Here is a 115,343-nt window from a genome sequence, read left to right as displayed (position 1 = left end):
ATCGCCGACGCCGGCCTCACCGGAGGCGACATTGGCTTCGTCCACGCCCACGCCACCTCCACGCCGGTGGGGGACCGGCTCGAAGCGGAAGCCATCGGCGCCGTCGTCGGACATTCCGTTCCGGTGACGTCCACTAAAAGCCTCACCGGGCACCTGCTGGGCGGGGCCGGAGCGCTGGGCGCCATCGTCACTATCCAGGCGCTGCGCACGGGCACCATTCCGGGGACCCTCAACCTCGACAACCAGGACCCGGACATCCACCTCAACATCGTGCCGGAGACCGCCCGGGGGCTCACGGCGACGGCAGGCATCTCCAATGCCTTCGGGTTCGGCGGCCACAGCGCCTCGCTGGTGATCACTGCCGGCTGAGTCCGCCACGTGGCGTTCGCCGGGGAAAGTTAGGCTGTTGCGATGGAGACAGTCGTATGGTCCAGGCCGGAGAACCAGCGCGCCGGCACGCCGCTGCTGGTGATGATGCACGGCTACGGCACCGATGAGGTGCGCATGTCCGACCTCTTCGACCAGTTGCCGCCGCAGTTCACCTGCGCCGCCCTGCGCGCGCCCAAGGTGATCGGGGACGATTACGGCTGGTTCCTGCTGGACTACTTCCTGACGCACGACTTCGCCGACGTGGTGTCCGTCAGCAACGCGGTGTTCGACTGGATCAATTCGGTCAAAGCGCAGCACAGCAGCGTGAGCCTGCTGGGATTCTCGCAGGGCATGGCCATGGCCAGCACGCTGCTGCGGCTGCGGCCGCACGACTTCCGGGCCGTGGTGGGGCTGTCCGGATTCGTCCTGGACAACGAACTGCTGGCCATGAGCGAATCGTTCGACACCAAACCGCCGTTCTTCTGGGGCCGGGACAAGGCGGACCTGGTGATCAACGACGCCGCGGTGGAGCACACCGCTGAATGGCTGGGCCGGAACACGCAGCTGACGGCGCGGACGTATCCCGGAATGGGCCACACCATTTCCAAGGCCGAGATGGTGGATGTGAGCGCCTTCCTGCGCCACTACGTGCTGCGCTGAGGCGCCGGCCACCAATCTCGCCCGGGAGGGAAATCCGTAAGAATCCGCACCTGCGGGGTAAAACCAGTTGCGCGCTAAATTTGTAAGCGCTTACACTCTTCTTCGGCCATGTACCGGGCCCAGGACTCCAGAGGAAGAAAGGGCTGAGCCCGTGTCGCATGGCTAAAGCACCGCGCGTGACCATCCAGGACGTAGCCGCATTGTCGGGGCTGTCCATTTGCACCGTTTCCCGTGCGCTGCGCGGCCTGCCCAACGTCTCCGAATCGGCCCACCGGAAGGTTGCGGACGCCGCCACCAAGCTCGGTTACAAGGCATCCTCCGCGGCGTCGCGCCTCGCCGGCGGAACCACGGGGTCCGTCGCCATCATCGCGCCCACCGCCACTGCATGGTTCTTCGCCCAGGCCGTGGAAGCGGCAGAGGAAGTCTTCGCGGACAGCGGCTTCGACACCGTACTCATCAGCCTCCGCAACACCCCCAGCGTCCACCGCAAGGTCTTCAGCGACCTTGACGCCCTGGCGCAGCGCGTGGACGGCGTCCTGCTGCTCAACATCGCGCTCAGCGCCGGCGAAATCGAGGCACTGGCCTCTTCCGGACTGGCCGTTGCGAGCGTGGGGATGCAGAACGTCCCCTGGGACAACGTGGGCATCGACAACGAGGACGCGGCCTACCAGGCCACCAGCCACCTGCTGGGCCTGGGGCACTGGGACCTTGCCATCCTTTCCGGCCGCGAACCGGGAGAGGGCTCGGTAGCCACAGCCACGGACCGCCTCAACGGGTTCCGGCGGGCGCTGTCGGAGCACCACTTAACGGCGGATCCGGACCTGGTGATGGACGCCGGTTCAAGCATAGAAGGCGGCCGCCGGGCCATGACCGAGCTCATCGAAAACCGCAGGATGCCCTCCGCAATCTTCGCCGGCTGCGACGAAACTGCCTTCGGAGCGCTCATGGCCCTGCGGGAGCTCGGTTTGTCAGCACCGAAAAACGTGTCCATCATAGGAATAGACGATCATCAGATGAGTTGGTTCCTGGGCCTGAGCACCATGGCGCAGCCGGTAGCCGACCAGGGCGCCTTCGCGGCCAACCTGCTCATCGAAGGACTCCAACGTCCGGGGCCGCTGAGTGCCTCCGCCAGCCACCTGCTGGATACCAAGCTGATTGAACGCAAGAGCACGCGCAGAAAACGCTGACGCGCACACTGATCCGGGGCGCCGACGCCCCCACCGAACCGGCCACTGACCGCGCACCTGCACGAACGCACCTGCACCAAACGGTTCACACCGCACCTTAAACCTGCACTATCCACGCACGTCCACTGCCGCCGTCTGAAAGGACACCGAGTACCCCATGACTGAACTTTCCAGCAGCACCACCGGTAGCAGCACCCCCGGCAGCACCCACGGCTGGACCGGGGCGTCCGCCATCCTCTTCGACCTTGACGGCGTGCTCACGCCCACGGCGATCGTGCACGAGCGCGCGTGGCAGGAACTGTTCGACGGCTTCCTGCGGGACGTTCCGGAGGCAGCGGGCTACCGCGAGAGCGACTACTTCGACCACATCGACGGCAAGCCCCGGTTCGACGGCGTCCGCGACTTCCTCGCCTCACGCAGCATCGTGCTGCCCGAAGGCCCGCTCGACGACGATCCCGCCAACGACACCGTCCACGGCCTCGGCAACCGCAAGAACAAGGTTTTCAACGACATCGTCGCTTCCGGCGTGGCACCCTACGAGGGCTCGGTGCGCTTCCTGGAAGCCGCCCTCGCGCGGGGACTCAAGGTCGCCGTCGTCTCTTCCTCCCGGAACGCACCGGCGGTGCTGAACGCGGCGGGACTGGCGCACCATTTCCCGGTGGTGGTGGACGGCGTCGTGGCCGCTGCCGCGGGCCTGCCCGGCAAGCCCAGCCCGGCCACCTACAACTACGCAGCACAACTGCTGGACCTCCCCAGCGAGGAATGCGTGGTGGTTGAGGACGCCGTGTCCGGCGTCCAGGCCGGGAACGCCGGCACCTTCCACTCGGTGATCGGCGTGGACCGCGGAGCTGGCCGGCAGACGCTGCTGAACGCCGGCGCCACGCTGGTGGTGGAGGACCTGAACCAACTCCTCTAGCCCGGCCCGAACTCCCCCCAACCTGCACAACGCCAAAAGGAACCCCAACAGCCATGGCACTCATCACCTCTGACCGCGCTCGTTTCCCGAACGATCCCTGGCAGCTCGTGGAGACCGTCCACCTTCCCGGAAACGCCGGAACCCTGGAAACCCTCTTCAGCCTGGGCAACGGCCATCTGGGCATCCGCGGCGCCCACTGGGCATCCGCGGACGCCGACCTTCCCGGCAGCTTCATCAACGGCTTCCACGAAACCTGGGACATCAAGCACGCAGAAAATGCGTTCGGCTTTGCCCGGACGGGCCAGCGGATCCTGTACATCCCGGACGTGAACAACTTCACGGTGATCATCGACGGCGAAACACTGGCCCTCAGCGAATCGACGGTGCTCGACTACCGCCGGTCCGTTGACTTCGCCACCGGGATCTATGAATGCCGGATCACTTGGCAGTGCCGTTCCGGTGCCACTGTGACCACCACGGAGCGCCGGGCCGTGGGCTACCAGTCCCGCGGCACCCTGGGCATCAGCCTCGAAGTCGCCGCGGACCGGGACATCTACGCGGACGTCACATCCTCCGTCATCAACCGCCAGGACCAGCCCGTGGAGGACCACTCCACCCACGATCCGCGCCGGGCCGGACGGCACGCCGGCCGCGTCCTGCTGCCGGTACGGCTCGACGGCGGCGACGGCTCCCTGCGCCTCTCCTGGGAAGCAGCCGAGTCCCGGCAGCGCGTCGGCCTGGCCGTGGACCACTGGACGTCGGCCGACGTGCAGCCGTTCGAGACCCTGGTGGACCAGGACGACAGCAGCATCCGGTACGTCCTCGCAGTGGGCGCAGACCAGCCCTTCCGCCTCGAGAAGAGCGCCAGCTACGCCGTGGCGCGCGCCTTCCGCGAAGGAGCCGTGGACGGCGGTTCCCCGCAGGACCCGTCCGAAGCAGCGGAGGGCGCCCTTCAGCCCGTCAGCGCGATCTTCGCCGAGAGCGAGGCGCACTACCGGGACTACTGGGCGACCACGGACATCGTGGTGGGCGGCCAGCCCGAGCTGCAGCAGGCCATCCGCTGGAACCTCTTCCAGCTGGCCCAGGCCACCGCCCGCGCGGACGTTGCCGGCATCCCGGCCAAGGGCGTCAGCGGCTCCGGCTACGACGGGCACTACTTCTGGGACCAGGAGGTGTACCTGCTGCCGTACCTGACGTACACCAACCCGGACAACGCGCGCCAGGTGCTGGAGTTCCGGCATGAGATGCTGCCGGACGCCAAGGTGCGCGCCAAGGAACTGAGCGTGGACGGCGCCCTGTTCCCGTGGCGCACCATCAACGGGCTCGAGGCCAGCGCCTACTACGCCGCCGGCACCGCGCAGTTCCACATCGCGGCCGCCGTCGCCTTCGCCGCCAACAGGTACATCTGGGCCAGCGGCGATGCGGACTTCAAGCACGGCATGGGCTCGGAGCTGCTGATCGAAACCGCCCGGATGTGGGTCTCCCTCGGCTTCTTCGGCAAGGACGGGCTCTTCCACATCCACGGCGTCACCGGCCCGGACGAGTACACGGCCGTGGTGAACGACAACCTCTACACAAACGTCATGGCCCGGTTCAACCTGCGCACCGCGGCGGCCCTGGACCACCCGGAAATCGACGACGCCGAACGCGAACTCTGGGAGCAGGCTGCCATCCGGATGCAGCTGCCCTACGACGAAGACCTCGAGGTGTATTCGCAGGACAACGACTTCATGACGCTGGAGCCGTGGGACTGGAGCACGCCCCGCTCCAAGTACCCGCTCCTGCTGAACTTCCACCCGCTGGTGATCTACCGCCACCAGGTGCTCAAGCAGGCGGACACCGTGCTGGCGATGTTCCTGCAGTGGCAGGATTTCACGCCCGAGGAAAAGCGGCGGGCGTTCGACTTCTACGATCCGATCACCACCGGCGACTCCACCCTGTCCGCCTGCGTGCAGGGGATCATGGCCGCCGAGGTGGGCTACGGAAAAGCCGCGCTGGACCACTTCACCCACGCGCTGTACATCGACCTCGACGACACCCACGGCAACACCATCGACGGCGTGCACATCGCCTCCACCGGCGGCGTCTGGAGTTCACTGGTCAGCGGCTTCGCTGGACTCCGTGACCAGGGCGCTGTTCCGTTCTTCGACCCGAGGCTGCCGGGCGAATGGGACAGCCTGGCCTTCCACCTCAAGGTGCAGGGCCGCCTGCTCTACGTGGAACTGGAGCAGGGATCCATCGGCCTCAGCATCAGTGAGGGCGAACCGCTGGAGGTCAACGTCCGCGGCGAGCTGCTCACCGTGGGCCACGAGGTGGCCCGGGTGCCGCTGGCTCCGGTCGGCGTCCCGGAGCCCACCATCTTCCCGAGCGGACTTCCGACGGCGTCCATCCCGATCGTGCGCGCCAGCAGCTAAGTAGTCCCAACAGACGGGCGGGATCAACCGAACGGTTGATCCCGCCGTCGTGCTTCAGCGACAGACTGGAGGAGTGAAAAAACTCTTCCATGCCTCGTTCGCCTATGCCCTCGCCGGAGTTCTCTCAGGCCTCTACTACCGGGAATTCACCAAGGCCAACGGCTTCACCGGCGAGTCCCAGCTGGGCCTGGTGCACACGCACTGGCTGGTGCTGGGTTTCATCGTGCTGCTGCTGGTGCTGATGCTGGAGAGGTCCTTCGGGATGTCCGCGGCGGCGCCAAGGCTCTCGGCCTGGTTCTTCTGGATCTGGAATGCCGGCGTGGTGGTCACCGGCGGGATGATGCTGGTGAAGGGGACGCTGGTGGTCGCCGGTGCCGGTTCAGGTGCCGGCTTCAAGGCCCTTGCCGGCATTGCCGGCACCGGGCACATGCTCCTCACCGCCGGCCTGGTGCTGCTCTTCCTGGCCCTGCGGAAGGCCCTCGCCGCGGCGCCGCAGGCGGCTGCTTCGCTGCCGGCAGCCCCCGGCCCCCTGCCCGCAGGCACCAACGCCTAGCTGCCTAGGGGCTGTCCGCCGGTTCCCGGTCCCCGGAACTGCGGTCCAGGGGATGGGCCAGCTCGTCGGCCGGCATCCGGGCCACCACCACGGCCACCACGGCCATCACCGGGCACACGCCGCCGGCCACCAGGAAGATCACCCACGTGGGCACGACTTCCGCCGCAGGTCCCGCCAGTGCCATCGAGACGGGCATCAGGGCCAGCGACACGAAGAAGTCCAGGCTGGACACGCGGCCCAGCAGGTGCGGAGGGACGCGGCGTTGCAGGAGCGTCCCCCAGATGACCATCCCGGCGCCGCCGGTGGCACCGAAAATGAACAGCGCCGCGGCGACCATCCAGAAGCTGTCCATGAAGCCGACTGCCGCGAGGGGAAGGCTGCCGGCACCCCACGAAACCATCATCACCGTGAGGTAGCGCCGCGGCAGGGCAAAGGAGGCCGTGGCCAGGGAAGCGGCCGCCCCGCCCGCGCCCATCACGGCCAGCAGGAAACCGAACATGCGTGAATCGCCGCCCAGCTGGTCGCGGACCACGAACGGCAGCAGCACCTCGATGGGTCCGATCAGGAACAGCACCGAGATGCAGGCCCAGACCAAAGTCCACAACAGCCACGGCGTCCGGACCGTGTAGCTGACACCTTCACGGAGATCGTGGAGGAGGGACGTCCCGGCCCGTTCGACGGCCGGCCCGCCGTCTGTACCCTTCCCGCTGTCGGTGCCGGGAGCCTCAAGCGCGTGCCGGCCCAGGAAGTTGAGGATGATGAACGCGAGGAGGTGGCATGCCGCCACGCCCGTGACGGCATGCGAGGGGGACAATGCGGCCACCAGGATGCCCGCGACGGCGGGCCCGGCCGCCTGCTGCAGGATGGGCCGCATGGTCCCCTCCATGCCGTTCGCCGCCAGCAGGTCCTCAGCCGGCAGGATCCTGGGCAGGATGGCCGAATAGGCCGGAAAGAAGAAGGCCGCTCCCACGCCGAGGACAAAAGCGCCCACTGCAAGGTGCCACAGCTGCAGCCACCCGGCCAGGGCAAGTCCGCTGATGGCTGCGATCACGGCGAGGTTGGTGCCCTCCACAGCGATGATCAAGAGCCGCTGGGGCACCCGGTCCGCTGCGATCCCGCCCGCCAGGACGAACGCCACCAGTCCCACGCTGCCCGCGGCGGCAACGAGGGACAGCTCAAGCGGGCCGCCGCCCAGGTGGATCACCTGGTAGACCATCGCAACAGCCCACATCCCGGAGCCGAAAATCGAGATGGCCAGTGCCGCAATCAGGACCCGGTATTCCCGGTGCGCAAAGGGCCTGAAGGCTTTGGGGGTGGGCATATGGATAGTCTAGGCCCGCGTATCCGGCCGCGCCGCTGCGGCGGCCAGCGCAGGGGCCCTGCCCTCCTTGCGTACTAGGCTCAGCACATGGGGAACAGTCCGGCAGGCGCGTCGCGCCGCAGCATGGCATTCATCGGCAGCAATTCGGGGCTGGCGCTGCACCCGGTGAACCGTGACGGCGTCCACATCCCCGGCGAACCCGCCAGCTGCTTCGCCTCCTTCTGGATGGCCGACTGGTCCAGGTGGGGGAGCGGATACGCCCTGCTGGTGGCCACCCGGCAAGGCTGGCGCAGCTACGGTTCCAACGGCTATTTCGCTGAAACCCTGGCCAAAGAGCTGGCCTGCTATTTTCCGGAGGCGGCCAGGTTTCCGCTGGCTGAACTAGTCCACACCCAGGACGAGTTCGACGTCGAACTGGACATGGAGCGCGGCTTCCGTGCCGCGGGCCGCAGGGCCGAACTGGAGATCAGCGGGGTCCTGGACCGCCGCCAGTTTTCGGCGCCCGACTTCCAGCTCGGCGGGAGCAGTGCCGCCCTGGCGAATGTCTACCTCCCGTGCAGCACCGGACGCCTGTCCGAATTCGGCGTGGAATGGCCGGGCTCAGCCACGGTGTATCCCGGACCGCGCGGACCGTCGTCGTCCGCTTATATTGCGGTGGCCGAATCCTGGGTGATGTAGCAAGGTGGCTTAGTGTTAAGGGTGAGGGGCAGCCATGTGCTGCTCCGCCCGGAGTAACTACAGTTGCGCCGGCGGCTTGTTCCCGTTCCAGGAAAGGTGACGATTGCCATGCGGAAGAACCCTGCAATGAGACTTGCACAAAAAACCGCGCACAAGGCGGTGTTCGATTCCCAAGGCAAACCCAAGCCCGGATTGCACGGCATGTTGCTGCGGGCTGTCGAAATCCAGCGCCCCCTGGTGCTCGCCAACCTCCGGCGGCTCCAGCGCAGGCACCCGCGCGCCACGGCGGCGCAGCTGGCTGACAAGCTGGAACGCGACTACCTGCTGGCCGTGACCGGCGGCGGTGCACTCGTGGGCGGTTCCGCCGTCATCCCGGGCGTCGGCACCGTGGCCGCCCTGGGCCTCTCCGCCGCGGCCACCGTCGGTTTCCTCGAAGCCACCGCGCTGTATGCAACGTCCCTGGCCGAGCTGCACGGCATCCGCATGGTGGATCCCGAAAAGGCCGGCACACTGGTCATGGCCATCATGCTGGGCGAGGAAGGGACCGCCCTCCTCGGAAGCCTCAGCGGCCAGGCCGCGGGCCGCAGCAAGGGCCCCACGGACGCCTGGGGCTCCGCCTTCGCCCGTAAGACCTCCTTCCCGGGCTTCGGCTCGGTGCGCGACCGGATCCAGCGGGCGTTCCTCCGCAACCTGCTGCAGCGGCAGGGGACGGCGCTGCTGGGCCGGGCGCTGCCGTTCGGCGTCGGCGCCGTGGTGGGCGGCGTGGGCAACCGCGTGATGGGACGCGCCGTCGTCGCCAGCGCCAAGGAAGCATTCGGCCCCATGCCGGACACGATTCCCGGCGAGCTGACCCCCGGCAGCGGGACATCCGGCAGCGGCGCTGCCAGCGGCAACGCCTCCGGCAGCAACGCTGCAGGCACCCCCGGTGCAGGCAGCGCCGGCGGAGACTCGAACGTGAAAGGCGGATTCATTGGATCTGAACGCTGACCTGGGGGAGTCCTTCGGCTCCTGGACCATGGGGGACGACGCCGCCATGTTCCCGCTGATCACCAGCGCCAGCGTGGCCTGCGGCCTGCACGCCGGGGACCCCGTCACCATGCTGGACACCTGCCGGGCGGCCTTCGAGCTGGACGTCCGGGTGGGTGCCCACGTGGGGTACCCGGACCTGCCCGGCTTCGGCCTGCGGTCCATCGACATGACCTTCGACGACCTCTTCGGGGCCGTGCTCTACCAGCTCGGTGCGCTCGACGGCGTGGCGCACGCCGTCGGGGCATCCGTGGACTTCGTTAAAGTGCACGGGGCCCTGTACGAACGCACCATGCACGACGCCGAGCAGGCCTCCGCCGTGGTCGCAGCCATCCAGGCCTACGATCCCGGCCTGCCCATCCTCGGACTGCAGGGGTCCGCGCTCCTGTCCATCGCCGCGGAAGCCGGCCACCCCGTGTTTCATGAGGCATTTGCGGACCGCGGCTACCTGCCGGACGGGTCCCTCCTGCCGCGCACCGCGGACGGCGCGTTGCTCGAGGACCCCCGGGAAATCGCCGAGCGCGCGGTCCGCCTGGCCGTCCACGGTGAAGTGGAGGCGGTCGACGGCACCGTGGTCCGGCTGCAGCCCCATTCGATATGCGTCCACGGCGACACTCCGGGTTCGGTGGAAACGGCCGCCGCCATCCGCAAGGCCCTGGAGGCCGCAGGGGTGGAGCTCGAACCCTTCGCGTAGAGCCCTCTGCGGGACGTTGGGCCCGCCTCCTCAAGCGCGAACGGACACGTGCGGCCCTTCCGAAGGGTGCTCAACTGTCCGTTCGCGCTTCTTTCGCGCGGAGCCAGTGCCGTTCGGCCCTAGCCGGGGCTTCACGCGGCAACCTAGCTTGAGGGCATGGCTGCCGGACCCCATGCGGGGTTAGATGGACCCGCATCAGATGCAATGTTGAAGCTGGGCCGTTTCTTCACCAAATGGGACCAGACCGACGACGGCCGGGCGGTGTTCCGGGAAGGCGGCCGCAAGGGCGACATCTTCTACCGCGACCGCTGGAGCCACGACAAGGTGGTCCGCTCCACGCACGGGGTGAACTGCACCGGCTCCTGCTCCTGGAAGGTGTACGTCAAGGACGGCATCATCACCTGGGAGTCGCAGCAGACCGATTACCCCTCAGTGGGCCCGGACAGCCCGGAATACGAACCGAGAGGCTGTCCGCGCGGGGCTGCCTTTTCCTGGTACACCTACTCGCCGACGCGGGTCCGCTTCCCGTACGCCCGCGGCGTCCTCGTCGAAATGTACCGCGAGGCGAAGGCCCGCCTCGGCGATCCGGTGCTCGCTTTCGCAGAAATAGCCGGTGATCCGGAAAAGCGTCGCCGCTACCAGCAGGCCCGCGGCAAGGGCGGCCTGGTGCGCGTCTCCTGGCAGGAGGCGGTCGAAATCGCGGCCGCCGCGCACGTGAACACGATCAAGACCTACGGCCCGGACCGCTGCGCCGGCTTCTCGCCCATCCCCGCGATGTCCATGGTGTCGCACGCCGTGGGGACCCGCTTCATCCAGCTGATCGGCGGGGTGATGACGTCCTTCTACGACTGGTACGCGGACCTGCCCGTGGCCAGCCCCCAGGTCTTCGGTGACCAGACGGACGTGCCGGAATCCGGCGACTGGTGGGACGCACGCTACCTCATGATGTGGGGCTCCAACGTCCCGGTCACCCGGACGCCGGACGCGCACTGGATGGCCGAGGTGCGGTACCGCGGCACCAAGGTGGTCACCGTCAGCCCGGACTACGCGGACAACACCAAGTTCGCCGACGAGTGGCTCCCCGCCCAGGCCGGAACGGACGCCGCGCTGGCCATGGCCATGGGGCACGTCATGCTCAAGGAATTCTTCGTGGACCGGGATGTCCCGTTCTTCTCCGATTACGTCCGGCAGTACACGGACCTGCCGTTCCTGGTCCGGCTGGTAAGGAACGACGACGGCGCGCTGACGCCGTCGAAATTCCTCACCGCCCGGGATCTCCGGGGGGAGTCCGGGGCTGAGGACGCGGCGTTCCGCACCGTCCTGTTCGACAAAAAGACCGGCCGGACCGCGGTGCCCAACGGCTCCCTCGGGTTCCGGTATTCCGGCAGCGGCGAGGGCAAGTGGAACCTCGACCTCGAAGGGATCGAGCCCGCGTTGTCCCTGCGGGAGGTGTCCGGTGAAAGCGCCGAAATCCTGCTCCCGTGCTTCGAGGACTCCGGCGGGGAAGGGAGCGTGCTGCGCCGCGGCGTTCCCGTCCTCGAGGTGGAAGACCAGCTGGTCACCACCGTGTTCGACCTGATGCTGGCCCAGTACGGCGTGGGCCGGGACGGGCTGCCGGGGGAGTGGGCCGCCGGCTATGACGACGCGTCCACGCCCTACACCCCGGCCTGGCAGGAGGAAATCACCAGCGTTCCCGCGCAGGCGTGCATCCGGGTGGCGCGGGAGTTCGCCCGCAACGCCGAGCAGTCCAAGGGCCGGTCCATGATCATCATGGGCGCCGGAATCTGCCAGTGGTTCCACGGCGACACCACCTACCGGGCCGTGCTGGCGCTGGTGATGCTGACCGGCTGCATGGGCCGCAACGGCGGCGGCTGGGCACACTACGTGGGGCAGGAAAAGACCCGCCCGGTCACCGGCTGGCTGTCGCTGGCCAACGCCCTGGACTGGTCACGGCCGCCGCGGACCATGATCGGCACCGGCTACTGGTACATGCACACGGACCAGTGGCGGCAGGACGGCTACTCCGCGGACGCGCTGAAATCCCCGCTCTCCACCGGCGCCCTGGATGGCATGCACACGGCGGACGCGCTGGCCCAGTCCGCCCGGCTCGGCTGGATGCCGTTCTACCCGCAGTTCGACCGCAACCCGCTGGACCTCGCCGACGAGGCGGAGGCTGCCGTCGCCGCCGGGACCGCGAAGGATACGCCCGGCTACATCGCGGACGCGCTCAAGAACCGCACCCTGAACCCCGCGATCGAGGACGTGGACGCTCCGGAGAACTGGCCCCGGACCCTGGTGCTGTGGCGCTCCAACCTGTTCGGCTCCTCGGCCAAGGGCAACGAGTACTTCCTGCGGAACCTGCTGGGCACGCACAACAACGTCCTGGGCCAGGACCACGCCGAGGGTCTCATGCCCAGCGACGTGAAATGGCACGAGCAGGCGCCGGAGGGGAAGCTGGACCTGTTGGTCTCCGCTGATTTTCGGATGACCTCCACCACGCTGCTGTCCGACGTCGTGTTCCCGGCCGCCACCTGGTACGAGAAGCACGACCTGTCCTCTACGGACATGCACCCGTTCGTCCACGCCTTCAGCCCGGCGATCGATCCGCCGTGGGAAACGAAAACGGACTTCGACACCTTCCACCTGCTGGCCCGCGAGTTCTCGCGGCAGGCGAAGACCCACCTGGGCGTCCGCCGCGACCTGGTCAGCGTGCCGCTGCAACACGATACCCCGGGCCAGCTGGCCCAGCCGGGCGGGATCGTGCGTGACTGGCGGGAAACCGGCGTCCCCGCCGTGCCGGGGCAGAACATGCCCGTCTTTTCAGTCGTGGAACGGGACTACACGGCCATCGCGGACAAGCTTGCCGCCGTCGGACCCCTGGCCGACAAACTGGGCTTCACGGTCAAGAACGTCACCTACAAACTGGCAGGGCCGTTGGAGCGGCTCAGCCGCTCCAACGGCGTGATGCTCGGCGGCGCCGCGGACGGCAGGCCGGCCATGGACACCGACGCAAAAATGGCGGAGGCGATTCTCGCCTTTTCGGGCACCACCAACGGCGCGCTGTCCGTGCAGGGCTTCAAGGACCTGGAAGTCCGCACCGGGAGGAAGTTGGCGGACCTGTCCGAGGGCTCCGAGGAAAAGTTCATCACCTTCGCCCAGACCCAGGCCGGACCGGTCCCGGTGATCACTTCGCCGGAGTGGTCCGGCTCCGAAACGGGCGGCCGCCGTTACGCGCCGTTCACCATCAACGTGGAACGGCTCAAGCCCTTCCACACCCTGACCGGCCGGATGCACTTCTTCCTCGACCACGACTGGATGATCGACATCGGCGAGGCCCTGCCGATCTACCGCCCGCCGCTGGACATGCACCGGCTCTTCGGCGAACCAAAGCTGGGCCGGGACGGTGCCATGGAGGTGGTGGTCAGGTACCTCACCCCGCACTCCAAGTGGTCCATCCATTCCGAGTACCAGGACAACCTGCTGATGCTCTCGCTGTCCCGCGGCGGCCCCACGGTGTGGATGAGCCCCGCCGACGCCGAGGCCATCGAAGTCAGGGACAACGACTGGGTGGAATGCCTGAACATCAACGGCGTCCTGGTGGCCCGGGCCATCGTCAGCCACCGGATGCCCGCCGGCGTGGTCTACGTCCACCACGCGCAGGAACGCACCATCGACGTGCCGAAGTCCGAGGCAACGGGACGCCGCGGCGGCATCCACAACTCGGTGACCCGGCTGCTGGTCAAACCCTCCCACCTGATCGGCGGCTATGCCCAGCAGGCCTACGCCTTCAACTACCTCGGCCCCACCGGAAACCAGCGCGACATGGTGGCCACCGTCCGCCGTCGTTCCCAGGAGGTGCAGTACTGATGCGTGTCATGGCTCAAATGGGCATGGTCATGAACCTGGACAAGTGCATCGGCTGCCACACCTGTTCCGTGACCTGCAAGCAGGCCTGGACCAACCGCGCCGGCACCGAATACGTCTGGTTCAACAACGTGGAGACCCGGCCCGGCCAGGGCTACCCGCGCCGCTACGAGGACCAGGAAAGGTGGCACGGCGGCTGGGTGCTGAACAAACGCGGCAAGCTGGTGCTCAAGGCCGGCGGCCGGGTGAAGAAGCTCCTGGGGATCTTCGCCAGCCCTGTCCAGCCCGAGCTCAAGGACTACTACGAGCCGTGGACCTACGACTACAAGACCCTCGTGGACGCGCCGCTGGGCGACGACTTCCCGGTGGCCCGGCCCAAGTCCCTGATCACCGGCAAGGACACGAAAATCACCTGGTCCGCGAACTGGGACGACGACCTTGGCGGCTCCTCCGAGAACGGCCACCTGGACCCGATCGTGGAGAAAGTCCGGCGCGAGTCCGAGGACAAGATCAAGTTCGCCTACGAGCAGACCTTCATGTTCTACCTGCCGCGGATCTGCGAGCACTGCCTGAACCCGTCCTGCATGGCCTCCTGCCCCTCCGGCGCGATCTACAAGCGGGTGGAGGACGGCATCGTGCTGGTGGACCAGGACAAGTGCCGCGGATGGCGGCAGTGCGTCACCGGCTGCCCGTACAAGAAGATCTACTTCAACCACAAAACGGGCAAGGCCGAGAAATGCACCTTCTGCTACCCGCGGGTGGAAGTGGGGCTGCCCACGGTCTGCTCGGAGACCTGCGTGGGCCGGCTGCGGTACCTGGGGTTGTTCCTGTACGACGCCGACGCCGTCACCGCCGCGGCCGCCGTCACGGACCCCCGGGAACTCTACGACGCCCAGATGGACGTGCTGCTTGATCCGAACGACCCCGCCGTCCAGGCCGCAGCCCGCGCCCAGGACATTCCGGAGGACTGGATCGATGCCGCCCGGCGCTCGCCGGTGTATGCCCTGGCCAAGGTCTACAAGGTGGCGCTGCCGCTGCACCCGGAGTACCGGACCATGCCCATGGTCTGGTACGTGCCTCCGCTCTCACCCGTGGTGGACCTGCTGCGGGATCAAGGGCACGACGGCGAGGATCACGGCAACCTTTTCGGCGCCATTGAGGCGCTTCGCATCCCGGTGGAATACCTCGCGGAACTGTTCACGGCCGGGGACGCGGAGCGGGTCACCGCCGTCTTGAAGAAGCTTGCGGCGATGCGCTCCTACATGCGCGGCATCAGCCTGGGCAACGACCCGGACGATTCCATCCCGGAAGCGGTGGGCATGGACGGCCAGACGATGTACGAGATGTACCGGCTGATGGCGATCGCGAAGTACGACGAGCGCTACGTCATCCCCAAGGCCCACGTGGAACAGGCCCATGACCTCGAGGAGATGGGCTGCTCGCTGGACTTCGAGGGCGGCCCGGGCATGCAGGATACAGCCCACTTCGGCGAGGCCAGCGGCCGCCCGGTCCCCGTGGCGGTGGAAACCTTCAATGCCCTCCGCGACCGGCAGACCTCCGAGTCAGCCCCCGGGGAAACCACCCTGCGCGGCCGGGTGAACCTGCTCAACTGGGACGGCACGGGGGCGCCTCCGGGGCTTTTCCCGGACAAAGGGTTGCTTCCGGAGAAGCATTCGCCAGGGGAGCAGCCATGAGCCGGCGCGAACAGGTGGTCTACCTTGCGGCGGCCTGGTGCCTGTCCTACCCGGATGAGGAACTGATCAGCAGGGTCCCCCTCATGCGGGCCGCGCTGGGCGAGTTCCCGGGCGCGTTGCCGGACTTCGCCGGGGTGCTGGACCTGCTGGAATCCACGCCGCCCATGGAGGTGCAGGCCCACTATGTGCGGGAGTTCGACCTCGGCAAGCGCCACGCCCTGCACCTGAGCTACTGGACGGACGGCGACACCCGGCGCCGCGGTGAGGTGCTGGGCAACTTCAAGAAAACGTACCGGCAAAGTGACATGCTGGTGGACACCCACGGTGAACTCCCGGACTACCTGCCGATGGTGCTGGAATTCGCCGCGGTGGTGGATCTGGCTGCCGGGCGGGATCTGCTCACCCGCTTCCGGGCGAGCCTGGAAATGCTGCGTTTCGGGCTGCTGCGGGACGAGTTGCCGCACGCGCGGATCCTGCAGGCCGTCTGCGCCACCCTGCCCGGGAAATCGCCCGCGGACGAGCAGGCGGTGATGCGGATGGCCGGCTACGGTCCTCCCGCCGAAGCCGTGGGGCTTGACCCCTACGATCCGCGACTGTTGCCCGTGAAGGGGGCCTGACCATGGTGAGCTTCGAGACGCTGCCCTTTGAAACACAGCCCGGCGCCGCCGTCGAACTTTCTGCCCTGGACGCTGTGCTGTGGGGCGTCCTGCCGTACGTCATGGTGGTGGTGCTGGTGGGCGGGCTGGTCTGGCGGTACAAGTACGACCAGTTCGGCTGGACCACCCGGTCCTCCCAGCTCTACGAATCCAAACTGCTGCGGATCGCGTCGCCGCTGTTCCATTTCGGCCTGCTGGCCGTGATTGCCGGGCACTTCTTCGGCCTGGTGATTCCGATGGCGTGGACCCAGGCGGTGGGCATGAGCCAGGACTTCTACCACTTCAACGCGCTGTTTGTGGGCGGGATTGCGGGGGTGGGGACCCTCGGCGGGATCATCCTGCTGATCTACCGCCGCCGCACCACCGGGCCGGTGTTCATGGCCACCACCACGAACGACAAGACCATGTACGTGGTGCTCACCGCCGCCATCGTGTTCGGCCTCTGGACCACCCTGGCCAGCGTTTTCGAAGGCGAGCACGGGCACAATTACCGCGAGACGGTGGCCCCGTGGTTCCGCTCGCTGTTTGTCCTCCAACCTGACATCGCGGCCATGGCGGCGGCACCGTTCTCCTTCCACCTGCACACCCTGGTGGGCATGGCCCTGTTTGTCATCTGGCCGTTCACCCGGCTGGTCCACGCCTTCACGGCTCCGCTGCACTACCTGTTCCGGCCCTACATCGTCTACCGTTCGCGGGACGCCGTCACCCGGCGCGGCTGGGCGCCCGTGGGAACCCGGGACAGGGACACCCGTAACCGCTGAACTGACCGGCTGAGACCAAGGCCCGCTGAAACCGGAGCCTGTTGAACCAAAAGGAGTGCACAGTGGCTGGAACCGCACCGTCCCCGACGTCCGCCTCCACAGGCCGGACCAGGAACCTGGTACTGGCCACCGCAGCGTCCGTGGCGGGCTTCTGGGCCTGGAACTCCGTGGCCACGCTGGGCGCCTTCTACACCCAGAACCTGCAGCTGAACCCGGCCACCACGGGCGTCCTGGTGGCCATGCCGGTGTTCGTCGGCTCGCTGGGGCGGATCGTCGTCGGTACCCTGACGGACCGGTACGGCGGCCGGGCGATGTTTACGTTCGTGCTGCTCGCGTCCATCCTGCCCATCCTGCTCGTGTCCGTCGGCGGCCTCCTCAGTTCCTTCCCGCTGGTGCTGGGCGCCGGCCTGCTGCTCGGCGTTGCCGGAACCGTCTTCGCCGTCGGAATCCCGTTTGTCAGCGCCTGGTACGAACCGTCCCGGCGGGGCTTCGCCACCGGTGTCTTTGGCGCCGGCATGGGCGGAACGGCGCTGGCCGCCTTCCTCAACCCCCGGCTCGTGGCCGCCATCGGGTACTTTCCCACGCACCTGCTGATCGCCGGGGTCCTTGCCGTGATGGCGGCCCTGGTCTGGTTCCTGATGAAGGAATCCCCGGGCTGGACCCGCAACAACGCTCCCGTGCTGCCCAAGCTCCTGGACGCCGCCAGGACGCCGGTGACGTGGAAGATGTGCTTCCTCTACGCCGTCGTCTTCGGCGGATTCGTCTCCTTCGCCACGTACCTGCCCACCTACCTGCGGGACGTGTACAGCTTCGATCCGAGCGGCGCCGGTGCCCGCACGGCCGGGTTTGCGCTCGCAGCAGTGCTGGCACGGCCGGTGGGCGGCGTGCTCGCGGACAAGTTCGGGCCCAAGCCGGTGGTAATCGTCTCGCTTACCGCCGTCGCCGTCCTGGCGTGGGTGGTGAACCTGCAGCCCGACGGCGAGGTCCCGGCGGGCCTGACCTTTGTCGCCATGGCGGCAGCCCTTGGACTGGGGACTGGCGGGGTGTTCGCCTGGGTGGGCGTGCTGGCTCCGCAGGGGAAGGTGGGCAGCATCAGCGGTGTGGTCTCAGCGGCCGGCGGCCTGGGCGGCTACTTTCCGCCGCTGGTGATGGGGGCAACGTACGACGCCGCGACACACAGCTATTCGATCGGGCTGCTCCTGCTGGTGGTTACAGCGCTTGTGGCACTGGCGTTCACCATCTTCGGCATCAGGGGCCGGACCAAAGCGCGGGTGGTGCCGGCGTAGCGCGAGGTCCAGAAAGCGCGAACGGACACTTGCGGCCCTTCGGAGGGGTGCTTAAGTGTCCGTTCGGGCTTCGGGAGGGGTGCTTAAGTGTCCGTTCGGGCTTCGGGAGGGGTGCTTAAGTGTCCGTTCGCGCGTGGGGGTCAGCCGAAGGCCAGGTGCGCCGCCGTGAAGATGGCCAGGCCGGCCAGGGCGCCCACCACGGTGCCGTTGATCCGGATGAACTGCAGGTCCTTGCCCACCTGCAGCTCGATCTTCTGCGAGGTCTCCTCGGCATCCCAGCGCGCCACCGTATCCGTGATCACGCCGGCGATGTCCGAGCGGTACGTCTTCACCAGGTAGCCCGCGGCGTCTCCGATCCACGCGTTCACCTTCCCGGCCAGCTCGGGGTCAACCACGAGCCGGGTGCCGAAGTCGTGCACGGCGGCCTTGAACTTCACGGTCAGTTCGCTGTGGGGATCGTCGACGGCGCTGAGCAGCGCAGCCTTGATGGTGCCCCACGTGCGGGATGCCAGTTCGCGGACCTCGGGGTCGCCCAGGACCTGCGCCTTGATCCCTTCGGCACGGGCGATCATCACGGGGTCGTGCTGCAGATCCTGCGCCAGATCGGTCAGGTACTTGTCGATGGACTGGCGGACCTGGTGCTGCGGGTCGGACTGCACAGCCTTGGTGAACTTCAGGATTTCCACATAGACCTTGTCTCCCACGAGCCCGTCCACGAACTGCGGAACCCACTGCGGGGACCGGTCCGACACCAGCCTGCTGACGGTCTCGTGGTTGTCCCGGACCCAGTCCACGGTCCGGTCCACCAGCAGGTCCACCAGCGTGTGGTGGTGCCCGTCGGCGAAGATCCGCTCGGCGAGCCTGCCCACCGGAGGGCCCCACGGCGGAGTGAGCAGGTGCTTTCGGACCATCGACTCGATCACGGCCTGGACGTCGTCGTCGTTCAATACCTTGAACGCACCGCGGATGACGGCGGCACCCTCCTTGGCCACGCGCTCGGCGCCGCCGGGACCGGACAGCCACGCGCCGGCCTTCCGCGCGATGTCCACGGAAGCGAGTTTCTCCTGGACCACCTGTTCGGAAAGGAAGTTGGTCTCCACGAACTCACCCAGCGAGGCGCCGATCTGGTCCTTGCGGCGCGGAATGATGGCCGTGTGCGGGATCTTGATCCCCATGGGGTACTTGAACAGCGCCGTCACGGCGAACCAGTCCGCGAGGGCGCCCACCATCCCGCCCTCCGCAGCGGCACGCACGTATTCCAGCCACGGGTATTGCTTCTGCAGGGCGAAGGCAAAGACGAAAATCACCGCCATGACAATCAGCAGGCTCAGCGCCAGCAGCTTCATTTTCCGCAGGGCGGCAGCCTTTTCGGCGTCACCGCCCAGGCCGCGGTCGACGACGGCGGCACCGGCACCGGCGCCGGAACCGGCACCTGGCTTGCCGGCATCTGGCTTGGCGGCATTCGCCGGCCCGGTTGCAGCGGGACGGGTGGTTTGTTCACTGTTCACCTGCATGTGCCCAGCCTAGCCCCGCATCCGCCCCGGGCGTCCGCTAACGTGTCACCATGACTACCGACGAGTCCGTCTCCTTCCGGCCGCTGGTCTACGCCCACCGGGGAGCCAGCGCCGCCTTCGCCGAGCACACCCGGGCCGCCTACCTGCAGGCGATTGCGGACGGCGCCGACGGCGTGGAATGCGACGTCCACCTCAGCCGCGACCAGCATGTAATCCTGCTGCACGACGCCAACCTGGACCGCACCTCGGACGGCACCGGACCGGTGGCGGACCGGACCCTCGAGGAACTGCGACTGCTGGATTTTTCCTCGTGGAAGGGCGCCCGCATCCCGCTTGAATACGGCGGGAAGTTCGACCAGCTGCTGACGCTGCCGGAGCTGCTGGACGTCCTCCGGAAGGCGGGCCGGGAGATCGGGCTCGCCATTGAGCTCAAGCATCCCAGCCCCTACCTGCTGCAGCTGGAGGACCGCGTGCTGGAGGTGCTGGAAGCGGAAGGGTGGGATCCCCTCACCTCCCGCGTGGACAACATCAGCGTCTCCTTCATGAGCTTCAGCCCGGACGCCGTCAAGCACCTGCTCAAGACCGTGCCCGCCGAGTTCGTCTGCCAGCTGGTGGACGACATCAACGCGGAGGAAATCCGGGAGGAACTGGGCCTGGGACTCATCACAGGCGGGGCCGTGGCGAACGTCATGCGGGCCGCCCAGGTGGAAGGCGAACGGATCCTGAACGACTGCGAAGTGAGGCTGGCCGGACCGGGCATCAACTACGTCCGGGAGCACGCCCGCACCGTGAAGCGCTGGCTGGATTCCGGCCGGAGGTTCAGGGTGTGGACTGTCGATTCGGACCGGGACGTGGCGCTGTGCCAGGAGCTGGGCATCCACGAAATCACCACCAACCGGCCGGCGCAGGTGCTGGCCCGGCTCGCCGAGAGCAGCCATCCCGTCGGCTGAACAGCCGGTTCAGCCGCGGGGACTGCCCTGGTCAGCGCAGCTCACGCCGCATCAGCGCAGCTCACGCCTCATCAAGCGCAGTTCATGCCTCAAGGTCGCGGCGCCGCCAGCCGGCGTAGCCCAGCGCGCCAAGGACTGCCGCGGCAACCGTGAGGGCCACCAGCGCCGGAACTGACCCGGCATCCACCGGAAGCAGCGGGGTATGCCGGAACGGCGAGAGGTCCATCAGCCATTCCGGAGCGTTCCAGAGCACTCCGAATTCACCCAGCGCGATGAGGCCCAGCAGGAGCACCCAGACGGCCCCGGCCAGGCGCGGTACCCAGCCGAACACTGCCAGTGCGGCGCTGGTGAGAACCCAGGCAGCCGGAATCTGGGCCAGCGCCGCCACGGTGGACCGGACGACAAGGTCCACGTCATTGACGGCGGCGGCAGCCCCGATGCCGATGGAGACGCCGGTCAGCAGTTGCAGCAGCGCAACGCCGGCCAGTGCCACGCCGTAATGGCTGCTGGCCCAGCGGATGCGGGTGGTGGCAGTGCCCAGCAGGGCCTCGGTGTGCCCGGCAGCCTCCTCGCTGCGGAGGTGGTTGGCCGCGGAGATGCCATACGCGGCCGCGATGACGCCCATGATGCTGATCTCGGCAGCGAGGAACGCATCCGTCAGGGCCTGCGGACCGCCCAGCGCCCGCATCAGGTCCTGGGCGCCGGGGGAACTCAGGAAGTCCGCCACGTTGCCCACCAGCGAGCCGATTACCACGCCAAAAAGCACGAACGCCACGCACCACGCCACCAGGACGCGGTACTGCAGCCGCACGGCGAGGCCCAGCACGCCGGACAGGTGTCCGCGTGCGGGGCCCGGCCGCTCATCGCGGAGGCCGGCGCCGAGGTCGCGCCGGGACCGGAGGAAGAACGCGACGGGCACCAGCGCAGCGCAGAGCGCCAGGGGCAGCGAAAGCACCCACCAGTGGTCACCGGCATAGGCCCGGATCTGCTGGTTCCATCCGATGGGTGATAGCCAGGACCATACCGACGGGCCGGGCTCGGCGAGGTCGCCCACCGCCCGCAGCCCGTAGGTCACGGCGATGACTCCGATGCTGAACCCGGTGGCGGCGCGGGCGCTGGCCGTGAGCTGGGCCGCCAGGGCCGCCACCGCGCTGTACGCCATCCCCGTGGCTGCCCAGCCCAGACCGAAGGCGAGTGACCCGTTACCGGGCAAACCGCCGACGGCGAGGGCAGCCGCGGAAAACAGCCCGGTCAGGATACTGGCGGCAAAGCTGATGGCCAGTGCGGACACCAGCGGCGCGTCGCGTCCCAGCCGGCCTCCGCCCAGCAGTTCCAGCCGTCCGCTCTCCTCGTCTCCCCGCGTGTGCCGGATGGTGAGGATGACCATGAGGACCGCAAGGATAGCCGTCATAAAGGCCGTGTATTTGATGAGGGAAAGAGCGCCGAGCGAGGCGGGATCGTAGATCCGGCCAAAGAGCGCCACCATGGATGCCGTGGCGTTCAGCGCGGTGGAGGCCTCCACCCGGCTGGCCGCGTCCGGGTACAGTTCGGCGCCGGCCACCGCCGTCGAGTAGGCAATCAGGGCGAACCCCGCTATCCAGAGCGGCAGCAGCCAGCGGTCCCGCCGCAGGCCAAGCCGGATCAGGACACCGGTTCCGGCCAGGGTGCCGGTCACGGACCCGGACGTCGTCGTGGCGGGCGTCCGGGTTTGCGTCCGGGGCGTGGTGCCGGTCATCGCCGGGCTGCTTCGAACGATCCTGCCGGGCCGTAGTGGCGCAGGAACAAATCCTCCAGGGTGGGCGGCTGGCTGGTCAGCGACTGCAGCCCGGCAGCCGTCAGGGCCTGCAGGAAGGGCCCCAGCCCTGCGGGGTCCACCTGGGCGGTCACACGGTGGTCGGTCACCACAACGTCGTGGACGCCGGGAAGGAGGTCCAGGCCAAGGGGCACACGGGCGACGTCGGCAGTAACCGACGTGCGCGTCAGGTGCCGCAGCTGCTCCAGCGGCCCGGACTCCACCACCTTGCCGGCGCGAATGATGCTGACCCGGTCCGAGAGGGCCTCGGCCTCGCTCAGGATATGGCTGCTCAGCAGGACTGTGCGGCCCTGCCCGCGCAACTCACGGACGCAGCCCCGGAAGGCATCTTCCATCAACGGGTCCAGGCCGCTCGTGGGCTCGTCCAGCAGGAAAAGCTCGGCGTCCGTGGCCAGGGCCGCCACCAGCGCAACCTTTTGCCGGTTGCCCTTGGAATAGGTGCGTGACTTCTTTGTGGGGTCGAGGTCGAAAGTCTCCAGCAGTGCGTCCCGCCGGGCACGGTCCTGTCCGCCTTGGAGCCGGCCCAGCAGGTCGATCACCTCCCCGCCGGTCAGGTTCGGCCAGAGGGCAACGTCTCCTGGCACATAGGCCAGCCGGCGGTGCAGGGTGGCAACGTCGTGCCAGGGATCCAGGCCCAGCACCCGGATCGACCCGGAATTGGCCCGGAGCATGCCCAGCAGCAACCGCAACGTAGTGGACTTGCCGGATCCGTTGGGACCCAGGAATCCGTGCACTTCGCCCGCCGCCACACTGAAGTCGAGGCCGTCGAGGGCAGTGACGCTTCCGAAACGCTTCACGACGCCGGTCATTTCCACCACGCTGCTCATAATCACAAAGCTACGCCCGGTTGCCTGTCCTGACCCGGGCGAAAGGTCCTGTTCCTGCGTGACGCCCGCAGTTACCGGGCGCGTCTGCGGCTGTGGTTGCATGGATCCATGCCATTCACCTGGTCCGGCCGGGCCACCCAGACACTCTCAGCGACTGCCATGGGCGCACTGCTGCTGACCAGCGCCATGAAGCACTTCCGCGACCCCGCGTTCTTCCACCAGGTGGTACCCGATTTCCTGTGCCGTGACGACACCGGTGAACGGCCCAACGGTGCCTGTGCCGTGATGACCCGGGATGAATGGGTGGCGCTCAGCGGCCTGCTCGAGGCGGGCGCCGCCGTCGGGCTTCTGATCCCGGCCACCCGCCCGGCCACCGCATGGGGCGTTACCGCAATGTTTACGGCGTTCCTTGCCGGGCATGCCGATGCCCTGCGCCGCGCGTACGGCCCGGCCGGGACTGCGGCGCAGCGGAAAGTGCATACCGCGCGGCTGCCATTGCAGCTGCCGCTGATCGCCTGGGCCTGGAGCCTGCGCAAACCGGGCCAGGCTGCCCGGCGCCGGCAGTGAAGCTCCTGCAGTCACCGGCGGTGAGGGTTGGCCTGTCCATCAGCATCGCCACCGGGCTGTACGGGATTTCGTTCGGGGCACTCGGCGTCACGTCCGGGCTGGATTTCTGGCAGACCATGGCTCTGAGCCTGCTGCTGTTCAGCGGCGGTTCGCAGTTCGCGTTCATCGGCGTGGTGGCGGGCGGTGGATCAGGAGTGGCCGCCATGGGGGCGGCGACGCTCCTGGGCATGCGCAACGGCATCTACGGCATGCAGCTGAACGCGCTACTGCAGCCGCGCGGGTGGCGCAAGTTCGCCGCGGCCCACGTCACCATCGACGAATCAACGGCCACCAGCACCGGGCAGACGGACCCGGCCGAGCAAAAGCGGGGATTCTGGACCGCGGGCATTGGGATCTTCGTGCTCTGGAACGTGTTCACGGCCGTGGGGGCACTGGCGGGAAGCGCACTGGGTGACCCCAAACAATGGGGGCTCGACGGCGCCGCGGTGGCGGCCTTCCTCGGCCTGCTCTGGCCGCGGCTCAAGGGCCGCGAACCGGTGGCCATCGCCGTGGTGTGCGCCCTGGCCACGGTACTGGCCGTGCCCTTCGTTCCTGCGGGAATTCCCATCCTGATCGCGGCCTTCGTGGCGGCCGCGATCGGCTGGTTCAGCCACGGCCGCAGCGACGAGGGACTGGAGCCGGATGTGGACCCGTATGCCGAGCACCGGCACGACGAGCACCGGCACGATGAGCAGCGGCACCCCCGCAGGCTTCCCCGTTCGGGAGGTGGGCAATGAACCTTTGGATGTGGCTGCTGCTTGCCTGCCTCCTGGGCTACGCCTGGAAACTGGTGGGCTACCTGGTTCCTGCCAGCCTGCTGCGCAACCCGCGGACGTCCCGGATCGCGGGCACCATGACCATCGGCCTGCTGGCCTCGCTCACCATGGTGAACGCGGTGGCGTCGGGCCAGGCGCTGGCATTTGATGCCCGGTTGGGTGCACTGGCTGCCGCCGGACTCGCCCTGTGGTTCCGGGCTCCCTTCCTGGTGGTGGTGCTGGCCGGTGCCGGCGCGGCCGCCGGGCTCCGGCTGCTTGGCTGGGACTGACCACGGCCACTAGGCCCTAGTGACGGAGCACGTGGTGTGGCAGGATTCGAATATGAGCGAAGAACAAGCGCCCGCCGTTCCTGCTGCCGAAAAAGACTCCAAGTCAAGGCCCTACGTGCCCTCGCCGGGGTCGGAATCCACCCGTGAAATGCGCGAGATGTCCCGCCGCCGCAGGGACGCCGAAGAGAAGCTCCAGCAGCATCTGCAGGAAGCGGACCACCTGCACGAGGAACACATGAAAGCCCACCAGCGGGAGACGCGAGCTGCCCATGAGGACGGGCAGATTGAGGGCGCGGAGCCCGCAGACGGGGCCGCTCCTGAGGGTGCTGCCACGCAAAGGGAGACCCCGGACAAGGGCGGGGCCGGCCACAATCCGGCCGAGTGACCCGGCCGGGCCAGTACGTTGCGTCACGGCTGCAGGACGTGCCGCGTACGTTCGATATGACGGCGGTAGGCCCGTCCTGGTTCACGACGCCCTAATTGACGAGCGCCGTCAAGGTCTGGAGCACCGCGAAATCATCGCCGCGGCCAAGGGAATCCTGATGGCCCGCCGCGGCCTGGACGAGGACACCGCCATGCACGATCTCCTGATGGAGTCGCGGCGGTCGAAAAGGTCGCTGCATGACGTGTCTGCCGAGCTGGTGTCCTCAACCCGGCTGCCCGGATGAGCGGAGGTGTGCGTTGGCCCTGGGCAAAGACGAAGATGAGCAAAGGCTTCGTTTTGAGGAGATGCTCCGCAATGCCGACCTGAGCCCTGGCGACCTGTGGCTGAGGTACTTCAGTATTGGCGGAATGGCCGGACAGTTTGAAATTGAGGCCTACATCCATGGAGCCATCGCGCTGCCTGCGTTGCAGCGGGACATCCTGGCGCATGCGCTGAATGAGCGGCTTGACGAGCTCAATGACCCGGACGGCAGGGGAACGTACAGCCGCGGGTCCGAGGACGCGGGCCGGGTGCCCGAGGACCGGTCGCGGCACGAGGCAGACCGGCCGGAGGATGAATCACGGCAGGATGATTGAATCGAAGGCCGTGCCCGGCAGGGGCGACTGGGGCGGCAGCGGCCGGCGGGGACGTTCCGTGCGGATGGCGTCCTCCACCAGCGCCACCGGGCGCCGCCAGGCGTCGGACCCGGCTTCCATGGTGTCCACAACACCGATCAGCATCGCCAGCAGGCGGATGACGTCGGTCATGGAGATGTCGGTGCGCAGGGTTCCTTGAGCCTGGCCGCGGCCCAGCAGGACGGCCACGGACTCAAAGAGGCTGCCGGTGATTCCGGTCAGCAGGCCGCGGCGTCCGGCAACGGCGCCGAGCAGGTTGGCATCCTCGCTGGCCGCTGCCATCAGCGCATCGATCACGCGGAACAGCCCGTCGGCGGCATCAGGTCCGGCCAGGGCGTCGTCGATGACCGGGTCCACCATCAGGCGGAGCTGGCGGTTGAGGGCGGCCAGGACCAGCTGCTCCTTGTCCGCGAAGTTCCGGAAGAGGGTCGCCGGTCCCACGCCGGCCGTGACGGCGATGGTCTGCAAGGGCACGTCCGGGCCATACTCACGGAAGCACTTGCGGGCGGCGGTAATGATCTTGTCCACATTGCGCGCAGCATCCGCACGGAGGGGCTTGCGTTCCACTGCGAGGTTCATTTTTCAAGGTTAGCAACGCTGGGGCTGAGGGCCCGGGTTACTGATTGGTAGCGGCGAATGTACCCGTATATGACGTTTTCCACTGTGGCAGACTGGGTCCATGTTGCTCGCATTCTCCGTTGCACCGTCCGGCCAGCCGCCCCGCCCGGGCGGCGATTCCGGCGCTGTCTCCGCTACCGCACCCACCGCCGAATCCGCTGCAGCATCTGCTGACGCATCGGTCCACGACGCCGTCGCTGCCGCCGTCAAGATTGTCCGGGACTCCGGGCTGCCCAACCATACGGACTCCATGTTCACCACCATCGAAGGTGAGTGGGATGAGGTGTTTGCCGTGGTCAAGGCGGCAACGGAGGCCGTGGGCCGGTTCGGCAGCCGCGTGTCGCTGGTGATCAAGGCGGACATCCGCCCCGGGTATTCGGGCGAGCTGACCGGCAAAGTGGAGCGGCTGGAAAACGCCATCGCCGACGCCGGCTGATTTCCGCTTCACTTTTTCTGCGTCACTTTCCTTCCACCGGGCAGCGCCAACTGCGAGACTGTGCCCATGATTGAGCACCGGCCCGAACCTCAGTGGGTGTCCGTGGAGACGTTCCTGACCGACGTCGTGGTCCGCCCCGACAGCCCCCTCACGAACGCGGTCACGTCCGCCGTCGACGCCGGCATGCCGCCCATAGAGGTGGCGCCGAACGCCGGGAAGCTCCTCAAGCTGCTGGTGCAGCTTTCGGGCGCCCGGCGGGTGCTGGAGATCGGCACGCTGGCGGGCTTCAGCACCATCTGGATGGCCCAGGGACTGCCCGACGACGGCGACCTCGTCACGTGCGAATACCTCCCCAAACATGCCCGCGTGGCGCGCCGGAACGTGGACGCGGCGGGCGTCGGGCACAGGGTGGACATCCGCGTGGGGGCCGCCCTGGACACGCTTCCGGGGCTGCAGGATGACAGCCGCGGACCCTTCGATTTCGTATTCATCGACGCCGACAAGGAAAACAACCCGCACTATCTGGAATGGGCCATCCGGCTGGGCCGGCCGGGCACTGTGATCGTGATGGACAACGTGGTGTGGGAGGGCGCAGTGCTTGATCCGTCCCTGGACGAGGTCAACGCGCCGGGAATCATCACCGCCCTGGAAATGATGGGCGCGGACCCGCGGCTGGACGGCACGGTCATGCAGACCGTGGGGTCGAAGGGCTGGGACGGCTTCGCGCTGGCCCTGGTCAAGTGACGTCACTCCGGCAAGATGCTAAGTATGCTTAGAATAAGCTAACGCCGGACGAACCCGTCCGCATCGCCTGGAGTGGAGGAAGAAATGAAGGCTTCACCGACCCTTGCCAGCAATCTCCAAATGGTCCTCACGGACCTGATCGAACTTCACGTGCAGGGCAAGCAGGCCCACTGGAACATCGTGGGAACCAACTTCCGCGACCTCCATCTGCAGCTCGATGAAATCGTCACCAGCGTCCGGCTGTTCGCGGATGAAACGGCCGAACGCATGCGCGCCCTCCATGCCCTGCCCGACGGCAGGAGCACCACGGTGTCCGGCGAAACCCGGCTGGAGCAGTTCCCGGAAGGACTCACCTCCACCAAGGACGCCGTCAAACTGATCACCGCCCGTCTGGAGCGCACCGTGAAGACCATGCGGGACGTCCATGACGAGGTGGACGAGGAAGATCCCACCAGCGCCGACCTGCTCCACGCCGGGATCTCGCGGCTGGAGCAACTGGCCTGGATGGTCAACGCCGAGACCATGACCGCAGCGGCCTCCGTCACCGTGCCGGACGAGAACTGAACGCAGCGGCAGGCGGAATGGATCCCGACAGGCATGGTTCGAACCAGCGTGTGACGAATCGAAGTTCGTTTCAACCACAACCCCGGCAACAACACCAGCCACCGCCCAGGGCCGTGCGGATCAGTGCCGCCCCGGACAGCCCGGACGCCCTGGACAGCCCGGACGCCCTGGCTCCGCTGCTGGCGGCGGTGCGTGACGCAGTGGGAGACGTGCCGGCGCTGCTGTCACTGGCGCGGGACATCGGACGGACGGCGCCGCGGCCGGGGGAAGGCAATACGGCCCGGCTCTGGGAACTGCTGGCGTCCGTAACCGCCGTGGACGTGGCCGCCGGCCGGGTGCTCGAACCGCACCTTGACGCCGTCGCCATCCTCGCCCAGGCCGGCGTGGAACGTGGTGACGGAGCCGCGGACCGGACCACCGATGCAGCATGGGGCGTGTTCGCCGCGGAGGGGCCGGGACTGCGGCTCGAGGCCACGGCGGACGGCACCGGGAAGTACATCCTGAACGGTTCCAAGCCCTGGTGTTCGCTGGCGGCCCAGCTGGACGGCGCCGTGCTGACTGCCCACCTGGCGGCAGGAGACCCGGCATCCGGCGAAACCGGGTCCGGAGGGCCGTCCGGCGGCAGGGCAGCCTTTGCCGTCGACCTGCACGCGCCCGGGGTCTCCTGCGAGACGCCGCAGTGGACCAGCCGGGGCCTGCGCGAAATCCCCAGCGGCACCGTTCACTTCGACGGCGTCAGCGCCGTGCCGGTGGGCGGGACGGAATGGTACTTCCAGCGGCCGGGCTTCGCCTGGGGCGGCATGGGCGTTGCGGCCTGCTGGTTCGGCGGAGCCGTTGCCGTAGCCCGTGACTTCAGCAGCGCGCTGGCCGCCGCCGCGGACAAAGGGCGGGAACCGGACCAGATCGCACTGGCCCACCTGGGCGAAACGGACCGGATCATCACCGCTGTGGCCGGGTACTTGGCGCGGACGGCGGAACGGATCGACGCCGGCGAACTGTCCGGCTCCGGTGCGTGGAGCGAGGCGCTGCGCGTCCGTGGCACCGTCGTCGCCGCCGTCGAACGCATCCAGGAAGTGGTGGCCCGGAACATGGGCCCCGGACCCCTTGCCTTCAACGAAACGTATGGAAAGCGCATGGCGGACCTCTCGCTGTACATCCGGCAGCACCACGCCATGCGGGACGACGCCCAGCTGGGCGCACTGACCCTGAAGGGGGACCGCTCGTGGTGACTTTCTCACACGCGGACACCGGCACTGCCGAGTCCGAATGGGAGGCCAGCGGACTGGCCGTCCTTCCCGAACTTCCGCTGGATCCGGCCGAACTCGCGGCCATGACCTTCGTTGTGCTGGCTGCCCATCCCGATGATGAGACCCTGGGCGCCGGAGGGCTCCTGGCCCGGCTGAACGCCGCCGGGGCCGCCATCGAGGTGCTGCTTTGCACGGCGGGGGAGGCCTCGCACCCGGAATCTCCGACGACGACGCCGGACCAGCTTGCCGCCGTCCGGCTCAATGAGTTCAGGGCGGCTGTGTCCGGGCTGGCCCCCGGAGCTTCCCGGCAGTTCCTGCACTTCCGGGACGGCCACCTTGCGGCCGACCGGGACCGCATCGCTGCCGCCGTCAAGGAATCGATCGCAGCGGCGGGCCGCCCGGCGGACCAGGTGGTGATCGTGGCGCCCTACCGCTCCGACGGCCACACCGACCACGACGTCCTGGGCGCCGTGGCCGCCGAGTTGGCGGCGCAGGACGGCCACGGGCTGCTGGAATACCCTGTCTGGTACTGGTTGTGGGCGTCGACTGCTGATCCCGCCTGGCACTCATGGGTCCGCGTGCAGCTGACGCCGGACGAGCAGCGCGCCAAGGCGGCTGCCCTCCTGGCGCACTCCTCCCAGACGCAGCCGCTGTCCGACCAGCCCGGCGATGAGGCGCTTCTCGCGGGCAGCTTCATCGAGCACTTTTCCCGCCCCTGGGAAACGTTCGCCTGGCACGGTCCCGCCGGCGGAAGCAACAGCGCGGAGGACGCCGAACGGATCTTCGATGCCGTGCACGGCGGCGATACCGACCCGTGGAGCTACACCACCAGCTGGTACGAACGGCGCAAACGCGCGGTTACCCTGGCTGTCCTGCCGGAGGCGGCGTACGGCTCCGGCCTGGAAATCGGCTGTTCCATCGGCACGCTGAGCGTGGAACTCGCCGCCCGCTGCCAGGAATTCGTGGCGGTTGACGCCAGCAGCACCGCCCTGGTCCAGGCTGCGGAGCGGCTCTCCGCCAATCCTGCCGCCCGGACCCTGCACCTCACCGTTCCGCAGCAATGGCCCGAGGGCAGCTTCGACCTCGTGGTGGTTTCCGAGACGGGATACTACCTGACACCGGAGGAGCTGGCCGGGCTGTTCACGCGGGTGAAAGCCTCGCTGAACCCGGGCGGGACCCTGGTGCTCTGCCACTGGCGGCACCCGGTATCCGGTTGGGAACTCGACGGGGACACCGTCCATGCCATGGCCCGTCAGCAGCTCCGCTGGCCCACCGAAGGGCTGTACCGGGAAAAGGACTTCGTCCTGGAAGTCTTTACTGCCCCGGCCGGAATCCAGCAGTGACATGACCGGCGAGATGACGGAGCTGGCAGCGCAGTGCCCTGCCGGGCCGGCGGCGGCCGGGGCCATGTTTGCGGAGGCGGCGGCCGGGCAGCGCATCGACCGGGTGGAGGTTGTGGTGCCCGCCCACAACGAGGACCTGCACCTTGACCGCGCCCTGGCTGCGCTCCGTTCCGCCGCCGACGCGCTGCAGGAAGAACGGCCCGACGTGCAGACGGCCATCACCGTGGTGCTGGACAGCTGCACCGACGGCTCCGCGGACATCGCCGCCAGCTATGTTGCCTCCGACCGGCGCTTTTCGGCCCTGCCTGTGCTGCTGGGCAGCACCGGGGCCAGCCGCGCGGCCGGGGTCCGGGCCGCCGGAGTCACCATGGGGGAACCGGGCCCCGCCGTCCTGGCCGCTGCTGAGCTGTGGGCGGGCCGCGTCTGGCTGGCCAACACCGACGCGGACTCCGCCGTTCCGCTGAATTGGCTGCTGCGCCAGGTTGAACTGGCCGATGCCGGGGCGGACGCCGTCCTGGGTTCCGTGGAACCGGATCCCGCGGGCACGGATCCTGCGATCCTGCGCCGGTGGCTGGCGCGCCACCCCTTCACGGAAGACCACCCGCACATCTACGGCGCAAACTTCGGCGTCCGGGCATCTGCCTACCTTGCGGCCGGAGGATTCCCCCGGATGCGCGTCCACGAGGACCGGACCCTGGTGGAGAACCTGCGCCGGCACGCGTACACGGTATTGGCCACCGACACCATCCGGGTACTGACCTCCGGCCGCACGCATGCCCGCGCGCCGCAGGGGTTCGGCGCCTACCTCAGGGCGCTGGCGCCGGACCTGCCGGTACTGGACCACCGCAGTGGTGACCTTTGACCCTAGGACCCTGACCTTCCAGACCGCATCCTCGATCCATGGGGTTACCCCTCAGGGCCGTGGTTTCGTGTGTCCGGCGCTGCCCGTGAACAACGGGCCGCAGCCGTGATCCCTGGCGCCACATCCCTGCCGGAAACTGCCGGCCTCAGCTCCGAGGAGGCCGCCCTCAGGTTGCGGAAGGTCGGGCCCAACCGGCTGCCGGAAGCCCATCCGGTGCCGCACTGGCGCAAGCTGCTGGCCGAACTGACCCACTTCTTCGCCATCATGCTCTGGGTGGCGGCCGTGCTCGCGTACGTGGCCGGAATGCCGCAGCTGGCCGTCGCGATCGTTGTGGTGATCCTGGTCAACGGCCTTTTTGCCTACATCCAGCAGGAACGTGCCCAGCGGGCCGCCGCCAGGCTCCGCGAGCTGCTCCCCGCCATCGTGTCCGTCCGCAGGGACAACCGGATCCTCAAGGTCCACACCACCGAGCTCGTGCCGGACGACGCCGTGATCCTCGTTGCCGGCGACAGGATTCCGGCGGACCTTCGGCTCGCCATCGCGGCCAGCTGCTCAGTGGACGAGTCCATGCTGACCGGTGAAAGCGAACCGGTGGACAAAGTCCGGGGCGACACCGTGTACGGCGGAACGTTCGTGGTGAACGGCCAGGCCGAAGGCCTGGTCACCGTGACGGGCGCACGGACGAGGCTGTCGGAGATCGCCGCACTGACCGGCAAGGTGGTAGCACCACCCAGCCCGCTGGCACTGGAACTTCGAAGGATTGTCCGAATCACGGCCGCCGTGGCACTGGGGATCGGCGTGCTGTTCTTTGTGCTCTCCCTGCTCGTCGGTATTTCCTGGCGGGACGCGTTCCTCTTCGCGATCGGGGTGGCCGTGGCGCTCGTGCCCGAGGGCTTGCTGCCCACCGTCACGCTTTCCCTGGCCGTCGGGGCGCAGCGGATGGCGCGGCGCAATGCACTGGTCCGGAACCTGGAAGCAGTGGAAACCCTTGGCTCCACAACCTTCATTTGCACGGACAAGACCGGCACGCTGACGCAGAACCGGATGAACGCCGTCGAGGTCTGGACCCCGGCCGGCCTGCTCAATGTCACCGGCGCGGGCTACGGGCCGGAGGCCGAGGTCGCCGGGGAGGGAGCCGGGCAGGCCCGGCACCTCAGCACCGCCGCGCTGGCTGCCTCCGAAGGGCGGGCAGTGCTCCACGAAGGGCAGTGGATTGCCGAAGGCGACCCGATGGAGGCTGCCATTGATGCCCTCTTCGTCCGGCTGGCCGGCCCGGGGCAAAGGCCTGCGGATCCCGAGGTGTCGCACCGCTTCGCGTTCGACCCCCGCCGGCTGCGCGAATCCGCAATCGTGGGCACCACCCTGTTCGTCAAAGGTGCCCCGGAGTCGGTGGTTCCGCTGTGCGTGGGGAACCACGGCACGGCCGCCCTGGCGATGGTGGACGAAATGGCCTCCCGCGGGCTGCGGGTTCTTGCCGTGGCCGAGCGCAGCCTGCCTGGCCTGCCCGGTGCCAGCTTCAGGCTCGAGGAGGTTGAGACCGGGCTGACAATGCTGGGCCTGATCGGCCTCCATGATCCGCCCCGGGCCGAGGTCCGCTTTGCGCTCGAGGCGGCCCGCGAGGCGGGGATCAAGGTGGCCATGGTCACCGGCGACCACGCCTTCACCGCGGCCGCCATCGCCCGTGAAACCGGGCTGATCGGCTCACCGGAGCTGGTGCTGGAGGGACACTCCCTGCCGGAGGACGACGCTGTCCTGACCGCCCTGCTGGACCGCGACGGCGTGGTGGTCAGCCGGGTCACCCCGGAACAGAAACTCCGGGTGGCCCGCCTGCTCCAGCGCCGCGGACACGTGGTGGCCATGACCGGGGACGGCGTCAACGACGGCCCCGCCCTCCAGCAGGCCGACATCGGCATCGCCATGGGGCTGAGCGGCACGGACGTGGCCCGCGAGGCGGCGGACCTCGTGCTGCTGGATGACGACTTCGCCACCATCATCGCCGCAGTGGAGCAGGGCCGCGCCACGTACGCCAACATCCGGCGGTTCCTGACCTACCACCTGACGGACAACGTGGCCGAGCTCACCCCCTTTGTGATCTGGGCAATCTCCGGCGGCCGCTTCCCGCTCGCGCTGAGCGTGCTGCAGATCCTGGCCCTCGACATCGGCACAGACCTGCTCCCGGCCCTGGCGCTGGGCAGCGAAGCCCCCGGCAAAGGGACGCTGAAACGGCCGCCGGAGCGCAGGCACCTGATGGACCGCGCCCTGATGGTCCGGGTGTTCGGGCTGCTGGGGCCGGTGGAAGCACTCTTCGAAATGACCGCGTACACCGCCGTGCTCCTCGGTGCGGGCTGGCGCCCTGGCGCCGAACTGCCGGCGTCGGACGTCCTGATGGCGGCCTCCGGGGCGGCCTTCACCACGGTGGTGCTGGGGCAGCTGGCCAACGCCTTCGCGTGCCGCAGTGCCAGCACCCCGCCGTGGCGGCTGGGATGGGCGACCAACCGGCTGCTGGTCTGGGCGGTGCTGGCGGAACTCGGGCTCCTGCTCGTGTTCCTGTTCGTCAGCCCGATCGCCACGCTGCTGGGCCACGCGCCGCCGTCGTCCGGGGGCCTTGCGGTGGCGCTCGCCGCCATTCCCGCCGTCATCGTGGCGGACTGGCTCTACAAGGTGGTCCGGCACCGCCGGACCGGTGCAGCAGCGCCCGCGGCGCCAGCCGTGCAGTATTCCGCACCGCAGCAGCAGTTGAGGTCCAAAGCCTCTGACCCGCGGAAACCGGGCACACGAGGATCAATCCATGGAGGACCAAGCAATGGGAGCAGCCGTGACTGAAAGCCATGTGGTGTGGTTCGACGAAATCGGGATGGAACACGTGCCCCAGGTGGGCGGCAAGAACGCATCGCTGGGGGAGATGACGCGTTCGCTCAAGTCCCGCGGAGTGCGGGTGCCGGACGGCTTCGCTACCACGTCGGCCGCCTACCGCACGTTCATCGCAGCCAACGGCATCGACGCCGCCATGCGGGCCCGGATCGGGGAATACCGGGCCGGCGAGACGTCCCTGCGGTCCACGGGCGAGGCCATCCGGGAGCTGTTCCTGGACAGTGAATTCCCCGAGGACATCGCCGAGTCCATCCGCAGCCACTACCGCACGCTCGCCGGCCGGGCCGGACTGGACCGGCTGTCCGTTGCCGTCCGCAGCAGCGCCACCGCGGAGGACCTTCCGGATGCCAGCTTCGCCGGGCAGCAGGAGACATTCCTGAACATCTCCGGTGAGCGCGAACTCCTGGACGCCTGCCGGCGCTGCTACGCCTCGCTGTTCACGGATCGGGCCATCAGCTACCGCGAAGTAAAGGGATTCGACCACCTGGACGTGGCACTTTCCATCGGCGTGCAGCGGATGGTGAGGTCCGACGTCGGCGCGTCCGGTGTGATGTTTTCCATCGACACCGATTCGGGGTTCCCCCGCGCGGCGGTGATCAGCGCGGCCTGGGGCCTGGGCGAAACAGTGGTCCAGGGCAGCATCAACCCGGACAAGTACGTGGTGTTCAAGCCGCTGCTGGCGGACCCCGGCCTGTCCCCGATCATCGAGAAGACCCTCGGCTCCAAAGCCCGCAAGATGGTCTACAGCCGGGGCGGCCATGCGCGCACCAGGATGGTGGACACGTCCGCGGAGGAGCGGAGCTCGTTCGTGCTGACCGACGCTGAAATCCTGGACCTTGCCCGCTGGGCGGTGACGGTGGAGGAGCACTACGGCCGCCCCATGGACATGGAATGGGCCCGGGACGGCGCCACCGGGGAGCTGTTCATGGTGCAGGCGCGGCCCGAAACCGTCCAGGCGCTCAAGAGCGGGACGCGCTTCACCATCCACCACCTCCGCGGCACGGGCAACGTCCTGGCCACCGGCGCGGCGATCGGGGATTCCGTCGCGCAGGGCACGGCGTGCGTCATCCGGAGCACCCGGGACATCGACACCTTCCGCGACGGCGCCATCCTGGTGACCGAGATGACGGATCCGGACTGGGTGCCGGTCATGAAACGGGCCTCGGGGATCGTCACGGACCACGGCGGGACCACGAGCCACGCGGCCATTGTGAGCCGGGAACTGGGCGTCCCCGCCGTCGTCGGCACCGGCAACGGGACCAGCGTCCTGGGCGAGGGCCTGGCCGTGACGCTGAGCTGCGCGGAAGGTGACACGGGCCGGGTCTACGAGGGCACCGTGCCGTTCGACACCGAGGACGTGGACCTCGGCGCCCTGCCCGCCACCCGTACCGCCATGATGGTGAACATCGCCAGCCCGGGAGCCGCCTTCCAGTGGTGGCGGCTCCCCGCGGCCGGGGTGGGCCTTGCCCGGATGGAATTCATCATCAGCAACCTGATCCGGGTCCACCCCATGGCGCTGGTCCATCCTGAGCGGGTCACGGACGCGGACGAGGCGCGGCAGGTCAAGGAGCTGACCAGCGGCTACGCGGACCCCGGGGAGTACTTCGTGGAGGCGCTGGCGCTGGGCATTGCCAAGATCGCCGCACCGTACCACCCGCACCCGGTGATCGTCCGGCTCAGCGATTTCAAAACCAACGAGTACGCGCACCTCATTGGCGGCGGCTCCTTCGAACAACCCGAAGAGAACCCCATGCTGGGGTTCCGCGGTGCGTCCCGGTACTACGACGAGCGCTACCGGGAGGGTTTCGCGCTGGAGTGTGCCGCGTTGAAGCGGGTGCGGGAAACCATCGGCTTCAGCAACGTCATTGTGATGATCCCGTTCTGCCGCACCCCCGACGAAGCGGACCGCGTGCTGGCGGTCATGGCTGAGAACGGCCTGGTGCGGGGCGAGAACGGGTTGCAGGTGTACATGATGTGCGAGATCCCCTCCAATGTGGTCCTGGCCGAGAAATTTGCGCCCAAGTTCGACGGCTTCTCCATCGGCTCCAACGACCTCACGCAGCTTGTCCTCGGCGTGGACCGGGATTCGGAGCAGCTGGCCGCCTTGTTCGACGAACGCGACGGGGCTGTCACGGCGATGATCAGCGAAGCCATCCGGAAGGCGCACGCGGCGGGAATCAAGATCGGAATCTGCGGCCAGGGGCCAAGCAACCACCCGGACTTCGCGGCCTTCCTGGTGCGCGAAGGCATCGATTCCATTTCGCTGAACCCGGACAGCTACCTCAAGACGGTCCGGGTGATCGCGGATGTGGAGGGCTCCGCCTGACCTGCGGGCGGTGTCGTCTTGCGGCCCGGGCTCAGCGCACGCAGCGCATTGAGGATGGTGGCGAGGTCCACCAGCTCCTGGGACAGGGCGCCGGCGATGGCCGGCACATAGCCCGCGGCCGCCGCCACCATGAGCCCCACGCTTAGAACAATGCCGATCCAGATGCTTTCCATCGCCACCCGGACGGTCCGTTGCCCGACGCGCACCGCATGCGCGGCCCTGGACAGATCGTCCAGGATGATCACGACGTCGGCAGACTCGCCCGCCGCGGTGGAACCGCGCGCACCCATGGCGATTCCGACGTCGGCAACGGCCAGGACGGGGGCATCGTTGACGCCGTCGCCCACCATCATCACGGGACGGCGCTTCAGGGACTTTACCGCCTCCACTTTGTCCGGCGGCAGGCACTCGGCACGGACGTCCGTGAGCCCCACCTCGGCCGCGATGTGCCTGGCGGTGGCCAGGGCGTCCCCGGTCAGCATCACCGTTTCGGTAACACCCAGGGCCGAGAGCTCGGCCAGCGTCCGGCGGGCCTCGGCGCGCAGGGGGTCGCTCATGACCAGGGCGCCGACGTACACCCCGGCAACTCCCACATAGATGGCCAACTGGCCGCTGTGCAGGTCCGTCTCCACCACGCCTGGCGCATACTCGGCCACGAAGGAGGGTTTGCCCACCACCACTTCCCGCCCGTCGAACACGGCGCGCACCCCGTGGGTGGCATGTTCCAGGGCCTCGCTGGCCGTCTCGAAGCGCAGGTCGCGGGCGGTGGCGGCCTCCATCACGGAGGCGGCCAGGACATGGGAGGAGTACTGCTCGGCGGAACCCGCAATCCTGAGCAGCTCGTCCTGGCCCATGGAGTCTGCCGTCACCACCGCCACCAGCGAGGGCCGGCCGTAGGTGAGCGTCCCCGTCTTGTCGAAGGCCGCCGTGCGCACTTTGCCCAGCTGCTCCAGGACCCCGGCGTACTTGACGATGATTCCCGACTTGGCCGCCTGGCTCATGCCTCCCAGGAAAGCAACCGGCGCCGCGATCAGCAGCGGGCAGGGCGTGGCCACCACCAGGACCTCCGCAAAACGGGTGGGGCTGCCGCTGACGATCCAGGCGATGGCGCCCAGCGCGTAGGCGAACGCGGTGAAGGGGATGGCGTAGCGGTCGGCCAGGCGCACCATCGGTGCCCGGCTCTCCGACGCCTCCTTCACGAGCGCCACGATCCGGCTGTACTGGGAGTCCTCCATCACGGCCGTGACGCGCATGCGGACGGCTGCCTCGCCGTTGACGGAGCCGCTCATGATGCCCTCGCCCGCGGTGCGTTCCACGGGCATGCTTTCACCGGTGAGGGAGGACTCATCGAAGGTGCCGGCGTCGGAGAGCAGTACGCCGTCCAGCGGCACCACTTCGCCCGGTTTGACCAGCAGGATGTCTCCCACCCGAACGTCGGTTGCCGCGACGTCTTCGTGGGCGCCGTTTTCCGCTGTGCTGCTATTTGCGGTGCCGTTGCGCTCCCGGTGGGCGGTCTGCGGTACGCGCGCCAGCAGGGCGCTGAGTTCGCCTTTAGCCCGGCCGGCCGCGAAGTCTTCGAGGGCGGTGCCGCCGGCCAGCATGAGCACGATGATCATGGACGCAATGAACTCGCCCACCAGCACCGTGCTGACGATGGCGGTCACGGCAAGAATGTCGATGCCCCAGTGCCCGCTCCGCAGCCTTCGGATCATGCCGACGGACAGGTACGCCGCCACGGCGAGGGCGTAACCGCTCGCCGCCAGTTGGGCGATCGCCGGCTGGCCGGACACCAGCAGCAGGACGACGGCCGCGAGGGCCAGTACTGTGCCCGTCACGAGCGGATACCGGAGTACTAGTTTCACGGGCAGACTCCGCCTCCATCTGGTTAGCTGGCTCGCTGGTGGCCGATTCGCTGGTTGGCTGATACGCAGGGCACCCCTGGATGGGCACACCTATGGCTAACACTCCATTCAACTCCGGCTGCGGAGCTAGGGGAATAGGTCCCTGATGGTCCGCCGGAGGGGTGGTCCGCCGGCGGACGGGGAGGCCCACTGGCGGGGAGGCGGCGGACGGGCCTTTTAGCCCTAGCAGCGGTGCTGCCGCGGCTGTCATGGTTGAACATGGCAGAGCCCTGGGGTAATTCGGGCAATCGGGACCCGCGGGACCGCCGCCGGACGGCGGCAGTCGTCCTCGTGGCCGTGGCTGCCATCACCATGGTTGTCCTGGCGGTGATCCTGGCCGGCCAGCCGCGGAATGCGGACCCGCAGACAGGCCCGCCGTCGGAAAGCCAGGCATCCTCCACCCCGCCGCCTTCGACGCCGGCCAGCCCCACGCCGTCAGATACCTTGCCGTCAGAACCCCAGCCGTCTGAGCCCGGAGCGTCAGAGCCTCCGGAAACTCCGGGCGGGCCGACCCTCCCGGGTCCCGTTGCCCCGGGCCCCACGCCGCCGCCGGAAACGCTGCCCGCGCCGCAGGACCCGCCGCCCGCCGCCCCGTTCCCCCTTGCCTTGGCCGGCACGGATGTGGAGGTGGTCCCCGGAGCGGGCCCGTCGGTGGCTTTGACCTTCGACGCCGGCGCCAACTCTGCTGCCCTCTCCTCGATCCTGCAGACCCTGGCGGGCGCCGGAATCCGCGGGACGTTCTTCCTGACCGGGGCTTGGGCGGCGGCCAATCCTGCCGGGGTGTCCGCCATCGTGGCCGGCGGACACCGTGTGGGCAACCACTCGCAGAGCCACCCGGATTTCACCGGCCTGTCGGACGCCGCGATAGGGGATGAGGTACGTGCGGCGGAGCAGGCTATCCTGGCCGCCGGGGCGGATCCCCGGCCGCTGTTCCGGTTCCCGCTCGGTGCCCGTGACGCGCGCACCATCGCCGCCGTGAACAACCTGGGCTACGTCCCGGTGCGCTGGTCAGCGGACACGCTCGGCTGGAAAGGAACCAGCGGCGGCATTACCGCACAGCAGGTGGCGGACCGGGCGCTGTCCGCCCTGCAGCCCGGCGAAATCGTGCTGATGCACATCGGCTCCAACCCGGACGACGGCTCAACCCTGGACGCTGACGCCCTGCCTCGGATGATCGACAGGATGCGCCAGGCGGGCTACGGCTTCGTCACGCTGGACAGCTTGCTTGCGGGATAGCCAGCCGGATAGCCCGCGGGACAGCGGGCAGGACAGCCGGTAGCCCGCGGCAAGACGGGTCCAAGGTCACTGGGCAGGCCGGTGCATGGCTGGTAGGACTGAGCCATGACTGAGTCGCCAACCGTAGCCGCCGCGCTGGCCCCGGTTGACGCCGTGGTGTTCGACCTTGACGGGGTGGTCACCGACACCGCGGAACTCCACGCCGCAGCCTGGAAGGAACTGTTCGACGCCGTCCTAAAGGACCCCCGGATTCCGCAGGCCGCACGGCGTGACCCCTTCACGGACACCGACTACCTGAGTTACGTGGACGGCCGCACCCGTGAGGACGGCGTGGCCGCGTTCCTCAGCTCCCGCGGGGTCGCAGTGCCGGCAGGCGCACCCGGGGACGGCCCGGCGGAGTGGACCGCGGTGGGGCTGGGGGCACGTAAGAACGGGATCTTCGAAAAGCTGCTGGGGCTCCGGCCCGTCCCCGTATTCCCCGGGACGCTGGCCCTGCTCGAAAGGCTCAGGGCCGGGAAGGTCCCCGTAGCGCTGGCGACGGCGAGCCGGAACGCCCGCGCGGTCCTCGCGTCCGCGGGCCTCCAGGATGCGTTCGACGTCGTGGTGGACGGGAACACCGCAGCGCGGCTGGGGCTGCCCGGCAAACCGGATCCTGCACTGTTCCTCCACGCCGCCTCGGAACTCGGGGTGGAGCCTGGGCGGGCGGTGGTCATCGAGGATGCCGTAGCCGGAGTGGCAGCCGGCCACCGCGGCGGCTTCGGCCTGGTGGTGGGAATTGACCGCACCGGGCACCGCGCCGAGCTGGAAGCCGCGGGCGCCGACGTCGTCCTTGAAGACGTCAGTGAACTGGACCTGGGCCTGGTCATCGCGGACCCCTGGCAGCTGGTGTACGAGGGGTTCGACCCCGCGCACGAAGGCCACCGGGAGGCCCTGACCACGCTGGGCAACGGCTACATGGCAACGCGGGGGGCGGCTCCGGAGCACCGCAAGGACGGCGTGCACTATCCCGGGACCTACCTGGCCGGGGTCTACAACAGGCTCACCAGCGTGATCCAGGGGCAGGAGACCGAAGACGAGCACATGGTCAACATGCCTGACTGGCTGCCGCTGGATCTCTGCGTGCAGGACGGCCCGTGGTGGTCCGACGGCGGGCTGCGGCTCCGCAGCGAGCGGCGCACCCTGGACCTGAAGCGCGCCCTGCTGACGCGGGAAGCGGTGCTGGAAGACGACGCCGGGCGGACACTGGGAGTCGTCCAGCGCCGGCTCGTTTCCATGGCGGAACCGCACCTCGCTGCGCTCGAGATGACGCTGACCGCTAACGGGTGGGACGGCCGGGTCAGCATCCGCAGCGGCTGTGACACGGACGTCACCAATTCGAACGTCCCGGTCGAGGCCCTGCTGTCCAACCGGCACTTGACCGGAGTCACGGTTTCCGGGGCCGACGACGGGCCCGGAGCGGCCACGCAGGTGGTCCTTGCCCGGACGAGCCAGAGCCGGATCGGCATCGCTGTGGCGGTGAGGACCGAAGTGCCCGCCAGCCTGCATCCGGCCCGGCCCGAAGAGCTGGGCGGACTGTTCGTGCACCGCTTTGACGTGGCGCTGCGGGACGGTGAACCGGTAACCGTCACCAAAACCGTGGCGGTGGTGACCTCCCGCGACCACGCCATATCTTCGCCCCGGACTGCGGCGCTCAACGTCCTGAACCGCGCCAGGGGCGGATTCGAGGGGCTGCTGGCCAGCCACGAAGCGGCCTGGGCGGGGCTGCTCACGCCCTTCATCATCGAGTTCGACGCCTCCACCCAGGCCGAGCTGATCATGAACCTGCACGTCTTTCACCTGCTCCAGACCATTTCCGCCCACACCGCTGAGCTGGACGCCGGCGTCCCCGCCCGCGGCCTTCATGGCGAGGGCTACCGGGGCCATATTTTCTGGGATGAACTTTTCGTCCTGCCCCTCCTGACCTCCCGGCTGCCCGCCGTGACGCGGGCGCTCCTGGACTACCGGTGGCGCAGGCTGGGGACCGCCCGGGATGCTGCCGGGGAAGCCGGGCTGAAGGGGGCCCTCATTCCGTGGCAAAGCGGGAGTGACGGCCGGGAGGAGACCCCCAAACTGCTGTTCAATTCCCGCTCCGGCCGCTGGGTTCCGGACTACTCCCACCTGCAACGCCACTCGGGCCTCACGGTGGCATACAACGCCTGGCAGTACTTCGAGGCCACCCAGGACCGGGCGTGGCTGACGCACCACGGTGCGGAAATCATTGTGGAAGTTGCCCGGCTGTTCGCGTCGATGGCGGAGCATGATCCTGCCGAGGACAGGTTCCATATCCGGGCGGTGGTGGGTCCCGACGAGTACCACACCGGCTACCCGGACAACCCCGGCGGCGGCCTGGACGACAACGCCTACACCAACGTCATGGCAGCCTGGGTGTGTGACCAGGCGGCGTGGATCATGGGCTCCGTGCGCGGCTTCGATATGGACGATTTCCGGAAACGGCTCAGCGTCACGGACACGGAAATCGACGGCTGGGTGCGGCTGGCTCGCAGGGTGTTTGTGCCCTTCCACGCCGACGGCATCATCAGCCAGTTCGCCGGCTATGGGAACCTCCAGGAGCTGGACTGGGAGCACTACCGCCGCACGTACCGGGATGTGCAGCGCCTGGACCTCATCCTTGAAGCGGAGGGCAGCAGCACCAACCACTACCAGCTGGCCAAGCAGGCGGACGTCCTCATGTTGCTCTACGTCCTGGGCGAGGACCAGCTCCTTGCCTTCCTGGACCGGCTCGGATACACCGTGACAGCCGGGCAGATCGCCAGGACCGTCGATTTCTACCTCGCACGGACCGCGCACGGATCCACCTTGAGCAGGGTGGCACACGCGTCGGTGCTGGCCCAGACCGACCCGGAACGGGCGTGGGAAACGTTCCGCGAAGCACTCGATGCGGACCTGGACGACACCCAGGGCGGCACCACCAGCGCAGGCATCCACTTGGGCGCCATGGCGGGATCCATCGACGTTGTCCAGCGCAGCTTTGCCGGTCTGCGCATCACCAGGGACGCACTGGTTTTCTCGCCCCGCCTTCCCCGGGAACTCCGCCGGGTCACGTTCAATGTTCGGTACCGGGACCAGCTGCTGGCGGTGTTCCTGGAAAAGGGACGGCTCCGGGTTTCCGCGACACCGGGGGATGCCTCCCCGGTGCTGGTGCGGCTCGGGCAACGACAGGTCCTGCTGCACGCCGGGCAGGATCATGAATTCCCGCTCGGCACCGGAGCTTAGGCCTCATCCCCGGGAGCGCTTGCGCCTACGCCATATGCAGGACGGCCGCCCCGGTGATGCGGTCCTCGGCGAGGTCCTGCAGGGCGTGGCCGGCGGCCTCCATCCGGTAGGGGACTGTGGTGGGGCGTAGCGGAATGTCCGCCGCGACGCGGAGGAACTCTTCGCCGTCGGACCTGGTATTGGCGGTGACGCTGCGCAGCTGCCGTTCCTGGAACAGCTCGGACCCGTAGTGCAGCGGCGGGATGTCGCTCAGGTGGATGCCCGCCACCGCCAGCGTGCCACCGCGGTCCAAGGCGCGCAGCGCCTGCGGCACCAGCCAGCCCGCCGGTGCGAAAAGGATGGCCGCGTCCAGCGGGACAGGTGGTTCGTCGTCGACGTCCCCGGCGAACGCCGCGCCGAGCTCCAAGGCGAGTCGCCGGGCTTCCGCGGAGCGGGTCATGACGTACACACTGGCTCCGCGGTGCATGGCCACCTGGGCGGCCAGGTGGGCGGAGCCGCCGAAGCCGTAGATTCCGAGGCGGCCGCCGTCGGGAACCTGGGCCCGGCCCAGGGCGCGGTAGCCGATGATCCCCGCGCAGAGCAGGGGTGCTGCCTGCTCGTCCGAAAAGACCTCCGGTATCCGGTAGGCAAAGTCCTCGTGGACCGTCACACGGTCCGCGTAGCCGCCGTCCCGGTCCCAGCCGGTGAAAGTGGGGGAAAGGCAGAGGTTCTCCTGCGAGCGGACGCAGAAACGGCAGCGCCCGCACGTGCTGCCCAGCCACGCGACCCCCACGCGTTCGCCCATCCGGAACCGGCTGGCGCCTTCACCAAGTTCAACCACTTCCCCCACCACTTCATGGCCCGGAATGACGCCCGGCCGGCGGGGTGGAAGGTCGCCTTCGGCCAGATGGAGGTCCGTGCGGCACACTCCGCACACACGGACGGCAAGCAGGACCTCACCCGGCCCGGGGCTGGGATCGGGGCGTTCGCCGAATACCAGCGGATGCCCCGCCACGGGACCCGGCTTGCCAACCCACCAAGCACGCATGGCACACTTCCTGTTCTGTTAATCCGGAACGGGCGCCACCCTCATCCGGAACGGGGTGTCACCGCACGATCAGCACGTTGCACAGTGCCCGCTCCAACGCCGAGGAGACGGTGCCGCCCGGATGGCCCTCCCGGTGGTGGGCGCCCAGGACCAAAACATCGGCCTGCGCGGCGGCCGTCAGGAGGTCCTTGGGCGCGGGGTGGCGCTCCAGGAGGATTCCCTCGACCGGAACGGCGGGTGCGAGGCTCCGGGCCAGTTCCACGGCCTGGTCCAGAAGTTCCTTGCCGTGGAGCGGTGCATGGCGGCCGTGTGGCGCGTGCTGCTGGTCTTCGGTCATGTGGATCAGCTGCAGCGGCACGTTGAGGGCGGCCGCCATGCGGGCCGCTTCGGCTACCACCTGCTCACGCCGCGGTTTCTCGTCTATTCCCGCCGCTATGGGCTGGCCGGGCCGCCCCGGGTAGCGGACCACCATGAAGGGGCAGGGTGCGTGGACGGCTAGGTCGAGGCAAGCCGAACCCACGAGCTGGCCCAGGAAGCGGCCCATGCCGCGGTGGCCCACGGCGAGGACACTCGCGCCCTCCGCTGCAGTGCGGAGAACCCGGGCCGGAAGTCCAGGCTCGATCACGCCGTCAATACTCAGCCCGGCCGCCTGTCCGGTTTGCTGCCCGCTTTTCGACTCGGCCCCCTGCCCGGTTTCCCGGCCGGCTTCACGCGCGGCCTCGAGCTCGGCCGCCATCGAGCGGGCGAGGTCGACGCCTTCCTGAAGCGTGGACTCGGCGGCGTGGCGCAGCCCGCTGCCCTCAACGCCCTTGACGGGACCAAGGTTCTTGGTGAAGACAGGCCACACCCAGGCATGGATGACTTTCAGCTGCCGTCCCGTCGCGGCGGCGTACCCGACGGCCCAGCGGACGGCCAGCTGTGACGGTTCGGATCCGTCGTAGCCTACCGCTACCGGTCCGTCCGGATGTGGTGTTGCAGCCGGCATGGTGCCTCCCCTCCTGGGCGGTGGCGGCGCAATGTCCACCTAGTAGAGTCCGGAGCGGGAGTTCGCGCTAGGGGCTTTGGTCCCGTTCGCTGTCCCGGCGCGCGCGGTCGTGGCGTTCGCGGAGGTCGCGTCCCCGCCGGATGTCCTCTTCCTCCTTGACCTGCAGCTTGTCGCTCTGCTTGGTATCCCTTGGCGGGAGCTGGATGGTTTCCTCCGCTTCGATGCCGGCCTGGAGCTGGCGGCCGCGCTCGGTCTCGGCGTCGAACTCGGCGCCGAAGAGCAGCGACATGTTCAGGATCCACAGCCAGAGCAACGCGATGATGACTCCACCGATTGCGCCGTAAGTCTTGTTGTAGCTGTTGAAGTTGGCCACGTAGAAACCGAACGCCAGGGAAGCCAGCAGGAACACCACAACAGCGATGGCGGATCCCATGCTCATCCAGCGGAATTTCGGCTGTTTGACGTTTGGGGTGGCGTAGTAAAGGATGGCGATCGCCGCGATGACCAGCACCAGCATCACCGGCCACTTGGCGATGTTCCAGACAGCCAGGAACGCACCGCCCAGGCCGATGACGTTGCCGACGGACTCTGCCACCGGTCCGCTGAGTACGAGCATCGCGGCCAGCACGACGACGATCAGCAAATTGACGACGGTGACGCCGAGCATGGTCCCACGGAGCTTGAGGAAGGGCCTGCCCTCATCGACCTCGTAGACCCGGTTCATAGCCCGGCCGAAGGCTCCCACGTAGCCAGAGGCGGACCAGAGTGCGGTGAGGAGGCCGAGGACCAAGGTGAAGCCGGCAGCCGAGGAGCCTGCCAGATCTTCAACCACCGGACGCATCGTGTTTACCGTGTCGCCCGGCGCGATGCCCTGGACGATGTCGAGCAGTGCGGCGGTGGTCTTCTGGGCGTCTCCGAAAATACCGAGCAGGGACACCAGCGCCAACAGCGCCGGGAAGATTGAAAGCACCGAGTAATAGGTCAGGGCTGCGGCGAGGTCCGGGCACTGGTCCTTGGTGAATTCCCGGAACGTCTTCTTCGCGATGTACTTCCACGATGGCTTGGTCACATCCGTGGGGCTGTCAGGTTTGCGGGAGTCGTCCGGTGCTGGCGCCGTGCGGGCTTTGGCGGTGCTGCTCTCGTCCGTCTCAGCATCGGCGCGGGAAGCGGTGCCGTTGTCGGTGGCGGGGTTCTTGGCCATGGGAAATATCCTCAAATCTGCCGGGGCCGGGCCGCCCTGCCGTATGGCGGGGCGGCCCGGCCAGGATCCGGTGTCGTTACACCTGCCGGACGTTGTCCTTGGCGTCTGCGGTGCGGTACTTCACGTCGTCGACGGCGCCCTGGCCTTCGGCCTTAACGTGGTCGGTGGCTTCGGAGGCCGTGGCCTTGACGTTTTCCATGGCGTCCTGTGCGGGTGCCTTCAGGCCTTCGGCGACGTCCTTGGCGGCCTCGGTGAGCTCCGTGGTGAGCGGCTCGGCCTTGGCCTTGAGTGCATCGGCGGCCTCACGCTCCTTCTCACTCGCCGGGATCAGGGACGAGAACAGCATTCCGGCGCCGAAGGCGATCAGCCCTGCGGCGAGCGGATTTCCCTGCGTCTTGGTGCGGACCTGGCGGGGCGTGTCCCCAATGGCCGACCCTGCGTCCGACAGGTGGGTCCCTGCGCTGCCGGTGCCGGAATGCACCCGGTCGGTGGTGTGCTCCGCTGCTCCCATGACTTTCTCCTTCACTCCGAACACGGCGTCCTTAACCTTGTCCGTCTGGCGGTGGACGATGTTCGACGGGGTAACTTTGTCCGCCACGGCGTCGACATTGGTGCCGAGCCGCGCGCGGGTTGCTTCGATGTCGGCGCGGATTGCGTCCGGGTTTTCACTCATCGTGTGTACCTCGAGCTCTCTTTGTACCTGGGTCTAGTGACTGGGTTTGAGGGTGGGGGGTATTTCCTGGAGCGTCTCCGCGGTCTGCGGCATGCCCTTGATCGCGTTGAGCTGCTTGCGGCCAACGGCTGCCAGGACGGCGGCGATGATGCCCCAGAGAACGGCGAGGACGACGGCGGACCAGCCGAGTCCGATGACCGTTCCCAATGCCCACCAGAGGGCCAGGGAGAGGAACAGGAGGACGAAGTGGCCGGCCACGCCGGCCCCGGCCAGCATCCCGGTGCCTTTTCCGGCCCGGGAGGCTGACTGCTTCAGCTCTGCCTTGGCAAGTTCCACCTCCTGGCGCATCAGCGTGGAGATGTCCCGGGTTACGTCGCCCAGCAAGTCACCGAGGGACGTGTTATCAGCTTTCGCGTGGGCCGCCGTCGGGGGCGTTTCGGGATACTGGCTGCTCATCGCTGCCCTCCGCGCAGGGGATCGTCACGGTACGGATCGTCGGCGAGGGGGTCCGTGGCCAGGGGATCCTTGGCCAGCGGATCTGCCGCCCACTGGTCCGCCTCGTCACGGCGCGTTCCGTCGTCGTTCAAGGGGTTGGGCGGGTAGGTGTCTGCCTGGTAACCGCCGGTGGTCCTAGCGTCGTCATAAGCCCCAGTGCCTGCATAGGCACCAGCGCCGGCTCCGGCGGCTGACAGGCCCGCAGTGGTTGCGTCGGGGGCGGGCATCTGCACCGGCGGCGGCGGAACTGCTGTTCCCGTGTCGGCAACATATCCGGGAACGCCGGTGCGGCCGCTGACCGTAGCATTGGTCGAGTCCGGCGCTCCCGCGGCGAGGCTGCGGGTGAGCCGACCGGCCAGTATTCCTGCTCCTGCTGCCAGCATCAGGAAGGTACCCGGGCGTTGCCGGGCGAAGGACTTCACTTCGTTGAGTAGCGAGCCGGGATCCCGGCCTTCCAGCCAGGACGCCACGGAGGCGGACCGGTCCGCTGCCTGGCGGATCAGATCGGTGGCAACGCCGGGCTGGTCGGAGGCATCAGCCATGGTGCGCAGTTCCCCGGAAATGGAGTGGAGGCCCTGGGCCACCTTTTGCTGCTGGGCACCTGCCTGGTCCGTGAGGTCTGTCCGGGCCTGGTAGAGCAGATCCTTGGCGTTTGCCCTGACCTCGCCTGCGACGTTGGCTGCCTCAGCCTTCGCGGTCTGCGCCACATGCTGGGCGGAGTCCGTTGCCTGGTGGGCGATGTCCCCGGCCTCATGCTTGGCCGTCTCGGTCTTCGACGGTGTGCCTTGCGTCGCCGGGTAGGCGGCATCGGTTCCCAGCGTCGCCGGTGCGGCCGGTTGCTCTGCAACCCCAGGGGTGCCGTAGCTACCGTCCTGAGGCCATCGGTTCTCTGTCATCTTCGCGCTCTCTTTCTAAGAAGGTCGGCTGCTGATCAAGAACCAGCAATAACTGGCTCTTAGATAGTAAGCATGATTACTATCAAATAGTAAGCACCCTTGGTGTATTACTTTTCGGACCCGGCCTTTTTCGGCGTTTTTCCGGTTCCTTTGGTTTTCGATCGGGCTCGCGGATCATGTCCGCGGGTGCAGCGGCGGAGATCCTGCCGTCCCGCGCCCGGCTCCCATCCCCGCGAGCACCTCGCGGATAGCGTCAACAGAGGAGGTGCGCGGCTCCCATCCCAGCACCTCGCGGGCGCGGCTGGTGTCCATGACGGGGGCCCCTTGCGCCATGGCAATCCAGCCGGCATCTGTTGGCTGCACGCGAAGCCGCCAGCTCAGGTCCACGGCCGCGCGGATCAGCCCGAAGGACACGGGCAGCCACCGCCTCGCATGAAGAATCCGCGCCAGTTCCGTCCCCGTGATGACCGGTTCGGCGGCAATGTTGAACGCACCGGCGGCGCGGCGGTCAAGAACGCGCCAGTATGCGTCCGCGAGGTCGTCGGCATGCACCGCCTGAAAGGCCAGTCCGGGGGGAAGCGGAATGATCGGCAGCCTGAGGTTCGCCGGGAGGAGCCGGGGGATCAGCGGGCCGAGGAAATATCTGCCGATTTCGCTGCCCGCTTCCGCCTGGAACGTGAGCGCCGGACGCAGCCTTGAGACGGTGATGGCCGAATTTTCGGTTGCGAAACGGTCCAAGAGCGCTTCCTGCTCGGCTTTGTGCCGGCTGTAGTGCGAGTCCTGGATGCCGCCGGCCGGCCAGTCCTCCGCCCTGCGGGTTTCCTTGCCCGAGCGGCTGTACGCGCCTACGGAAGAAGCGCATACCACGTGCCCTACGCCGGCTTCCTTGGCGGCCCGGAGCACGTTGACTGTTCCTGTCACGTTGGTCCGGTGGAGGGCGGCCAGGTCGTGGTTCGGCTGGAGGATCCACGCGAGGTGCACCACGGCGTCCGCTCCGGCGAGCGCCGCGCGCAACAGCCCGCCGTCGTCGTCGTCCGCAATGTCCACGGAATGCCATTCCACGCCGGCGTAGGGCGCAGCCGTCTGGTTGGGCGGCCGCCGGCCGATGCCTACGAGTTCCAATTCTTCCGGGCTTGCCGCGTCGCGGCCTTCTGTATCCGGGTGTTCAGCACCGCGGCGTGGCGCCGGCTGTTGCTGGAGGCGCCGCAGCAGGGCTGTGCCCACATTTCCGCTGGCGCCAGTGATCGCAATCCGCATGTCCATCCGCCCTTCCGAGGGGCTGGAAAGCACCCGACCAACCTTTCCGGTCGGAGCCGGCCAGCGCGTTTGGTTAGGTTTTAAGGCTACCGGCCGTTGTTTAATAAGCAACCTTATGGTTTTCTACTGTTCTAAGTCTTGCCACAGGCTTTCGGTCGCTCCACGGGCAAAGGAACGAGCCAACATGGCGGAATCCCAGCACGCGTTACAGATCCGGCAACTGGACCAGCAGAACAACCACCACGGCCGGATCCGGCAAACTTTCGAAAACCAACTGGTACTTGATTATCTCGACCTCGCTGAGGCACTGGCTGCGCGCTTCCTGGCCCGCGGGCGGGAAAGGGCGGACCTCAACCAGGTTGCGTATCTCGGCCTGGTCAAGGCTGCCCGGGGCTTCGACCCCGGCCGCGGAGCCAGCTTCCCGGCCTACGCGGCGCCAACAATCACCGGGGAACTCAAGAGGTACCTGCGGGACCGGTGCTGGGTGGTCAGGCCGCCGCGCCAGGTGCAGGATCTGCGTTCCGAGCTCCTCCGGTCGGAACCGGCGCTGTCCCAGGCACTGGGCCGTCCCCCCACAGCTGCGGAACTGGCTAAGGAGCTGGCTGTGTCCCCCGACGCAGTGCGCGAAGCAATGGTGGCTGCGGCCAGTCTGCGCCCCGACTCCCTCGACGCCGTTGACGTGCACTCTGACGCAGCTCCGCTTGCCGAAACGCTTCCGTCAGAAGAGGACCCGCTGGACCGGCTCGAGGAACTGATCTGCCTCAACCAGGCCATTCACGAGCTCTCTGCAGAGGATCAGGAGCTGCTGTACCGGCGCTATTTCTGCGAGGAAAGCCAGGCCGAGCTGGGACGCCGGTTCGGCGTCTCGCAGATGCAGGTGTCAAGGCGGCTTTCGCGGGTCCTGGTGCGGCTCCAGCGGCTATTGCAGGATTGCGATCCGCAGGAAACCAGTCTGCAGGAAAACGGCATGCGGAAAACTTGCGTGCAGGAAAACGGCATGCGGGAAGGGGACGCTCAGAGCAGTCCCAGGCCGCGAAGGGCAGCGAGTACGTCCTGAACGCCCACCCCCAGCAGGGCAGGGTCCGGCTCGTCTGCGAAGACGTCTCCGCGGCGCAGCTCCGCCTGGGTCAGCACCACATGCGGGCCGGCGGGCGGTCCCCAGCGCTCCGGCGGTGCCGGGCCGAAAAGGACAACCGACGGGCGTTGGTAGGCGGTGGCCAGGTGCGCCGCGCCGGTGTCCGCGGAAACCACCACTCCGGCGTCGGCCACGGTCGCTGCGAACTCCGCCAGACGCTGCGTTCCTGCCACGACGGCTGAGTCCGGGAGCCCGGCCTGCCGCGCCACGCGGAGGGCCCGGTCCCGTTCGTCGGCGCTGCCGGTTAGCACCACATCATGTCCGGCGCGGTCCAGGGCCGACGCGACTGCCGCGAACCGTTTTTCGGGCCACAGTCGGCTGCCGTAGGCCGCGCCGACGTGCACCACCGCCGCCGGCCGCGCACCGGTCCCTGGGGCACCGGTCCCTGGCGGCCCGGATGCCTGCAACCCGGTCCCCTGCACCCCCGACACCCTGGGCCGCTCCAGGCGGACCTCCAGGGGGCCGGCCTCGATGCCGTGCCAGCGCAGGAGCCGGGTCCAGCGTTCCCGTTCGTGCATCTGCTCCACCCATGGAGGTCCTCCGCTGGCGGTGCCGTGGGCAATCAACCGGCGGGGCCCGGCGGACTCCAGCAGCGCGGTGCTTTCCGGTCCGCGGCCATGCAGGTTGACGGCAATGTCCACGGTCCCTGGTGTAACGGCGAGCGGCGTGTCCAGGGCGGCCGGAAGGAGCTCGAAACCTCCCACCAGGCCAACGATGTCCGCCAGCCACGCCGGACCGGCGTACACCAGCCGGTGGGCTGGGAAGGCCCGGCGGAGGGCATGGAGTGCGGGGACCGCCACCAGGAGGTCACCGAGTTTGAGGGCGCGAAGCACCAGCAGCATTGGCCGGGCGTCGGGCGCCCCTATGGACTCCATGTAGCCCCTCCCTTCCGGTTCGCGTTGGCTCCTTGGTTCGGGAGTCTAATCCCGGAACCTGCCCGCAGGGTGTTTGAGCGGCCCCTCGAATGGGAACAGGGTGGGTATGGGACCTTCCAGCAATCCACCCAAGGCTGTGCTCTTCGACCGGGACGGCACCTTGATCCATGATGTGCCCTACAACGGCGATCCCGCCCTCGTGGCACCGATGCCCGCTGCGCGGAAGGTGCTGGCAGGGGTCCGCCGGCGGGGCATTGCCACCGGCGTGATCACCAACCAGTCCGGGATAGCCCGCGGCCTGCTTACCCGCAGCCAGGTGGACAGCGTCAACCTCCGCATTGATGCACTGCTGGGTCCCTTCGACATCTGGGAAATTTGCCCGCACGGCACCGAGGACGGCTGCGGCTGCCGCAAGCCCGCACCCGGAATGATCCTCAGCGCCTGCCGCCGTCTTGGCATCACCACGGCCGACGCCGTTTACATCGGCGATATCGGCAGCGATATGGAAGCCGCACAAGCCGCCGGGTTGAGGGGGATTTTGGTGCCCACCCCCCTCACCCGGCACCAGGAAGTGCAGGATGCCCCGGAGGTCGCGGCGGACCTCTCCGCCGCCGTGGCGCTCGCACTGGGGCAAGCGCTCGCACTGGGGCAAGCGCCGGTGGGGAGCCGGCAATGACCCGGGTGCTCGTGGCCCGGCTGGACAGCGTGGGGGATGTCCTGCTGGCCGGACCGGCGGTACGGGCCGTCGCCAACGGCCGGCGGACCGACGGCGGCGCGACGAACGACGTCGTGCTTCTCTGCGGCCCGCAGGGCGAGGCCGCCGGCGGCCTGCTGCCCGGCGTGTCCGAGGTGTACAGCTGGGCGTGCCCGTGGATCATCAACCCGGCCCCGGCGGTAGCCGGTGAGAATGTGGACCGGCTGGTCAGCTTCATCAGGAACTCCAGGGTCGCAGAGGCGGTGATCCTGACGTCGTTCCACCAGTCCCCGCTTCCGCTGGCCCTGCTGCTGCGGCTGGCCGGGGTCCGCCGCATCACCGGCGCCTCCGTGGACTACGCCGGTGCGTTGCTGGATGTCCGGCTCAGGCCCGGGGAAGATTTTTCCGAAGACCAGCCGGAGGCCGAGCGCGCCCTGCTGATCGCCCGGGCCGCCGGTTTTGCCCTGCCGCCCGGTGACGACGGCAGGCTCCGGATTACAGACCATCCCGACGCCCGTGAACTCGTGGGCGACGGACCCTACATCGTGGTGCATCCTGGCTCTTCGGCACCGTCCCGGACCTGGCCTCCGCTGCACCACGCCGCCGCCGTCGAGCTCCTCGAAGGCGCGGGCCACCGGGTGGTGGTCACCGGAGGCCCCGGGGAGACGCAGCTGACGGCCACCGTGGCCGGCCCGTCAGCGCTGGACCTTGGCGGACGGACGGACCTGCGGAATCTCACCGGCGTCATTGCCGGGGCACGCGCCCTGGTAACCGGGAACACCGGTCCCGCCCACATCGCGGCTGCCGTAGGCACTCCTGTTGCCTGCCTGTTTTCCCCGGTGGTTCCTGCTGTCCGGTGGGCCCCTTACGGCGTCCCCCTGGAACTGCTGGGTGACCAGAACGCGCCCTGCAGGCTGAGCCGGGCGCGCGACTGTCCGGTGCCGGGCCATCCCTGCCTCGCGTCAGTTTCCCCGGAAGACGTGGTGGATGCCGTGGAGCGCCTCATCAACGGGGTTTCGTCACTGTCCACCCGGCGGAAGGTCCACAAATGAGAATCCTGCTGTGGCACGTCCACGGGTCCTGGACTGATTCGTTCGTCCGCGGACGCCACGAATACCTCCTCCCGGTCCTTCCCGGCGGCGGACCCTGGGGTCTTGGCCGTGCGGGCCGGAACTGGCCCGCGTCGGTCAGCGAGGTGGCGCTGGACCGCCTGGACGCGGACAGCATCGACGCGGTGGTGCTGCAGCGGCCGGAAGAAATGGCCGAGGTGGTCCGCGCCCTTGGCCGGCGGCCGGGGCTTGAGCTCCCTGCGGTGTACCTGGAGCACAACACCCCGAAGGGCGACGTGCCGTTCACGGTGCATCCGCTCGCGGACCAGCAGGCCATCCCGGTGGTGCACGTCACGCATTTCAATGCCCTGTTCTGGGACAACGGCTCAGCCGCCACCACGGTGATCGAACACGGTGTCCCGGACCCCGGCTACCTGTACAGCGGGGAGCTCCCGGAGTTGGCCGTCGTGGTGAACGAACCCGTCCGGCGCGGACGCGTCACCGGAACGGACCTGCTCCCGCAGTTCGCCGCGGCCGCACCCTTGCAGGTTTTCGGCATGGGCGGGGACGGGCTTCCCGGGCACACGGGCCTGCCACCCTCCCGGCTGACCGTCCGCGGCGACCTGGCCACGGCCGCGCTCCACCGCGAACTGGCGCGCTGCCGTGTCTATGTCCACCCGCTCCGCTGGACCTCCCTGGGGCTGGCGCTGCTCGAAGCCATGCACCTTGGCATGCCGGTGCTTGTCCTGGCAACCACCGAAGCCGCGCGGGCGGTTCCGCCCGAGTCTGGTGCAATCTCAACGGATGTCGGGGAGCTGGTCCGGCAGGCCGGGGTCCTGGTCAATGACCCGGAGGAAGCCCGGGCCCGGGGACAGGCAGCCCGCCAGGCAGCCCTGGAACGCTACAGCCTGTCCCGATTCCTCGACGCTTGGGACGCCCTTCTTGATGACCTGGTCTCGCCACGGTTCCGAAAATCCCGGATCCTCATTCCTGCGCACGAAAGGAAGCTCTTATGAGAATTTCCATGGTTTCCGAACATGCCAGCCCGTTGGCGGCGTTGGGCGGGGTGGACGCCGGCGGCCAGAATGTGCACGTGGCCGCGTTGTCCACGGCCCTGGCGCGGCTCGGCCATCACGTCACCGTTTACACCCGGAAGGACGACGCCGGGCTCCCGCCCCGCGTCCGCATCCTGCCACGGCTTGAGGTGGTTCACATTGCGGCGGGCCCGGCCCGCCACGTTCCCAAGGATGAGCTCCTGCCCCATATGGACAGGCTCGCGGAGGGGATAGCCGAAGACTGGGGCGACCGGCCGCCGGACGTTGTACACGCGCATTTTTGGATGTCCGGCCTGGCCGCGCTGGACGCGGCCAGGCGCAGCGGGAGGAGTGTGCCGATGGTGCAGACCTTCCATGCACTGGGCACGGTCAAGCGGCGCCACCAGGGATCCGAAGACACCAGCCCCCGGCAGCGGCAGTGGCTGGAACCAGCCGTGGGACGTGCCGCGGACCGCATCATTGCCACGTGTTCGGATGAAGTGTTCGAGCTGAAGGCAATGGGCATCGATACCGCCAAAATTTCCATCGCTCCCTGCGGCGTGGACCTGGACCTGTTCCGCCGCTCCGGGGCCGCCGAACCCCGGCCCCGCAGCCACCGGATCCTGTCCGTCGGCCGGCTTGTCCCGCGCAAGGGCGTGGACCTGGTGATCCGGGCCTTGCCCCTGCTTCGTGAGGCGGGTTTCGACGACGTCGAACTCCTGATCGTGGGCGGCGGGGGCGGAGCCGCGGTGCTGGGGGCGGACCCCGAGGCGCGGCGCCTCGACGAACTCGCCCGGGAACTCGGCGTCAAGGACCAGGTGACCCTCCGCGGCCAGGTGCCCCGCGAGGACATGCCAGGGATCCTGCGCAGCGCGGACGCCGTGGTGTGCACGCCCTGGTACGAGCCCTTCGGCATCGTTCCGCTGGAGGCAATGGCCTGCGGTGTCCCTGTGGTGGCTGCCGCCGTCGGCGGACTCACCGACACCGTGGTGCACCGGGCCACCGGCCTGCACGTCCCGCCCCGGGACCCTGCGGCCATCGCGCGCGCCGTCGGCGAACTCCTGGCCAGCCGGGAACTCCGGGAGGAACTCGGGCGGGCCGGCCAGCAGCGGGCGCGCTCCCGCTACTCGTGGGACCGCGTGGCCGCCGAAACAGAGAAGGCATACCAGCACGCCCTGGCGGCAACGTCGGATGCCCGGCTGGAACCGATGGAGGGGGCTGCACTATGACGACTGAATCGCGTCTCCGCACGGACGAACGTCCGGTGCTGTCGCACCGCATTGTCAGGCCGCCCGCCGCGGCGGCCCCTGGCCGGCCCGGAACCGGCACAGCCGGTCCCGCCGTCTACGGACTGGCGGCGGAAAACACCAGGCCCGACTCTGTCTACGCCGTCCAGGAACACCTCGACAACCTGGTTCCGGCGCTGGTGTCCCTGCGCAGCCAGGCGTACCATCTGGCGGCCTGGGGCGAGGAACTGGCACGCAGGCTGCTGCGGGGCCAGCGGCTGCTCGCAGCCGGCAACGGCGGCTCGGCCGCGGAAGCCCAGCACCTGACGGCGGAACTGGTGGGCCGCTTCGACGGCGAACGGGTGCCGTTCTCCGCGATCTCCCTCCACGCAGAGACCTCCGCCGTGACCGCGATAGCGAACGACTACGGTTTCGAGGAGCTTTTCGCCCGGCAGGTCCGGGCCCACGGACGCTCGGGCGACGTGCTGATCCTGCTGTCCACGAGCGGAAAGAGTCCCAACCTCCTGCGCGCCGCCGAGGCCGCAGCCAGGCTGAATGTCACCACGTGGGCGCTCACCGGGCCGGGGCCCAACCCCCTGGCGTCCCGCTGCGACGAGGCCGTGACCATTGACGCCCTGTCCGCCAACGCCCAGGAGGGCCACCTCATTGCCCTGCATGCCGTCTGCCGGGCCTTCGACGCGGAGGTGGCCGCGCGCGCCCGGATCGGGTCCTGCCCCGGGAGCATGCCATGAAGATCGTTGTAGTGGGAGATGTGCTCCTGGACGTCGACATCGACGGCGAGGCCACCCGTCTCTGCCCTGACGCGCCGGTTCCCGTGGTGGACGTTTCGAACGTTCGACGGCGGGCCGGCGGCGCCGGGCTTGTGGCCCGGATGCTGGCCGGTGACGGGCACAGTGTCACCCTCCTGACCGTCCTCGCCGACGACGACGCGGCCTTGCACCTCGAACGGGCCCTTGAGGGCATCACCGTGGTGGCAGGAGCGTCGGGGGCACCCACCCCCGTCAAGACGCGGGTGCGGGCAGAGGGCCACCCGGTGGTCCGGTTCGACGAAGGATGCGCCCCTCCGCCACCCCCTGTTGTGTCGCCCGCCATGCTGCACGCACTGGAACGCGCAGCGGTGATCGTGGTGGCGGACTACGGCAGGGGCCTTGCCTCCAACGCGGAGCTGAGGGCAGTGCTGACTGAGCTCGCGCGGCGCATCCCCATAGTGTGGGACCCCCACCGCGCCGGCGCGCCACCTGTGCCCGGCGTGGCCGTCGTGACGCCCAATCTCTCCGAGGCGAAGGCTTTTGCCCGGAACTTCGCCCTGGCGGCGGGCGGGGCAGAAGGAGGCAGCGACCCCGGAAATGCCGATCCCGGAAATGCCGATCCCGGAAATGCCGACCCCGGAAACGCGGACCCCGGGGTACTCGCACGGGCCCTCCGGCAGCGCTGGAACAGTAAAGCAGTTATGGTCACCCTGGGCAGCCAGGGCGCGATGCTGGTCCACGACGACGGCCGGCCTCCCTTGCCCATACCGGCGCCGAAAACCACTGTGACGGATCCCTGCGGCGCGGGGGACAGGCTGGCGGCCAGCCTTGCCGTGCACTTGATGGAAGGCCACACGCTCGATGTCGCGGCGGTGGTGGCCGTCCGGGAGGCCGCGTCCTTCCTCCGGCACGGCGGGGTTGGCGCAATGGCCGGAGAGCCGAAGCCGATCAAGCTGCACGGACGGTACACGGACGCCCTGGCACTGGCCCGCAACGTGCATGGGGCAGGCGGGATCGTTGTGGCCACGGGCGGCTGCTTCGACCTGCTGCACGCCGGGCACACGCGTGCCCTGGCCGCGGCCCGCAGCCTTGGCGACTGCCTCATTGTGTGCCTGAACTCCGATGAGTCCGTGCGCCGGATCAAGGGCCCGGACCGGCCCATCCTCAACCAGGAAGACCGGACCGAACTTCTGCTGGCCCTGGAGTTCGTGGACGCCGTGATGGTGTTCGACGAGGACACGCCCGAAGCCTGCCTGGCCGCGCTGCAACCCGATCTGTGGGTGAAAGGCGGCGACTACGACGTCACGCAGCTGCCGGAAACGGCCCTGGTGGAAAGCTGGGGCGGACGCTGCACCACTGTGCCCTACCATCCGTCCCGTTCCACCACCGACCTCGCCGACGCGCTCTCGCGCGTCAGCTGAATTCCGAACAGAACTCCCGAATGAGAGGAACACCATGACTGACGAGACTTCCCGCCAGGCTTCTTTCCGTCCCGGGCGGGTGCTGGTGACCGGAGGAGCCTCCGGCCTGGGCGCCGCCGTCGTCGAGGCAGTACTGGAGGCGGGCGGCACGCCCGTGGTGCTGGACCGGGACATCCGCAACGTCGCGGCCGCCAAAGCTTTTGAGGTGGACGTCGCGGACCGCGTTGCCGTCAGCACGGCAGTGCAGGAAGCGGCCGAAACGCTGGGAGGGCTGGACGCCGTCGTGACCGCTGCCGGGATAGATCGCTGCGGCAAGCTGGAGGACGTCCCGGCCGCGGACTGGGAGCAGGTGGTCCTGGTGAACCTGTTCGGCACGGTGTCCGTGGTGCGCGCGGCCCTGCCGTACCTCAAGGCTTCCGGCGGCCGGGTGGTCACCGTGGCTTCAACCCTGGGCAAGCGGGCCCTCCCGGAGGCATCGGCGTACTGCGCCTCGAAGTTCGGGGTGGTGGGCTTCAGCCACGCGCTGGCCGCCGAAACAGGGGGCGAGATCGGCGTGACCACCATGATCCCCGGTGGCATGAAGACCCGGTTCTTCGACGATCGCGCGGAGAAGTACAAGCCCCAGGACGACTCCCGGCTGAACGACCCCGCCAACGTGGCCCAGGCGATCCTTTTCGCCCTGTCCCAACCGCGGGGTTGTGAGGTCAGGGAAATGCTGGTCTGCCACGAAGATGAGGGCTCGTGGCCATGAGCAGGCGAACGTCGCTGCAGACATTTTCGGGGCGGACCCCGGCCACCAGCGAACTGTCATGTGAGCAGCGCGGAGCGGTCCAGCCCACCTGCGTGACGTCCGCCCCGCACTCCGGGCAGTACGTCAGCCAGGAGAGGTGGACACGGTGCAGGCTCCTGCCCAGAGGGCCGGCGTTGATCAGGTTCCCTGCCCAGTAGACCCCGACAGTGGGCGTCCCAAGGGCCTGGGCCAGGTGGCGCGGACCGCTGTCGTTGGCCACCATGACGTCAGCGCGGACCAGCAGCGCCGCCAGGGTGCCGAGGTCCGCTTCGCCGGCAATCGACCGGACCAGGCCTGCCCCGGCACGGGCCACGATGTCGGCTGCCAGCTGGCGCTCGCTGTGGTCTCCCGTTACCAGCACCTGGCAGCCATCGGCAGCACAGGCAGCTGCCAGTTCGGCGAAATGCCGGGCGGGCCAGCGCCGGCGCGGATCCGTCGCACCGGGGTGGATCACGACGACGGGACCCGCCTTCCGCCTGGCCGTCCCGGCCGGGGCGGTTGCTGCCTGACCCAGCAGCCGGTCGGCCCCGGCGGCGAACCGCGCCAGGGGCTGCAGGCTGGCTTCCAGCCCCACCGGCGGCGCACCGGCGAGGCCTGCCACTTCAAGCGCCCGCAACGGCTCGTGCTGGTAGTAGGCGTAGGGCAGATTGCGCTCCAAAGGTGCGGCGTCCGGCGTTTGCGTGCCTACAGTGTGGCGGGCGCCCAGCCGCAGGAGGAACGGATTGGAGTACCGGCCGCCGCCGTGCAGCTGGAGCGCCAAGTCGAATGCCTCCCGCCGCATGTCGGCAAAGAAGCTGTCCACGGCGGCCGGATCCTCCTGCCCGGGGCGGACGCCCTCCGCGTAGGGCAGGATCCGGACGTCATCGACCGGGCCCGCAGTTCCCTGCACCAGCGCGGCATGCAGCGGGGTCCCCAGCACCGTCACGGTGGAACCCGGGTAGGCGGCCTTCAGCGCGGAAACCGCCGGGAGGGCGAACATCAGGTCGCCGAGCCCGCCGCCGCGCAGCACGGCGATGCGGGAAACGCCGTCGAATTTTCCGAGCACGGGGCCCACGCCCCTGCCCGCTGCTTGGTCCGTGCTGGTTCCTTCCAAAGCGCTTCCCCCTCCTGCCGCCGGCCGCTGCCGCCTGCCGCCGCACGCTGCCGTCCACAGCCCGGAGCGGCGATCGTGTGTGGGGGCCACCATAGTTCGGATCAGGGCGCGGTGGCTATCACCGCCATTAGGTCGCTGGGCAAAACCCGCCGGGGATAACCGCCGGGCAAATCCGGGGCGTCCGACGGGTGTAAACGGGGCTGCTCCGGGGTACGGGACTGCTCATAGGGGGCCGGTTCGCCCGTCTGGCCCCGGAAGCTACCCGGCAGGGTGCCACGGCCGTCTCTTCGGAAGGAGTCCCATGTCCGCGATCGTCCAGCGCATGCATCATGGCGCCAGTGAACTGATAGTCATCCGCGACCCCCGCACCGGCGAGGAAGTGGGTGCAGTGCCCGAAGCTTTGCCCCGCCACGTCCGCACGGCCGTCAATGCCTCGCGGGCAGCTTTTCACGGCTGGGCCGCCACCCCGCCGGCTGATCGGGGTTCGTTCCTCCGGGCCGCCGCGCGTGCCTTGGCTGGAGCAGCCCCGGAACTGGCAAGGATGAACAACCGGGAGACCGGGCGCCCGGTGGACGAAGCCCTGGCCGGAATCGACGCGGGCGTCGCCACCCTGGAGCAGTACGCGGAGCTTGGGCCGGTCCACCGCGGGCACAGCCTCCGGGGCCACCCTCTTGCGTCGGACTACACCGTGGCCGAGCCCCGCGGGGTGGCAGTGGTGCTGACGCCGTGGAACGATCCCGTGGCCGTGGCCTGCGGGCTCATCGGCGCCGCCTTGTTCACCGGTAACACCGTGGTGCATAAGGCCAGCGAGCGCTGCCCCCATCTGGGGACCATGCTGGGGGACGTCCTGGGCGCGGTTTTCCCGCCTGATGTGCTGATTTCGCTGACCGGCGGCTCCGGCGTCGGCGCCCTGCTGACCGAACAGTCCGGCGTGGACGTGGTGGCACACGTCGGCTCCAGCGCGGCAGGCGCGCGGATCGCCAGGGCCTCGAACCTGACCGGGGCGCATGTCATCCGTGAAAACGGTGGGAACGATCCGCTGGTGGTGGATGACGACGTGGATCCGGACTGGGCAGCGGAGCAGGCGGCCGTGGGCGCGTTCAGCAACAGCGGCCAGATCTGCACGGCCGTTGAACGGATCTACGTGCACCGGGCCATTGCCGGCCACTTCTGCGAGGCCCTGGAACAGGCAGCCCGCCGGCGGAACCGGGAGGGCGGGCTGGCGCCCCTGGTTGACGTCCGCCTGCGCGACGAGGTCCACAGCCAGGTCCACAACGCGCTCCAGGCGGGTGCGCGCGCCGTCGAAGGCGGGTCAGTGCCGGCCGGGGCAGGGGCTTACTATCCGGCCACGGTGCTGGTGGACTGCACTGCGGACATGGACATCATGGTGGAAGAAACGTTCGGCCCGGTGGCACCCGTGCAGGTGGTGGACAGTTTCGAAGAGGGACTCCGGTTGGCCGCCGAGGGACGCTACGGGCTGGCGGCCACGGTCCTGACCGGCAGGATCGCGCACGCGCAGCAGGCCATCGCCTCGCTCCCCGTGGGCACCGTGAAAATCAACGCTGTGTTCGGCGGCGCGCCCGGAGGGGCGGCCCAGCCACGCGGTGCCAGCGGACACGGGTTTGGGTACGGTCCCGAGCTGCTGGACGAGTTCACCCGCGTCAAGGTGGTGCACATGGCGGCGCCGGCCGCCGGCAGCGAAAGCGGCAGGCAATGAGCAATCATTCGCCCGGACAGGCGGGCGGGACCACCCGCAACGACCGGCAGGACCTGGCAGGGCAGCGCGCACTGGCGGACTGGTTGCCGGGCCGGCTGGCCTCCATTGCGCCGTCCGTGACGGTGGTTGGCGACGTCATGCTGGACGGCTGGTGGCACGGGTCCATCGCCCGGCTCTGCCGGGAGGCGCCGGCTCCGGTCGTGGACATCAGCCGGCGGGCGTTTGCACCGGGCGGGGCCGCCAACACCGCCATGAACCTTGCCGCCCTGGGGGCACGGGTCCGCATCGCCGGAGTGGTGGGCTGCGACGATGCCGGCCTGGAGCTGCGGCGGCAGCTCCGTGCCGCGGGCGTCAACGTCAGCCACCTCCAGGAACACCCCGGCATGGTCACCACCACCAAGACCCGCATCAGCAGCGCCGGCCAGGTTTTGCTGCGGTTCGACGACGTCGCGCAGCAGGTTCCGCAGGACGCCCTCGCCGCGCTGGCCGTCACCCTGCCCGCAGCCCTGCGGGGGCAGGACGCCGTGGTGGTCTGCGACTACGGCCTTGGCACCCTGGCCGGACCGGTCCGCGGTGCCCTTATCGCTGCGCTCGGGGGTTCCGCAGGCAGCCGGCCCGATTCTCCGCTAACAGTGGTTGACGCCCACGACCCGCGGCCATGGGCGGTGCTTCAGCCGGACCTGGCCACCCCGAATGCGCAGGAAGCTGCCAGGATGCTGGGCCTGACACTGCCCGCGGGCGCGGACCGTGCAGAGTTCCTGGCAGCGCGCCGGGACGAACTGGCCCGGGCCACCGGTGCGCACGCGGTGGTGGTCACGCTGGACCGGGACGGTACGCTGCTGCTGCCCGCTGCCGGTGATGTCCACCGCACCTGGGCCAGGCCGGCCGCCGAGAAGCAAGCCTCCGGAGCCGGGGACACTTTCGTCGCCGCCTTGACCGTTGCCAGGGCGTCCGCTGTGCCGCTGACCACCAGCGTGGACCTTGCCCAGGCAGCGGCTGACGTGGTGGTGCACCACCCCGGGACGTCCGTCTGCAGTTCCGAGGACCTCGCCCGGTACCTGGCGAGTTTCGCGGACACGGCCCTTAGCGCCGACGAACTCGCCCGCCATGTCGAGGGCGACCGCGCCGAGGGCCGGCGTATCGTGCTGACCAACGGCTGCTTCGATGTGCTGCACCGCGGCCATACCCGCTACCTCAACCAGGCCAAGCAGCTGGGTGACATCCTGGTGGTGGCCCTGAACAGCGACGCGTCGGTGCGGCGGTTGAAAGGTCCGGAGCGGCCCATCAACTCCGTGGCCGACCGCGCAGCCGTCATCGCCGCACTCAGCTGCGTGGATTATGTGACAGTGTTCGACACCGCCACCCCCATACCCCTGATCGAGAAGATCCGGCCGGAAATCTACGCCAAGGGCGGGGACTACACACCGGAGATGCTGGCCGAAACCGAAGCGGTGGAACGCTTCGGCGGCAAGGTCACCATCCTGGACTACGTTCCGGACCAGTCCACCACCGGCGTCGTGCAGCGGATCCGCAATGGCGAAGGCGCCACGGTCGGTGAGGCGCCGGTCAACTAGGGCCGGTCAACTAGGGTTGGTGCATGACTAACGCGGTGGCCGGCTAAGTGGCGCGGAAGGGCCGGTCTGCCGGCAGGAACGCTGAACGTTCGACGCCGGGAGTCGTGGAAGTGCCGAAGGGAACCCGCCCTGACGGGCCGGTGGAGGGCGTGTACTACATCGACACGGGGGACTGCGAGCTGATCGCGGACCAGGACAATTCGAACGGCTGGCTCCTGCGCATCAACGGCGTGATGAGCTCGCACATTGACCTGGCGGACCCGCTCTTCCTCGATTTCGAGTACATGCGGTGGATGTCGGCACTGGTGGAATCCCGGTGGCCCCGCGAGACCAGGCCCAAGCTAAGGGCCCTGCACCTGGGCGGGGGTGCGTGCTCGCTGGCGCGGTACTTCCACGCCGCGTACCCGGAAGCCCGCCAGGTTGTGGTGGAACTGGACGGCAAGCTTGCCGAGTACGTCCGCGGCTGGTTCGACCTGCCCAAGGCCCCCCTGCTGCGGCTGCGTGTGGGCGAAGCGCGCGAGGTCACCGAGTCGCTGACGCCGCAGACGCGTGATGTGATCATCCGCGACGTGTTTGCCGGCGCCCTCACTCCGCGGCCCCTGACCACCGCTGAATTCAACGGGCACGCCAAGCGGGTGCTTGCTCCCGGCGGAATCTACGTGGTGAATTCCGGCGACGCTCCTGATCTGAAGAACGCCCGCGAGGACGCGGCCACTATTGCGGCTGTTTTCGAGCACACGCTGATCATTGCCGACCCCGCCATGCTCAAGGGCCGGCGCTACGGCAACATGGTGATGGCGGGCAGCGACCAGCCGTTCGACGACGACCCCCGGCTTGCCCGCAGGCTCCTGGGCGGCGGCGTCCCGGCCCATATCTGGGATGACGCCAAGGTGCGTGCCTTTGCTGCCGGGGCACCCGTCCGCCACGACCCTGGACCTCCGCCGCCGGGTCAAGTGGAGCAAGACATCCGCCCGTCCGAAATATAAGCGCAACGTTGCCTCAAGAATCGGCTTTTGCGGCCGTTTTTGCCGCCCGGACCCCGGGCACGCTGTAAGTTGGTGGAAGCTCTCCGCTTTCCCCCAAGACCGGAGGGCGTGAAGCCCCCGCGCTTGAGTTCCCTGACTCGCGCGGGGGCTTCCTTCATTATTAGCCCTCAGCGCCTGCCCAGCAGGGAATCCCGGTGCTCCAGCGTCTGGTCCCGGAGGGCCTGCACCACGGCAGCGACAGCCGGGCGCCGCATGGAGTCGGGCCGCAGCACCATCCAGTACGGCAGCCGTTCCGAGAAAACGTCCGGCAGCAGCCGGACCAGGTCCTGGTGCAGGTCGCCCATAAAGCAGGGCAGGAATCCGATGCCCGCGCCGGCGCGGGTGGCCTCCACGTGGACAAACACATTGGTGGAGCTCAGCCCGTCCTTCATGGCCGGGACAAGCCTGCGCGGAGCGTCGAGGTCGTCCACCTGAAGCATCGAGTCCACGAAATAGACCAGCGGATGTTCGGACAGTTCCTCCACCGTTGCCGGCGTCCCGTTTTCGGCCAGGTAGGCCCGTGAGGCATACATGCCCAGCACGTATTCGCCCAGTTTGAAGGCCTCGGCGCGGTGTACCTGCGGCTCGCCCACCACCACCTCGATGTCCAGTCCGGAGCGCTGCTGGAGGGCCCGCCGGGTGACGGTCACGATCTCCACGCTGAGCCCGGAGTGCTTGCGCCGCAGCCGTGCCACCGCGGGCGCGGCGATGTAGGCGCTGAAGCCGTCTGTGGCCGTCATCCGGACGACTCCCGTGATGGGGTCCGGCGCCTTGCCGGGCTGGCCCAGGCTTTGCACGGCCTGTTCCACCTGCTCGGCCACCAGCACCGCCTCCGCGCCGAGCTCCGTCAGTTCCCATGCGCCGGCAGACCGGGAGAGGACGCGACCGCCCAGTGTCTTCTCCAAGGCCGCTATCCGGCGCGAAACGGTGGTGTGGTTCAGCCCCAGGGCCTGCGCCGCCGTCGTGAATTTGGCTGACCGCGAGACGGCCAGCAAGACCAGAAGGTCATCAGGATTAGTGTCCATATCTGCAATTCTGCACACAAGGGGTGCCGGTTTGGCCATTGAACCGCGCAGTTTCTGCGGCAATACTCATCTGAGCCCATTCAGTGCTGTGGATCACAGCGCGTGTCGACGTGGACACTAAGGAGAACAAAATATGAGCGTAGAACAACGCTCTGCATCACCGGCCGCTTCCGCCCCACAGGGCGCCGGCCTCAAGAAGATCGTCGCAGCCTCCATGGTTGGCACCGTAGTGGAATGGTATGAATTCTTCCTCTACGCCACCGCAGCAACCCTGGTGTTCGGCAAGTACTTCTTTCCCGCCACCGGCAACGAGCTGGACGGCATCATCCAGGCCTTCATCACCTACGCCGTGGGCTTCGTGGCCCGGCCGCTCGGCGGGATCGTCTTTGGCCAGATCGGCGACAAGCTGGGCCGCAAGCCCACCCTGCAGCTGACCATCGTGATCATCGGTGTGTCCACCTTCCTGATGGGCTGCCTCCCGGGCTTCGCCGAGATCGGCTACCTGGCACCGGCGCTCCTGGTGTTCCTGCGCTTTATCCAGGGCTTCGCACTGGGTGGCGAGTGGGGCGGCGCCGTGCTTCTTGTCGCCGAGCACAGCCCCAACAAGTCCCGTGGTTTCTGGTCCAGCTGGCCCCAGTCCGCCGTTCCGGTGGGAAACCTGCTGGCCACCCTGGTGCTGTTCGTGATGTCCAACATCCTGAGCAGTGCCGACTTCCTCAGCTGGGGCTGGCGCGTGGCGTTCTGGCTCTCCGCCGCGATCGTGTTCGTCGGATACTACATCCGCACCAACGTCTCCGAGTCGCCGATCTTCCTCGAAGCCAAGGCGCAGCTGGAGGAGGAACAGGCCGTCAGCTACGGCGTCGGCGAGGTCATCCGCAAATACCCCAAGGGGATCCTGCAGGCCATGGGCCTCCGGTTCGCGGAAAACATCATGTACTACCTCGTGGTCAGCTTCGCGATCGTGTACCTCAAGAGCGTCCACAAGTACGACACGTCCTCGCTCCTGCTCGCCCTGCTGATTGCGCACCTCATCCACTTCCTGGTCATCCCGCAAGTGGGACGGCTCGTGGACAGCTGGGGCCGGAAGCCCGTGTATCTTGTCGGCGCCATCACCGGCGCCACGTGGCCGTTCTTCGCCTTCCCCATGTTCGACACGAAGAACGCGGTGGTCATTGTCCTGGCCGTGACCATTGGCCTGTGCCTGCATGCGTTTATGTACGCCGGCCAGCCTGCCATCATGGCGGAGCTCTTCCCCACCCGGATGCGCTACGCCGGCGTGTCGCTCGGCTCGCAGGTCACCTCGATCTTCGCCGGTTCGCTGGCACCGCTCCTGGCCACCCAGTGGCTCAAGGACACCGGATCGTGGGTTCCCACAGCCATCTACCTGGTGGTGGCGTGTGCCATCACCACGGTGGCAGTGTTGAGCCTCAAGGAAACAAAGGGCATCGCCCTTGAAGAAGTGGACAGGGTCGACGCCGAACGCGAAGGCCTGGCAGTAGCAGCAGCCTCGCGCTGAGCTGATTGAGCTGAGCTGCTGTAGTGGCCGGCTCCAGCGCTGCTGGAGCCGGCCGGTTCGTTGAAAATCTTTGAACTGGAAGGCTGGGTTATGGAAAACACGCTGAACGGCCGCAAGGCGCTGGTCACCGGAGGAGCCGGCGGGATCGGGGCTGCCAGTGTGCGGGCCCTCGCCGCACGTGGCGCCAAGGTGGTGATCGCGGACGTCGACGAGGCCGCCGCGGCCGCACTTGCCGATGAAGTAGGCGGCACTGTCTGGGCCGTGGACCTGCTGGACGTCGACGCCCTCGCAGCCCTCAGCCTGGACTGCGACATCCTGGTCAACAATGCCGGGATCCAGCGCATCAGCCCCATTGAGGACTTCGAACCGGCCGATTTCCGCCGGCTCATCACCCTTATGCTGGAGGCGCCGTTCCTGCTGATCCGGGCTGCACTGCCGCACATGTATGCGAACAACTTCGGCCGCATCATCAACCTCTCGTCGGTACACGGAATCCGTGCGTCCCCGTTCAAGAGCGCGTACGTTTCCGCCAAGCACGGCCTGGAAGGGCTCAGCAAGGTGACGGCCCTGGAGGGCGGGCAGCACGGGGTCACGTCCAACTGCATCAACCCCGGCTATGTGCGCACACCGCTGGTGGAGTCGCAGATCGCGGATCAGGCGAAGGTCCACGGCATTCCCGAATCCGAGGTGCTGGCCAAGATCATGCTGACCGAATCCGCCGTCAAGCGGCTCGTGGAGCCGGAAGAAGTCGCCTCGCTGGTCGCCTGGCTCGCCTCGAACGACGCCGGCATGGTCACCGGCGCCAGCTACACCATGGACGGCGGCTGGTCGGCGCGGTAGTTTGCTGCCGCCCGCAGTTGCGGGCGGCACAATCTAGTTCTTGGTGCCAGTTAATGCGAGGGTGCCGCCTAGGGCGATCATCATGGCTCCGCCTGTGCTGCTGAGGGTGGCGATGCGTTTGGGGGAGCGGGCGAACCACTGGCGGGCGGTTCCGGCTGCCAGCGCCCAGACGCTGTCCGACACGAGGGCGATCAGGAGGAACACGGCCCCCAGGCTGGCCAGCTGCATCGGTATTCCGCCGGCGGAATACTCCACGAACTGCGGCAGTACCGCAACGAAGAACACCAGCGACTTGGGGTTGGTGGCACCCACGATGAATCCTTCCCGCAGGATACGGAAGGTGGAGCCGGAGCGCGAAGGACCGGGCGCCGTCGTACTTCTTCCGCGGTGCCTGATGGCCTGGATGCCGAGGAACACGAGGTAGGCGGCGCCGGCGAATTTCACCAGGGTGAACAGCAGGACCGACTGCGCAAGGGCGACGCCCACACCGAGCGCCACGGCGGCGATCTGCGGGATCATGCCGAGCGCATTTCCCAGGACACTGAGCAGTCCGCCCTTGCGGCCCAAGGCCAGGCTGCGTCCGATCACGAACAGCACGCTTGGCCCGGGGACGGCAATCAGGACGGCCGCGGCCAGGGCGAAAGCCAGGAGATTGCTCAGCGGAACCATGACTGATCTTAGCGCCGCCTGCCTGTGGTGCCGCCTAGTCCGGCGTCCTTACCTGGCGGTAGTCGTAGTAGACCACCGCGGGCTCAAGGTCAGGATGGGCGTCAGCGGCCGTCCGCAGGCCCAGCGAGGTGCCTCTAATTACCGTCACCACGCCGAGCCGGCGGCCGTTGAAGGGGTCGTCACCGAGGACAACGTCCCCGATCCTGAACGGTACAGCGGCTGTGCGGACTTTTTCCGCTGCGTCGTTCAGCCAGGAAATCAGGCGGCGCCGGTCGCGGGGGAAGGCGGGCCGGGAGGTTGGAAGATCCTTCATCAAAACCACTCCTTTGAAGTACCTGGATAAGCAGGACTCGCTGGCGGCCCGGAAGCCTCGGTTTGGCGATTAAATCGTCCGGTCTGCGCCTGGTGACCAACCTAGAGGCCAAACCCCATGCGTCGCATGCGTAACTCCTACCCCTTCTGTACCGTCCAACACTCGAAATTTTTGCTGGACTACTTGCTCCGCCCGCGCGGTCCTACGCCGTTTCGTCCACCAGTTCTGCCCGGGCACGGCCGTGACCGCGGACCCACAGGCGGTAGGCCAGCACCAGGACACCAAGCCACACCGCGCCCACGTAGAGGGCGATCCGGGAGTCCTCGAACGCGCCCAGGACCACGATCACCATGGCCATAAACGCGATGGTCAGGACGGAGGCTGCCGGCCACCAGGGCGACGGGAATTCCGACGCCGGCAGTCCCTTACGTGCGATCTCCCGTTTCATGGCCACGTGTGATGCCAGGATCATGACCCATACCCAGACGGTGGCGAAGGTTGCGATCGAAGCGATCAGCAGGAAGACATCCTTCGGCATGACGGCGTTCAGGACCACGCCCGCCAGCAGGACGACGGCCATCATCACCACGGTCATCCACGGCACCCCGTGACGGGAAACCTTGCCGAAGCTGGCCGGCGCGTGGCCCTGGCGGGCCAGTCCGAAGAGGATGCGGCCGGCACCGAAAATGTCGCTGTTGATTGCAGAGAGGGCTGCCGTAATCACCACGGCGTTGAGGATGTGTGGCGCGGCGGGAATGCCCAGTCCGCTGAAGATCTGCACGAACGGACTGCCGTTGGTTCCCACTTCGTTCCAGGGGAACAGGCTCATCAGGACGGCAAGGGTCAGCACGTAGAAAAGGAGAACGCGCACGGGCACGGTGTTGACTGCCTTGGGGATGACCTTCTTGGGATCGGCCGCTTCACCGGCGGTGACGCCGATGGTCTCGATGCCGCCAAAGGCGAACATGACAACGGCGAATGAGGCCAGCAAACCCTCGAAGCCGTTGGGGAACAGGCCCCCGTGCTCCACGAGATTCCCGATTCCCGGCGCGACAGTTGAGCCGCCTGCCTGGAAACCGAAGATGATGATGGCGACGCCGCCGGCGATCATGGCGATGATGGCCACCACCTTGATCAGCGAGAACCAGAACTCCAGCTCGCCGAAGACTTTGACGCTGAGCAGGTTCAGGGCGGCCAGGAAGAAGATGATGGCGAGGACCCAGATCCACCGTTCTACGTCCGGAAACCAGAACCCCATATAGATGCTGAAGGCGGTAACGTCCGCGATGGCCACGATCGCCATCTCGAAGACGTACGTCCAGCCGGTCACAAAACCCGCCAGCGGGCCAAGATAGCGGCTGGCGTACTGGCCGAAGGAGCCGGAGACGGGATGCCGCACCGCCATCTCGCCGAGCGCCCGCATCACCATGAACACGGCGGCGCCGCCGATCATGTACGCGAGGAGGACCGCCGGGCCGGCTTTCTGGATGGCGGATGCCGAGCCGTAGAACAGGCCGGTGCCGATGGCTGACCCCAGGGCCATGAAGCGGATGTGGCGGACATTGAGTCCGCGGTTCAGGACGGTGTCGACGGCGGCGCCTGCAGCGGCGCGGACACTGCTCCCGGCGGCTCCGGTGGCGTTAATGCCGTTTACCGCGGTGGTGGTTTCGGGCGCCGTTTGTTCTGGTGCTTGGCTTGCTGTTGGGGCTTGTTGCATGCGAATACCTTCTCGTCATTGGGAGGGGGATCGCTATCCAGCAGACCATTTTCGAGCCGTACGTGATGAGCCTCACGGCGCTTTGGTGTCTTTCATTTCAGACTGTCAGTCGGCGCGAGCGGACAGTTGCGGCCCTGCTGCCGGCGCCGGCCCGCGCGAGCGGACAGTTGCGGCCCTGCTGCCGGCGCCATCCCGCGCGAGCGGGCAGTTGTGGCCCCGCTGCCGGCGCCATCATTAGATGTCGGTGCCTGCTGGGATGCTTTGGGAATGGAAAGAAGGGCAGTTGCGGAGACGATGGAGGCCATCGGGGCTTCCTTCGCTGCGCTGGCTGCGGGGGTCCGCCGCGGTCTGAACGGTCCGGGCGTGGATGGTGCTGACCTTCTTCGGGACCGGGCGGATGCGTGCCTGGACGGGGCGGCTCAGCTAGCCGGGATGGAAGCCGGAATGGCCGCCCTGAAGGTGCACCTCGCGGCCGGATACGCTGAAACAGCCGCAGCCCTCGCGCCGCCGGCCGTGTCCGCGCAGGAGCACACCGTCCGGGATATGGCGGTGAGGGCTGAGGTCGCGTGCGTTTTGACGGTTAGTGAGCGCACGGCCGGGGCGTTGCTGTCCGAGGCGCATGCCCTGACCACCACCTTGCCGCTGACGCTCTCCGCGCTGGGGGAGGGGCGTATTTCGTGGCAGCACGCCAGGGTGATGGTGGATGAAACCGCGAACCTGGACCGGGCTGGAGCCGCTGGCTTGGAGGCACATTTCCTGGACGCCGACGCACTTAACCCTGCCCGCGGATGCCCGGCCGGGGACCTTGTCCCGTCCCGGTTCCGGGCCAAGGTCCGTACGTGGCGGGAACGGCACCACCCGGTCAGCATCGAAGAACGCCACGTCCGGGGCGCCGCGGAGCGGCGGGTGGAGTACACCCCGGACCGGGACGGGATGGCCTGGCTCTCGGCCTACCTGCCCGCCGCTACTGCTGCCGGGATCTGGGACCGGACCACCAGTGCCGCCCGGGCCCTCCAGGGCCCGGACGAGTCCAGGACCCTCACCCAGCTCCGCGCCGACGTCGCCGCGACCTGGCTCCTGACCAGCAGTGGGGCCATGGCCGGAATAGCAGGCACCGGCATCATCAAGGAGGATGTCCCGTCCCCGGCGGCGCAGGTCCTGATCACCGTTCCGGTGTTCTCGCTGCTCGGCGTGACCGGGGAACCGGCCGTGTTGGACGGCTACGGTCCGGTGCCGCCGTCGATGGCGCGTGCGCTCGTGGCCGACGGGGCGTCGTCGTTGCTGAGGGTGCTGACTGACCCGCGGGACGGTGCGCCGTTGGAGATCGGCCGGGCCGCCTACCGGATTCCCAAAGCGCTGCGGCAGTGGTTGCGGCTGAGGGACGGCAAATGCCCGTTCCCGGGCTGCAGCAACCATTCCCTGGACAACGAGGCAGACCATCTCCTCGCCTGGGCGAACGGCGGGACTACGGGGATCAGCAACCTCGCCCAGCCCTGTCCCAGGCACCACCGCCTCAAGCACGCCACCGCCTGGACTCCCGCCGGGGCCAGCGCCAACGATCCGCCCGGCTGGACCTCACCAACAGGCCGCTCCTACGCCAGCGAACAACCCGACTGGGAACCACCGCACCTGCCGGAACTGGCGGATGACCCCGACTGGGAACCACCCCACTGGCCACCCGAAGCACCTCTACAAGACGTCCCGTGGCCCGAAAACCTGCTGCCCGAAAACCTGTGGCCAGAAAACCCGCCGCCCGACCTCGAACTGACAGATCAACCATTACCCCAGGACCCCTTCAGCGACTGGGCACTGTTCTTAACTTCCGAGGCAAACGCGGCCGCCTAGGAAGGGGGAGGGACAGGGCGCAGGCGGCCCTGGGAATTACCCTCCGAACCTCAGCGGTAGCCCTTGGCGTCTGCGGGGAGCCCTGCCTCCTGGACCTCCACGAGGTAACGCCAGCAGTCCGGCCGCGAGCCGTCGGTGTCGGTGAAGCCGTATTCTTGTGCCAGCCCGCCTGAGGAAAATGATTCGCCGGAGCGGCGCTGCACGTCCGGGTCGGCAGCCAAGGCGGCAACGGCGCGGCCCACAAAACGCGGGCTCTCAGAGATAGCCGCGAAATGTGGCTGGGTGGCCGCGGCCTCACGCCAGTTCGCTTCAGTGACGCCGAAATGCTCCAGCATCATCTCGGAGCGCATCCAGCCCGGAGTGAGGGCCACCGCGGTGCAGCCAAACGGTTTCAATTCTTCCGCCTGGCTGAAGGCGAGCCGCAGCACCGCATTCTTGGCGAGGTCGTAGAACGTCGAAACGCGGTAGTGGGCGGCGTTGTACTCACGCGTGCCGTCGGTCATTTCCACCACCAGGCCGCCGGGGTTCCGGATGAGCAGCGGCAGCGCGAAATGGCTGGTGATCAGGTGAGTGTCGACGGCGGTGTGCAGCATCTGCAGCCCGGTATCCAGGTGGTGTGCCCACACCGGAGCGTCCCATTCGATGAGGTTTTCCCCGCCCCAGATGTCGTTCACCAGGATGTCCAGTCGGCCATGGTCGTCGTCGACCATCTGCACGAGCGACTGCACGGCGGCCGGATCCAGATGGTCCACTCCCGCCGCGATGCCCACTCCGCCGGCGGAACTGACCAGCTCGGCCGTCTCCTCGAGGGTTTCCGGCCGGTCGTAGTCGGACCTGCGGCCCCCGGCGCTGCGGCCGGTGCAGTAGACGGTCGCTCCCGCTTCGCCCAGGGCGACGGCGGTGCCCCGGCCTGCGCCGCGCGTCGCCCCCGCCACCAGGGCTACTTTTCCAGCGAGTGGTTTTGCCATGGAGGTCTTCCTCACCGTTCTTGTTCCTAACCAATTTGCTGCAACGACAGCACGATGATGGCGGCGTTGATGCCGAGCGCGATGAGCCACCACTTGTTGAAGGTCAGCAGGAGCAGCGCCGCCGAGATTGCCGCTCCGGATATGGTCGCCGGCGCCCACCACGATGCCCCGCCGATAAGTCCGAGGCCGCCGGCCGCCAAAACAAGGGCGGCAGCCACAGCCAGGACCGCCGCGAGTCGCCTGACGTTGCCCGCAAAGGGGGAGTGCCCGGCGTCGAACGGCATCTTCTTATCCGGCTTGGGGAGCCAGATGGCGAGATGGAGCAAGCCGTGGGCGATCAGGAAGAGCCCGGCAATCCAGATCATGGTGGCCTCCTCGAGCAGTCCGTGCCCTCCATCGAAGCACCGCCCCGGGTTTCGGCCTAGGGGCGGAAGTCCCCCGGCAGCGGCGGGAGCCTGTCGGACAAGGGCGAGTCTGGTATCCCGGACTTCAACGTGGTTGGATGTCGTTCCGGACTCTTGGGAGTGGGGGACTCTTAAGTACGGGATACCGGACACCCCTCACGCGTCCGGATGTGAACCATGGAGGAAAAATGGCGGACGGCGAGTCCCTCGCACGTGCGGTGCCAAAGACGGCTACGAAGGTGACGTCGAAAGTGCCGGCGGCAGAAAACACCTTGCGTATCCTGAAACTGCTGGCCTCCAAGCGAGGCCCCATGGCGGCGTCGAACATTGCCACCGCACTAGGCCTGCCGCGCTCCAGCGTCTATCACCTGCTCGGCGTCATGGAAGCCAACGGCTTCGTGATGCACCTGCATGAGGAGCAGCGGTACGGGCTGGGCATCAGCGCCTTCGAGCTCAGTTCGGCGTATTCGCGCCAGGAACCGCTCTCCCGGATTGGCCGGCCAATGCTCGCCTCGCTGGTGGACGTCATTGGCGAGAGCGCGCATCTGGCCGTGCTCCACGGCCGCGACGTGCTGTACATCGTGGAGGAGCGTGCCAAGAACCGGCCGTCCCTGGTGACCGACGTCGGTGTCCGCCTGCCCAGCCACCTCACCGCCAGCGGCCGCGCCATCCTCGCCGCCCTGCCCAAGTCGCAGGTCCGCGCGCTCTACCCGAACGCCGCTGCCTTCACGGCCCGGCATGACGTGGAAGGCGCCATCATGAAGTACTCGGCGCTGTCCTCGCACCTGGACCAGGTCCGGCAGCGGGGCTATGCCACCGAACACGGCGAGGTGACCCCGGGCTTCGGTTCGATTGCCGCCGCGGTGACGGACCACGTGGGATGGCCGACGGCGGCAGTTGCCGTCACATTCCTCGAGGACAAATTGCCGGCGGACCAATGGCCGGCCCTCGCCGCCCGGATCCGGAAAGTCGCCGACGAACTCTCCGTGCGGATCCACGGACGCCCCGCCAAGTAGGCACCGGCCCCTCCCAACTGACTGGCACTTAACGTCGCCAAACGGGCGTTTCGCGACATTAACTGCGAGTCAGTCGGGAACAGGGGGCTGCGTCTGGAATACCGGACAGCACCCCCTCCAAAGCCCTGTTTCCGGGGCTGCGGACAGGCTTTAGTTGATACAGAACCACATTCCCCGGAACCACCAAGACACGAAGGAGCCCCCATGGCACCCGCCGATTTCACCACCGGTGCCCGCCCGGTCAAAGCAGCCCGCGGCACCGAGCTCACGGCCAAGAGCTGGCAGACGGAAGCCCCGCTGCGCATGCTCATGAACAACCTGGACCCCGAGGTCGCCGAACGCCCCGATGACCTGGTGGTCTACGGCGGCACCGGCCGCGCCGTTCGGTCCTGGGCCGCGTTCGACGCCATCACCCGCACCCTGGAGACCATGGAAAAGGACGAGACCCTGCTGGTCCAGTCCGGCAAGCCGGTGGGCGTTTTCCGCACCAATGAGTGGGCGCCGCGCGTGCTCCTGGCCAACTCGAACCTCGTGGGCGACTGGGCCAACTGGCCCGAATTCCGCCGCCTCGAGGCCGAGGGCCTGATGATGTACGGCCAGATGACCGCCGGGTCCTGGATCTACATCGGTACCCAGGGCATCCTGCAGGGCACCTTCGAAACCTTCGCCGCGATCGCCCGCAAGCTCACCGGCGACGAGAACGGCACCCTCGCCGGTACCCTGACCCTCACCGGCGGCTGCGGCGGCATGGGCGGTGCCCAGCCGCTCGCCGTCACCCTGAACGACGGCGCCTGCCTGATTGTCGACGTCGACGAGACCCGCCTTCGCCGCCGCGCCGGCAAGCGCTACCTCGACGAGGTGGAAACCGATCTCGACGCCGCCATCGCCAAAGTGCTCAAGGCCAAGGAAGAGCGCCGCGGCTGGTCCGTGGGCTACGTGGGCAACGCCGCCGAGGTGTTCCCGGAGATCCTGCGCCGCCACAACGCCGGCGAACTCACGGTGGACATCGTCACCGACCAGACCTCCGCGCACGATCCGCTGAGCTACCTCCCCGAGGGCATCTCCGTGGCGGAATGGCACCGCGAGGCCGAGGCTGATCCGGAAGGCTTCACCAAGAAGGCGCAGGCCTCGATGGCCAGGCACGTCCAGGCCATGGTGGAGTTCCAGGATGCCGGCGCCGAGGTGTTCGACTACGGAAACTCCATCCGCGACGAAGCCCGCAAGGGCGGCTACAACCGCGCGTTCGAATTCCCCGGCTTCGTCCCGGCCTACATCCGCCCGCTGTTCTGCGAGGGACTCGGCCCGTTCCGCTGGGTTGCCCTGTCCGGTGACCCGGAAGATATCCGTGTCACCGATGAGGCCATCAAGGAGCTGTTCCCGGAGAACAAGCATCTGCACCGGTGGATCGACGCAGCCCAGGAACGCGTCGAGTTCGAAGGCCTGCCGGCGCGCATCTGCTGGCTCGGCTACGGCGAACGCGCCAAGGCCGGCCTGCTGTTCAACCAGTTGGTCAAGGAGGGCAAGGTCAAGGCGCCTATCGTGATTGGCCGCGACCACCTCGACTCCGGCTCCGTTGCCTCGCCGTACCGCGAAACCGAAGCAATGCAGGACGGCTCGGATGCGATCGCCGACTGGCCCATGCTGAACGCCCTGCTCAACACAGCCTCCGGTGCCACCTGGGTTTCGCTGCACCACGGCGGCGGTGTCGGCATCGGCCGCTCCATCCACGCCGGACAGGTCTCCGTCGCCGACGGCACCGACCTCGCCGCGCAGAAACTCGAACGCCTGCTCACCAACGACCCTGGCATGGGCGTCATCCGCCACGCCGACGCCGGCTACGACCGCGCACTCGAGGTCGCCAAGGAACGCGGCGTCCGCATCCCGATGAACGAAGGAACCACAAAGTGACCATCACGACCCACGAACCGCTCACCGTCACCCTCGGCTCCAGCGGCGTCACACCGGAGGACGTCGTCGCCGTCGCCCGCCACGACGCCAGGGTGACCATCTCCCAGGAAGCCCTGGACACGGTGGCCAGGGTCCGCGCGCACATCGACGACCTCGCGCACAGTGAGACACCCGCCTACGGCATCTCCACCGGCTTCGGCGCGCTGGCCAACCGTCACATCCCCAGCGAGCTGCGCACCCAGCTGCAGAAATCGCTGATCCGCAGCCACGCCGCCGGCATGGGCCCGGCGGTGGAGCGCGAAGTGGTGCGCGGCATCATGTTCCTGCGCGCCAAAACCCTGGCCTCCGGCCGCACGGGTGTCCGCCCGGTGGTCCTGCAGACCATGGTGGACGTCCTCAACGCCGGGATCACGCCGGTGGTCCGCGAATTCGGTTCGCTCGGCTGCTCCGGCGACCTCGCGCCGCTGTCCCACTGCGCGCTGGTGCTGATGGGGGAGGGGGAAGCGGAAGGTCCCGACGGCGTGACGTACGGCGGGCGGGGCGAAGAACCTGTCGCCGTACTGCTCGCCGAACACGGGATCGAGCCGGTCACGCTCGCCGAGAAGGAAGGGCTGGCGCTGGTCAACGGCACCGAGGGCATGCTGGGCATGCTGCTGATGGCCATCGCGGACATCCGCCAGCTGCTGACGACGGCGGACATCACCGCCGCGCTCAGCGTCGAGGCGCTGCTCGGCACGGACCAGGTGTTCCTGCCGGAGCTCCATGCGGCCCTCCGCCCGCACCCGGGGCAGGCTGCAAGTGCGGACAACATGCTCCGCGTCCTGTCCAACTCGCCAATCGTGGCCTCACACCGGGTGGGTGACTCCAAGGTCCAGGACGCCTACTCGCTGCGCTGTGCACCCCAGGTTGCCGGAGCCGTCCGCGACACCGTGGACCACGCGGCCCTGGTCGCCTCCCGGGAACTTGCCGCAGCCATCGACAACCCCGTGGTGCTGCCGGACGGCCGGGTGAGTTCCAACGGCAATTTCCATGGCGCCCCGGTGGCATATGTTTTGGATTTCCTGGCAATAACGGTGGCCGATTTGAGTTCCATCGCGGAACGCCGCACAGACCGCATGCTGGACCCGGCGCGCTCGCACGGGCTGCCGGCTTTCCTTGCGGCTGATCCGGGGGTGGACTCCGGCCTGATGATTGCGCAGTACACGCAGGCCGGGCTGGTTTCGGACAACAAGCGGCTCGCCGTCCCGGCGTCGGTGGACTCGATTCCGAGCTCGGCCATGCAGGAGGATCACGTGTCCATGGGCTGGCACGCTGCCCGGAAGCTCAGGAAAGCCGTGGAGAACCTGCGCCGTGTCCTGGCCATTGAGCTGGTGACGTCGGCACGGGCTATCGACATGCGGACCCAGCTGTCCGGGGGAGAGCTGGCCCCCGGCCCGGCCGGTACTGCAGTGCTCGCGGCGCTCCGGAACGTCGTGGAAGGGCCGGGGACGGACAGGTTCCTGTCGCCGGAACTGGAAGCGGCGGACCGGCTTGTCGCCTCAGGCGAGGTCCGCGCGGCAGCCGAATCCGCCGTCGGAATACTGGCTTAAAAGTGAACATTCTGCAGTAGAAATACGAATTTTCCGGGGCCCCCGAAATACTAAGCGACACAACGCACGGGGCCCCGGAATTTGTAGTAGAACTAAAGATGTAGTGATGAAGTCCACACCAACGATGTTGTGGCGAACGAACATATACAAAGGGGTAGAAGTTCAATGAAAGCACGGGGGACGGTTCTGTCCAGGCGGATGGCATTTGCTGCCACGGTTTCCGACTGGAGGACCCTCAAAGCAGGCGATCGGGTTGAAATCCTCAAGCACGCGCATGTGGTGGCCGCAGGTGAGGTTGAGGAGATTTCCGTCAGCGGAAACGTGCTCTGGCTGGTGCCCTCGACTCCGTCGGAAACCCAGCTCTTTATGAAGTCCGACGGTGTCCAGGTCCGCAGGACCTAAGCCCTAGGCCATCCAGCAAAGCCTATGCCGTTGTGCTAGGCGGCGATGTCCTCATAGGTTTCACCGAAGGGGACGGATTCGTCGAGGGCAACGGTGTAGGCTCCCGGCTCGACGCGGGTGACCCGGATGCCGCAGTTGCCGTCTTCGACCGCAGCTTCGATGAGTTCCTTGACGGCGCTGTCCAGGCCGTTGTGGATCTCTTCGGCGGAGGAGAAGGTCAGGTGGATGGACCGGACGTCGGTGGTCTGGGATTCCATGGTTGCTGCAGTCATTGGGGGTCTTTCTCTCAAATAAATGCCAATTGGCCTCAGCCCAGTCTACCGGCGCTGTCAAAAAACATAAGATGTCTGGCATTTGTCCCTCCGGGTTCGGTGATTCCGAAACCCGGGGGGACAGCCTTTTTTCCGGCCCTGTTTGCTGCTCGGCGCTATAGGCTGGACAGCAACATCCGGTCTTGTGCACCGTGGCGCAAGCGGAGAGAAGGCGACGATGTTCGAACCTCCCAGCATCATTTTTGTCGCAGCCGGACTGGCTGTCCTGACCGCCGCAGTGTTGCCCAAGCTGCTCCGGAATGCCCCGTTTTCCATGCCCATGGTGTTCCTCGGTGCGGGCATGGTCATCTTCAGCGCCCTCGGTGACCTTCCGGATCCGGATCCGCTCCGGTACGGGACATTCACCCTCCACCTCACCGAGGTGTGCGTGATCATTTCGCTGACCGGTGCGGGCCTGGCCCTCGACCGGCCCGTAGGACGCAGGCGGTGGGCCACCACCTGGCGGATGCTGGGAATCGCCATGCCGGTGTGCATCCTTGCGCTCACCCTTCTGGGCATGTGGCTGCTGGGCCTCGGGCTCGCCGCGGCGCTCCTGGTGGCAGCCGCCGTCGCCCCCACGGACCCTGTCCTGGCCTCGGAGGTCCAAGTGGGGGAGCCTGCGGACAGCGACGAAGAATCCGACAAGGAAGACGAAGTACGGTTCGGGCTCACGTCCGAAGCCGGACTCAATGACGGCCTGGCGTTTCCGTTTGTCTATTTGGCAATCGCCATCAGCGCAGCCGGCGACTCGCCGTCCGGGTGGTTCCCGGAGTGGTTCGCCGTGGACGTGCTCTGGCGGATCGGGATCGGCCTCGTGCTGGGCGTCGGCACGGGCAAAGTCCTGGCCCGGCTCTTCTTCTCGTCACGGCATAACAGCATAAGGTTGTCCGAACACTCCGAGGGCTTCGTGGCGCTCACGGCGACATTCCTGGCATACGGGGCCGCGGAAATGATCGAGGGATACGGCTTTGTGGCCGTGTTTGTCTGTGCTGTCACAATCCGCGCCGCCGAGCACACGCACGGGTACCACCGCGTGCTGCACTCCTACGTTGAGCAGCTCGAACGGCTCATGACGGTGGTCATTCTGGTGCTGCTGGGCGGAGCCATCGCCCGCGGCCTGCTTGAGGGCATCGGCTGGGCGGAAGTCGCAGTGGCAGTGGTCTTCCTGGTGCTGGTCCGGCCGTTGTCGGGCGTGCTGGCGCTGGCGGGAGGCAAGACGGGCCCCAGGGAAAGGATCGCCATTTCGTTTTTCGGCATTCGCGGGATCGGTTCCCTGTATTACCTCGCCTACGCCCTGGGCAAGGGTCAGTTCACGGACCAGGCCGAGCAGCTGTGGGCCATCGTGGGCCTGGTGGTGGCCGCGTCCGTGGTCCTGCACGGCGCAACCACGGCTCCCGTCATGAACAGGCTGGACCGGCTGCGCCAGCGGAAGGCGGCGGAGAAGTTCGGCGATGAGGACGAGGCGCCGAAGACCGCGGTGTGAGGAACACGCCGGCTTTCGCGGCCATTGAGCCCCCGCGCCTCTTCCGATATGGTCAAATCCACAGGACCGGCCCGGGGTCAGCTGGGCGAAGTCACCAGCCACCAGAGAGCAGCCTCCCGTGTCTACCGACCACTCCGCAACACTGCACTCCGAAACACAGTCCGCCCCAGCGGTTTCCGACGACCGTCCGCCGCTGGAACGGCGCCTTGATCCGCAGATCCGCAAGCTCGCCGTCGGCGTCTGGACAGCGGAGCTGATCGGGGACGAACTGGCGAACATCAGCTATGGGGGCCGGCCCGTGCTCCGTGCCATCAAGGCGGTGGTGCGGGACCACGAATGGCGCACCCTGGCGCCGTCGGTGCGGGATATTGCGGAACTGAAGGACGACGACGGCATCAGCCTCCGCATCCACGTTGACTACGCAGCACCCGGTACTGAGGCGGCCGGCGCTGAGGCGGCCGGCACTGAGGCGGCGGCCTACGAAGGCATGCTGTTGCTCCGGATTACGCCAGCCACAGTCGAGGTATCGTTCTCCGGCCGGGCCAAGGCGGCATTCCGGCGCAACCGGATCGGCCTGGTGGTCCTCCATCCCACCAGCGAAGCGGGCCGGGACGTCAGCGTTGTGTCGCCGGACGGCACCGTAACCAGCGGGACCTTCCCCGCGGACATCAGGCCGGACCTTGTCTTCTCGGACATCTCCTCCATGGAATGGGCCGACGCCGGGACCGCCTTTGATCTCGGCTTCTCCGGGGACATCTTCGAAACCGAGGACCAGCGGAACTGGAGCGACGGTTCCTTCAAGACCTACAGCACGCCCTCCGCGCTTCCCATCCCGGTGGACGTCGCGCCGGGGGACACCGTGAACCAGTCGGTCAGCATTGAGGCCCTCAGCATCGAGACGCCGGACAACCCCCTCCGGGAAAGCCATGAACCGGCAGCCTTCACGGTGGGCGAACCGGCCGGAACCGTTCCCACGCTTGCGGTGTCCGTGGACTCACCGCAACCGCCGGCCGGGGATCAGGGGGAAGGGCCGCAGCTGCCCGGCCTCGACGCCGTCCTGGTGGAACTCTACGAACCGCGGGAAGTGTGGCCCGCCAAGCTGGCCGCCGCAGCCCGGGAAGCGGACCGGCACGGCGCCGCGCTGGACGTGCGGGTCGTCTCCGATTCCGCCGACGGCGTGGCCGAAGCACTCATCGACGCCCTGGGCGGGCAGCTGTCCCGGATTGCCAGGGTGGGACTTTTCCACCCGGAGACCGAGTGCACCGACCCGGCGGCCTTCGGCGCGCTGAAGGCGTCGCTCGCGGAAGCAGGGTTCACCGGGCAGTTCCTGGCCGGCACCCGCTCACATTTCACGGAACTCAACCGCTGGATTGCCGGCGGCAGCGACGGCGGCGGCGGCACCCCTGTCCCGCAGGACGCCGACGCCGTGACCTTCAGCCTCGCTCCGCAGGTCCACAGCACGGAAGTCCCGCACATCACGGAGACCGTCCCGGTCCAGCGGCTTGCCGCGGCCAACGCCGTGAAGCTCGGAGGCGGGCGCCCCGTCCACGTCGGCCCCGTCACGCTCAAGCCCCGCCTTCATGCCCCGGGCCAGCAGGCTGCCGGGGACGAACTCCAGGACCACAGCTTCACCGCCGCCTGGACGTTGGCCAGCCTCGCTGCCCTCACCGTTGACGGCGTCGCCTCCGTCACGTACTTCGAAGCGGGACCGCCGCGCGGCATCGCCAATGCCGAGGGCACGCTGAACCCGGCCGGAGAGCTGCTGCAGAAGCTCGCTGCCTGCAAGGGCGATCCCGTGCTGGCCGCCACGGAAGCTCAGGTGCACCCGCCGGCAGGCAAGAACCCCGTGACGGTCTATCCGGTGCAGTCGGCTGCGGGCCTGCAGCTGTTCGTGGGCAACCTCAGCCCCCGCGAGGCCGTTGCCAACGTCACGCTTCCCCCCGGGACAGCTGCAAGTACTGCTTCGGGACCGGCCGACGTGACAGTCATCGGGGCCGCCGCAGGCGGCGGGCAAGCGGACGCATCGTCAGCGGAAGACGGCGTCCTGACGGTAACGCTGGGACCGTGGGCCACCGCCGTCGTCAGCTTCCGGAACTAACGGCGGGCAACAGGCCTAGCCCGGCAGGGTCTAGCCAAGCAGCGTATTGACCAGTCGCGCGGCCACCCTGGCCGTGCGCTGGTCGATATCGAATTTCGGGTTCAGCTCCGCCACGTCCAGGTGCAGCAGCTTTCCGCTGGCCGCCACCTGCCGGCACACGGCGTTGATCACGGCGAGCGGAACTCCGAACGCGGCCGGGGCGCTGACCCCGGGGGCCACGGCGGCGGGCAGCACGTCCAGGTCGATGGTCAGGTACAGGACGTCCACGCCCGCCAGGAAGTCGGCCACGAACTGCGCGGTGGCTTCCGCCGTGCAGTCCTCGTCGAGAAGGTACTTCACGCCCAGCCGTTCAGCGGTCTTGAAGAGCACGCGGGTGTTGTTCGGCTCGGAGATCCCGACGACGGCGTAGTCCAGTCTGCGTTCGGCGGCCTCCTCCGCGCGTGCCATCTGCAGGAACGGCGTGCCGGAGGAGGGCTCGGGCGCGTCCCGCAAGTCGAAGTGGGCGTCCAGGTTCAGCACCCCCAGCCGCTTGCCGCTGCGGACAGCCTCGGAATTGGCCACGCCAAGGTAGCTGGCGAACGCGGTCTCGTGCCCGCCGCCCAGCAGCACGGTGAGGTTGCCGGCGTCGAGCATTTCAGACACGGCCAGCCCGGCACGCGCCTGGGCTGCCTCCAGCGCACCGTCCTTGACGGTCACATCGCCGGCGTCGAACACCTCGCGGGGAAGGTGGAACGCGAGCGGCGACAGGGCTGCCCGGATGGCACCGGGGCCCGCGGCTGCGCCCACCCGGCCCTTGTTGCGCAGCACGCCGGCATCGCTGCCAAAGCCGAGAATGACGGCGGGCCGGTGATGGGACTCCGGTGTATCGGCACCCGAAGCGGCGGGTCCGTGGCGGTACGGCGTGACGGCCTGCCACCAGCGGCGGTGCTCGGCGCTGTCGCCGTCGTAGCGGCCCCTCCAGGTGAGCGGCGGGATATCGACTGTGAGTGCTGTGTGCGGCATACTCCAAGCTCACCGCAGCCGAGCCCCGAAAACCAGCCCCGCCGCCGTCGGGCTGTCCCGAATCCCGGACACCTGGCTTAAACAGCGCCGAGGTGGCATTTCGCGGCAATGTTTTCGAAAAACACTGCCGCGAAATGCCACCTCGGCGGAAGAAAACCGGGCTAGTGGATCCCGAGCGCCTGCTCGATGGGGCCGATGCCGAAGAACAGCAGGAACGCGGCGGCCACGGCCCACATCAGCGGGTGTACCTCCCGGACACGGCCCTGGAAGGTGCGGATCAGCACGTAGGCGATGAATCCTGCGCCCAGGCCGTTGGCGATCGAGTAGGTGAACGGCATGAGGGTGAAGGTCAGGAACGCCGGAATCGCAATGCCCCAGTCCTGCCAGTCGATCTTGCCCACCTGGGCCACCATCATGAAGCCCACCACCACGAGGGCAGGGGCCACAGCCTCGAACGGGACCAGGTTGATCAGCGGCGTGAAGAACATGGCCACCAGGAACAGCAGGCCGGTGACGATCGAGGCCAGGCCGGTGCGGGCACCCTCGCCGATGCCGGCGCCGGATTCAACGTAGATCTGGTTGGAGGAGACGGATGCGCCGCCGCCCACGATCGCGCCGAGCGCGTCGACCTGCAGCACGCGGTCCACGTTGGGGATGTTGCCGTCCTTGTCCACGGTGCCGGCCTCGTTGGCCAGGCCCACCATGGTGCCCATGGCGTCGAAGAAGATGCTGAGCAGGATCACGAAGGCCAGCAGCGTTGCAGCCACGAAGCCGAGGTGCTCGAAGGCGCCGATGGGGTTGGCCTTGCCGATCAGCGACAGGTCCGGGGCGGCCCATTCGGTGAACTTCGGTGCCACCAGCGACCAGCCCTGCGGGTTGAAGTTCTTGCCGTCGAAGCTCGGACCGATGTGGAGGGTGAATTCAAGGATGACGGCCAGGATGGTGGAGGCGATGATGCCGATCAGGATGGCGCCCTTGACCTTGCGGACCAGCAGGCCGATGGTCAGGATCAGTCCGAAGACGAACACCACGGTGGGCCAGCCCAGGAGCTTGCCGTCGAAGCCAAGGCCCACCGGGACCGTGGTGCCGGCGGCGTCCGGGATGCGCCGGACGAATCCGGCGTTGACCAGGCCGATCAGGGCGATGAACAGGCCAATGCCCACCACGATGGCCGTCTTGAGGCCATCCGGGACAGCTTTGAACACCGCGGTGCGGAAGCCGGTGAGGACCAGGATCAGCATGGTGATGCCGGAGAGGACCACCAGGCCCATCATGTCCGGCCAGGTCAGGCCCGGATTGGTCGCCACAGTGACCGCCACGAAGGCGTTGACTCCCAGCCCGGTGGCCATGGCGAACGGGTGCTTGGCCCAGGCGCCCATGAGGATGGTCAGGATGCCGGCGGCGAAGGCCGTGACGGCCGCGACGGCGGGGAAGCCCAGGGTTGCGCCGCTGGAGTCGGGGCCGGAGAGGATCAGCGGGTTCAGCACCACGATGTAGCTCATGGCGAAGAACGTGGCAAAGCCTCCGCGGATCTCGCGGGAGAAGTTTGACCCCCGCTCGGATATCTTGAAGTACCGGTCCAGTGCAGAGCCCTGCTTAAGCATTAGTCCTCCGGGGGAGAGTGTTGGGGATTACTTGAATCCTAGTAGGTTGCCGGGATGCGACCCCGCGATTTCGCCTAGTCTGTAAGGAAGCCAACACACAGGAGTAGCCCCGCATGCGTCCCTTCCGCCACTTGCTGAGAGCCCTCATCGGGGCGCTGTTTTTCACGGCCGCCGTGCTGACCGCTGCGGCCCCGGCCTCGGCCCACGACGCCGCCGAATCCAGCAGCCCGGCGCAAGGCGCCACCGTGGCCGCGCCTCCGGAGACTGTTTCCGTGACCTTCAACAAGGCCCCGCTGGCCCTGGGTTCGCAGTTCCAGGTGAAGGATGTCGCGGGCACCAACTGGGCAGAGGGGCCCGTGGAGATCGTGGACAACGTGGCGTCCCAGAAGCTCCGGACCGGCGCTCCCGCCGGGGAGTTCACCGTGTTGTGGCGTGTGGTTAGTTCCGATTCGCATCCGATCGAGGGCACCTTCACGTTCACCGCCACCGCCGCAGCGGCGGGCGGCCCGGCACAGAGCAGTTCGACACAGAGCAGTTCAACGCCGGGAAGTACGACGACGGCGGGCCAGGTCCCCACGGCCGGCACCGCCCAGCCCGGCACCCCCGCCGCGCCTGAGCAGGCGCCCGACGCTTCGGAACCGTTCCCCTGGAGCCTGGTGCTGTTCGCCGGAACCGCCCTGGGCATCCTCGTGGCACTGGGCGTGCTGGCCAAGCGGAACCTCAAGTCGACCGACAGTGAGGCCAGCGGGCCTGAGGCCTAGGCCTAGACGGGCGCCGGGAGTGCTGCGAAGCTTCCCGTCAGGACCGAGGGAACGCTGTCCGGATACACCTTCGCGGAGATTGCCTGCCCCACCACCTTGGCCTGGCGGAGCACTTCCTTGGGCGTGGGAGTGATGAGTTCCCCTACGCCGACGAGGTAGATGCCGATGGCCCGCATGGCGGCGGCCAGGTTCTGCCCCAGTGCGAGCCCGAGGTCTGCGAGCATGCGGCGCAGCTGGCTGTGCGCGCCGCGGGTCAGGACAATGTGGTGGGCCAGCAGGATGCCGTCGGGTGTGTGGACGGCCCATTGGTGCAGGGGTGGCTCGGCGGCCCCGCCTGCCAGCAGGTTGAGCTGCACGGCGCGGGTGTTGTTGCGGATGTCCAGGTTGTGGCTGCTGGCGTAGTTCCGCAGGTGGCGGAGGATTTCGTTCCGCTCCTGCATGGTGGCTGAATTCGGCGCGTCACAACGGGGCAGGGACACGGTGTTGGGGGACTGGATTCCGCCCAGGGTTTCGAGCGCATCCACGGTGATGGAGTCCACGCCGCGCCGCCGGAGTTCGCTGGCAATTGCCAGGCCCGGAAGCCCTGAGCCGATGATCACCGCAGTGGTCTGCTCGGTCCCACCATAAATTGGCATGCTCGACACTGCTCGTTCCTCCTCGAATGGTTCACAGTGCAGACCTGGTTCTCCTGCACTCTCCGTAACCCCCAAAGTCCGGCTGCGCGTGAAGCTGGATTGTGTTCTGAAACACATATCTCAGTTTCGCAACGCCTCGACAATACAGAACTTTTCGAGCTCTGGATAGCCCTTGCCGGACAATGGCTACCCCCACAATCTCACACTTGTAATTTGGCTCATCGGAGGTGGGATCTCTATGTTTCAGCTGCGTAAAAAGTGGTAGCTGGCTCAGGTGTCCAAAGCCTCTCCGGGCGTGGTTTTAGGCCGCTTGCTTACTGTTCGGCAACCGAGAATAGTGGTCTAAAAGAGCGGAATTTCGGCCACCACCAGGTCCTGGTCCCCGGTTCACCCGGTGGACGGCCACTTCTGGCAGAATAGCGGCAACATCAGGCAGTATCGCGAGGAGGCGGACCCCATGGGCCGAGATCAGGTGCACCCGTCAAGGGATGACGACGGCGGTTCTGCCGCCCCCGAGGGGATCGTCGTGGGTGTGGACGGTTCCGACCATAGCCAGTGCGCGCTCGTCTGGGCCGCCCGCGAAGCTGAACGCCGCCGGCGCCCCCTGCATATCGTGACCGCTTACTCCGTGCCGATCTTCGCCGCGTCCGGCCTGGACGGCGGCTACGCCACCGTGGATGACTCGGTGATCCGCGAAGGCGCCGAAGCCATCCTCAAACAGGCTTTGGACAAGGTGGCCCCCTACGACATCGACGTGGACGCCTCCGTGGAGAACGGCGACGCCTCCGGTGTGCTGCTGGAGATGTCCGAAACCGCCGAACTGCTGGTCTTCGGCACCCGCGGCCGGGGCGGCTTCGTGGGCAGGCTCCTGGGCTCGGTCAGCAGTGCCCTCCCGGCTCACGCGAAGTGCCCCACGGTCACCGTGCCGTTGATCTGCGCCGACCGCCTGGGGGAGACCACTGACGACAAACACGTCAAGGCCGAGCAGGCCAAGTCCGGCCACCAGCCTGTTGAACACGTTGTGGTGGTGGGCGTTGACGGTTCCGAACAGGCCCGTGTTGCCGTGCTGGAGGCCGCGGACCAGGCTGAGCGGCTCGGCGCGCCGCTTCGCGTCGTCTGCGCCGTGCCGCAATACAGCGGATCGCTGGCATGGGTCCCTGCGCCCATGGACCGGGAGGCCCTGTTCGCGGACATCCGGGTCCAGCTCGACGCCGGAGTGGCCTGGCTGAAGAGCCACTATCCCAAGCTGACCGTGGAGACCCAACTGGTGGACGGTTCCCCGGTGGACGTCCTGGTTGAAGCCAGCCGGCACGTGGAGCTGGTGGTGGTGGGAACCCGCGGCCGCGGCGGCTTCACGGGAATGCTGCTGGGGTCGACGTCGGACGGCATCCTCCATCACGCCAAGGGGCCGGTGCTGGTGGTTCCGGACCGGGAGGACCCCCGCCTCGCGGACCGGGCCAGCTTCGGGCCCATGCTCGGCGCAGCGTAACCCTCCGGCGCGCGAACCGGGAGGCCAGCGGTGAATCAGGTCAGCACTCCGGATGCTTCGGCGGACGGACTGGTGCTGGGCCTGGAACTGATCGACGCCGGCATGCTGGCACGCGTGGGCGGCAAGGCAGCCAACTTGGGTGAGACCACACGTGCCGGGCTGCCGGTTCCGCCGGGCTTCTGCCTGACCACCGAGGCCTACCGGCGGGCGGTGAGCCCTGCGGGGCTGGAAGGCGTGCACGGCGCGCTGGCCGCCACCGGTGACCATGACCTGGCGGCCCTGGCCACGCTGGCGGCCCGGGCGCGGGAGCTCATTCTGGGGGTGGATGTCCCGCCGGAGATTGCCGCCGCGGTCCGGCAGTCCTACGCCGCACTGGGGACAGACGTTCCGGTGGCCGTCAGGTCTTCCGCGACGGCCGAGGACCTGCCGTTGGCGAGCTTCGCGGGGCAGCAGGACACATACCTCAATGTCGTGGGAGCCGACGCCGTACTTGACGCCGTCCGGCGGTGCTGGGCGTCGCTGTGGACGGACCGGGCGGTGGCCTACCGTGCCACGCACGGGATCAGCCCGTCAACGGTGGCCCTCGCAGTGGTGGTCCAGCGCATGGTGGATGCCGCCGTGGCGGGCGTCCTGTTCACGGCCAACCCGGTGACGGGGCGGCGCCAAGAGGCAGTCATCGATGCGAGCCCTGGCCTCGGTGAAGCGGTGGTTTCCGGGGCGGTGAATCCGGACCACTTTGTGGTTGACACGGCCACCGGCGCGATCACGGAGCGGCGGCCCGGGGACAAGGCCATTGCCATCAGGCCGCTGCCCGGAGGGGGCACGGAACGGACGGTCCTCCCACCGGATTCCGGCCCTTCCCTGGACGATGCACAGGTCCGTGAACTGGCAGCGCTGGGCAGCACGGTGGAGCAGCACTACGGGGCGCCGCAGGACATTGAATGGGCCATTGATGCCGCGGACAAGCTGTGGCTGGTGCAGTCCCGGCCCATCACCACGCTGTATCCCCTGCCGGACCCCCGTCCCGACCTGCCGGAGCCTGACGGCATACGGGTCTTCCTGTGCTTCAGCCTTGCCCAGGGGCTCACCCGCCCGCTCACACCGATGGGCATGGCCGGGTTCCGGCTGATCGCCGGTTCCGTGGCCCGCTCCGCCGGCTTTGACGTGCCCGAGCCGCGCAACGGTCCGGCACCCTACCGGCAGGCGGGGCAGCGCCTTTTCGTCGACCTGACCCCGGTGGTCCGCAGCAGCGTGGGCCGCGCCATCGTGCCCAGGGTTTTCGACATCATGGAGGCCAGGTCCGCCGCAGTGCTCCGCCGGCTTTTCGCCGACCCGCGGTTCACCGTGACCACCAGGACCCCGTGGCGCGTCCTCCGGCACGTGGTTCCGCTGGCGGCGAAGGGCAGGGTCCCGGAGTCGCTTTTCCGGGCACTGCTTCGGCCGGAAGCGGCGCTTCAGCGCGCGGAGACTTTCGGCGGCCGGCTCCGCGCCTCCCTGGCGGTTCCCGCCGACGCCACGGCGTCGGAACGGCTGAACCATGCCGAACGCATCCTGGGCGGGAAGCTTTTCCCGATCGTCCCGGCAGTGCTGCCCCTGCCTGCCCTGGGATTCGCGTCCCTGGCTGTTGCCGGGAAGCTGGCCGGGGCCGGCACGAACTCCGGCGCCCTGCAGGCGGTGCTCCGCGGGCTCCCCAACAATGTGACCACGGAAATGGACCTTGCCCTCTGGCACCTCGCCACGGCCATCCGCGCCCACCCCGGCGCAGCCGCCGTTTTCGAGGGGGCCTCCCCGCGGGAGCTGGCGCGGCAGTACCGCTCCGGCGGGCTTCCCGCCGTCGTGCAGTCCGGGCTGGCGGGCTTCCTGGCCCGGTACGGCCACCGGGCGGTGGCGGAAATAGACCTCGGCATGCCCCGCTGGTCGGACGATCCCACGCACATCCTCGGAGTCCTGGCGAACTACCTCAAACTCGACGATCCGGCACTGGCACCGGACCGGCAGTTCGCCAATGCCGCCCGCGAGGCGGAAGCCCAGATGGAGCGGCTGGTCGCAGTTGCAGGAAGCCGGGGCGGCCCGGCGGGCAGGCTGCGCGCCCGGCTGGTGCGGGGCGCGCTGAGGCGGACGCGGATGTTTGCCGGGTTGCGCGAACTGCCGAAGTACCACATCGTGGAGGGCCTGGCCGCGGTCAGGAAGGACCTCTCGGCGGTCGGCGCGGAGCTCGCTGCGGCCGGGCGCATCGGCGAGGCCGACGATATCTTTTTCCTCGACTTCGCCGAAGCGCACCGGGCCCTGGCCGGGGCGTCGTTCCGGGAGGTCGTGGCGGAACGCCGGGAAGCCTACGACGCCGAACTGGGCCGCCGCCGCATTCCCCGGGTCCTCCTTTCGGACGGGACGGAACCGGAGGCGCTGCAGGCGGCGGGCACGGGCGCCGCGGCCGGCGTCCTGTCCGGCACACCGGCATCTGCCGGGACTGTCACCGCCAGGGCGCGCGTCATCCTGGACCCGCAGGGTGCTGCACTGGAACCCGGTGAAATCCTGGTGGCTCCGTCCACTGATCCGGGGTGGACACCGTTGTTCCTTACCGCCGGCGGGCTCGTGATGGAAATGGGCGGACCCAATTCGCACGGTGCGGTGGTGGCCCGCGAGTACGGAATTCCCGCCGTCGTGGGCGTCCCGGACGCCACCGCCATCATCAGCAGCGGGCAGGTGATCACGCTCGACGGCGGGGCCGGCACCGTGGTGCCGGCGGGGGACTGAACCCGCCCGCGGCAGCGTGCTGAGCCGCCCCGGCAACGACCGCCCCGGCCATATCCCAAGGGGGTGTACCGGGCGGGTCCGAGGCGTACTCTGGAATCAATAAGCTGCAAAGTTGGAGCGGAGTTGTCATGACCAAAAAGTGGCTGCGGTGGATGCCTGCCGCTGCCGTGCCGGCCGTTATTGCCGCCGCTGCTTTGGCGGGGTCGTTGCCCGCCAGTGCAGGGGACCCGCTGCCCGCCAAAACGCCCCAGGAAGTCCTGGAGCTGATGGCGCAGCACACTGCTCCGTCCCTCTCCGGGACCCTGGAGCAGACCTCCCAGCTTGGCCTTCCGCAGCTCCCGACAACCGGACCGTCGGCAGGGAGCGATGCAGCCTCCGTGCTGGAGTTGTTGAGCGGCCCGCACACTGCCCGGGTCTTCCTGGACGGACCGGCCAACGTGCGCGTCCAGGTGCTGGACCGGCTGGCTGAACGCAATGCGGTGCGCAGCGGCGACCAGGTCTGGCTGTACAGCTCCAAGGACAACACCGCCACGCACCTGACACTGCCCGCCGATGCTGGCCAGCACAAGGATTTCGGCCAGTACAAGCATCCGGGTGCCGGCACGGACGGTGTCATGCCGACGCCGGCGGACCTCGCCGCGCGGCTGCTTGCCGCCGCTGATCCCACCACTGAAGTCGCAGTGCTTCCGGAGGTCAACGTTGCCGGCCGGGCCGCCTACAACCTGATGATCACCCCACGGACGGAAGGCACCCTGATCGCGTCTGCCGCAATCGCAGTTGACGGCCAGAGCGGACTGCCGCTCAGCGTTGAACTGAAGGCCCGCGGCCAGAACGAACCGGCCTTCACCCTGGCGTTCACCAGCCTGTCACTCGAAGCGCCGGACGCATCGCTGTTTGCCTTCAGCCCGCCGCCGGGTGCAACCGTCAAGGAAATTGACGTGCCGGCCCATGGCACGGTCGGCTGGCCGGCACACGGTACGGAAAGCGGCGCGGTACCTGACGCGGAGGCCCCGGATGCGGCCGTTCCCGATGCCGTTCCCGGCTCGAGGGATCCGGACATCGGACACCCGCGGCCCACGGTGACCGGTACCGGCTGGGAGAGCGTGGTTGAATTCCCCGCCGGCCCCGCGTCCGCGGAAGCCGGGGCGATGGTGTCCAGTGATCCGCTGCTGCAGCAGGCCGCTGTTGCGGTGCCGGGCGGACGGCTGTTCAGCACCGCCGTCGTGAACGTGCTGTTGACCGACGACGGGCGAGTCTTCGCAGGGTCTGTTCCCGCGGAGCGCCTGCTGACCGCTGCTGCCGCGAGGTGACAGCCGCGGGCCGGGGCGTGGAACTGGCCATAGAGACGCGCGGACTCAGCAAAAGGTTCGGCCACCAGCTGGCCGTGGACGGCGTTAACCTCGCCGTGCCGAAGGGCTCCGTGTTCGGCTTCCTGGGCCCGAACGGCTCCGGAAAAACCACCACCATCCGCATGATGCTGGGCCTTGCCGGGGCCACGGAGGGTTCCGTCAGCGTGCTGGGGCTGGAGATGCCGGCCCGCTTCCATGACGTCCTGCCGCGGGTGGGCGCCCTGGTGGAAGGCCCGGCGTTCTACCCGTTCCTTTCCGGGGAGGCCAATCTCCGGCGCCTCGACGCCGCAGACCCTCATGCAGCATCGGCAACGCGGCGCGCGCGGGTGGAGACCGCGCTGGAACGTGTGGGCCTGACGCACGCCGCCGGAAAGAAGGTCCGTGCTTATTCGCTCGGCATGAAACAGCGCCTGGGCATCGCCAACGCACTCCTCTCGCCCCGGGAACTGCTGGTGCTCGACGAGCCCACCAACGGCCTGGATCCGCAGGGAACCCGTGAAGTGCGCTCGCTGGTGCGGTCCCTCGCGGCGGACGGTGCCACGGTTTTCGTCTCCAGCCACCTGCTGGCCGAGGTGGAGCAGATCTGCACCCACGCCGCCGTCATGAGCGCGGGGCGGCTGGTGGCGCAGGGAACGCTCGCTGACCTGCGCGATGCCGGCAAGGCACGGATCCGCCTGATAACGCCCGACGCCGGCCTGGCCGACGGCGTCTTCGCCACGTTCGGCATGACCCCCGCGGGAGGCATGAACAACGGGGCGCTGGTCTATGGGGCACCGCCCGGAAGCCGCGCCGAAGGCGATGGCGTGGAGCCGGAAGCGGTGGTGGCCGCCCTGGTGGCGGCCGGGGTGCGGGTCCGCGGCTTCACCGTCGAGCAGGGCAGCCTTGAGGACCGCTTTGTGGCGTTGACGGGGGAGGGGTTCGACATTGCCCAGTAGAGGCGTGACCAGCAAGGACCGTGCCGCTGACGTCGGGGAAGGCCCGCCGCCGGCAGGAAGGCCAACTTCGGGATGGCCGCTGCTGGCTTCCGAACTGAGCGTCCTGTTCCGCCGGCGCCGGACCTGGGCCATGCTGCTGGCGCTCGCCGCCGTTCCGGTGCTGATGGCGGTGGCCGTCCGGCTTTCCTCAGCCGTGCCGCCCGGGCGCGGACCCGCCTTCCTGGACAGGTTCACGCAGAACGGGCTGTTTGTGGGGGTGACGGCGCTGCTTGTCTGCGTGCCACTTTTCCTGCCCCTCACCGTGGGGGTGGTGGCCGGCGACACGATCGCCGGCGAAGCCGGCCTGGGCACCCTGCGTTATCTGCTCGTGGCACCGGCCGGCCGTGTGCGGTTGCTGCTGGTCAAATATGCCGGCGCGGCGGCGTTCTGCATCGTCGCCCCCCTGGTGGTGGCGCTGGCCGGGGCGGGCATCGGGGCGGCGCTGTTTCCGGTGGGTCCGGTGACGCTGCTGTCGGGCGACGTGATCACCCCCGGGGAGGCGGTGGTCCGGCTGGTGCTCGTGGCCGCCTACCTCACCGTGTCGCTGCTGGGGCTGTCCGCCGTCGGGCTCTTCCTGTCCACCCTGACGGATGTACCGGTGGGCGTCATGGCGGCCACGATTGTAGCCTCGGTGGTGTCCCAGGTGATGGGGGAACTGCCCCAGCTGGAGTGGCTGCACCCCTGGCTGTTCAGCCATTACTGGTTCGGGTTCGCGGACCTGCTGCGACAGCCCATTGCCTGGGATTCCTTTGCCGCCAACGCGCTGTTGCAGGGTGGATACATCGCGGTCTTCGGGGCCCTCGCCTACGGCAGGTTCGTCACCAAGGACGTGCTCTCCTAGGACGTGCTGTCCTACGATGAAGCCGGCTAATACCGCGCAACGGTGGGGTGCAGCTGCATCCCGGCCATCCAGGCCAGATCCGTCACCGTGATGCCGTCGTCCGGGCTAAGGGCCTGGACCACCCGGCCGCCGCCGAGGTAGATGCCCACGTGGTAGAAATCGGGCGCAGATCCCCAGACAAGGAGGTCGCCCGGCTGTGCCTGCGAGAACGGCACGTGCACGGGTGCCTGCGCGTACTGCTGTGCCGCGGTGCGGGGAAGGTACTTGCCGGCAGCGGCGAATGCGTTCTGCACCAGCCCGGAACAGTCGAACCCGAGCGGACCGGAGCCGCCGTACTTGTAGAAGTACGGGGATCCAACCTTGCTGAGTGCCACCGAGATGGCAGTCTGGTTTGAGCCGCCCGGGGACGGTGCTGGAACCGGTGCGGGGGTGGGAACCGGTGCCGGAGCGACAGGCTGGGGCGCCGCGGGCGCCGGCGCCGCCGGAGCAGGAGCCGCAGGTGCCGGCGCCGCTGGAGCAGGAGCCGCAGGTGCGGGCGGGGCCGGAGCAGCAGGCGGCGGATTCGCAGGTGCCGGCGCAGCAGGTGCCGGCGACGCCGGGGCGGGTGCGGCGGGCCTGTCCTGCGCGGTGGAGCCCTGCGTCGCCGCGGAAGCCGCTCCTGCGGCAGTGACGGCCGCCAGCCGTTCCTGGGCCCGTTGGCGGTCCAGGGCATCAACCCGGGCGGACTCGAGGGCCACCGTGGTGTTCTTCAGGCTGGCAAGTTGGTCCACCAGGACGGTCCGCTGGGCCTTCGCCTCGGACACCGCCCTGGCCTGGGCGGCGTTGGCGCGTTCGGCATCAACCTTCCGGTCTTCGGCGGACCTGGCCGCGTCATCGGCGGCCCGGTTGGCGTCCGCCGCGGCGGCTGTCAGGGACTGGGCGGCGGAGGCTGCGTTGTCGGCCGCCTCGAATGCCCGGCTTCGGCTGGCGGAGATGGCCTCAAGGGTGGCGGCCTGCTTGAGCACTTCGCCGTTGCCGCTGACGAAGGTGCTGAGCGCGGGATTGAGGCCGCCGTTGCGGTACAGGTCTCCGGCCAGCTGCCCCACCTGTTTGCGCGTCTTCGCCTGTTCTGCCTCCGCGGCAGCCGCTTTCGCTGAAGCGAGCGTGGCTGCGCCACGGCGCACCTCGAGCGTGACCAGGGCGTCACCGTAGGCGTTGTTGGCCTGCATGGCGGCAGCAAAGCTGGCTTCCTGGGCCGCGGCGGCGTCGGCAAGGATCCGGTCGATCCGGGTGACCTGGTCCGCCGTCGCGCTTTCGCTGGCTTTGGCTGCCGCGATCTCTTCGGGGGAGGGGATCTCCGGCGACGCCGGAACGCTGACAGCGGCCACGGAGCCCGGAAGCGGTGCGGCGCCGGCGGGCAGGGCGAGGGATCCGAGGAGTACGACGGCGGTGCACAGCACAGCCGCTTTGCGGCCGGATCCGGTCAAACCCATCAAGTTACCTCGCAGAAGTAAGGCTGGAGTGAGCGAGGAGTTGAAGATTGTCACCCGTGATTTTCACAGGTAGATGCCCCGCCGCGGACACCCAGCAGACATGAGGCTACGTGCCCGGTTGCAACTTTGGCAACACTGGTCACATCAATAACATAAACAACAACCATGTGATTTGGTCACATTGAGGCACGGCGTGTCGGGATTCCGGGGGCTTGCGGTCAGGCGGGGTTCTGCGGTCACGTGGGATGCGGGACCGCCGCTTCCCAGGCTCAGGCGTGCTGGTGGGACTCGTGCTCGGAGTGGCTCTCGGGTTCCAGCTGGAAGGTGCAGTGTTCGGTGTCGAAGTGGGAGCCTAGGCAGGTGCCCAGCTTGTCCAGCAACTGGTCGGCGCCGCTGGCACTCAGCACGGCGTCCTCCACCACCACGTGGGCGGAAAAGACCGGCACGCCGGACGTGATGGTCCAGATGTGGATATCGTGCACGGACACCACGCCCGCCACGGACAGGATGTGCTCGCGGATCATCTGGACTTCCACGCCCTTCGGGGTGGCTTCCAGGAGCACGTCCACCACATCGCGGAGCAGGTGCCAGGCGCGGGGGAGGATCATCACGGCGATGACCATGGAGGCGATGGTGTCCGCCGCCTGGAAGCCTGTCAGCATGATCACCACCGCGGCGGCAATGACAGCGAAGGAGCCCAGCAGGTCGCCGAGGACCTCAAGGTACGCGCCGCGAACGTTAAGGCTCTCTTTCTGGGCGCCGCGGAGGATCAGCAGGGACACCACGTTGGCGGCCGCACCCAGGACCGCGGCGTAGAGCATCACGTCGGTCTGGACCTCGGGGGCAGAACCGATCCTTCGGACGGCTTCAGTGAAAATCACCACCGAGATGACAATCAGCACCAGCGCATTGGCGAGGGCGGCCAGGACTTCGGCGCGCTGGTACCCGTACGTCCGCAGGTCGCTTGCGGGCCGGGTGGCGATCCATGCCGCCAGGAGCGCGATGAAAACGCCGGCGGCATCGGACAGCATATGGCCGGCGTCGGCCAGCAGTGCCAAGGAACCGGAAATCACCGCGCCGATGACCTGGATCAGGACCACGGCCAGCGTGATGCTGAGGACGGCGATCAGGCGCTTGCGGTGTTTGCCGGTGGCCGTGATGCCGTGCGAATGGCTGTGGTCGTGTCCCATGCGTACAAGGCTAGCTAGTCCCAGCCGAGTTCGTGCAGCCGTTCGTCGCTGATGCCGAAGTGGTGGGCAATCTCGTGCGTCACGGTAATGGCCACCTCCTCGATGACTTCCTCACGGGACGAACAGATTTCCAGGATGGGCTGGCGGTAGATGGTGATCCGGTCCGGCAGCGATCCCGCTCCCCACCAGGCATCTCGCTCGGTCAGCGGCACACCTTCGTAGAGGCCCAGCAGCACGGTCTCCGGGTCCTCGCCCGGCTGCGGGACGTAATCGTCCTCGATGAACACCGCAACGTTGTCCATGGCCCGGGCCACTTCCGGCGGAACACGTTCCAGGGCGTCGCTGACCGCCGACTCGAAGTCTTCCTCGGTCATGGGGAACGGAACATGATCGTCCGCGCCGTCCGGGACGATCGGGAGGCCGGGCGGCAGGTTGGCGGGCATACCAGCACTCTAGCGGGATTTCCGACGCGTCAGCCCCACTCCCACCAGGCAGATCACGCCGCCCACAAGGCCCCACACGGTGGGCACTTCGCCGAGCACCAGCCAGGAGATGAGGATGGTGGTGCCGGGGACCAGGTAGGTGGTGGCGGCCAGCTTTCCGGCGTCGACGAGGGACAACGCGTACGCCCAGGTGGTGAACGCGATGGCCGTCGGGAAGATCCCCAGGTACACGAGCCCGAGGGTGGCCGGAAGCGGGGCGGCCTGGAGTTCGGCCACCAGCTGTCCGCTGAACGGCAGGCAGCAGACCGCGCCCACCATGATGCCGAACCATGTGGCCTGCGCCGCGGGGAACTTCCGCAGCACCGGCTTCTGGACGATCACGCTGACGGCGGCGAGCACGGCGGCGAGGAGGCAGAGCAGCACGCCGGCCACATCCGCCGTCGAACGCTGGCCCGAACTGAGCGCAATCACGGCGACGCCGGCGAACGCTATCAGGCTGCCGATGATCAGCCAGCGCGGGAAGCCTTCCTTGAGCAGTACGCCCGCCATCACGGCCACCAGGATGGGGTTGACGTTGATGAGCAGGGCTGCGGTGCCGGCGTCCAGCAGGTGCTCGGCGGCGTTGAGGGCCACGTTGTAGCCCCCGAACCACATCACGCCGTAAGCCAGGATGGGCCACCACTCCCGGCCCCGGGGCAGCATCCGGAGCTTCGGCAGCACCACCAGGCCAAGGACGACGGCGGCAATCGCCAGCCGTCCCAGCGTCAGGGAGCCGGGGGAGAAGCTTGGCCCTACAGCGCGGATGCCCACAAAGGCGGAGGCCCACAGGACCACCGTGATAACGACGGCGGCGACGCCGAGTTTGTTGACCGGTGTCCTTCCGGGTGAGGTGCCGGCGACGGGCGCTGTGCGTTGGGTCAGATGTTGCGGACTGGGTGCGTGCGGAGACCCTTCGTGGGGGCCTGCGGACGGCGTGGGGCCGGATTCGGCGGTGGTTGCCATGCTGCCAATCTAGCCCGTGCAGCGGCGGTGCAGCTGGCGGAAATCGGCCACGTCTAGTCGAGATCCTGCCAAAGTTTGCGGGCCGCCTGGCCGGTCACGCGGCTGCGTTCACCTCAGCACGCGCGCAGCGTCCTGGATGGCGCCGGCAACGCCGTCCAGCACGGCCGATCCGTAGCGCCACTGCTGCCAGTGCAGTGGTACGTCCACGAAGGATCTGGCGGCCAGGGTCTGCAGTGTTCCCTGGTCCAGGTCGTCGCCGATTTCGAGCTCCGGGAGCAGGCCCCACCCCATCCCGAGCCGGATCGCCTCGCCGAACTCGTGGGCCGCAGGCACGTAGTGGCGCGGCGGCTGGAGGGATTTGCGGCTGAGCCGCCGCAGGTAGCGGTCCTGCAGGTCGTCCTTGCGGTCGTAGATGATGACGGGGGCCTTTGCCAGCGATTCGGCCGTCGCGCCGGCGTCGAGCCAATGTGCCGCGAACGCCGGGGTGCAGACGGGAAGGTAGCGCATCACGCCGAGCCGGCGGGACGTGCAGCCGGGGGCCGGCTTGGCGGTGGCGGTGATGGCAGCCGCCGCAGCGCCGCTGCGGAGGAGGTCCAGCGAATAATCCTGGTCCTCGCGCAGGATTTCCAGCTGGACCGTCCCGGCCACGGCAGCCAGCCCGGCGAGTGCCCACGTGTGCAGCGAGTCGCTGTTGATCACCAGCGTCAGCCGGGTGTCCGGGTGCGCGGTGCCCGGCTGCAGTTCATCGGCGAGGTCCGCCGACAGCATCTCGAGCTGCCGGGCGAAGCGCACCACGGCCTGGCCGGACTCCGTGAGCTCAATCGGCCTGGTCCTCCTCAGGACGGGACGGCCCACCGCGACCTCCAAGGCGCGGATGCGCTGGCTGACGGCGGAAGCCGTGACGGACAGGTGGCTGGCGGCGGCGTCGAAACTTCCCTGCGAGACGATGGCCGCGAGCGTCCGGGCCTGGTCGGGATGTATGTCGATCATTAGCTGATCTTATCTCCCCAAAGAATCTTTAACTGGTTTCATGATCGTCATCCACCTACCGTTGAAAGCGTGATCCTTCCCGTGCTTTCAGGCCTGGCCAGCGGCCTGTCCCTCATCGTCGCCATCGGCGCCCAGAATGCCTTCGTCCTGCGCCAGGGCATCCAGCGCTCGCATGTGGCCCTTGTCATTGCCGTCTGCGCCGTCTCGGACCTCGTGCTGATCATCCTCGGCGTGGCCGGCATCGGCGTCGTGATTGAACGGGCACCGGGTGTGCTCGACGTGGTGCGCTGGGCCGGAGCCGCCTTCCTGGCCGGTTACGGTGCCCTCGCCGCCTGGCGGGCAGTCCGCGGCCAGGCCCTCGGGCAGCTCGGGCCGGCGCGGGCTGCCAGCTGGATGGCCGTCCTGGGCACCGGCCTGGCCTTCACCTGGCTCAACCCGCACGTGTACCTGGACACCGTGCTGCTGCTCGGGTCCCTCGCCAGCACCCACGGACCTGACGGCCGCTGGTGGTTTGCCGCCGGAGCGGGCGCAGCCAGCATCGCGTGGTTCACGGCCCTGGGGGTCGGTGCACGGTTCCTGGCCCCGGTCTTCCGGCGCCGCAGCGCCTGGCGCATCCTCGACGCAGCCATCGCCGTCGTGATGTTGACGATGGCCATATTCCTGGTGAGCTGAGCAGCACTGCCCAGCCGTACTACTTTCCGCGCCCCGCCCACTCCAGCAGCCGGTCCAGCGGCCAAGTGGTCACGATCCGTTCCGCGGGAATGCCGTTTGCCGCAGCGCGGGCTGCGCCGTACTGGAGGAAATCCAGCTGGCCCGGTGCGTGGGCGTCACTGTCGATACTGAAGAGGCAGCCCGCATCGAGGGCGAGCCGGATCAGGTCGTCCGGCGGATCCTGCCGCTCGGGGCGCGAATTGATTTCGACGGCGACATCCTGTTCCGCGCACGCCGCGAACACCCGCTCGGCGTCAAACTCGGATGGAGGCCGCGTTCCCCTGGATCCCTGGAGCAGCCGGCCCGTGCAATGGCCGAGGACGTTCATGTGCGGATCGCTGATGGCGCCCAGCATCCTGGCGGTCATGGTGCTCCGGTCCGAACGGAGTTTCGAGTGGACGCTCGCCACCACAACATCCAGACGGTCCAGCATGTCCGCGGACTGGTCCAGGGTCCCGTCCTCCAGGATGTCCACCTCGATGCCGGCCAGCAGGCGGAAGCCTCCGCCGTCGTCGTCGTTGAAGCCGCTGTTGATGCCCGCGACAATATCCAGCTGCTCCGTGAGGCGTTCGGCGCTCAGCCCGTTCGCGATTTTGAGGCTGGGGGAGTGGTCTGTCAGGGCGAGGTACTCCCGGCCCAGGGTGCGGGCGGCGTCCGCCATCAGTTCAATCGGGGACCCGCCGTCGGACCAGTCGCTGTGGCTGTGGAGGTCCCCGCGAAGTGCGGAGTGCAGTTCGGCGCCGCCGTCTGCGAGCGGCTGCTGACCGCGCTGCCGGAGGCCCTCAAGGTAGTCGGGGACGGCGCCGTCGACCGCCTGCCGGATCACCTCGAAGGTTCGGTCCCCGATTCCCTTCATGCTTTTCAGCCGGCCGTTGCGGGCGCGGGCGGCAACGTCCTCCGGATCCAGGGCGGCGATGATGCCGGCGGCCTTCCGGAAGGCCTGGACCTTGAACGTGGGGGCCAGCTCGCGTTCCAGCCAGAACGCGATCTCATTGAGGGCGGCGACGGCATCCATCAGTCCATCTTGCACCCGGAACACGCCGATTTTGGATATTCCCAAGGTCTGCCCTACACTTTTATAGTCCAGTTCGGAGCAACTCGAAAGGGCGGAAACGGAAGGCTTCGGCCCTTTATTTTTGCCCTGAATGAGCCGGATTGAGTTCAGGCCCCCATCGTCTAGCGGCCTAGGACACCGCCCTTTCACGGCGGCGGCACGGGTTCGAATCCCGTTGGGGGTACGCAAGGAAGTGGTCAAACCGGATGAAAAAGTCTGGTAGGCTAAAGGCCTTGAAAAATTGCAGTAGCGATACTGCAGACAGCAAGAAAATAGCAAGGCCCTGTAGCGCAGTTGGTTAGCGCGCCGCCCTGTCACGGCGGAGGTCGCGGGTTCAAGTCCCGTCAGGGTCGCTCTGAGCGCCGGAAGAAATTCCGGTTCTCAAGGTGACATGTCACCTAGGCTCTGTAGCTCAGTTGGTAGAGCGTTCGACTGAAAATCGAAAGGTCACCGGATCGACGCCGGTCGGAGCCACCACTGGGAAGCATCAGTTCTTCGGAACTGGTGCTTTTCTTCTTTAAGCGCAGTCGCGGCTGATGTGCGGGCCGGCGTCACCCACCCCGCCACGCATCCCGCACAAATCCCCGGCTAATGGACGAATCCCCTCTAAAGCCGCGGGGGAAATGACCGCGGCGGGGGGAATTGTCAGCCTGGCGACCTGGGCCGCCGCTGCTTCGACGGCAGCCGCGGGAACTTCCCGAAATTACCCGTTGACAGCATCCAAGTAACGCGCGTAACCTAAATCACACGCTCGAAGTAACGCGCGTTAGTAACAAGTCCCAACTGGCCTCGGCGGCCAGTCCCGGCCGGATTTCGGAGCATTCGATGGCGAACAGCACCCCCACAGCGGCGGGCACGGCCCAAGGGCGGAAGCCTGCCGCGGCCACTGCCCAGCGCGGTGTCACCATGGCGGACGTGGCCAAGGCTGCCGGTGTATCCCGCACCGCGGTGTCCTTCGTCCTCAGCAACCGCGGGAACGCCAGCATTTCCGAAGAGACCAGGCAGCGCATCCTCGAGACCGTCCAGGCCCTCGGGTACCGGCCGAACGCCGGAGCCCGGGCCCTCGCCTCGCAGCGCAGCGACTGGTACGGCATCGTGACCGAGATTGTTACGGCACCGTTCGCCGTCGACATCATCAAAGGCGCCCAGGACCAGGCCTGGCTGGACCGCCGCTTCCTGCTCATCGCGCCCTCGGACCAGGCCGACGCTGCAGGGCCCAACCGGGGCATGGAAGACGCCGCGATCGAGAAGCTGCTGGAACAGCGGGTCGAAGGGCTTCTGTACGCGGCCACGTACCACCGTGGCGTGCATGTCCCGAAGATCGCCAGGGAGGTGCCCACGGTCCTCATCAACTGCTTCGATGCTGACGGAATACTGCCCTCGATCGTCCCGGACGAGCGCGCCGGCGGCCGTGTCGCCGTCGAACGTTTGCTCCAGGCGGGCCACACCAGAATCGGCGTCATCAACCTGGACCCGGACATTCCCGCGGCCGTCGGACGGCTGGAGGGGTGCCGCGAAGCACTCACCGCCGCCGGGCTGGAACTGGACCCGGAACTGGTCGTGAGCGGGCATGCGACGGCGGACGGCGGCTATGAGGCCGCGTGCCGGATCCTTGACCGGAAGAACAGGCCCACCGCACTGTTCTGCCTCAACGACCGGATGGCTATGGGCGCGTACGACGCCATCAAGGAGCGCGGGCTCGCCATCCCCCAAGACATCGCCGTGATCGGCTTCGACAACCAGGAACTCATTGCGGCCTACCTCAGGCCAAAACTGACCACGGTTGCGTTGCCCTTCGAGGAGATGGGTGCGCTGGGTGTCCAGACACTCGCAAGCCTTACAGCCGGACAGCCGATCACCGCACATCAGCAAATGGTCGACTGTCCGCTGCTAGAACGCTATTCAGTCTGACGGCAAATCAACTACTGAACAGCAACCCCAACCACACCTTCACCTTCAACAGCGAAGACGAGGAAAGAGATATCCATCATGACACAACCACGATTCCTGAGGTCTGCCCGCATCGCGGCGGCCGGCCTGGCCATAGGCGCTTTGGCGCTCACGGGATGCTCCGCCACTGCGGGCAACAGCGGGTCCGCCAAAGCTGACGCCTCGGCCCAAAGCGCGCTCCTGACCATTCCCCGCGAGGACATGGGCACGTTTGTCCGCAACTTCAACCCGTTCGCCCCCACCGTGGCGCCCATGACCCAGCAGGCCATCTACGAGTCCCTGCTCATCTACAACCCGGCCAAGGGTGACACCACCCCGTGGCTGGCCAGCGAATGGACAGCTGCAGAGGACGGCAAGTCCATCACGTTCACCCTCCGCGACGGCGTGAAATGGTCCGACGGCCAGCCACTGGTCCCGGCCGACGTAGTCACCACTTTCGCCCTGCAGAAAAAGATCAAGGGCGGCTACGACTACCTGGAGACGGTGACGGCCGAGGGCACCAAGCAGGTGAAATTCAGCTTCAAGACGGCCTGGACCCCGGCACTGTTCGACCTCGGCCAGCTGAGCATCCTGCCGGACCACGTCTGGTCCAAGATTGCCGACCCGGAGAAGGACGCCAACGAAAAGCCGGTGGGCACCGGACCGTACACCGAAGTGGACACGTTCCAAGCCCAGTCCTTCGTGCTGAAGAAGAATCCCAACTACTGGCAGCCGGAGAAGCAGAAGATCGCCGGCATCAAGATGCTCGCGTTCGCCGGAAACGACGGCGCCAACCTCGCAGCCGCCAACGGCGATGTGGACTGGGCTCCGCAGTACATGCCCAACATCGAGAAGACCTTTATTTCCAAGGACCCGGACCACCGCAAGTACTGGTTCCCGCCCACGGGTTCCATGATCAACTGGCAGCTCAACACCGCCAAGGCACCGTTCAACGACACCGACGTCCGGAAGGCCCTCAGCATGGCCGTGGACCGCGAGCAGGTCACCAAGATCGGCATGAGCGGCTACACCAAGCCGGCGGACTGCACCGGCCTCTCCGGGAACTACGAAACGTGGAAGAACAAGGACGTCCAGGACAAGTGCGACTGGACCAAGCTCAACGTCGATGAGGCCAACAAGCTCCTGGACAAAGCGGGCTACCCGAAGGGCGCGGACGGCAAGCGCACCCTCAAGGACGGCAAACCCTTCGAATTCAAGATCTCCGTGGGCGCCGCGTCCTCCGACTGGCTTTCCGTGGCCAACGTGATCGCACAGAACCTCGCCGAGGTGGGCGTCACGGCCAAGGTTGATTCCCCGGACTGGGCCGCCGTCGTGGCAGGCTACGAGACCGGCGATTTCGATTCCGGCATCGTGTGGAGCGCCAACGACCCCAGCCCGTACAAGTACTTCGCCGGCATGATGGGTACCGCCACGGTCAAGCCGGTGGGGGAGAAGACCTTTGAGAACTACCACCGCTTCGGCGACCCCAAGGCCGACGCCCTGCTGACCGAGTTCGCCGCCGCCGCTGACGAGGACACCCAGCACGACATCGTGGACAAGCTCCAGGAGGAGTACAGCGCGGTTGCCCCGGCCATCCCGCTGTTCGCCGGCCCGGAATGGGGCGCCTACAACAACACCCGCTTCACCGGCTGGCCCACGGAAGAAAACCCGTACGCCACCCTGTCGGTCCGGGCGCCCACCACGGTGCTGGTCCTGACCTCGCTGGAACCGGCCAAGTAGGGCCCCGCAGGCCCTCCGGCCAAGTAAGGGCCGCCGCAGGCCTTCCGCCAAACTGCACACCCGGCGCTGTTCCCGGCGCCGGGTGTGCTCCCCAAAACTTTCCGCACTTCCCGAATGGAGGGAAACCGTGCGCTTTATTCTGCGCCGCCTTGGTTTCTACCTGATCGCCTTCTGGGTGTCCATCACTTTGAATTTCCTGCTCCCGCGCTTTATGCCGGGGGACCCCGTATCCCGCATGTTCGCCCGCACCCAGGACCGCATGCAGCCCGAACAGATCGAGGTCCTGCGCAAACTGCTCGGCGTCGACGACCGGCCCATCTGGGAGCAGTACGTCGACTACCTGCACAACATGGTCACCGGCCAGATGGGCGTCTCCATCTCCCGCTTCCCCACCCCGGTCACCGAAGTGATCGCCTCCCAGGTGGGCTGGACGCTCCTGCTGGGCGGGACCGCACTGGTGATCGCCGCCGTCGTGGGCAACCTGCTGGGTATCCTGGCCGCCTGGCGGCGCGGCGGCGCCATTGACTCCGCGCTCCCTCCGATCCTGATTTTCATCGGGTCCTTTCCGTACTTCTGGCTCGCCATGGGTGCGCTCTACCTGTTCGGCGTCACGCTGGGCTGGTTCCCCATCCGGCATGCGTTCAGCGACACCATTGAGCCCGCCTTCAGCTGGGAGTTCATGTCCGACGTCGGGATGCACCTGGTGCTGCCGGCCCTCACCATCGTGCTCGTTTCGGTGGGCGGCTGGATGCTCGGCATGCGCAACACCATGATCGCCACCAACGCCGAGGACTACATCAACATGGCCGAAGCCAAGGGCCTCCGCCCCGGCCGGATCATGTTCCGCTACGCCGCCCGCAACGCCATGCTGCCGTCCGTCACCAGCTTCGGCATGAGCCTGGGCTTCGTGGTGGGCGGTGCGCTGCTGACCGAGGTGGTGTTCGCCTACCCCGGCGTCGGCTACCAGCTCCTCAACGCCGTGCAGGGGCTGGACTACCCGCTGATGCAGGGCCTCTTCCTGACCATCACCGCGGCCGTGCTGCTGGCCAACTTCCTGGTGGACATCCTCTACGTCCGCCTCGACCCGCGCGTGCGCGCCAACTAGGAAGGACGGACCATGACCACGTCCATCGCAACCACCGCTTCCACCCTGCCGGGGGAGACCCTCGCCGGCGGCACCCTGCCCGGTAGCGCTGCCGGAACGCACGACGGCGGCGCCGGGCTCCCGCCCGGACCCTCCGTCCGCAGGCCCAACCGCAGCCTGCTGCACGGGCTGCTGACGAACAAAAAGGCCATGACCGGCGCGGCCATCCTGTTCATTTTCATCGCCCTCGCGCTCCTGGCCCCCGTCCTGTACCCGGACAACCCGTCCAAGATCACGGGCATGGCGTCCCAGGAACCCGACGCCGAATTCTGGCTGGGCACCACGGCCAAGGGCCAGGACGTCCTGGCCCTGACCATCCACGGCGCACGCAGCTCGCTGCTGGTGGGCCTGACGGTGGGCTTTGCCTCCACGTTCATCGGCATCCTGGTGGGCCTGGCTTCGGCGTACTTCGGAAAATTCATCGACGAAGCGCTGTCCCTCACCACCAACGTATTCCTGCTCCTGCCGGGGCTCCCGCTCCTGGTGATCCTGGCCGCGTTCCTGCCGCCGGGCCTCGGCACCGTGATCCTGGTCCTGGTGGTCACCGGCTGGGCCGGATCCGCCCGGGTGCTGCGCTCGCAGGCTTTGTCCATCCGTTCCAAGGACTTCGTGGCCGCGGCCGTGGTCACCGGCGAACGGCCCCTGCGGATCATGTTCCGCGAAATCCTGCCCAACATGGCCTCGATCGTGATGGGCACGCTCCTGGCCTGCATCATTTACGGCATCGGCGCGCAGGCAGGCCTCGAGTTCCTGGGCCTGGGCGACGTCAGCACGGTCTCCTGGGGCAACAACCTCTACTGGGCCGGCAACGAAGGCGCCCTGCTCACCGGCAGCTGGTGGGTCTTCATCCCCTCCGGCCTGTGCATCGCGCTGGTGGCGTTCTCGCTGTCGCTGATCAACTACGCCGTGGACGAGGTTACCAATCCGCGCCTGCGGAAAATTCAGGTGCGGAAGATTCGCAAGCCCGCCTCCAAGTCAGCCAAACCCGGAAAGCGAGCATCGGCATGACCGTCTCCCAGACCTCCTTTGGTTCCCACGAACCGGTCCTGGACATCAAGGACCTCACCGTGAAGTACCGCGGCGACACCCGCTCCACCACCGCCGTCGACCGCGTGTCCTTCAGCATCGGCACCGGCGAAATCTTCGGCCTGGCCGGGGAATCCGGCTGCGGCAAATCCACCATCGCCAACACCATCATGCGGCTCCTGCGCGATCCGGCGGAGATCGCCGGCGGCAGCATCCGCTTCGGCGGCAGGGACGTCCTGGCCATGGGCCCGGAGGAGCTGCGCCGCTTCCGCTGGCAGGACGTGGCCATGGTGTTCCAGTCGGCCATGAACTCGCTGAACCCGGTGATGACCATCGGGGACCAGATCGTGGATATCTACACCACCCATGCCGGCTACACCCGGAAGGAGTCGCTGCGGCGGGCAGCCGAGCTGCTGGAGCTGGTTCGGATCGACCCCGCCCGGCTGACGTCCTACCCGCACCAGCTCTCCGGCGGCATGCGGCAGCGCGCCGTCATTGCCATGGCCGTGGCGCTCAAGCCGTCGTTGCTGATCCTGGACGAGCCCACCACCGCGCTGGACGTGGTGGTGCAGCAGGAGATCATGGCCCAGATCAAGGAGCTGCAGCGCGAACTGGGCTTCTCCGTCCTGTTCATCACCCACGACATGTCGCTCATGGTGGAGCTTTCGCACCGGATGGCCGTGATGTACGGCGGCCGGATCGTGGAGACCGCCAGGGCCAAGGACATCCACGCCGCCCCGCTCCACCCCTACACGCAGGCGCTCATGGGCGCGTTCCCGCCGCTCACCGGACCCCGGGTGCCCCTGACGGGACTGGCCGACGGCGTGAAGTTCAGCAACATCGCCGACCTCCAGGAAGCCTCGCCCGGGCACTTTGTTTCGCCCCTTCCCGAAGACCAGAAGGCCGCCGTCCTCCAAGGAGCATCATCATGAGCGCGCACACAGAAGCTCCGGCCCTTGAGACAGCTCCCGCCCTCGAGGTGAAGGGCCTGGTCAAGGATTTCTCCAGCGGCGGCCTATTCTCCCGGGCCTCGGTCCGTGCCCTTGGCGGCGTGGACCTGGTCATCCGGAAGGGCGAAATCGTGGCCCTCGTGGGGGAGTCCGGGTCCGGCAAGAGCACCCTGGCGCGCTGCATAGCCCGGCTGGAAAAGCCCACCGAGGGGCAGATCCTGCTTAATGGCACAGACGTGCTAAAAAGGGACCGCTTCCAGGCGTCCAGAGAGTACCGGAGCCAGCTGCAAATGGTGTTCCAGGATCCTTTCGGCTCGCTGAACCCGGTCCACCGGATCGAGCACTTCCTCACCCGTTCACTGACCCTGCACGGCAAAGCCGGGACGCCAGACCAGCTGCGCACCCGCCTGGATGAGCTGATGACCACCGTGGGCCTCACGCCGGACATGCTCAACTCCTACCCCCACGAACTCTCCGGCGGGCAGCGGCAGCGCGTGGCCATCGCCCGGGCACTCGCTGTTGAACCCGACGTGATCCTCGCGGATGAACCCACGTCCATGCTGGATGTCTCCGTGCGGATCGGCATCCTGAACCTGATGCGCCAGCTGCGGGACCTGAAGGGCATTTCCATGCTCTACATCACCCACGACCTCGCTTCGGCCCGCTACCTGGCAGACCGGATCGCCGTCATGTTTGCCGGGGAACTCGTGGAGGAAGGCGAATCGCTGGACCTGCTGGCCAACCCCGCCCACCCCTACACCCGGCTGCTGGTTTCGGCCGTGCCGGACCCCGCGCGCACCGGATCCTACGACCCCCGTGAGCGTGCGGCGCTCCGCGCAGCGGTGATGGAGTCGGCGTCGTGCGCGTTCGACGGCGACCCGGAGCAGCGCTGTTCCGCCACCGAACCCGTCCGGCACCGGGTGGGCGATCCCGGCCACGAACACTGGGTTCGCTGCCACCTCTACCGGCCCCCGGCCACGGCGGCAAGCCACGCGCTCTCGGCCGAACCCCTCACAGAAAACAAGGCTTCAGCATGACCGAACTGACCCACCCCCTGGCCACGGTGCCGCAGGACGAACTCGTGGGCCGCGCTGAGGAAGACCCGCACCGGCCGCGCTTCCACTTCGTCTCGCCAGCCGGCTGGCTCAACGACCCCAACGGTGTCAGCCAGTGGAACGGCACTTACCACCTCTTCTACCAGTACAACCCGGAGGGCGCCTTCCACCACCGCATCCTGTGGGGGCACGCCACCAGCCCGGACCTGGTCAACTGGACCGACGAGCCCGTGGCGCTGGAACCGTCCGAGGGGCCCGACGCCGACGGCTGCTGGTCCGGGGTGCTGGTGAACGACGCCGGCACGCCCACCCTGGTGTACTCCGGCAGGCTCGGGGCCAGTGAACTCCCCTGCGTGGCCGTCGGCTCGCCGGACCTCCTGAGCTGGACCAAGGCACCGGAAAACCCCGTGATTCCGGCGCCGCCCGCCGGCGTGGACATCACCGCCTACCGCGACCACTGCGTGTGGCGGGAAGGCGCGCGCTGGCGCCAGCTCGTGGGGTCCGGCATCCGGGGCCGCGGCGGTACGGCGTTCCTGTACGAATCCTCCGATCTCCGCCGCTGGGACTACATCGGCCCGCTGTTCATTGGCGACGCCGCCTCCGGGGATCCCGCCGACGCGGACTGGCAGGGCACCATGTGGGAATGCGTGGACCTGTTCCGTGCGGGCGGCGGGGTGCTGGGTGATCCGGTGCCGGGTGATCCGGTGCCGGGTGGCGAAAGCACCGGCCCCGAGGCCAGCACCGACGTCCTGGTCTTCTCTGCCTGGCACGACGGCGACACCCGCCACCCGCTCTACTGGACCGGCCGCTACGCCGGGGATTCGTACACGCCGCGGGACCTCCACCGGCTGGACTACGGCGGCCGCTATTTTTATGCCCCGCAGTCCTTTGCGGACGAGTCCGGGCGGCGGATCATGTTCGGCTGGCTGCAGGAGGGCCGGACGGATGCCGCGATGGTGGAGGCCGGCTGGTCCGGCGTCATGAGCCTGCCCCGGGTGGCCACCCTGGATCCGGACGGGGAGCTGGCCTTTGCTCCCGTTCCCGAGCTGGAATCGCTGCGGCAGGACCATGTCCGCGTCGGTCCGCGCACTCTGGGCGGCAGCGAGATCCTGGCCGGGGTGTCCGGAAACCAGCTGGACCTGGAGTTGGACCTCGAACTGGAGCCGGGGAGTGTCTTCCGGCTGGGCGTGCTGGGAAGCGGCCCGGCCCAGGACCCGGAACCAGCCGAGGAAACCGTCATCGAGGTGGGCTGCGACGTGGGCAGCGGCGGATTCGCCCAGTCGTATGTGCTCCTGGACCGCTCCCGCAGCAGCCTGGACCGGACCCTGGACACCGGGCAGAAATCCGGCCCGGTGAACCTCCCCGGCGGCAGGCTCCACCTGCGCGTGCTGGTGGACCGCTCGGCGCTGGAGATCTTCGCCAACGGGAAGCCGCTGACCGCGCGCACCTACCCGACCCTCGGTGGCGAAGCGGTCCGCCTCTCAGCCGCCGGAACGGTCCGGCTGCTGCAAATGGACGCCTGGCGGATGGAAGGAGTCTTCGCCGGCCCGCGCCAGCTCTTCCCCTAGCAGTCGATGCCGGTTGTCATCCCCATCAAGAGCATCTCCAAGATCAAAGGCGATCTGAATGTCCAAAAGGTTAGTTGCAGGTTTCACCGCGGCCGCGCTCGGCTTTGGCACGCTGGCCGGTTCCGTCCTCGCCCCGGCCATGCTGGCCCCGCCCGCCCGGGCTGTCCCGGACGGTTTTGCCCCAAACGGCCCGATCACCCTGGGCAGCACCACCAGCCCCTTGCCGGATACGGTGCCCGTAAGCGGAAGCTGGACCCGGACGTCCGACGGCGGGCAGACCGCCGTCGCTCCCGCGGACCACAACGCCGCCGCCATCAGCGAACAGCGCATCGACGGCACCGCAAGGTACACCGCCGACGTCTCCGTGGACTCCGGCAGCCCCTACGCCGTGGGGGCGCTGGTGTTCCGCGGCGCGGCCGATGCCAGCAGCGGCTACGCGGCCACCATCGATCCGAACCTGGACCGGGTCCGGCTCTTCGACCTGGCCACGGGGGAGGACGTGGCGCCGCCGGTCCCCGTGCCGCTGGACACGGGAAGAGCGTACTCCGTGGACATCCACGTGGACGGTGCGCGGATCTACGTGGCAGTGGACGGCGTTGCCCGAATCGACACCTCGGACCAGCGGTACCAGGGCGGCCACGTGGGCCTGCACGCCTACAACGGCTCAGTGAGCTTCAGCCAGCCCCGGGTCCGCACCATCGACGCCAACGTCAGCGGCTGGCAGGCGGACGGGACCGGGTGGACCGCCACGGCCACGGGCTTCCGGGGTGCTGCGCCGGCCGGCGCCAACCTCAGGGCCGTCGCCACGGACCAGGCGCCCCGGGTCACGGACTTCACGGCCGACATCCAGGTGACGTCCGCGTACGCGGTGGGCGCCGTCCTGTTCCGTGCCAACGCCGCAGGAACAACCGGGTACGCCGCCGAAGTGGACGCCAACGCCGGCAGGCTGCGGCTCTACCGGATCGAGGACAACGCCACCCTGGGCACCTACGCCACGGACATCACCGTCAACGCGGTGTACCGGCTGCGGGTGACGGCCGACGGCGGGCAGCTCGCCGTGCACTGGCAGACCGACCTGCTGGATCCGAACGGCTTCGCCCCGGCCATCACGGCGGCGGACACAGCCCACGGCTCGGGCCACGTCGGCCTCCTCGCCTTCAACGGCACCACCCTGTTCCAGGGCATGACACTCAAGGGCCTGGACACCGCCCTGCAGGGCTGGCGCACCGCCGCGGGCAGCTGGGAACCCGACGTCCGTGGCGTTCGCGGCGCGTCGGACGGCCTGCCTGCGGGCGCGGACGCCGCGCGTTTCGTCCCGGCGGTAGCGTCCGACGTCGTCGCGTCCCTGGACCTGGACGTTGCCGCCCCGGCAACAGCCGCCGTCGTGGTGCGGAGCGCGCCGGACGGCACCGGCGGTACCGAACTCAGGGTGGACCCGGGCGCCGGAACGGTGCTTCTGAAAGACCGCGGCACGGGAACCGTCCTCGCCAGCGGGGCCGTGCCTCCGGACAGCTTCGCGACTGACCAGCTGAACCGCGTCCAGCTGACCGTCCGCGGGGCGCAGGCTGCGGCGCTGATCAACGGCGTCCAGGCCGTCTCCGGACCCGCCGGATCCGCGGCAGGCACCGGTTTCGGGCTGCGCGCCAGTGGCGGGGGTGCCTACTTCCAGAACGTCCGCGCGGACAATGTGGAGACGTACATGAACGGCCTCTACCAGCCCGGCTACCACTACAGCCAGAACTCCGGGAACAGCTCCGACCCCAACGGCCTGGTGTATTTCGACGGCGAATACCACCTCTTCCACCAGGACCGCGGACGCTGGGCACACGCCGTCAGCAGCGACCTGCTGCACTGGAAGCAGTTGCCCATCGCCCTGCCCCATTTGGCGGCGGGTGAGTCGTGGTCCGGCTCCGCGGTAGTGGATGCCACCGATTCCAGCGGACTGTTCGACGGCGGGCAGGGGCTGGTTGCGTTCTACACGAGCTTCAACCACGATGCCGCCAACGGCAACCAGTCCGTGCGCGCTGCCTACAGCAAGGACCACGGCCGCACGTGGTCAATCGTGCAGGCCCCGCCGGTGGTGGAGAACCCGGGCGGCCCGGACGGCAGCTGGGATTTCCGGGACCCGAAAGTCACCTGGGACGCCGCCGCCGGCAAGTGGATCATGGTGGTGGCGGGCGGTGACCATCTGCGCTTCCACACCTCCACAGACCTCATCAACTGGACGTTCACCAGCTCGTTCGGCTACGGCGACTGGGTCCGCGGCGGGGTCTGGGAATGCCCGGACTTCTTTGAGCTGCCGGTGGACGGCCAGCCGGGCGTGAAACGCTGGGTGCTCTGGTGGAGCACGGGTGCCGTCAGGCCCACCAACGGCTCCTCGGCGCAATACGTGACGGGGACGTGGAACGGAACGTCCTTCAGCGCGGACACCGGCCCGGAGCAGGTGCTGCAGGCCGATTCAGGCCGTGACTACTACGCAGCCATGAGCTTCTTCGGCGCTCCGGACGGCCGGCGCATCATGCTGGGCTGGATGAGCAACTGGGACTATGCCTTCAGCCCGCCCACCGGGCGCTGGAACGGGCAGTTGACTGTCCCGCGGCAGCTCGGCCTGAAGGACATGCCGGGCTCCGGGCTCCGGCTGGCGCAGGAACCGGTGGCCGAACTGGCCGGGCTGCGCACGTCCACATGGCAGGCGTCGGACATCACCGTTACCCCCGCATCAGCCAACCCGCTGGCCTCAGCCTCGGGGCGGTCCTTCGAACTGGAAGCCGAGGTGGCCATCCCGTCCTCCGGCGGTGCCTCGGCCTTCACCTTCGCGCTCCGGAAAGGACCGGCCGGCGACGCATCCGGCGGCACCGCCCAGGAAACCCTCCTCCGCTACGAGGCAGGCTCCGGCGCCATGATGCTGGACCGAGGACAATCCGGCCGGAAGGACTTCACCCGGTACTTCGCCGGAACCGCTGCGGACAACTCCGGCGCACCGTGGAGTTCCGAGACCGTGCCGGCTTCCGGAGGCGGCACCGAGCGGCGGGTCAAGCTGCGGGCACTGGTGGACGCATCCTCGGTTGAACTCTTCGGCGGAAACGGCACGGCAGCCATCACTTCCCTGGTGTTCCCGGATCCGTCCTCCACCGGACTGTCCTTCAGCACCAGCGGCGGCAATGCCCGGCTGGTGTCCGTCAAAGTACACCAGCTGGCGGACACCTCGCGCCTTACCGCCGCGCCGCCGTCGGACGTCCTGCCGGCAGCTACAGGCGCCGCACGTCACAACCTGGGTTCCTACTCCGTGGTTCCCGGAGGCCGCTGGGAAAGCACCGGGGCCGGGCTGGCCGGCACGTTCGACAAGGATTCCACGGCCATGAGCGCCGCCACGTACTCGGACGTCCGCGTGGCTGCTACCGTACGTTTCGGCGGCGGGCCCTACGCCGGGGCCATGCGCTCCAGCGACCAGGTGCCGGGGCGCGGCTACGGCGGCGCCGGCTCGGTGCTGCTGCGTGCTTCGGACGACGGCGCCACGGCGTACTACGTCAACCTGGACCCGAACCTGCGGCTTGCCCGGATCTTCAAGCTGCAGAACGGGGTGTTCAATCCCGCCGGGAGCGTCCTGGCCAGTGTCCCGCTGCTGCTCAGCCACGGGGTCAGTTACCGGCTGGAGGCTGGGGTGGCGGGGGAGCGGCTGACCGTGAAACTCGACGGCGCCGACATCCTGTCCGTCGATGACGCCTCACTGTCCTCCGGCAAGGTGGGAGTGAACGTCTTCGACGGCCGGGCAGCCTATCAGGATGTCCTCGTGACCAGCTCGGGATGAAGGGCGCGGGGCCCGCAGCGGAAGGTGAATTGCGCGTGGCCGGAGGGTGACATTTCACACTAAAGCAGATTTATGATGCAACATTTGACTCGCAGAATTGGCTGTGGCACGCGCGCGCAATGGGCAATGTAAGCGCTTGCACATTCAGAGCGAAACTCGGTTTTCGGAGCCTCGAAACACGGTTTGATAAGCCTGCTTCAGCGTGCCAGCGTAGAAACCGGCGCAGGAAAGGAATCCTTTCCGGTCCGCCGTCCGGGGCCCTACCCAAGCCCCGTCCCCCTCGACACAAAGGCGTCCTCGATGACGCCTGCCGTGTCGTCGGGAGCGCCGGAGTATCGGGGAATGAGGGCACACGCCCGTCTTCCACGAATGGTCTCAACTCCGCGAGAAGAGCAAAAATGCACAAGCACCCCAATACCCCCCGGATGCTGCGGTGGCGCCCCGCCGCCGCAGCACTGGCGGCGGCCGTGGCGGCCTCCGCCTTCCTGGCAGTTCCGTCGGCCCAGGCCAACGAACCTTCGGACCCGCCCGCCACCGAGATGCCGGCACCCACGCCCGGCTTCCCGCTGCCCACCGAACACAGCCAGAAGGCCTACGACCCGGCGGCGGACTTCACCTCCAAGTGGACCCGCGCCGACGCCAAGCAGATCATGGCGCAGAGCGACTCCACGGTGGCTCCGGGCGAGAACTCCATGAGCCCGGATGTCACCATGCCGGAAATCCCCGAGGATTTCCCCACGATGAACGACGACGTCTGGGTCTGGGACACCTGGTCCCTGACGGACGAGAACGCCAACCAGATCAGCTACAAGGGCTGGGACGTCATCTTCTCCCTGGTCGCCGACCGCAAGGCGGGCTACGGCTTCGACCAGCGCCACTGGAACGCCCGGATCGGCTACTTCTTCCGCAAGACCAACGCCGACCCGGCCAAGGACAAGTGGAACTACGGCGGACACGTCTTCGCTGACGGCGCGTCCATCGGCAACACCGAGTGGTCCGGTTCCACCCGCCTCATGCAGGGCAACCAGGTCAACGTGTTCTACACGGCCACCACGTTCTACGACGTTGCCGAGCGCAACGCCGGCGGCGGCGGCATTGCCCCTGATGCAGCCATCGCCAAGGCGCTGGGCAAGATCCACGCCGACCAGAACGGCGTGACCTTTGACGGCTTCAAGCACACCAAGCTGCTGGAACCGGACGGCGAGATGTACCAGACGAAGGCACAGAACCCGGGCTTCGCTTTCCGCGACCCCTACACGTTCGCTGACCCCGCCCACCCGGGCAAGACCTTCATGGTCTTCGAAGGCAACACCGGCGGCACCCGCGGCGAATACGAATGCAAGCCCGAGGACCTCGGCTACAAGGCCGGCGACCCGAACGCTGAAAGCCTCAACGAGGTCAACAGCAGCGGCGCCTACTACCAGACGGCCAACGTCGGGCTGGCAGTGGCGGACAACAAGGACCTGACCAAGTGGTCCTTCCTGCCGCCGATCCTCT

Annotated in this window: 98 protein-coding genes and 3 tRNA genes (2 of these 101 running past the window's edge); 70 read left to right on the top strand and 31 right to left on the bottom strand. The window is 68.1% G+C overall.

The window, feature by feature from the left end:
• The 6 genes from RW112_RS07760 to RW112_RS07735 all read left to right on the top strand — a co-directional run.
• Positions 1-369, top strand: partial view of a beta-ketoacyl-[acyl-carrier-protein] synthase family protein gene (locus tag RW112_RS07760; RefSeq protein WP_317781194.1) — the end only. 852 nt of this gene lie to the left of the window's left edge; only the last 369 of its 1,221 coding nucleotides appear in the window; its start codon lies off the left edge, out of view; it ends in the stop codon at positions 367-369.
• A 42-nt stretch (positions 370-411) separates the two neighbouring features.
• On the top strand, positions 412-1,029 hold the full coding sequence (locus RW112_RS07755; protein WP_317781193.1) for a phospholipase: 618 nt from the start codon (positions 412-414) through the stop codon (positions 1,027-1,029).
• Positions 1,030-1,187: 158 nt separating this feature from the next.
• Complete coding sequence (locus RW112_RS07750) at positions 1,188-2,216, top strand: LacI family DNA-binding transcriptional regulator (protein ID WP_317781192.1); 1,029 nt, start codon at positions 1,188-1,190, stop codon at positions 2,214-2,216.
• A gap of 157 nt (positions 2,217-2,373) precedes the next feature.
• Complete coding sequence (locus RW112_RS07745) at positions 2,374-3,132, top strand: HAD-IA family hydrolase (protein ID WP_317781191.1); 759 nt, start codon at positions 2,374-2,376, stop codon at positions 3,130-3,132.
• A 53-nt stretch (positions 3,133-3,185) separates the two neighbouring features.
• A complete protein-coding gene (locus RW112_RS07740) occupies positions 3,186-5,546 on the top strand; it encodes a glycoside hydrolase family 65 protein (protein WP_317781190.1) in 2,361 nt (786 codons plus the stop codon).
• A 73-nt stretch (positions 5,547-5,619) separates the two neighbouring features.
• The gene (locus RW112_RS07735; RefSeq protein WP_317781189.1) at positions 5,620-6,099 is read left to right on the top strand and encodes a DUF2871 domain-containing protein; all 480 of its coding nucleotides are present in this window, start codon (positions 5,620-5,622) and stop codon (positions 6,097-6,099) included.
• Positions 6,100-6,103: 4 nt separating this feature from the next.
• Here the strand turns inward: RW112_RS07735 and RW112_RS07730 are convergent, their stop codons facing one another.
• A complete protein-coding gene (locus tag RW112_RS07730) occupies positions 6,104-7,420 on the bottom strand; it encodes an MFS transporter (protein ID WP_317781188.1) in 1,317 nt (438 codons plus the stop codon).
• Positions 7,421-7,507: 87 nt separating this feature from the next.
• On the opposite strand from RW112_RS07730, the gene RW112_RS07725 reads away from it, so the two are divergent.
• The 8 genes from RW112_RS07725 (at position 7,508) to RW112_RS07690 (ending at position 18,079) form a co-directional block, all read left to right on the top strand.
• Positions 7,508-8,098, top strand: coding sequence for a hypothetical protein (locus tag RW112_RS07725; protein ID WP_317781187.1), 591 nt, complete (start codon positions 7,508-7,510; stop codon positions 8,096-8,098).
• A gap of 102 nt (positions 8,099-8,200) precedes the next feature.
• Positions 8,201-9,085, top strand: a complete 885-nt coding sequence (locus RW112_RS07720; protein ID WP_317781588.1) for a hypothetical protein — start codon at positions 8,201-8,203, stop codon at positions 9,083-9,085.
• Positions 9,069-9,818 carry a 5-oxoprolinase subunit PxpA gene (locus tag RW112_RS07715; protein ID WP_317781186.1) on the top strand — a complete coding sequence of 250 codons (750 nt, stop codon included), beginning with the start codon at positions 9,069-9,071 and terminating at the stop codon, positions 9,816-9,818. Before RW112_RS07720 ends, RW112_RS07715 begins: the two co-directional genes overlap by 17 nt.
• Positions 9,819-9,974: 156 nt before the next feature.
• Positions 9,975-13,685 (top strand): nitrate reductase subunit alpha, encoded by a 3,711-nt coding sequence (locus RW112_RS07710; RefSeq protein WP_317781185.1) that lies wholly within the window; start codon positions 9,975-9,977, stop codon positions 13,683-13,685.
• Positions 13,685-15,376, top strand: coding sequence for a nitrate reductase subunit beta (narH, locus tag RW112_RS07705; protein WP_317781184.1), 1,692 nt, complete (start codon positions 13,685-13,687; stop codon positions 15,374-15,376). The genes RW112_RS07710 and narH overlap by 1 nt, the downstream gene beginning before the upstream one ends.
• The gene (gene narJ, locus RW112_RS07700; RefSeq protein ID WP_317781183.1) at positions 15,373-15,993 is read left to right on the top strand and encodes a nitrate reductase molybdenum cofactor assembly chaperone; all 621 of its coding nucleotides are present in this window, start codon (positions 15,373-15,375) and stop codon (positions 15,991-15,993) included. The genes narH and narJ overlap by 4 nt, the downstream gene beginning before the upstream one ends.
• A gap of 2 nt (positions 15,994-15,995) precedes the next feature.
• On the top strand, positions 15,996-16,793 hold the full coding sequence (narI, locus tag RW112_RS07695; RefSeq protein WP_317781182.1) for a respiratory nitrate reductase subunit gamma: 798 nt from the start codon (positions 15,996-15,998) through the stop codon (positions 16,791-16,793).
• Between the two features lie 62 nt (positions 16,794-16,855).
• Positions 16,856-18,079: an MFS transporter gene (locus tag RW112_RS07690; RefSeq protein ID WP_317781181.1), complete on the top strand. Its 1,224-nt coding sequence runs from the start codon at positions 16,856-16,858 to the stop codon at positions 18,077-18,079.
• A 140-nt stretch (positions 18,080-18,219) separates the two neighbouring features.
• Here the strand turns inward: RW112_RS07690 and RW112_RS07685 are convergent, their stop codons facing one another.
• The gene (locus RW112_RS07685) at positions 18,220-19,593 is read right to left on the bottom strand and encodes a DUF445 domain-containing protein (protein WP_317781180.1); all 1,374 of its coding nucleotides are present in this window, start codon (positions 19,591-19,593) and stop codon (positions 18,220-18,222) included.
• A gap of 50 nt (positions 19,594-19,643) precedes the next feature.
• Here RW112_RS07685 and RW112_RS07680 point away from each other — a divergent pair, with 50 nt between their 5' ends.
• A complete protein-coding gene (locus RW112_RS07680) occupies positions 19,644-20,543 on the top strand; it encodes a glycerophosphodiester phosphodiesterase (RefSeq protein WP_317781179.1) in 900 nt (299 codons plus the stop codon).
• Between the two features lie 82 nt (positions 20,544-20,625).
• Here the strand turns inward: RW112_RS07680 and RW112_RS07675 are convergent, their stop codons facing one another.
• Both RW112_RS07675 and RW112_RS07670 read right to left on the bottom strand, forming a co-directional pair.
• Positions 20,626-22,278, bottom strand: coding sequence for an ABC transporter permease (locus RW112_RS07675; RefSeq protein WP_317781178.1), 1,653 nt, complete (start codon positions 22,276-22,278; stop codon positions 20,626-20,628).
• A complete protein-coding gene (locus RW112_RS07670; RefSeq protein ID WP_317781177.1) occupies positions 22,275-23,183 on the bottom strand; it encodes an ABC transporter ATP-binding protein in 909 nt (302 codons plus the stop codon). Before RW112_RS07670 ends, RW112_RS07675 begins: the two co-directional genes overlap by 4 nt.
• Before the next feature lie 108 nt (positions 23,184-23,291).
• Between RW112_RS07670 and RW112_RS07665 the strand changes: the two genes are divergently transcribed.
• From RW112_RS07665 to RW112_RS07640, 6 genes are read left to right on the top strand one after another with little or no spacing between them, the layout of a single operon-like run.
• On the top strand, positions 23,292-23,750 hold the full coding sequence (locus RW112_RS07665) for a hypothetical protein (RefSeq protein ID WP_317781176.1): 459 nt from the start codon (positions 23,292-23,294) through the stop codon (positions 23,748-23,750).
• Positions 23,747-24,526 carry an AzlC family ABC transporter permease gene (locus RW112_RS07660; RefSeq protein ID WP_317781175.1) on the top strand — a complete coding sequence of 260 codons (780 nt, stop codon included), beginning with the start codon at positions 23,747-23,749 and terminating at the stop codon, positions 24,524-24,526. Before RW112_RS07665 ends, RW112_RS07660 begins: the two co-directional genes overlap by 4 nt.
• Entirely contained in the window at positions 24,523-24,834 is a 312-nt protein-coding gene (locus RW112_RS07655; RefSeq protein WP_317781174.1) for an AzlD domain-containing protein, read from the top strand. The genes RW112_RS07660 and RW112_RS07655 overlap by 4 nt, the downstream gene beginning before the upstream one ends.
• Positions 24,835-24,886: 52 nt before the next feature.
• Positions 24,887-25,219 (top strand): hypothetical protein, encoded by a 333-nt coding sequence (locus RW112_RS07650; protein ID WP_317781173.1) that lies wholly within the window; start codon positions 24,887-24,889, stop codon positions 25,217-25,219.
• Positions 25,104-25,502 (top strand): ANTAR domain-containing protein, encoded by a 399-nt coding sequence (locus RW112_RS07645; protein WP_317781172.1) that lies wholly within the window; start codon positions 25,104-25,106, stop codon positions 25,500-25,502. The genes RW112_RS07650 and RW112_RS07645 overlap by 116 nt, the downstream gene beginning before the upstream one ends.
• Before the next feature lie 13 nt (positions 25,503-25,515).
• Positions 25,516-25,854, top strand: a complete 339-nt coding sequence (locus RW112_RS07640; RefSeq protein ID WP_317781171.1) for a hypothetical protein — start codon at positions 25,516-25,518, stop codon at positions 25,852-25,854.
• Here RW112_RS07640 and RW112_RS07635 read toward each other — a convergent pair.
• Positions 25,837-26,472: a helix-turn-helix domain-containing protein gene (locus tag RW112_RS07635; RefSeq protein ID WP_317781170.1), complete on the bottom strand. Its 636-nt coding sequence runs from the start codon at positions 26,470-26,472 to the stop codon at positions 25,837-25,839. The two genes, RW112_RS07640 and RW112_RS07635, sit on opposite strands and share 18 nt — an antisense overlap.
• 100 nt (positions 26,473-26,572) lie before the next feature.
• Here RW112_RS07635 and RW112_RS07630 point away from each other — a divergent pair, with 100 nt between their 5' ends.
• From RW112_RS07630 to ppsA, 8 genes are all read left to right on the top strand, one after another.
• Positions 26,573-26,947, top strand: coding sequence for a thiamine-binding protein (locus RW112_RS07630; protein WP_317781169.1), 375 nt, complete (start codon positions 26,573-26,575; stop codon positions 26,945-26,947).
• Between the two features lie 66 nt (positions 26,948-27,013).
• On the top strand, positions 27,014-27,691 hold the full coding sequence (locus RW112_RS07625; RefSeq protein WP_317781168.1) for an O-methyltransferase: 678 nt from the start codon (positions 27,014-27,016) through the stop codon (positions 27,689-27,691).
• Positions 27,692-27,775: 84 nt separating this feature from the next.
• On the top strand, positions 27,776-28,255 hold the full coding sequence (locus RW112_RS07620; RefSeq protein ID WP_305943260.1) for a Dps family protein: 480 nt from the start codon (positions 27,776-27,778) through the stop codon (positions 28,253-28,255).
• 113 nt (positions 28,256-28,368) lie between these two features.
• The gene (locus RW112_RS07615) at positions 28,369-29,484 is read left to right on the top strand and encodes an acyl-CoA dehydrogenase family protein (protein ID WP_411709878.1); all 1,116 of its coding nucleotides are present in this window, start codon (positions 28,369-28,371) and stop codon (positions 29,482-29,484) included.
• Entirely contained in the window at positions 29,478-30,845 is a 1,368-nt protein-coding gene (locus RW112_RS07610; RefSeq protein WP_317781167.1) for a bifunctional PIG-L family deacetylase/class I SAM-dependent methyltransferase, read from the top strand. The genes RW112_RS07615 and RW112_RS07610 overlap by 7 nt, the downstream gene beginning before the upstream one ends.
• Before the next feature lies 1 nt (position 30,846).
• On the top strand, positions 30,847-31,707 hold the full coding sequence (locus RW112_RS07605) for a glycosyltransferase (protein WP_317781166.1): 861 nt from the start codon (positions 30,847-30,849) through the stop codon (positions 31,705-31,707).
• Between the two features lie 105 nt (positions 31,708-31,812).
• The gene (locus tag RW112_RS07600) at positions 31,813-34,530 is read left to right on the top strand and encodes a cation-transporting P-type ATPase (protein WP_317781586.1); all 2,718 of its coding nucleotides are present in this window, start codon (positions 31,813-31,815) and stop codon (positions 34,528-34,530) included.
• On the top strand, positions 34,496-36,904 hold the full coding sequence (gene ppsA / locus RW112_RS07595) for a phosphoenolpyruvate synthase (protein ID WP_317781165.1): 2,409 nt from the start codon (positions 34,496-34,498) through the stop codon (positions 36,902-36,904). The genes RW112_RS07600 and ppsA overlap by 35 nt, the downstream gene beginning before the upstream one ends.
• Here the strand turns inward: ppsA and RW112_RS07590 are convergent.
• Positions 36,856-38,766, bottom strand: a complete 1,911-nt coding sequence (locus RW112_RS07590) for a heavy metal translocating P-type ATPase (RefSeq protein ID WP_317781164.1) — start codon at positions 38,764-38,766, stop codon at positions 36,856-36,858. The two genes, ppsA and RW112_RS07590, sit on opposite strands and share 49 nt — an antisense overlap.
• 258 nt (positions 38,767-39,024) lie before the next feature.
• On the opposite strand from RW112_RS07590, the gene RW112_RS07585 reads away from it, so the two are divergent.
• Both RW112_RS07585 and RW112_RS07580 read left to right on the top strand, forming a co-directional pair.
• On the top strand, positions 39,025-40,041 hold the full coding sequence (locus RW112_RS07585; protein ID WP_317781163.1) for a polysaccharide deacetylase family protein: 1,017 nt from the start codon (positions 39,025-39,027) through the stop codon (positions 40,039-40,041).
• A 105-nt stretch (positions 40,042-40,146) separates the two neighbouring features.
• Positions 40,147-43,314, top strand: coding sequence for a beta-phosphoglucomutase family hydrolase (locus RW112_RS07580; protein WP_317781162.1), 3,168 nt, complete (start codon positions 40,147-40,149; stop codon positions 43,312-43,314).
• Positions 43,315-43,339: 25 nt separating this feature from the next.
• Here RW112_RS07580 and RW112_RS07575 read toward each other — a convergent pair whose 3' ends face one another.
• The 7 genes from RW112_RS07575 to RW112_RS07545 all read right to left on the bottom strand — a co-directional run bounded on the left by RW112_RS07575 (position 43,340) and on the right by RW112_RS07545 (position 49,848).
• Positions 43,340-44,341: a zinc-dependent alcohol dehydrogenase family protein gene (locus tag RW112_RS07575; protein WP_317781161.1), complete on the bottom strand. Its 1,002-nt coding sequence runs from the start codon at positions 44,339-44,341 to the stop codon at positions 43,340-43,342.
• Between the two features lie 58 nt (positions 44,342-44,399).
• Positions 44,400-45,326 carry a universal stress protein gene (locus RW112_RS07570; protein ID WP_317781160.1) on the bottom strand — a complete coding sequence of 309 codons (927 nt, stop codon included), beginning with the start codon at positions 45,324-45,326 and terminating at the stop codon, positions 44,400-44,402.
• Between the two features lie 67 nt (positions 45,327-45,393).
• On the bottom strand, positions 45,394-46,527 hold the full coding sequence (locus RW112_RS07565; protein ID WP_317781159.1) for a YihY/virulence factor BrkB family protein: 1,134 nt from the start codon (positions 46,525-46,527) through the stop codon (positions 45,394-45,396).
• Between the two features lie 76 nt (positions 46,528-46,603).
• Entirely contained in the window at positions 46,604-47,200 is a 597-nt protein-coding gene (locus tag RW112_RS07560; RefSeq protein WP_317781158.1) for a DUF3618 domain-containing protein, read from the bottom strand.
• Positions 47,201-47,233: 33 nt separating this feature from the next.
• The gene (locus tag RW112_RS07555) at positions 47,234-47,656 is read right to left on the bottom strand and encodes a phage holin family protein (protein ID WP_317781157.1); all 423 of its coding nucleotides are present in this window, start codon (positions 47,654-47,656) and stop codon (positions 47,234-47,236) included.
• Positions 47,653-48,591 (bottom strand): hypothetical protein, encoded by a 939-nt coding sequence (locus RW112_RS07550; RefSeq protein WP_317781156.1) that lies wholly within the window; start codon positions 48,589-48,591, stop codon positions 47,653-47,655. The genes RW112_RS07555 and RW112_RS07550 overlap by 4 nt, the downstream gene beginning before the upstream one ends.
• 174 nt (positions 48,592-48,765) lie before the next feature.
• Positions 48,766-49,848 (bottom strand): NAD-dependent epimerase/dehydratase family protein, encoded by a 1,083-nt coding sequence (locus RW112_RS07545; protein ID WP_317781585.1) that lies wholly within the window; start codon positions 49,846-49,848, stop codon positions 48,766-48,768.
• A 184-nt stretch (positions 49,849-50,032) separates the two neighbouring features.
• On the opposite strand from RW112_RS07545, the gene RW112_RS07540 reads away from it, so the two are divergent.
• On the top strand, positions 50,033-50,905 hold the full coding sequence (locus tag RW112_RS07540) for a sigma-70 family RNA polymerase sigma factor (protein ID WP_317781155.1): 873 nt from the start codon (positions 50,033-50,035) through the stop codon (positions 50,903-50,905).
• Here RW112_RS07540 and RW112_RS07535 read toward each other — a convergent pair.
• Positions 50,863-51,858: a glycosyltransferase family 9 protein gene (locus RW112_RS07535; protein WP_317781154.1), complete on the bottom strand. Its 996-nt coding sequence runs from the start codon at positions 51,856-51,858 to the stop codon at positions 50,863-50,865. The genes RW112_RS07540 and RW112_RS07535 overlap by 43 nt on opposite strands.
• Positions 51,859-51,964: 106 nt before the next feature.
• On the opposite strand from RW112_RS07535, the gene RW112_RS07530 reads away from it, so the two are divergent.
• The 7 genes from RW112_RS07530 to RW112_RS07500 are packed head-to-tail and all read left to right on the top strand — an operon-like array spanning position 51,965 to position 58,803.
• Positions 51,965-52,534, top strand: a complete 570-nt coding sequence (locus tag RW112_RS07530; protein ID WP_317781153.1) for an HAD-IIIA family hydrolase — start codon at positions 51,965-51,967, stop codon at positions 52,532-52,534.
• Positions 52,531-53,604 carry a glycosyltransferase family 9 protein gene (locus RW112_RS07525; RefSeq protein ID WP_317781152.1) on the top strand — a complete coding sequence of 358 codons (1,074 nt, stop codon included), beginning with the start codon at positions 52,531-52,533 and terminating at the stop codon, positions 53,602-53,604. The genes RW112_RS07530 and RW112_RS07525 overlap by 4 nt, the downstream gene beginning before the upstream one ends.
• Positions 53,601-54,617: a glycosyltransferase gene (locus tag RW112_RS07520; RefSeq protein ID WP_317781151.1), complete on the top strand. Its 1,017-nt coding sequence runs from the start codon at positions 53,601-53,603 to the stop codon at positions 54,615-54,617. The genes RW112_RS07525 and RW112_RS07520 overlap by 4 nt, the downstream gene beginning before the upstream one ends.
• The gene (locus RW112_RS07515) at positions 54,614-55,864 is read left to right on the top strand and encodes a glycosyltransferase (RefSeq protein ID WP_317781150.1); all 1,251 of its coding nucleotides are present in this window, start codon (positions 54,614-54,616) and stop codon (positions 55,862-55,864) included. Before RW112_RS07520 ends, RW112_RS07515 begins: the two co-directional genes overlap by 4 nt.
• Complete coding sequence (locus tag RW112_RS07510) at positions 55,861-56,613, top strand: SIS domain-containing protein (protein ID WP_317781149.1); 753 nt, start codon at positions 55,861-55,863, stop codon at positions 56,611-56,613. The genes RW112_RS07515 and RW112_RS07510 overlap by 4 nt, the downstream gene beginning before the upstream one ends.
• Positions 56,610-58,052, top strand: a complete 1,443-nt coding sequence (locus tag RW112_RS07505) for a PfkB family carbohydrate kinase (RefSeq protein WP_317781148.1) — start codon at positions 56,610-56,612, stop codon at positions 58,050-58,052. The genes RW112_RS07510 and RW112_RS07505 overlap by 4 nt, the downstream gene beginning before the upstream one ends.
• A 34-nt stretch (positions 58,053-58,086) precedes the next feature.
• Positions 58,087-58,803: an SDR family oxidoreductase gene (locus RW112_RS07500; RefSeq protein WP_317781147.1), complete on the top strand. Its 717-nt coding sequence runs from the start codon at positions 58,087-58,089 to the stop codon at positions 58,801-58,803.
• Here RW112_RS07500 and RW112_RS07495 read toward each other — a convergent pair.
• Positions 58,757-59,935: a glycosyltransferase family 9 protein gene (locus RW112_RS07495; RefSeq protein ID WP_317781146.1), complete on the bottom strand. Its 1,179-nt coding sequence runs from the start codon at positions 59,933-59,935 to the stop codon at positions 58,757-58,759. The two genes, RW112_RS07500 and RW112_RS07495, sit on opposite strands and share 47 nt — an antisense overlap.
• Before the next feature lie 301 nt (positions 59,936-60,236).
• On the opposite strand from RW112_RS07495, the gene RW112_RS07490 reads away from it, so the two are divergent.
• The 3 genes from RW112_RS07490 to RW112_RS07480 are packed head-to-tail and all read left to right on the top strand — an operon-like array spanning position 60,237 to position 64,212.
• On the top strand, positions 60,237-61,652 hold the full coding sequence (locus RW112_RS07490) for an aldehyde dehydrogenase family protein (RefSeq protein ID WP_317781145.1): 1,416 nt from the start codon (positions 60,237-60,239) through the stop codon (positions 61,650-61,652).
• The gene (rfaE2, locus tag RW112_RS07485; RefSeq protein ID WP_317781144.1) at positions 61,649-63,226 is read left to right on the top strand and encodes a D-glycero-beta-D-manno-heptose 1-phosphate adenylyltransferase; all 1,578 of its coding nucleotides are present in this window, start codon (positions 61,649-61,651) and stop codon (positions 63,224-63,226) included. Before RW112_RS07490 ends, rfaE2 begins: the two co-directional genes overlap by 4 nt.
• A 47-nt stretch (positions 63,227-63,273) precedes the next feature.
• A complete protein-coding gene (locus RW112_RS07480) occupies positions 63,274-64,212 on the top strand; it encodes a fused MFS/spermidine synthase (protein ID WP_317781143.1) in 939 nt (312 codons plus the stop codon).
• A gap of 167 nt (positions 64,213-64,379) precedes the next feature.
• Here RW112_RS07480 and RW112_RS07475 read toward each other — a convergent pair whose 3' ends face one another.
• Positions 64,380-65,276 carry a LysR family transcriptional regulator gene (locus RW112_RS07475; RefSeq protein ID WP_317781142.1) on the bottom strand — a complete coding sequence of 299 codons (897 nt, stop codon included), beginning with the start codon at positions 65,274-65,276 and terminating at the stop codon, positions 64,380-64,382.
• Positions 65,277-65,409: 133 nt separating this feature from the next.
• On the opposite strand from RW112_RS07475, the gene RW112_RS07470 reads away from it, so the two are divergent.
• Together RW112_RS07470 and RW112_RS07465 are read left to right on the top strand one after the other, a co-directional pair.
• Positions 65,410-66,792, top strand: coding sequence for an MFS transporter (locus RW112_RS07470; RefSeq protein ID WP_317781141.1), 1,383 nt, complete (start codon positions 65,410-65,412; stop codon positions 66,790-66,792).
• Between the two features lie 90 nt (positions 66,793-66,882).
• Entirely contained in the window at positions 66,883-67,632 is a 750-nt protein-coding gene (locus RW112_RS07465) for a 3-hydroxybutyrate dehydrogenase (RefSeq protein WP_305943288.1), read from the top strand.
• A 33-nt stretch (positions 67,633-67,665) separates the two neighbouring features.
• On the opposite strand, the gene RW112_RS07460 is transcribed toward RW112_RS07465, so the two are convergent.
• The 3 genes from RW112_RS07460 to RW112_RS07450 form a co-directional block, all read right to left on the bottom strand.
• Positions 67,666-68,301, bottom strand: a complete 636-nt coding sequence (locus RW112_RS07460) for a LysE family translocator (RefSeq protein ID WP_317781140.1) — start codon at positions 68,299-68,301, stop codon at positions 67,666-67,668.
• Positions 68,302-68,335: 34 nt separating this feature from the next.
• A complete protein-coding gene (locus RW112_RS07455; RefSeq protein WP_317781139.1) occupies positions 68,336-68,614 on the bottom strand; it encodes a hypothetical protein in 279 nt (92 codons plus the stop codon).
• 202 nt (positions 68,615-68,816) lie between these two features.
• Complete coding sequence (locus tag RW112_RS07450) at positions 68,817-70,331, bottom strand: amino acid permease (protein WP_317781138.1); 1,515 nt, start codon at positions 70,329-70,331, stop codon at positions 68,817-68,819.
• Between the two features lie 267 nt (positions 70,332-70,598).
• Here RW112_RS07450 and RW112_RS07445 point away from each other — a divergent pair, with 267 nt between their 5' ends.
• A complete protein-coding gene (locus RW112_RS07445; RefSeq protein ID WP_317781137.1) occupies positions 70,599-72,176 on the top strand; it encodes an HNH endonuclease signature motif containing protein in 1,578 nt (525 codons plus the stop codon).
• A gap of 50 nt (positions 72,177-72,226) precedes the next feature.
• On the opposite strand, the gene RW112_RS07440 is transcribed toward RW112_RS07445, so the two are convergent.
• Together RW112_RS07440 and RW112_RS07435 are read right to left on the bottom strand one after the other, a co-directional pair.
• A complete protein-coding gene (locus RW112_RS07440; RefSeq protein WP_317781136.1) occupies positions 72,227-73,144 on the bottom strand; it encodes an SDR family oxidoreductase in 918 nt (305 codons plus the stop codon).
• Positions 73,145-73,170: 26 nt separating this feature from the next.
• Complete coding sequence (locus tag RW112_RS07435) at positions 73,171-73,509, bottom strand: hypothetical protein (protein ID WP_317781135.1); 339 nt, start codon at positions 73,507-73,509, stop codon at positions 73,171-73,173.
• Positions 73,510-73,736: 227 nt separating this feature from the next.
• Between RW112_RS07435 and RW112_RS07430 the strand changes: the two genes are divergently transcribed.
• From RW112_RS07430 to RW112_RS07415, 4 genes are all read left to right on the top strand, one after another.
• Positions 73,737-74,564 (top strand): IclR family transcriptional regulator, encoded by an 828-nt coding sequence (locus RW112_RS07430; RefSeq protein WP_317781134.1) that lies wholly within the window; start codon positions 73,737-73,739, stop codon positions 74,562-74,564.
• A 204-nt stretch (positions 74,565-74,768) separates the two neighbouring features.
• Positions 74,769-76,472 carry a urocanate hydratase gene (gene hutU / locus RW112_RS07425; RefSeq protein WP_305943296.1) on the top strand — a complete coding sequence of 568 codons (1,704 nt, stop codon included), beginning with the start codon at positions 74,769-74,771 and terminating at the stop codon, positions 76,470-76,472.
• Positions 76,469-78,061 (top strand): histidine ammonia-lyase, encoded by a 1,593-nt coding sequence (gene hutH / locus RW112_RS07420; protein WP_317781133.1) that lies wholly within the window; start codon positions 76,469-76,471, stop codon positions 78,059-78,061. Before hutU ends, hutH begins: the two co-directional genes overlap by 4 nt.
• Positions 78,062-78,226: 165 nt before the next feature.
• Positions 78,227-78,463, top strand: a complete 237-nt coding sequence (locus RW112_RS07415; protein WP_317781132.1) for a hypothetical protein — start codon at positions 78,227-78,229, stop codon at positions 78,461-78,463.
• Positions 78,464-78,498: 35 nt separating this feature from the next.
• Here RW112_RS07415 and RW112_RS07410 read toward each other — a convergent pair whose 3' ends face one another.
• Positions 78,499-78,735, bottom strand: a complete 237-nt coding sequence (locus RW112_RS07410; protein ID WP_317781131.1) for a hypothetical protein — start codon at positions 78,733-78,735, stop codon at positions 78,499-78,501.
• A 217-nt stretch (positions 78,736-78,952) separates the two neighbouring features.
• Here RW112_RS07410 and RW112_RS07405 point away from each other — a divergent pair, with 217 nt between their 5' ends.
• The gene (locus RW112_RS07405) at positions 78,953-80,257 is read left to right on the top strand and encodes a cation:proton antiporter (protein WP_317781130.1); all 1,305 of its coding nucleotides are present in this window, start codon (positions 78,953-78,955) and stop codon (positions 80,255-80,257) included.
• 118 nt (positions 80,258-80,375) lie between these two features.
• Entirely contained in the window at positions 80,376-82,355 is a 1,980-nt protein-coding gene (locus tag RW112_RS07400; protein ID WP_317781128.1) for a hypothetical protein, read from the top strand.
• A 30-nt stretch (positions 82,356-82,385) separates the two neighbouring features.
• On the opposite strand, the gene hutG is transcribed toward RW112_RS07400, so the two are convergent.
• Positions 82,386-83,357: a formimidoylglutamase gene (hutG, locus tag RW112_RS07395; RefSeq protein ID WP_317781127.1), complete on the bottom strand. Its 972-nt coding sequence runs from the start codon at positions 83,355-83,357 to the stop codon at positions 82,386-82,388.
• Positions 83,358-83,518: 161 nt separating this feature from the next.
• Positions 83,519-84,961, bottom strand: a complete 1,443-nt coding sequence (locus RW112_RS07390) for an NCS2 family permease (protein ID WP_317781126.1) — start codon at positions 84,959-84,961, stop codon at positions 83,519-83,521.
• A 113-nt stretch (positions 84,962-85,074) separates the two neighbouring features.
• On the opposite strand from RW112_RS07390, the gene RW112_RS07385 reads away from it, so the two are divergent.
• Positions 85,075-85,722: a copper resistance protein CopC gene (locus tag RW112_RS07385; protein WP_317781125.1), complete on the top strand. Its 648-nt coding sequence runs from the start codon at positions 85,075-85,077 to the stop codon at positions 85,720-85,722.
• A 2-nt stretch (positions 85,723-85,724) separates the two neighbouring features.
• Here RW112_RS07385 and RW112_RS07380 read toward each other — a convergent pair whose 3' ends face one another.
• Complete coding sequence (locus RW112_RS07380; RefSeq protein ID WP_317781584.1) at positions 85,725-86,357, bottom strand: NAD(P)-binding protein; 633 nt, start codon at positions 86,355-86,357, stop codon at positions 85,725-85,727.
• A gap of 457 nt (positions 86,358-86,814) precedes the next feature.
• Between RW112_RS07380 and RW112_RS07375 the strand changes: the two genes are divergently transcribed.
• The 5 genes from RW112_RS07375 to RW112_RS07355 all read left to right on the top strand — a co-directional run bounded on the left by RW112_RS07375 (position 86,815) and on the right by RW112_RS07355 (position 93,764).
• Positions 86,815-87,846: a universal stress protein gene (locus RW112_RS07375; RefSeq protein WP_317781124.1), complete on the top strand. Its 1,032-nt coding sequence runs from the start codon at positions 86,815-86,817 to the stop codon at positions 87,844-87,846.
• 30 nt (positions 87,847-87,876) lie between these two features.
• A complete protein-coding gene (locus tag RW112_RS07370) occupies positions 87,877-90,600 on the top strand; it encodes a PEP/pyruvate-binding domain-containing protein (RefSeq protein ID WP_411709877.1) in 2,724 nt (907 codons plus the stop codon).
• 128 nt (positions 90,601-90,728) lie between these two features.
• A complete protein-coding gene (locus RW112_RS07365; RefSeq protein ID WP_317781123.1) occupies positions 90,729-91,910 on the top strand; it encodes a hypothetical protein in 1,182 nt (393 codons plus the stop codon).
• Positions 91,907-92,884, top strand: a complete 978-nt coding sequence (locus RW112_RS07360; RefSeq protein WP_411709876.1) for an ABC transporter ATP-binding protein — start codon at positions 91,907-91,909, stop codon at positions 92,882-92,884. The genes RW112_RS07365 and RW112_RS07360 overlap by 4 nt, the downstream gene beginning before the upstream one ends.
• Before the next feature lie 4 nt (positions 92,885-92,888).
• Entirely contained in the window at positions 92,889-93,764 is an 876-nt protein-coding gene (locus RW112_RS07355) for an ABC transporter permease (protein ID WP_411709875.1), read from the top strand.
• A 26-nt stretch (positions 93,765-93,790) separates the two neighbouring features.
• On the opposite strand, the gene RW112_RS07350 is transcribed toward RW112_RS07355, so the two are convergent.
• The 5 genes from RW112_RS07350 to RW112_RS07330 all read right to left on the bottom strand — a co-directional run bounded on the left by RW112_RS07350 (position 93,791) and on the right by RW112_RS07330 (position 98,861).
• Positions 93,791-95,236, bottom strand: a complete 1,446-nt coding sequence (locus tag RW112_RS07350; protein WP_317781122.1) for a C40 family peptidase — start codon at positions 95,234-95,236, stop codon at positions 93,791-93,793.
• Between the two features lie 269 nt (positions 95,237-95,505).
• Positions 95,506-96,426, bottom strand: a complete 921-nt coding sequence (locus RW112_RS07345; protein ID WP_317781121.1) for a cation diffusion facilitator family transporter — start codon at positions 96,424-96,426, stop codon at positions 95,506-95,508.
• 14 nt (positions 96,427-96,440) lie between these two features.
• Positions 96,441-96,869, bottom strand: a complete 429-nt coding sequence (locus RW112_RS07340; protein WP_317781120.1) for a metallopeptidase family protein — start codon at positions 96,867-96,869, stop codon at positions 96,441-96,443.
• A gap of 9 nt (positions 96,870-96,878) precedes the next feature.
• On the bottom strand, positions 96,879-97,871 hold the full coding sequence (locus tag RW112_RS07335; protein ID WP_317781119.1) for a DMT family transporter: 993 nt from the start codon (positions 97,869-97,871) through the stop codon (positions 96,879-96,881).
• Between the two features lie 108 nt (positions 97,872-97,979).
• Complete coding sequence (locus RW112_RS07330) at positions 97,980-98,861, bottom strand: ArgP/LysG family DNA-binding transcriptional regulator (protein WP_317781118.1); 882 nt, start codon at positions 98,859-98,861, stop codon at positions 97,980-97,982.
• Positions 98,862-98,930: 69 nt separating this feature from the next.
• Here RW112_RS07330 and RW112_RS07325 point away from each other — a divergent pair, with 69 nt between their 5' ends.
• Positions 98,931-99,533 carry a LysE/ArgO family amino acid transporter gene (locus tag RW112_RS07325; RefSeq protein WP_317781117.1) on the top strand — a complete coding sequence of 201 codons (603 nt, stop codon included), beginning with the start codon at positions 98,931-98,933 and terminating at the stop codon, positions 99,531-99,533.
• Between the two features lie 19 nt (positions 99,534-99,552).
• On the opposite strand, the gene RW112_RS07320 is transcribed toward RW112_RS07325, so the two are convergent.
• A complete protein-coding gene (locus tag RW112_RS07320) occupies positions 99,553-100,587 on the bottom strand; it encodes a PHP domain-containing protein (RefSeq protein ID WP_317781116.1) in 1,035 nt (344 codons plus the stop codon).
• Positions 100,588-100,737: 150 nt separating this feature from the next.
• Here RW112_RS07320 and RW112_RS07315 point away from each other — a divergent pair.
• The 12 genes from RW112_RS07315 to RW112_RS07260 all read left to right on the top strand — a co-directional run.
• A tRNA-Glu gene (locus tag RW112_RS07315) sits at positions 100,738-100,810 on the top strand.
• Positions 100,811-100,905: 95 nt separating this feature from the next.
• Positions 100,906-100,979: transfer RNA gene (locus tag RW112_RS07310), tRNA-Asp, on the top strand.
• 48 nt (positions 100,980-101,027) lie between these two features.
• Positions 101,028-101,103: transfer RNA gene (locus RW112_RS07305), tRNA-Phe, on the top strand.
• Between the two features lie 348 nt (positions 101,104-101,451).
• The gene (locus RW112_RS07300) at positions 101,452-102,537 is read left to right on the top strand and encodes a LacI family DNA-binding transcriptional regulator (RefSeq protein WP_411709874.1); all 1,086 of its coding nucleotides are present in this window, start codon (positions 101,452-101,454) and stop codon (positions 102,535-102,537) included.
• Between the two features lie 78 nt (positions 102,538-102,615).
• Positions 102,616-104,295: an ABC transporter substrate-binding protein gene (locus tag RW112_RS07295; RefSeq protein WP_317781115.1), complete on the top strand. Its 1,680-nt coding sequence runs from the start codon at positions 102,616-102,618 to the stop codon at positions 104,293-104,295.
• A 127-nt stretch (positions 104,296-104,422) separates the two neighbouring features.
• A complete protein-coding gene (locus RW112_RS07290; protein WP_317781114.1) occupies positions 104,423-105,400 on the top strand; it encodes an ABC transporter permease in 978 nt (325 codons plus the stop codon).
• Between the two features lie 12 nt (positions 105,401-105,412).
• Positions 105,413-106,447, top strand: a complete 1,035-nt coding sequence (locus RW112_RS07285) for an ABC transporter permease (protein WP_317781113.1) — start codon at positions 105,413-105,415, stop codon at positions 106,445-106,447.
• Positions 106,444-107,397 (top strand): ABC transporter ATP-binding protein, encoded by a 954-nt coding sequence (locus RW112_RS07280; protein WP_317781112.1) that lies wholly within the window; start codon positions 106,444-106,446, stop codon positions 107,395-107,397. Before RW112_RS07285 ends, RW112_RS07280 begins: the two co-directional genes overlap by 4 nt.
• Positions 107,394-108,452: an ABC transporter ATP-binding protein gene (locus RW112_RS07275; RefSeq protein ID WP_317781111.1), complete on the top strand. Its 1,059-nt coding sequence runs from the start codon at positions 107,394-107,396 to the stop codon at positions 108,450-108,452. Before RW112_RS07280 ends, RW112_RS07275 begins: the two co-directional genes overlap by 4 nt.
• Positions 108,449-110,038 carry a glycoside hydrolase family 32 protein gene (locus RW112_RS07270; RefSeq protein WP_317781110.1) on the top strand — a complete coding sequence of 530 codons (1,590 nt, stop codon included), beginning with the start codon at positions 108,449-108,451 and terminating at the stop codon, positions 110,036-110,038. The genes RW112_RS07275 and RW112_RS07270 overlap by 4 nt, the downstream gene beginning before the upstream one ends.
• A 58-nt stretch (positions 110,039-110,096) precedes the next feature.
• Positions 110,097-113,846: a glycoside hydrolase family 32 protein gene (locus RW112_RS07265; protein ID WP_317781109.1), complete on the top strand. Its 3,750-nt coding sequence runs from the start codon at positions 110,097-110,099 to the stop codon at positions 113,844-113,846.
• 398 nt (positions 113,847-114,244) lie between these two features.
• A protein-coding gene (locus tag RW112_RS07260) for a glycoside hydrolase family 68 protein (RefSeq protein ID WP_317781108.1) crosses the window boundary here: on the top strand, positions 114,245-115,343 show its 5' portion. 494 nt of this gene lie beyond the right edge of the window; 1,099 of the gene's 1,593 nt are visible here — the first part of the coding sequence; its start codon is at positions 114,245-114,247; its stop codon lies beyond the right edge, outside the window.

It is taken from the genome of Arthrobacter sp. B10-11 (genome assembly GCF_033142195.1).
GTDB lineage: Bacteria > Actinomycetota > Actinomycetes > Actinomycetales > Micrococcaceae > Arthrobacter > Arthrobacter oryzae_C.
This window is presented reverse-complemented; position numbering and strand designations above follow the sequence as displayed.

Coding starts and splice junctions, on each gene's coding strand:
- hutG (WP_317781127.1), bottom strand. CDS start 83,357: ATGCCGCACACAGCACTCACAGTCGATATCCCGCCGCTCACCTGGAGG.
- RW112_RS07380 (WP_317781584.1), bottom strand. CDS start 86,357: ATGCCAATTTATGGTGGGACCGAGCAGACCACTGCGGTGATCATCGGC.
- ppsA (WP_317781165.1), top strand. CDS start 34,496: ATGGAGGACCAAGCAATGGGAGCAGCCGTGACTGAAAGCCATGTGGTG.
- RW112_RS07490 (WP_317781145.1), top strand. CDS start 60,237: ATGTCCGCGATCGTCCAGCGCATGCATCATGGCGCCAGTGAACTGATA.
- RW112_RS07650 (WP_317781173.1), top strand. CDS start 24,887: ATGAGCGAAGAACAAGCGCCCGCCGTTCCTGCTGCCGAAAAAGACTCC.
- RW112_RS07750 (WP_317781192.1), top strand. CDS start 1,188: ATGGCTAAAGCACCGCGCGTGACCATCCAGGACGTAGCCGCATTGTCG.
- RW112_RS07730 (WP_317781188.1), bottom strand. CDS start 7,420: ATGCCCACCCCCAAAGCCTTCAGGCCCTTTGCGCACCGGGAATACCGG.
- RW112_RS07430 (WP_317781134.1), top strand. CDS start 73,737: ATGGCGGACGGCGAGTCCCTCGCACGTGCGGTGCCAAAGACGGCTACG.
- RW112_RS07390 (WP_317781126.1), bottom strand. CDS start 84,961: ATGCTTAAGCAGGGCTCTGCACTGGACCGGTACTTCAAGATATCCGAG.
- RW112_RS07755 (WP_317781193.1), top strand. CDS start 412: ATGGAGACAGTCGTATGGTCCAGGCCGGAGAACCAGCGCGCCGGCACG.
- RW112_RS07530 (WP_317781153.1), top strand. CDS start 51,965: ATGGGACCTTCCAGCAATCCACCCAAGGCTGTGCTCTTCGACCGGGAC.
- RW112_RS07740 (WP_317781190.1), top strand. CDS start 3,186: ATGGCACTCATCACCTCTGACCGCGCTCGTTTCCCGAACGATCCCTGG.
- narJ (WP_317781183.1), top strand. CDS start 15,373: ATGAGCCGGCGCGAACAGGTGGTCTACCTTGCGGCGGCCTGGTGCCTG.
- RW112_RS07455 (WP_317781139.1), bottom strand. CDS start 68,614: ATGAAGGATCTTCCAACCTCCCGGCCCGCCTTCCCCCGCGACCGGCGC.
- RW112_RS07565 (WP_317781159.1), bottom strand. CDS start 46,527: ATGGCCAAGAACCCCGCCACCGACAACGGCACCGCTTCCCGCGCCGAT.
- RW112_RS07570 (WP_317781160.1), bottom strand. CDS start 45,326: ATGCCGGCTGCAACACCACATCCGGACGGACCGGTAGCGGTAGGCTAC.
- RW112_RS07675 (WP_317781178.1), bottom strand. CDS start 22,278: ATGACCGGCACCACGCCCCGGACGCAAACCCGGACGCCCGCCACGACG.
- RW112_RS07680 (WP_317781179.1), top strand. CDS start 19,644: ATGACTACCGACGAGTCCGTCTCCTTCCGGCCGCTGGTCTACGCCCAC.
- RW112_RS07620 (WP_305943260.1), top strand. CDS start 27,776: ATGAAGGCTTCACCGACCCTTGCCAGCAATCTCCAAATGGTCCTCACG.
- RW112_RS07320 (WP_317781116.1), bottom strand. CDS start 100,587: ATGGATGCCGTCGCCGCCCTCAATGAGATCGCGTTCTGGCTGGAACGC.
- RW112_RS07365 (WP_317781123.1), top strand. CDS start 90,729: ATGACCAAAAAGTGGCTGCGGTGGATGCCTGCCGCTGCCGTGCCGGCC.
- RW112_RS07340 (WP_317781120.1), bottom strand. CDS start 96,869: ATGCCCGCCAACCTGCCGCCCGGCCTCCCGATCGTCCCGGACGGCGCG.
- hutU (WP_305943296.1), top strand. CDS start 74,769: ATGGCACCCGCCGATTTCACCACCGGTGCCCGCCCGGTCAAAGCAGCC.
- RW112_RS07525 (WP_317781152.1), top strand. CDS start 52,531: ATGACCCGGGTGCTCGTGGCCCGGCTGGACAGCGTGGGGGATGTCCTG.
- RW112_RS07540 (WP_317781155.1), top strand. CDS start 50,033: ATGGCGGAATCCCAGCACGCGTTACAGATCCGGCAACTGGACCAGCAG.
- rfaE2 (WP_317781144.1), top strand. CDS start 61,649: ATGAGCAATCATTCGCCCGGACAGGCGGGCGGGACCACCCGCAACGAC.
- RW112_RS07655 (WP_317781174.1), top strand. CDS start 24,523: ATGAACCTTTGGATGTGGCTGCTGCTTGCCTGCCTCCTGGGCTACGCC.
- RW112_RS07285 (WP_317781113.1), top strand. CDS start 105,413: ATGACCACGTCCATCGCAACCACCGCTTCCACCCTGCCGGGGGAGACC.
- RW112_RS07385 (WP_317781125.1), top strand. CDS start 85,075: ATGCGTCCCTTCCGCCACTTGCTGAGAGCCCTCATCGGGGCGCTGTTT.
- RW112_RS07405 (WP_317781130.1), top strand. CDS start 78,953: ATGTTCGAACCTCCCAGCATCATTTTTGTCGCAGCCGGACTGGCTGTC.
- RW112_RS07280 (WP_317781112.1), top strand. CDS start 106,444: ATGACCGTCTCCCAGACCTCCTTTGGTTCCCACGAACCGGTCCTGGAC.
- RW112_RS07275 (WP_317781111.1), top strand. CDS start 107,394: ATGAGCGCGCACACAGAAGCTCCGGCCCTTGAGACAGCTCCCGCCCTC.
- RW112_RS07330 (WP_317781118.1), bottom strand. CDS start 98,861: ATGATCGACATACATCCCGACCAGGCCCGGACGCTCGCGGCCATCGTC.
- narH (WP_317781184.1), top strand. CDS start 13,685: ATGCGTGTCATGGCTCAAATGGGCATGGTCATGAACCTGGACAAGTGC.
- RW112_RS07580 (WP_317781162.1), top strand. CDS start 40,147: ATGACTGAGTCGCCAACCGTAGCCGCCGCGCTGGCCCCGGTTGACGCC.
- RW112_RS07335 (WP_317781119.1), bottom strand. CDS start 97,871: ATGGCAACCACCGCCGAATCCGGCCCCACGCCGTCCGCAGGCCCCCAC.
- RW112_RS07555 (WP_317781157.1), bottom strand. CDS start 47,656: ATGAGCAGCCAGTATCCCGAAACGCCCCCGACGGCGGCCCACGCGAAA.
- RW112_RS07605 (WP_317781166.1), top strand. CDS start 30,847: ATGACCGGCGAGATGACGGAGCTGGCAGCGCAGTGCCCTGCCGGGCCG.
- RW112_RS07415 (WP_317781132.1), top strand. CDS start 78,227: ATGAAAGCACGGGGGACGGTTCTGTCCAGGCGGATGGCATTTGCTGCC.
- RW112_RS07375 (WP_317781124.1), top strand. CDS start 86,815: ATGGGCCGAGATCAGGTGCACCCGTCAAGGGATGACGACGGCGGTTCT.
- RW112_RS07410 (WP_317781131.1), bottom strand. CDS start 78,735: ATGACTGCAGCAACCATGGAATCCCAGACCACCGACGTCCGGTCCATC.
- RW112_RS07545 (WP_317781585.1), bottom strand. CDS start 49,848: ATGCGGATTGCGATCACTGGCGCCAGCGGAAATGTGGGCACAGCCCTG.
- RW112_RS07635 (WP_317781170.1), bottom strand. CDS start 26,472: ATGAACCTCGCAGTGGAACGCAAGCCCCTCCGTGCGGATGCTGCGCGC.
- RW112_RS07515 (WP_317781150.1), top strand. CDS start 54,614: ATGAGAATTTCCATGGTTTCCGAACATGCCAGCCCGTTGGCGGCGTTG.
- RW112_RS07645 (WP_317781172.1), top strand. CDS start 25,104: ATGAGGACGGGCAGATTGAGGGCGCGGAGCCCGCAGACGGGGCCGCTC.
- RW112_RS07550 (WP_317781156.1), bottom strand. CDS start 48,591: ATGACAGAGAACCGATGGCCTCAGGACGGTAGCTACGGCACCCCTGGG.
- RW112_RS07450 (WP_317781138.1), bottom strand. CDS start 70,331: ATGCAACAAGCCCCAACAGCAAGCCAAGCACCAGAACAAACGGCGCCC.
- RW112_RS07500 (WP_317781147.1), top strand. CDS start 58,087: ATGACTGACGAGACTTCCCGCCAGGCTTCTTTCCGTCCCGGGCGGGTG.
- RW112_RS07350 (WP_317781122.1), bottom strand. CDS start 95,236: ATGGGTTTGACCGGATCCGGCCGCAAAGCGGCTGTGCTGTGCACCGCC.
- RW112_RS07265 (WP_317781109.1), top strand. CDS start 110,097: ATGTCCAAAAGGTTAGTTGCAGGTTTCACCGCGGCCGCGCTCGGCTTT.
- RW112_RS07505 (WP_317781148.1), top strand. CDS start 56,610: ATGAAGATCGTTGTAGTGGGAGATGTGCTCCTGGACGTCGACATCGAC.
- RW112_RS07475 (WP_317781142.1), bottom strand. CDS start 65,276: ATGGACACTAATCCTGATGACCTTCTGGTCTTGCTGGCCGTCTCGCGG.
- narI (WP_317781182.1), top strand. CDS start 15,996: ATGGTGAGCTTCGAGACGCTGCCCTTTGAAACACAGCCCGGCGCCGCC.
- RW112_RS07435 (WP_317781135.1), bottom strand. CDS start 73,509: ATGATCTGGATTGCCGGGCTCTTCCTGATCGCCCACGGCTTGCTCCAT.
- RW112_RS07665 (WP_317781176.1), top strand. CDS start 23,292: ATGCCATTCACCTGGTCCGGCCGGGCCACCCAGACACTCTCAGCGACT.
- RW112_RS07585 (WP_317781163.1), top strand. CDS start 39,025: ATGGCAGAGCCCTGGGGTAATTCGGGCAATCGGGACCCGCGGGACCGC.
- RW112_RS07575 (WP_317781161.1), bottom strand. CDS start 44,341: ATGCGTGCTTGGTGGGTTGGCAAGCCGGGTCCCGTGGCGGGGCATCCG.
- RW112_RS07745 (WP_317781191.1), top strand. CDS start 2,374: ATGACTGAACTTTCCAGCAGCACCACCGGTAGCAGCACCCCCGGCAGC.
- RW112_RS07445 (WP_317781137.1), top strand. CDS start 70,599: ATGGAAAGAAGGGCAGTTGCGGAGACGATGGAGGCCATCGGGGCTTCC.
- RW112_RS07440 (WP_317781136.1), bottom strand. CDS start 73,144: ATGGCAAAACCACTCGCTGGAAAAGTAGCCCTGGTGGCGGGGGCGACG.
- RW112_RS07470 (WP_317781141.1), top strand. CDS start 65,410: ATGAGCGTAGAACAACGCTCTGCATCACCGGCCGCTTCCGCCCCACAG.
- RW112_RS07465 (WP_305943288.1), top strand. CDS start 66,883: ATGGAAAACACGCTGAACGGCCGCAAGGCGCTGGTCACCGGAGGAGCC.
- RW112_RS07625 (WP_317781168.1), top strand. CDS start 27,014: ATGATTGAGCACCGGCCCGAACCTCAGTGGGTGTCCGTGGAGACGTTC.
- RW112_RS07510 (WP_317781149.1), top strand. CDS start 55,861: ATGACGACTGAATCGCGTCTCCGCACGGACGAACGTCCGGTGCTGTCG.
- RW112_RS07295 (WP_317781115.1), top strand. CDS start 102,616: ATGACACAACCACGATTCCTGAGGTCTGCCCGCATCGCGGCGGCCGGC.
- RW112_RS07710 (WP_317781185.1), top strand. CDS start 9,975: ATGGCTGCCGGACCCCATGCGGGGTTAGATGGACCCGCATCAGATGCA.
- RW112_RS07460 (WP_317781140.1), bottom strand. CDS start 68,301: ATGGTTCCGCTGAGCAATCTCCTGGCTTTCGCCCTGGCCGCGGCCGTC.
- RW112_RS07300 (WP_411709874.1), top strand. CDS start 101,452: ATGGCGAACAGCACCCCCACAGCGGCGGGCACGGCCCAAGGGCGGAAG.
- RW112_RS07270 (WP_317781110.1), top strand. CDS start 108,449: ATGACCGAACTGACCCACCCCCTGGCCACGGTGCCGCAGGACGAACTC.
- RW112_RS07630 (WP_317781169.1), top strand. CDS start 26,573: ATGTTGCTCGCATTCTCCGTTGCACCGTCCGGCCAGCCGCCCCGCCCG.
- RW112_RS07670 (WP_317781177.1), bottom strand. CDS start 23,183: ATGAGCAGCGTGGTGGAAATGACCGGCGTCGTGAAGCGTTTCGGAAGC.
- RW112_RS07560 (WP_317781158.1), bottom strand. CDS start 47,200: ATGAGTGAAAACCCGGACGCAATCCGCGCCGACATCGAAGCAACCCGC.
- RW112_RS07345 (WP_317781121.1), bottom strand. CDS start 96,426: ATGGGACACGACCACAGCCATTCGCACGGCATCACGGCCACCGGCAAA.
- RW112_RS07535 (WP_317781154.1), bottom strand. CDS start 51,858: ATGGAGTCCATAGGGGCGCCCGACGCCCGGCCAATGCTGCTGGTGCTT.
- RW112_RS07520 (WP_317781151.1), top strand. CDS start 53,601: ATGAGAATCCTGCTGTGGCACGTCCACGGGTCCTGGACTGATTCGTTC.
- RW112_RS07685 (WP_317781180.1), bottom strand. CDS start 19,593: ATGCAGGTGAACAGTGAACAAACCACCCGTCCCGCTGCAACCGGGCCG.
- RW112_RS07725 (WP_317781187.1), top strand. CDS start 7,508: ATGGGGAACAGTCCGGCAGGCGCGTCGCGCCGCAGCATGGCATTCATC.